Origin of the sequence: Halomonas fontilapidosi (assembly GCF_014192285.1) — a bacterium.
Classification (GTDB): Bacteria; Pseudomonadota; Gammaproteobacteria; order Pseudomonadales; family Halomonadaceae; genus Halomonas; species Halomonas fontilapidosi.
In genome coordinates, this window is record NZ_JACHXQ010000007.1 from 1 (window position 1) to 112,380 (window position 112,380).

107 protein-coding genes, 1 tRNA gene and 1 pseudogene (1 of these 109 only partly in view) are annotated in these 112,380 nt (G+C 66.9%); 79 read left to right on the forward strand and 30 right to left on the reverse strand.

Annotated elements, in window-relative coordinates:
• The 12 genes from FHR95_RS10905 to FHR95_RS10960 all read left to right on the forward strand — a co-directional run.
• The coding region (locus FHR95_RS10905; protein WP_281380758.1) for a group II intron maturase-specific domain-containing protein at positions 1-336 on the forward strand (336 nt) is incomplete at its 5' end.
• A 234-nt stretch (positions 337-570) separates the two neighbouring features.
• Complete coding sequence (locus tag FHR95_RS10910) at positions 571-1,482, forward strand: MBL fold metallo-hydrolase (RefSeq protein ID WP_183314392.1); 912 nt, start codon at positions 571-573, stop codon at positions 1,480-1,482.
• Positions 1,483-1,757: 275 nt separating this feature from the next.
• Complete coding sequence (locus FHR95_RS10915; protein ID WP_183314393.1) at positions 1,758-2,624, forward strand: MBL fold metallo-hydrolase; 867 nt, start codon at positions 1,758-1,760, stop codon at positions 2,622-2,624.
• A 41-nt stretch (positions 2,625-2,665) separates the two neighbouring features.
• Complete coding sequence (locus FHR95_RS10920; protein WP_183314394.1) at positions 2,666-3,085, forward strand: protein tyrosine phosphatase family protein; 420 nt, start codon at positions 2,666-2,668, stop codon at positions 3,083-3,085.
• 45 nt (positions 3,086-3,130) lie between these two features.
• Positions 3,131-4,384, forward strand: coding sequence for an NAD(P)/FAD-dependent oxidoreductase (locus tag FHR95_RS10925; RefSeq protein WP_183314395.1), 1,254 nt, complete (start codon positions 3,131-3,133; stop codon positions 4,382-4,384).
• A gap of 30 nt (positions 4,385-4,414) precedes the next feature.
• Positions 4,415-6,166: a SulP family inorganic anion transporter gene (locus FHR95_RS10930; protein WP_183314396.1), complete on the forward strand. Its 1,752-nt coding sequence runs from the start codon at positions 4,415-4,417 to the stop codon at positions 6,164-6,166.
• A 148-nt stretch (positions 6,167-6,314) separates the two neighbouring features.
• Positions 6,315-6,788, forward strand: a complete 474-nt coding sequence (locus tag FHR95_RS10935; RefSeq protein ID WP_183314397.1) for a YeeE/YedE family protein — start codon at positions 6,315-6,317, stop codon at positions 6,786-6,788.
• On the forward strand, positions 6,785-7,213 hold the full coding sequence (locus tag FHR95_RS10940; protein WP_183314398.1) for a DUF6691 family protein: 429 nt from the start codon (positions 6,785-6,787) through the stop codon (positions 7,211-7,213). Before FHR95_RS10935 ends, FHR95_RS10940 begins: the two co-directional genes overlap by 4 nt.
• 187 nt (positions 7,214-7,400) lie before the next feature.
• Entirely contained in the window at positions 7,401-8,102 is a 702-nt protein-coding gene (locus tag FHR95_RS10945) for a response regulator (protein ID WP_183314399.1), read from the forward strand.
• Complete coding sequence (locus FHR95_RS10950) at positions 8,099-9,493, forward strand: ATP-binding protein (RefSeq protein WP_183314400.1); 1,395 nt, start codon at positions 8,099-8,101, stop codon at positions 9,491-9,493. The genes FHR95_RS10945 and FHR95_RS10950 overlap by 4 nt, the downstream gene beginning before the upstream one ends.
• Complete coding sequence (locus FHR95_RS10955) at positions 9,490-10,143, forward strand: c-type cytochrome (protein WP_183314401.1); 654 nt, start codon at positions 9,490-9,492, stop codon at positions 10,141-10,143. Before FHR95_RS10950 ends, FHR95_RS10955 begins: the two co-directional genes overlap by 4 nt.
• A gap of 13 nt (positions 10,144-10,156) precedes the next feature.
• A complete protein-coding gene (locus FHR95_RS10960; RefSeq protein WP_040184737.1) occupies positions 10,157-11,170 on the forward strand; it encodes a c-type cytochrome in 1,014 nt (337 codons plus the stop codon).
• A 90-nt stretch (positions 11,171-11,260) separates the two neighbouring features.
• On the opposite strand, the gene dsbG is transcribed toward FHR95_RS10960, so the two are convergent.
• Positions 11,261-12,025, reverse strand: a complete 765-nt coding sequence (gene dsbG, locus FHR95_RS10965; protein WP_183314402.1) for a thiol:disulfide interchange protein DsbG — start codon at positions 12,023-12,025, stop codon at positions 11,261-11,263.
• A 204-nt stretch (positions 12,026-12,229) separates the two neighbouring features.
• On the opposite strand from dsbG, the gene FHR95_RS10970 reads away from it, so the two are divergent.
• From FHR95_RS10970 to ribD, 3 genes are all read left to right on the forward strand, one after another.
• Positions 12,230-12,694 (forward strand): copper chaperone PCu(A)C, encoded by a 465-nt coding sequence (locus FHR95_RS10970; protein WP_183314403.1) that lies wholly within the window; start codon positions 12,230-12,232, stop codon positions 12,692-12,694.
• A gap of 88 nt (positions 12,695-12,782) precedes the next feature.
• Positions 12,783-13,268: a transcriptional regulator NrdR gene (gene nrdR, locus FHR95_RS10975; protein WP_040184741.1), complete on the forward strand. Its 486-nt coding sequence runs from the start codon at positions 12,783-12,785 to the stop codon at positions 13,266-13,268.
• Complete coding sequence (gene ribD, locus FHR95_RS10980; RefSeq protein ID WP_183314404.1) at positions 13,268-14,479, forward strand: bifunctional diaminohydroxyphosphoribosylaminopyrimidine deaminase/5-amino-6-(5-phosphoribosylamino)uracil reductase RibD; 1,212 nt, start codon at positions 13,268-13,270, stop codon at positions 14,477-14,479. The genes nrdR and ribD overlap by 1 nt, the downstream gene beginning before the upstream one ends.
• A gap of 112 nt (positions 14,480-14,591) precedes the next feature.
• Here ribD and FHR95_RS10985 read toward each other — a convergent pair whose 3' ends face one another.
• Positions 14,592-14,801 carry a hypothetical protein gene (locus FHR95_RS10985; RefSeq protein WP_183314405.1) on the reverse strand — a complete coding sequence of 70 codons (210 nt, stop codon included), beginning with the start codon at positions 14,799-14,801 and terminating at the stop codon, positions 14,592-14,594.
• On the opposite strand from FHR95_RS10985, the gene ribBA reads away from it, so the two are divergent.
• The 12 genes from ribBA (at position 14,800) to FHR95_RS11045 (ending at position 28,842) form a co-directional block, all read left to right on the forward strand.
• Positions 14,800-15,948 carry a bifunctional 3,4-dihydroxy-2-butanone-4-phosphate synthase/GTP cyclohydrolase II gene (ribBA, locus tag FHR95_RS10990; protein WP_183314406.1) on the forward strand — a complete coding sequence of 383 codons (1,149 nt, stop codon included), beginning with the start codon at positions 14,800-14,802 and terminating at the stop codon, positions 15,946-15,948. The two genes, FHR95_RS10985 and ribBA, sit on opposite strands and share 2 nt — an antisense overlap.
• An 85-nt stretch (positions 15,949-16,033) precedes the next feature.
• Positions 16,034-16,534 (forward strand): 6,7-dimethyl-8-ribityllumazine synthase, encoded by a 501-nt coding sequence (gene ribH / locus FHR95_RS10995; RefSeq protein ID WP_040184749.1) that lies wholly within the window; start codon positions 16,034-16,036, stop codon positions 16,532-16,534.
• Positions 16,531-17,034, forward strand: a complete 504-nt coding sequence (gene nusB / locus FHR95_RS11000; protein ID WP_183314407.1) for a transcription antitermination factor NusB — start codon at positions 16,531-16,533, stop codon at positions 17,032-17,034. The genes ribH and nusB overlap by 4 nt, the downstream gene beginning before the upstream one ends.
• 12 nt (positions 17,035-17,046) lie before the next feature.
• A complete protein-coding gene (gene thiL, locus FHR95_RS11005; protein ID WP_183314408.1) occupies positions 17,047-18,006 on the forward strand; it encodes a thiamine-phosphate kinase in 960 nt (319 codons plus the stop codon).
• A complete protein-coding gene (locus tag FHR95_RS11010) occupies positions 18,003-18,476 on the forward strand; it encodes a phosphatidylglycerophosphatase A family protein (protein ID WP_040184754.1) in 474 nt (157 codons plus the stop codon). Before thiL ends, FHR95_RS11010 begins: the two co-directional genes overlap by 4 nt.
• A 78-nt stretch (positions 18,477-18,554) precedes the next feature.
• Positions 18,555-19,802 (forward strand): DUF945 family protein, encoded by a 1,248-nt coding sequence (locus FHR95_RS11015; RefSeq protein WP_183314409.1) that lies wholly within the window; start codon positions 18,555-18,557, stop codon positions 19,800-19,802.
• A 79-nt stretch (positions 19,803-19,881) separates the two neighbouring features.
• Complete coding sequence (gene lon / locus FHR95_RS11020; RefSeq protein WP_183314410.1) at positions 19,882-22,314, forward strand: endopeptidase La; 2,433 nt, start codon at positions 19,882-19,884, stop codon at positions 22,312-22,314.
• Between the two features lie 95 nt (positions 22,315-22,409).
• Positions 22,410-23,408 (forward strand): thiamine ABC transporter substrate binding subunit, encoded by a 999-nt coding sequence (gene thiB / locus FHR95_RS11025; protein WP_183314411.1) that lies wholly within the window; start codon positions 22,410-22,412, stop codon positions 23,406-23,408.
• Complete coding sequence (gene thiP, locus FHR95_RS11030; RefSeq protein ID WP_221199302.1) at positions 23,384-25,087, forward strand: thiamine/thiamine pyrophosphate ABC transporter permease; 1,704 nt, start codon at positions 23,384-23,386, stop codon at positions 25,085-25,087. The genes thiB and thiP overlap by 25 nt, the downstream gene beginning before the upstream one ends.
• Positions 25,071-25,724 carry a thiamine ABC transporter ATP-binding protein gene (locus FHR95_RS11035; protein ID WP_183314412.1) on the forward strand — a complete coding sequence of 218 codons (654 nt, stop codon included), beginning with the start codon at positions 25,071-25,073 and terminating at the stop codon, positions 25,722-25,724. Before thiP ends, FHR95_RS11035 begins: the two co-directional genes overlap by 17 nt.
• 95 nt (positions 25,725-25,819) lie before the next feature.
• Entirely contained in the window at positions 25,820-27,664 is a 1,845-nt protein-coding gene (ilvD, locus tag FHR95_RS11040; RefSeq protein WP_183314413.1) for a dihydroxy-acid dehydratase, read from the forward strand.
• A gap of 89 nt (positions 27,665-27,753) precedes the next feature.
• Positions 27,754-28,842 carry an oxidoreductase gene (locus FHR95_RS11045; protein WP_183314414.1) on the forward strand — a complete coding sequence of 363 codons (1,089 nt, stop codon included), beginning with the start codon at positions 27,754-27,756 and terminating at the stop codon, positions 28,840-28,842.
• A gap of 53 nt (positions 28,843-28,895) precedes the next feature.
• Here the strand turns inward: FHR95_RS11045 and nudE are convergent, their stop codons facing one another.
• Positions 28,896-29,501 (reverse strand): ADP compounds hydrolase NudE, encoded by a 606-nt coding sequence (gene nudE / locus FHR95_RS11050; RefSeq protein WP_040184764.1) that lies wholly within the window; start codon positions 29,499-29,501, stop codon positions 28,896-28,898.
• Positions 29,502-29,574: 73 nt separating this feature from the next.
• On the opposite strand from nudE, the gene yrfG reads away from it, so the two are divergent.
• The 9 genes from yrfG (at position 29,575) to FHR95_RS11095 (ending at position 39,621) form a co-directional block, all read left to right on the forward strand.
• Positions 29,575-30,309, forward strand: coding sequence for a GMP/IMP nucleotidase (gene yrfG / locus FHR95_RS11055; RefSeq protein WP_221199303.1), 735 nt, complete (start codon positions 29,575-29,577; stop codon positions 30,307-30,309).
• A complete protein-coding gene (gene hslR / locus FHR95_RS11060) occupies positions 30,302-30,688 on the forward strand; it encodes a ribosome-associated heat shock protein Hsp15 (protein ID WP_183314415.1) in 387 nt (128 codons plus the stop codon). Before yrfG ends, hslR begins: the two co-directional genes overlap by 8 nt.
• A gap of 13 nt (positions 30,689-30,701) precedes the next feature.
• Positions 30,702-31,577, forward strand: coding sequence for an Hsp33 family molecular chaperone HslO (gene hslO / locus FHR95_RS11065; RefSeq protein WP_183314416.1), 876 nt, complete (start codon positions 30,702-30,704; stop codon positions 31,575-31,577).
• Positions 31,578-31,849: 272 nt separating this feature from the next.
• Positions 31,850-33,418, forward strand: coding sequence for a phosphoenolpyruvate carboxykinase (locus tag FHR95_RS11070; protein WP_183314417.1), 1,569 nt, complete (start codon positions 31,850-31,852; stop codon positions 33,416-33,418).
• A 159-nt stretch (positions 33,419-33,577) separates the two neighbouring features.
• Entirely contained in the window at positions 33,578-34,075 is a 498-nt protein-coding gene (gene msrB, locus FHR95_RS11075) for a peptide-methionine (R)-S-oxide reductase MsrB (protein ID WP_183314418.1), read from the forward strand.
• Between the two features lie 56 nt (positions 34,076-34,131).
• Positions 34,132-36,510: a Tex family protein gene (locus tag FHR95_RS11080; RefSeq protein ID WP_183314419.1), complete on the forward strand. Its 2,379-nt coding sequence runs from the start codon at positions 34,132-34,134 to the stop codon at positions 36,508-36,510.
• A gap of 49 nt (positions 36,511-36,559) precedes the next feature.
• The gene (gene gshA / locus FHR95_RS11085) at positions 36,560-38,218 is read left to right on the forward strand and encodes a glutamate--cysteine ligase (RefSeq protein ID WP_183314420.1); all 1,659 of its coding nucleotides are present in this window, start codon (positions 36,560-36,562) and stop codon (positions 38,216-38,218) included.
• The gene (locus tag FHR95_RS11090; protein WP_183314421.1) at positions 38,215-38,751 is read left to right on the forward strand and encodes a disulfide bond formation protein B; all 537 of its coding nucleotides are present in this window, start codon (positions 38,215-38,217) and stop codon (positions 38,749-38,751) included. Before gshA ends, FHR95_RS11090 begins: the two co-directional genes overlap by 4 nt.
• Before the next feature lie 9 nt (positions 38,752-38,760).
• Positions 38,761-39,621, forward strand: coding sequence for an alpha/beta hydrolase (locus tag FHR95_RS11095; RefSeq protein WP_183314422.1), 861 nt, complete (start codon positions 38,761-38,763; stop codon positions 39,619-39,621).
• A gap of 17 nt (positions 39,622-39,638) precedes the next feature.
• Here FHR95_RS11095 and FHR95_RS11100 read toward each other — a convergent pair whose 3' ends face one another.
• The 6 genes and pseudogenes from FHR95_RS11100 to FHR95_RS11120 all read right to left on the reverse strand — a co-directional run bounded on the left by FHR95_RS11100 (position 39,639) and on the right by FHR95_RS11120 (position 44,269).
• The gene (locus tag FHR95_RS11100; RefSeq protein ID WP_183314423.1) at positions 39,639-40,319 is read right to left on the reverse strand and encodes an ABC transporter ATP-binding protein; all 681 of its coding nucleotides are present in this window, start codon (positions 40,317-40,319) and stop codon (positions 39,639-39,641) included.
• A gap of 1 nt (position 40,320) precedes the next feature.
• Positions 40,321-40,539, reverse strand: coding sequence for an ABC transporter ATP-binding protein C-terminal domain-containing protein (locus FHR95_RS17425; protein WP_425485293.1), 219 nt, complete (start codon positions 40,537-40,539; stop codon positions 40,321-40,323).
• 6 nt (positions 40,540-40,545) lie between these two features.
• A pseudogene (locus tag FHR95_RS11105) lies at positions 40,546-41,064 on the reverse strand (ABC transporter ATP-binding protein); the annotation flags it as partial.
• Positions 41,057-42,094: a branched-chain amino acid ABC transporter permease gene (locus FHR95_RS11110; RefSeq protein ID WP_183314425.1), complete on the reverse strand. Its 1,038-nt coding sequence runs from the start codon at positions 42,092-42,094 to the stop codon at positions 41,057-41,059. The pseudogene FHR95_RS11105 and the gene FHR95_RS11110, both read right to left, overlap by 8 nt.
• Entirely contained in the window at positions 42,087-43,007 is a 921-nt protein-coding gene (locus FHR95_RS11115; protein ID WP_183314426.1) for an ABC transporter permease subunit, read from the reverse strand. Before FHR95_RS11115 ends, FHR95_RS11110 begins: the two co-directional genes overlap by 8 nt.
• A gap of 119 nt (positions 43,008-43,126) precedes the next feature.
• Complete coding sequence (locus FHR95_RS11120; protein ID WP_183314427.1) at positions 43,127-44,269, reverse strand: ABC transporter substrate-binding protein; 1,143 nt, start codon at positions 44,267-44,269, stop codon at positions 43,127-43,129.
• A 306-nt stretch (positions 44,270-44,575) separates the two neighbouring features.
• On the opposite strand from FHR95_RS11120, the gene FHR95_RS11125 reads away from it, so the two are divergent.
• Positions 44,576-45,076 carry an Rsd/AlgQ family anti-sigma factor gene (locus tag FHR95_RS11125; RefSeq protein WP_040184810.1) on the forward strand — a complete coding sequence of 167 codons (501 nt, stop codon included), beginning with the start codon at positions 44,576-44,578 and terminating at the stop codon, positions 45,074-45,076.
• A 164-nt stretch (positions 45,077-45,240) separates the two neighbouring features.
• Here the strand turns inward: FHR95_RS11125 and FHR95_RS11130 are convergent, their stop codons facing one another.
• On the reverse strand, positions 45,241-48,303 hold the full coding sequence (locus FHR95_RS11130; RefSeq protein WP_183314428.1) for an efflux RND transporter permease subunit: 3,063 nt from the start codon (positions 48,301-48,303) through the stop codon (positions 45,241-45,243).
• A 1-nt stretch (position 48,304) separates the two neighbouring features.
• On the reverse strand, positions 48,305-49,429 hold the full coding sequence (locus tag FHR95_RS11135) for an efflux RND transporter periplasmic adaptor subunit (protein ID WP_183314429.1): 1,125 nt from the start codon (positions 49,427-49,429) through the stop codon (positions 48,305-48,307).
• Positions 49,430-49,628: 199 nt separating this feature from the next.
• Between FHR95_RS11135 and FHR95_RS11140 the strand changes: the two genes are divergently transcribed.
• On the forward strand, positions 49,629-50,603 hold the full coding sequence (locus FHR95_RS11140) for a malate dehydrogenase (protein ID WP_183314430.1): 975 nt from the start codon (positions 49,629-49,631) through the stop codon (positions 50,601-50,603).
• Positions 50,604-50,701: 98 nt separating this feature from the next.
• Here FHR95_RS11140 and FHR95_RS11145 read toward each other — a convergent pair whose 3' ends face one another.
• Positions 50,702-51,358, reverse strand: coding sequence for a histidinol-phosphatase (locus FHR95_RS11145; RefSeq protein WP_183314431.1), 657 nt, complete (start codon positions 51,356-51,358; stop codon positions 50,702-50,704).
• Between the two features lie 201 nt (positions 51,359-51,559).
• On the opposite strand from FHR95_RS11145, the gene FHR95_RS11150 reads away from it, so the two are divergent.
• Both FHR95_RS11150 and ptsP read left to right on the forward strand, forming a co-directional pair.
• Entirely contained in the window at positions 51,560-52,051 is a 492-nt protein-coding gene (locus FHR95_RS11150) for an RNA pyrophosphohydrolase (RefSeq protein ID WP_040184820.1), read from the forward strand.
• 70 nt (positions 52,052-52,121) lie between these two features.
• Entirely contained in the window at positions 52,122-54,383 is a 2,262-nt protein-coding gene (ptsP, locus tag FHR95_RS11155; RefSeq protein WP_183314529.1) for a phosphoenolpyruvate--protein phosphotransferase, read from the forward strand.
• Positions 54,384-54,507: 124 nt separating this feature from the next.
• On the opposite strand, the gene FHR95_RS11160 is transcribed toward ptsP, so the two are convergent.
• Positions 54,508-55,287 carry an NRDE family protein gene (locus FHR95_RS11160; protein WP_183314432.1) on the reverse strand — a complete coding sequence of 260 codons (780 nt, stop codon included), beginning with the start codon at positions 55,285-55,287 and terminating at the stop codon, positions 54,508-54,510.
• A 105-nt stretch (positions 55,288-55,392) separates the two neighbouring features.
• On the opposite strand from FHR95_RS11160, the gene FHR95_RS11165 reads away from it, so the two are divergent.
• The 8 genes from FHR95_RS11165 (at position 55,393) to FHR95_RS11200 (ending at position 63,526) form a co-directional block, all read left to right on the forward strand.
• Positions 55,393-56,523, forward strand: a complete 1,131-nt coding sequence (locus FHR95_RS11165) for a response regulator (protein WP_183314433.1) — start codon at positions 55,393-55,395, stop codon at positions 56,521-56,523.
• Positions 56,520-57,314 (forward strand): sulfite exporter TauE/SafE family protein, encoded by a 795-nt coding sequence (locus tag FHR95_RS11170; protein WP_183314434.1) that lies wholly within the window; start codon positions 56,520-56,522, stop codon positions 57,312-57,314. The genes FHR95_RS11165 and FHR95_RS11170 overlap by 4 nt, the downstream gene beginning before the upstream one ends.
• 25 nt (positions 57,315-57,339) lie before the next feature.
• Positions 57,340-58,128, forward strand: coding sequence for a prolipoprotein diacylglyceryl transferase (gene lgt / locus FHR95_RS11175; RefSeq protein ID WP_183314435.1), 789 nt, complete (start codon positions 57,340-57,342; stop codon positions 58,126-58,128).
• A 179-nt stretch (positions 58,129-58,307) separates the two neighbouring features.
• Positions 58,308-59,081, forward strand: coding sequence for a thymidylate synthase (locus FHR95_RS11180; RefSeq protein WP_246378545.1), 774 nt, complete (start codon positions 58,308-58,310; stop codon positions 59,079-59,081).
• Positions 59,082-59,095: 14 nt separating this feature from the next.
• Entirely contained in the window at positions 59,096-59,614 is a 519-nt protein-coding gene (locus tag FHR95_RS11185) for a dihydrofolate reductase (protein WP_425485294.1), read from the forward strand.
• Positions 59,615-59,788: 174 nt separating this feature from the next.
• Positions 59,789-60,883, forward strand: a complete 1,095-nt coding sequence (locus FHR95_RS11190; protein ID WP_343065207.1) for a ProQ/FINO family protein — start codon at positions 59,789-59,791, stop codon at positions 60,881-60,883.
• A gap of 406 nt (positions 60,884-61,289) precedes the next feature.
• A complete protein-coding gene (locus FHR95_RS11195; protein ID WP_183314438.1) occupies positions 61,290-62,372 on the forward strand; it encodes a porin in 1,083 nt (360 codons plus the stop codon).
• Between the two features lie 89 nt (positions 62,373-62,461).
• Positions 62,462-63,526: a hypothetical protein gene (locus FHR95_RS11200; RefSeq protein WP_183314439.1), complete on the forward strand. Its 1,065-nt coding sequence runs from the start codon at positions 62,462-62,464 to the stop codon at positions 63,524-63,526.
• A 96-nt stretch (positions 63,527-63,622) separates the two neighbouring features.
• Here FHR95_RS11200 and FHR95_RS11205 read toward each other — a convergent pair whose 3' ends face one another.
• Together FHR95_RS11205 and FHR95_RS11210 are read right to left on the reverse strand one after the other, a co-directional pair.
• Positions 63,623-63,841, reverse strand: a complete 219-nt coding sequence (locus tag FHR95_RS11205; RefSeq protein ID WP_040184842.1) for a hypothetical protein — start codon at positions 63,839-63,841, stop codon at positions 63,623-63,625.
• Positions 63,842-64,143: 302 nt separating this feature from the next.
• Complete coding sequence (locus FHR95_RS11210; protein WP_183314440.1) at positions 64,144-65,271, reverse strand: DcaP family trimeric outer membrane transporter; 1,128 nt, start codon at positions 65,269-65,271, stop codon at positions 64,144-64,146.
• Between the two features lie 387 nt (positions 65,272-65,658).
• Here FHR95_RS11210 and FHR95_RS11215 point away from each other — a divergent pair, with 387 nt between their 5' ends.
• Positions 65,659-66,405, forward strand: a complete 747-nt coding sequence (locus FHR95_RS11215; protein WP_183314441.1) for a helix-turn-helix domain-containing protein — start codon at positions 65,659-65,661, stop codon at positions 66,403-66,405.
• A 174-nt stretch (positions 66,406-66,579) separates the two neighbouring features.
• Positions 66,580-68,604 (forward strand): TonB-dependent receptor domain-containing protein, encoded by a 2,025-nt coding sequence (locus FHR95_RS11220; protein ID WP_183314442.1) that lies wholly within the window; start codon positions 66,580-66,582, stop codon positions 68,602-68,604.
• A gap of 61 nt (positions 68,605-68,665) precedes the next feature.
• On the opposite strand, the gene ligD (FHR95_RS11225) is transcribed toward FHR95_RS11220, so the two are convergent.
• The 3 genes from ligD (FHR95_RS11225) to FHR95_RS11235 all read right to left on the reverse strand — a co-directional run bounded on the left by ligD (FHR95_RS11225) (position 68,666) and on the right by FHR95_RS11235 (position 72,852).
• Positions 68,666-69,553: a non-homologous end-joining DNA ligase gene (gene ligD, locus FHR95_RS11225; protein WP_183314443.1), complete on the reverse strand. Its 888-nt coding sequence runs from the start codon at positions 69,551-69,553 to the stop codon at positions 68,666-68,668.
• Positions 69,550-70,551, reverse strand: coding sequence for a non-homologous end-joining DNA ligase (ligD, locus tag FHR95_RS11230; protein WP_183314444.1), 1,002 nt, complete (start codon positions 70,549-70,551; stop codon positions 69,550-69,552). Before ligD (FHR95_RS11230) ends, ligD (FHR95_RS11225) begins: the two co-directional genes overlap by 4 nt.
• 87 nt (positions 70,552-70,638) lie before the next feature.
• Entirely contained in the window at positions 70,639-72,852 is a 2,214-nt protein-coding gene (locus FHR95_RS11235) for a putative bifunctional diguanylate cyclase/phosphodiesterase (RefSeq protein WP_183314445.1), read from the reverse strand.
• 542 nt (positions 72,853-73,394) lie between these two features.
• Between FHR95_RS11235 and FHR95_RS11240 the strand changes: the two genes are divergently transcribed.
• Both FHR95_RS11240 and FHR95_RS11245 read left to right on the forward strand, forming a co-directional pair.
• Positions 73,395-73,970, forward strand: a complete 576-nt coding sequence (locus FHR95_RS11240) for an ATP-binding protein (protein WP_246378535.1) — start codon at positions 73,395-73,397, stop codon at positions 73,968-73,970.
• Positions 73,898-74,437 carry a tyrosine-type recombinase/integrase gene (locus tag FHR95_RS11245; RefSeq protein ID WP_183314446.1) on the forward strand — a complete coding sequence of 180 codons (540 nt, stop codon included), beginning with the start codon at positions 73,898-73,900 and terminating at the stop codon, positions 74,435-74,437. Before FHR95_RS11240 ends, FHR95_RS11245 begins: the two co-directional genes overlap by 73 nt.
• Here FHR95_RS11245 and FHR95_RS11250 read toward each other — a convergent pair.
• A tRNA-Arg gene (locus FHR95_RS11250) sits at positions 74,410-74,486 on the reverse strand. The genes FHR95_RS11245 and FHR95_RS11250 overlap by 28 nt on opposite strands.
• 125 nt (positions 74,487-74,611) lie before the next feature.
• Between FHR95_RS11250 and FHR95_RS11255 the strand changes: the two genes are divergently transcribed.
• The 3 genes from FHR95_RS11255 (at position 74,612) to FHR95_RS11265 (ending at position 78,104) form a co-directional block, all read left to right on the forward strand.
• Positions 74,612-76,147 carry an amidase gene (locus FHR95_RS11255; RefSeq protein ID WP_183314447.1) on the forward strand — a complete coding sequence of 512 codons (1,536 nt, stop codon included), beginning with the start codon at positions 74,612-74,614 and terminating at the stop codon, positions 76,145-76,147.
• A gap of 125 nt (positions 76,148-76,272) precedes the next feature.
• Complete coding sequence (locus FHR95_RS11260) at positions 76,273-77,082, forward strand: methyltransferase domain-containing protein (protein ID WP_183314448.1); 810 nt, start codon at positions 76,273-76,275, stop codon at positions 77,080-77,082.
• Complete coding sequence (locus FHR95_RS11265; RefSeq protein ID WP_183314449.1) at positions 77,079-78,104, forward strand: methyltransferase; 1,026 nt, start codon at positions 77,079-77,081, stop codon at positions 78,102-78,104. Before FHR95_RS11260 ends, FHR95_RS11265 begins: the two co-directional genes overlap by 4 nt.
• Here FHR95_RS11265 and greB read toward each other — a convergent pair whose 3' ends face one another.
• A complete protein-coding gene (gene greB / locus FHR95_RS11270) occupies positions 78,105-78,644 on the reverse strand; it encodes a transcription elongation factor GreB (protein WP_183314450.1) in 540 nt (179 codons plus the stop codon).
• A gap of 149 nt (positions 78,645-78,793) precedes the next feature.
• On the opposite strand from greB, the gene FHR95_RS11275 reads away from it, so the two are divergent.
• From FHR95_RS11275 to FHR95_RS11310, 8 genes are all read left to right on the forward strand, one after another.
• Positions 78,794-79,441, forward strand: a complete 648-nt coding sequence (locus tag FHR95_RS11275; RefSeq protein WP_183314451.1) for a tetratricopeptide repeat protein — start codon at positions 78,794-78,796, stop codon at positions 79,439-79,441.
• Between the two features lie 79 nt (positions 79,442-79,520).
• Positions 79,521-80,171: an NUDIX domain-containing protein gene (locus FHR95_RS11280; RefSeq protein ID WP_183314452.1), complete on the forward strand. Its 651-nt coding sequence runs from the start codon at positions 79,521-79,523 to the stop codon at positions 80,169-80,171.
• Position 80,172: 1 nt separating this feature from the next.
• Positions 80,173-80,619 carry a DUF1249 domain-containing protein gene (locus tag FHR95_RS11285; protein ID WP_040184855.1) on the forward strand — a complete coding sequence of 149 codons (447 nt, stop codon included), beginning with the start codon at positions 80,173-80,175 and terminating at the stop codon, positions 80,617-80,619.
• Positions 80,573-81,370 carry a phosphodiesterase gene (locus FHR95_RS11290; protein ID WP_343065209.1) on the forward strand — a complete coding sequence of 266 codons (798 nt, stop codon included), beginning with the start codon at positions 80,573-80,575 and terminating at the stop codon, positions 81,368-81,370. The genes FHR95_RS11285 and FHR95_RS11290 overlap by 47 nt, the downstream gene beginning before the upstream one ends.
• A gap of 122 nt (positions 81,371-81,492) precedes the next feature.
• Positions 81,493-82,455 (forward strand): sulfate adenylyltransferase subunit CysD, encoded by a 963-nt coding sequence (gene cysD, locus FHR95_RS11295; protein WP_183314453.1) that lies wholly within the window; start codon positions 81,493-81,495, stop codon positions 82,453-82,455.
• The gene (cysN, locus tag FHR95_RS11300) at positions 82,455-83,894 is read left to right on the forward strand and encodes a sulfate adenylyltransferase subunit CysN (RefSeq protein ID WP_183314454.1); all 1,440 of its coding nucleotides are present in this window, start codon (positions 82,455-82,457) and stop codon (positions 83,892-83,894) included. Before cysD ends, cysN begins: the two co-directional genes overlap by 1 nt.
• Before the next feature lie 145 nt (positions 83,895-84,039).
• On the forward strand, positions 84,040-84,714 hold the full coding sequence (locus FHR95_RS11305) for a zinc metallopeptidase (RefSeq protein ID WP_183314532.1): 675 nt from the start codon (positions 84,040-84,042) through the stop codon (positions 84,712-84,714).
• 153 nt (positions 84,715-84,867) lie between these two features.
• Positions 84,868-85,923 carry an App1 family protein phosphatidate phosphatase gene (locus FHR95_RS11310; RefSeq protein ID WP_183314455.1) on the forward strand — a complete coding sequence of 352 codons (1,056 nt, stop codon included), beginning with the start codon at positions 84,868-84,870 and terminating at the stop codon, positions 85,921-85,923.
• Positions 85,924-85,948: 25 nt separating this feature from the next.
• Here FHR95_RS11310 and FHR95_RS11315 read toward each other — a convergent pair whose 3' ends face one another.
• From FHR95_RS11315 to cmoA, 3 genes are all read right to left on the reverse strand, one after another.
• A complete protein-coding gene (locus FHR95_RS11315) occupies positions 85,949-86,185 on the reverse strand; it encodes a hypothetical protein (RefSeq protein WP_040182999.1) in 237 nt (78 codons plus the stop codon).
• 187 nt (positions 86,186-86,372) lie between these two features.
• The gene (gene cmoB / locus FHR95_RS11320; RefSeq protein WP_183314456.1) at positions 86,373-87,365 is read right to left on the reverse strand and encodes a tRNA 5-methoxyuridine(34)/uridine 5-oxyacetic acid(34) synthase CmoB; all 993 of its coding nucleotides are present in this window, start codon (positions 87,363-87,365) and stop codon (positions 86,373-86,375) included.
• A 12-nt stretch (positions 87,366-87,377) separates the two neighbouring features.
• Positions 87,378-88,124: a carboxy-S-adenosyl-L-methionine synthase CmoA gene (gene cmoA / locus FHR95_RS11325; RefSeq protein WP_183314457.1), complete on the reverse strand. Its 747-nt coding sequence runs from the start codon at positions 88,122-88,124 to the stop codon at positions 87,378-87,380.
• An 85-nt stretch (positions 88,125-88,209) separates the two neighbouring features.
• Here cmoA and pgi point away from each other — a divergent pair, with 85 nt between their 5' ends.
• From pgi to FHR95_RS11360, 7 genes are all read left to right on the forward strand, one after another.
• Positions 88,210-89,892, forward strand: coding sequence for a glucose-6-phosphate isomerase (gene pgi / locus FHR95_RS11330; protein WP_040183010.1), 1,683 nt, complete (start codon positions 88,210-88,212; stop codon positions 89,890-89,892).
• A gap of 28 nt (positions 89,893-89,920) precedes the next feature.
• Positions 89,921-90,604 (forward strand): YqiA/YcfP family alpha/beta fold hydrolase, encoded by a 684-nt coding sequence (locus tag FHR95_RS11335; protein WP_183314458.1) that lies wholly within the window; start codon positions 89,921-89,923, stop codon positions 90,602-90,604.
• A 3-nt stretch (positions 90,605-90,607) separates the two neighbouring features.
• On the forward strand, positions 90,608-92,488 hold the full coding sequence (parE, locus tag FHR95_RS11340; RefSeq protein WP_183314459.1) for a DNA topoisomerase IV subunit B: 1,881 nt from the start codon (positions 90,608-90,610) through the stop codon (positions 92,486-92,488).
• A gap of 221 nt (positions 92,489-92,709) precedes the next feature.
• On the forward strand, positions 92,710-94,962 hold the full coding sequence (gene parC / locus FHR95_RS11345; protein WP_183314460.1) for a DNA topoisomerase IV subunit A: 2,253 nt from the start codon (positions 92,710-92,712) through the stop codon (positions 94,960-94,962).
• Positions 94,959-96,173 (forward strand): phosphoserine phosphatase SerB, encoded by a 1,215-nt coding sequence (gene serB / locus FHR95_RS11350; protein ID WP_183314461.1) that lies wholly within the window; start codon positions 94,959-94,961, stop codon positions 96,171-96,173. Before parC ends, serB begins: the two co-directional genes overlap by 4 nt.
• Before the next feature lie 298 nt (positions 96,174-96,471).
• On the forward strand, positions 96,472-96,702 hold the full coding sequence (locus tag FHR95_RS11355) for a hypothetical protein (RefSeq protein ID WP_183314462.1): 231 nt from the start codon (positions 96,472-96,474) through the stop codon (positions 96,700-96,702).
• The gene (locus FHR95_RS11360; protein WP_183314463.1) at positions 96,702-97,127 is read left to right on the forward strand and encodes a hypothetical protein; all 426 of its coding nucleotides are present in this window, start codon (positions 96,702-96,704) and stop codon (positions 97,125-97,127) included. Before FHR95_RS11355 ends, FHR95_RS11360 begins: the two co-directional genes overlap by 1 nt.
• 7 nt (positions 97,128-97,134) lie before the next feature.
• On the opposite strand, the gene FHR95_RS17025 is transcribed toward FHR95_RS11360, so the two are convergent.
• Together FHR95_RS17025 and FHR95_RS17030 are read right to left on the reverse strand one after the other, a co-directional pair.
• On the reverse strand, positions 97,135-97,329 hold the full coding sequence (locus FHR95_RS17025; protein ID WP_246378537.1) for a site-specific integrase: 195 nt from the start codon (positions 97,327-97,329) through the stop codon (positions 97,135-97,137).
• A gap of 229 nt (positions 97,330-97,558) precedes the next feature.
• Positions 97,559-98,194 (reverse strand): phage integrase central domain-containing protein, encoded by a 636-nt coding sequence (locus FHR95_RS17030; RefSeq protein WP_221199305.1) that lies wholly within the window; start codon positions 98,192-98,194, stop codon positions 97,559-97,561.
• A 95-nt stretch (positions 98,195-98,289) separates the two neighbouring features.
• Here FHR95_RS17030 and FHR95_RS11370 point away from each other — a divergent pair, with 95 nt between their 5' ends.
• The 3 genes from FHR95_RS11370 to leuA all read left to right on the forward strand — a co-directional run bounded on the left by FHR95_RS11370 (position 98,290) and on the right by leuA (position 101,829).
• Positions 98,290-98,652: a hypothetical protein gene (locus FHR95_RS11370; RefSeq protein WP_183314464.1), complete on the forward strand. Its 363-nt coding sequence runs from the start codon at positions 98,290-98,292 to the stop codon at positions 98,650-98,652.
• A gap of 238 nt (positions 98,653-98,890) precedes the next feature.
• Positions 98,891-99,748, forward strand: a complete 858-nt coding sequence (locus FHR95_RS11375; RefSeq protein WP_183314465.1) for an ion transporter — start codon at positions 98,891-98,893, stop codon at positions 99,746-99,748.
• 365 nt (positions 99,749-100,113) lie between these two features.
• The gene (gene leuA / locus FHR95_RS11380) at positions 100,114-101,829 is read left to right on the forward strand and encodes a 2-isopropylmalate synthase (RefSeq protein ID WP_040187910.1); all 1,716 of its coding nucleotides are present in this window, start codon (positions 100,114-100,116) and stop codon (positions 101,827-101,829) included.
• Positions 101,830-101,965: 136 nt separating this feature from the next.
• On the opposite strand, the gene epmB is transcribed toward leuA, so the two are convergent.
• Positions 101,966-103,003: an EF-P beta-lysylation protein EpmB gene (gene epmB / locus FHR95_RS11385; protein WP_183314466.1), complete on the reverse strand. Its 1,038-nt coding sequence runs from the start codon at positions 103,001-103,003 to the stop codon at positions 101,966-101,968.
• Positions 103,004-103,110: 107 nt separating this feature from the next.
• Here epmB and efp point away from each other — a divergent pair, with 107 nt between their 5' ends.
• Together efp and epmA are read left to right on the forward strand one after the other, a co-directional pair.
• Positions 103,111-103,677 (forward strand): elongation factor P, encoded by a 567-nt coding sequence (efp, locus tag FHR95_RS11390; RefSeq protein WP_040187906.1) that lies wholly within the window; start codon positions 103,111-103,113, stop codon positions 103,675-103,677.
• A gap of 193 nt (positions 103,678-103,870) precedes the next feature.
• Complete coding sequence (gene epmA, locus FHR95_RS11395; protein ID WP_183314467.1) at positions 103,871-104,857, forward strand: EF-P lysine aminoacylase EpmA; 987 nt, start codon at positions 103,871-103,873, stop codon at positions 104,855-104,857.
• On the opposite strand, the gene asd is transcribed toward epmA, so the two are convergent.
• The 3 genes from asd to rsgA form a co-directional block, all read right to left on the reverse strand.
• Positions 104,854-105,693, reverse strand: a complete 840-nt coding sequence (gene asd / locus FHR95_RS11400; RefSeq protein ID WP_183314468.1) for an archaetidylserine decarboxylase — start codon at positions 105,691-105,693, stop codon at positions 104,854-104,856. The genes epmA and asd overlap by 4 nt on opposite strands.
• A 223-nt stretch (positions 105,694-105,916) precedes the next feature.
• Positions 105,917-106,759, reverse strand: coding sequence for a sulfurtransferase (locus FHR95_RS11405; RefSeq protein WP_183314469.1), 843 nt, complete (start codon positions 106,757-106,759; stop codon positions 105,917-105,919).
• A gap of 71 nt (positions 106,760-106,830) precedes the next feature.
• Positions 106,831-107,877 (reverse strand): small ribosomal subunit biogenesis GTPase RsgA, encoded by a 1,047-nt coding sequence (gene rsgA, locus FHR95_RS11410; RefSeq protein ID WP_183314470.1) that lies wholly within the window; start codon positions 107,875-107,877, stop codon positions 106,831-106,833.
• An 85-nt stretch (positions 107,878-107,962) separates the two neighbouring features.
• On the opposite strand from rsgA, the gene orn reads away from it, so the two are divergent.
• Positions 107,963-108,571: an oligoribonuclease gene (gene orn / locus FHR95_RS11415; protein WP_183314471.1), complete on the forward strand. Its 609-nt coding sequence runs from the start codon at positions 107,963-107,965 to the stop codon at positions 108,569-108,571.
• 17 nt (positions 108,572-108,588) lie between these two features.
• On the opposite strand, the gene queG is transcribed toward orn, so the two are convergent.
• Complete coding sequence (gene queG / locus FHR95_RS11420; protein ID WP_183314472.1) at positions 108,589-109,701, reverse strand: tRNA epoxyqueuosine(34) reductase QueG; 1,113 nt, start codon at positions 109,699-109,701, stop codon at positions 108,589-108,591.
• Between the two features lie 98 nt (positions 109,702-109,799).
• Between queG and FHR95_RS11425 the strand changes: the two genes are divergently transcribed.
• The 3 genes in view from FHR95_RS11425 to FHR95_RS11435 are tightly spaced (each overlapping or abutting the next) and all read left to right on the forward strand, a layout consistent with a single transcriptional unit that may run on beyond the window.
• Entirely contained in the window at positions 109,800-111,335 is a 1,536-nt protein-coding gene (locus tag FHR95_RS11425) for an NAD(P)H-hydrate dehydratase (protein ID WP_183314473.1), read from the forward strand.
• Positions 111,316-111,831, forward strand: a complete 516-nt coding sequence (gene tsaE, locus FHR95_RS11430) for a tRNA (adenosine(37)-N6)-threonylcarbamoyltransferase complex ATPase subunit type 1 TsaE (protein ID WP_183314474.1) — start codon at positions 111,316-111,318, stop codon at positions 111,829-111,831. The genes FHR95_RS11425 and tsaE overlap by 20 nt, the downstream gene beginning before the upstream one ends.
• On the forward strand, positions 111,828-112,380 hold the beginning of the coding sequence (locus FHR95_RS11435; protein ID WP_183314475.1) for an N-acetylmuramoyl-L-alanine amidase. It continues 899 nt past the right edge of the window; only the first 553 of its 1,452 coding nucleotides appear in the window; its start codon is at positions 111,828-111,830; the stop codon falls past the right edge of the window. Before tsaE ends, FHR95_RS11435 begins: the two co-directional genes overlap by 4 nt.

Consider the following 112,380-nt stretch of genomic DNA (forward strand, 5'->3'; position numbering starts at 1 on the left):
CATATTCGTCGCGTCACCAGAGAGCTGGCCCCCGTCCTGCGGGGCTGGGCCAACTACTTCTCCCTCGTCGACGTGAAGCGACCGCTGGAAGCGCTAGATCAATGGGTACGCCGCCGATTGCGCGACGTGATCTGGCGGCAATGGAAGCGTCCGCGAACCCGGCGCCGCAAGCTCTTGGCACTAGGTCTGGACGACCATCGGGCGTGGAAGTCAGCGGGAAATGGGCGAGGCCCCTGGTGGAATGCCGGTGCCTCGCATATGAATCAGGCTCTGCCGCGGAAGTGGTTCGACCGTCTGGGCCTGATCTCGGTACTCGATACGGTCAAGAAGGCTTAGCCGTTCTTCGTGAACCGCCGTGGTACGGAACCGTATGCCTGGTGGTGTGGGAGGGCGCCGGGGGCAACCCCGGCCCCTACCCGATCAAGGGCGGTGACAGTGGCATGCGGATCAGCCTGGCACTATCGGGACCATGCACGGCGTCAATCGGGTTATAGAGCTTAATGTGCTAAGGTTATTCCGAATTCGCAAATCATGCCCGGTCGATGCCGGGTGCCATCAGGAGGTGACCCCATGAAGACCTTCTCTCTCTCCGCGAACCGCGGTGCCGGTAGCCCCGACGTGGCCGGTTTTTTCGACCCGCGTACCTTCAGCGTGCAGTACGTGGTCAGCGACCCGGCAACGCGCCAGTGCGCGATCATCGATCCAGTGCATGACTTCGAGGAGAAGTCCGGCGCCACGGCGACCCACCATGCCGATGAGCTGCTGTCGTACATCAAGGAGCAGGGGCTCGAGGTGCAGTGGGTCCTCGATACGCATCCCCACGCCGATCATTTCTCTGCCGCCCAGTACCTGAAGGAGCAGACCGGGGCGCCTACCGCCATCGGCGAGAAGGTGGTCGAGGTACAGAAACTCTGGAAGAAGCTCTACCACTGGCCCGACTTCCCGGCAGATGGCTCCCAGTGGGATCGGCTGTTCGCCGAGGGCGATACCTTCCGCATCGGCGATCTCGAGGCGCGGGTGATGTTCTCGCCGGGCCATACCCTGGCCTCGATCACCTACGTGATCGGCGATGCCGCCTTCGTGCATGACACCCTCTTTCAGCCGGACTTCGGCACCGCCCGGGCCGACTTCCCCGGCGGCGACGCCCACCAGCTGTGGAGCTCCATCCAGGCGATTCTGGCGCTGCCCGACGAGACTCGAGTGTTCACCGGCCATGACTACATGCCCGATGGCCGCGAGCCCGAGTGGGAGAGCACGGTGCGCGAGCAGCGCGAGACCAACAAGCACCTGGCGGGTGGCGTCACCGAGGAAGATTACGTGGCGATGCGCGACAAGCGTGACAGCGAGCTGCCGATGCCCAAGCTGATTCTGCACTCCCTGCAGATCAACACCCGAGGCGGCCGCCTGCCGGAGCCCGAGGCCAATGGCAAGCGCTACCTGAAAATCCCCCTGGACGCCCTGGAAGGCGCCGCCTGGGAGTAAGGCTGGGGCAAACGTCGGTGGTCGTTGCAACCCGTGGAGGCACGCTTGGGTTAGAGGCACTCTTGGTCAGACTCGGGCCTGTTTCTCATGCCCATCACGGAGCGCTGCGCGGGCGGTATTCCCCACCGCCGGGGTCTGACCCGCGAGCCCGCTATCCTTGGAAGCGGTATCTACCGCAGTCTTTTTTATTCTTAAACAATCTATGCTTAGAACATAAGTTTGCTTTAAGCTGTGATCATCGCTGCAAGACAGCACACAGACGGAGAGCGTTTGCCATGTCTCATCCCATCGTGACCCATTTCTTCGACGAGCCCACCAACACCTTCAGCTACGTGGTGCAGGATCCCGACAGTCGCACCTGCGCGATCCTCGATTCGGTGCTCGACTTCGACTATGCCGCCGGGCGTACCGATGTGCGCTCCGCCGACGAGATCATCGCCTTCGTGCGTGACAGCGGCCTCGAGGTGGCGTGGATCCTCGAGACCCACGTCCACGCCGACCACCTCTCCGCCGCGCCCTATCTGCACGAAACGCTGGGTGGCAAGACCGGCATCGGCGCCAATATCACCGTGGTGCAGGACGTTTTTGGCAAGGCCTTCAATGCCGGCACCGAGTTCGCCCGGGATGGCAGCCAGTTCGACCGCCTCTTCGAGGAGGGCGACACCTTTACCATCGGCAACCTGGAAGGGCGGGTGCTGCACACCCCGGGCCATACCCCGGCCTGCCTGACCTACGTGATCGGCGATGCCGCCTTCGTCGGCGACACCCTGTTCATGCCCGACTACGGCACTGCACGCTGCGACTTCCCGGGCGGCGATGCCCGCACCCTGTTCCGCTCCATCCAGAAGGTGCTGGCGCTGCCGGCCGAGACGCGCCTCTTCCTGTGCCACGACTACAAGGCGCCGGGTCGCGAGGCGTACCAGCACGAGACCAGCGTGGCAGAGCAGCGCGCTCACAACGTGCACGTTCACGAGGGGGTCAGCGAGGACGAGTTCGTTCAGATGCGCACCGAACGCGACGCGACCCTGAACATGCCGCGACTGATCCTGCCCTCGGTGCAGGTCAACATGCGTGCCGGCCACATGCCGCCGGCCGAAGACAACGGCCAGGTCTATCTCAAGGTGCCGATCAACAAGTTCTGAGGCCGCTGATTTCCCGCCCTGAACTTTCCTGGAGAGTGCCCATGCAGATTCATGAACTCGAACCCGGCTTCGCCATCACCGATGCCGTGACCCCCGCCGATCTCGACGAGGTCGCCCGTCGCGGCTTCCGCTCGGTGATCTGCAACCGTCGTCCCGGCGAAGCCGAGGACCATCCCGACGACCGTCCGTTGAGGGCACGGGCCGCCGAGCTGGGCCTCGAATGGCGCTGTATCCCGGTGACCCCGGGCGAATACTCGCAGGCCGATATCGAGGCCTTCGGCGAGGCCCTCGAGGGGCTGCCCACGCCCATCCTGGCCTTCTGCAAGACCGGCAAGCGGGCCGTGCACCTCTGGGCCCACGCCCGTAGCCGTGATGCAAGCTGCGATATTCCGGCCCTTCTTGCCGCCGCCCACAAGGCCGGCCACGACCCTCAGCCGATCCGCGAGATGCTCAAGGCCTGACCGGCGCTTTCCATAACAATCACAACATCGCTCCTGGAGTACGCCATGCAAGATTCGATCCCTGAATTGACGAATCGCCGCCACGACGTGGTAGTGATCGGTGGTGGCGCGGCGGGCATTGCGGTCACCGCAAGCCTGCTGAAGCGCCGCGCGGATCTGGATATCGCCATCGTCGACCCTGCCGAGATGCATAGCTACCAGCCTGGCTGGACGCTGGTGGGCGGTGGTGTGTTCTCGGCCGCCATCACCCGCCGCCTCATGGCCGATGTCATTCCCGACAGGGCCAGCTGGTATGCGGTCGATGCGCAGCGCGTCGACCCCGAGGCCGGCGAGGTGGTGCTGGGCGACGGCCGTCGCCTGGGGTATTCCCGACTCGTGGTGGCGCCGGGGCTGGTGGTCGACTGGGGGGCCATCGAGGGGCTGGAGCAGACGCTGGGCAAGAACGGTGTGACCTCCAACTACCGGTTCGATCTTGCCCCCTATACCTGGTCGCTGGTGCAGTCGCTGGAGAAGGGCAGGGCGCTGTTTACCCAGCCGCCGATGCCGATCAAGTGCGCCGGTGCCCCACAGAAAGCGATGTACCTCTCCTGCGACCACTGGCATCGCCGCGGGCGCCTGGCCGAGATCGACGTCAGCTTCTGCAATGCCGGCGAGGTGCTGTTCGGCGTAGCGGACTATGTGCCGGCGCTGGAGGCGTACATCGCGCACTACGGTATCGAGAAGGCCTTCGGCGAGCGCCTGGTGGCCGTCGACGGCCCCTCGCGCACGGCACAGTTCGCCGTGGCCGGCGAGGCGGGGGAGCGCACAGTGGAGCGCCCCTTCGACATGCTGCATGCGGTGCCGCCCCAGAAGGCGCCGGCCTTTATTGCCGACTCGCGGCTGGCCAATGCCGGCGGCTGGCTGGACCTCGACCCCGAGACGCTGCAGCACGTCCGCTATCCGGCGGTGTTCGGCCTGGGCGACGCCAGCGGCACGACCAACGCCAAGACCGCGGCCGCGGTGCGCAAGCAGGCGCCGGTGGTCGCCGAGAACCTACTGGCGTCCCTGGACGAAGCGCCACTGGCGGCGGCCTACCTGGGCTATGACTCCTGCCCGCTGACCGTGGAGCGGGGGCGCATTGTGCTGGCCGAATTCGGTTACGGCGGCGCCCTTCAACCCACCTTCCCGCGCTGGGTCAATGACGGTACCCGGGCGACCCGTCGCGCCTGGTGGCTCAAGGCCAAGCAGCTGCCCTGGTTGTACTGGAACGGCATGCTCAAGGGCCATGAGTGGCTGGCCCGCCCGGCTCGGCGCCCTTGAGCAGGCTTCACCGCAGATGACGAGACGCTCATGATCCCTTCACGCTGGATTCCCCTGATCGGTTGGTTGCAAGGCTACCGGCGCGATCTTCTGGCCCGTGACCTGGTGGCGGCGGTGATCGTCACCCTGATGCTGGTACCCCAGGCGCTGGCCTATGCCCTGCTGGCCGGCCTGCCGCCGGAGGTGGGGCTCTACGCCAGCATGCTGCCGCTGGTGCTCTATGCCCTCTTCGGCACCAGCGCCACCCTGGCGGTGGGGCCGGTGGCCGTCGCCTCGCTGATGACCTATTCGGCGCTCGCCGGCATCGCTGCGCCCGGCAGCGCCGAGTATGTCGGGGCGGCGCTGGTGCTGGCGGCCCTGTCGGGGGTCGTGCTGGTAACCATGGGCCTGTTGCGCCTGGGGTTTCTGGCCAACTTTCTCAGCCACCCGGTGATCTCGGGCTTCGTGACTGCTTCGGGCATCCTGATCGCCGCCAGCCAGCTGCGGCATGTGCTGGGCGTGGAAGCGTCCGGCCACAACCTGGTGGAGATGGGCTCGGCGCTGGTCGCAGGGCTTGACGACATCAACGTCATCACCCTGGCGATCGGCCTGGGCGTGTGGGGCTTTCTTCTCGTCTGCCGGCGCCATCTCAAGGGCGGCCTGAGGCAGCTGGGGCTGTCGGCGACGGTCGCCGACCTGGTGGCCAAGGCCGCGCCGGTGTCGGCGGTGGTTGTCACCACGCTGCTGGCCTGGGGGTTGGGGCTTGGTGAGCGCGGTGTTGCCCTGGTCGGCGAGGTGCCCAGCGGTCTGCCCAGCCTGGCCTTGCCGAGCCTGGACCCCGCGCTGTGGTCGAGCCTGCTGCCGGCGGCGGTGCTGATCAGCCTGGTGGGCTTCGTGGAGTCGGTCTCGGTGGCCCAGACCCTGGCCGCCAAGCGGCGCCAGCGCATCGACCCCAACCAGGAGCTGATCGCCATGGGGCTGGCCAATATCGGCGCGGGTACCAGCGGCGGCTCGCCGGTCTCCGGCGGCTTCTCGCGGTCGGTGGTCAACTTCGAGGCCGGTGCCGCCACGCCGCTGGCCGGCGCCTTCACGGCGGTTGGCATCGCGGTCGCGACCCTCACCCTGACGACCCCGTTGGCCTTCCTGCCCAAGGCGACGCTTGCCGCGACGATCATTGTCGCGGTGGGTACCCTGATCGACCTGCCCGCCGTTCGGCGGACTTGGGCCTATTCCCGCGCCGACGGCGTGGCCATGCTGGCCACCCTGGTGCTGACCCTGGTGCATGGCGTGGAGAGCGGGATCCTGGTCGGCGTGGTGCTGTCGCTCGGCCTTCACCTCTACCGGACCAGCCGCCCGCATAGCGCCGTGGTGGGGCGGGTGCCGGGCAGCGAGCACTTCCGCAACGTGCGTCGCCATACGGTGGAAACCGATGATCGGCTGGCGATCCTGCGGGTCGACGAGAGCCTGTATTTCGCCAACGCGCGCTACCTCGAGGATACCGTCATGGCGCTGGCGGCCCGTCAGCCGGGCCTCGAGCACATTGTGCTGGCCTGCCAGGCGGTCAACGTCATCGACGCCTCGGCGCTCGAGAGCCTGGAGGCGATCAACGGCCGCCTCAAGGACGCCGGGGTTTGCCTGCACCTGGCCGAGGTCAAGGGGCCGGTGATGGATCGGCTGCAGCATACCGCGTTCTGCCGCGAGCTCACCGGGCAGGTGTTCCTGAGCACCTTTGACGCCTGGCGTGAGCTGCGTGGCGAGGTCGACGATACGCCGTCAGAGCGCTGTGCCGAGTTGCCGGGGTAGTGGCAGGCTTGCCACGCCCGATGCGCCTTCGGCTTATCGGGCCTACCCAGTCTGGGGGCGATGTGCTGGCCGTAGGCCCGTTACGCGACAGCGCACCGGGCAATACGTTGCGTAACGGTATTCTTGAACATAAAAGAGGGGATAGTACGTGGATTGGAGTTCATCCTTGCAGGGACTGGCCGGTGGCATTCTCATCGGCCTCTCTGCCACCTGGCTGATGGCCACCCTGGGCCGTATCGCCGGCATCAGCGGCATCATCGGCAATCTGATCACCGCCCGGCCCAGGGGCGACAGCGCCTGGCGCCTGGCCTTCCTGCTGGGACTGATCAGCGGCCCTGTGGCACTGATGTTGCTGGGCGGCGGCCTGGGTAATGTCGCTGGCAGCGGCGTCGATGTGACCGGCGAGGTGATCGGCCAGCCGGCGGGCGGCGTGCCGCTGATGCTGCTGGCCGGCCTGCTGGTCGGCCTGGGCACGGGCCTGGGCAGCGGTTGCACCAGCGGCCACGGTGTCTGCGGCCTCTCGCGGCTCTCGGTGCGCTCGCTGGTGGCCACCATCACCTTTCTGGTGGCGGCGATCGTCACCGTCTTCGTGGTGCGGCACATGATCGGAGGTGGTGCATGAAGACCGAGACCCTCAAGACACTCATGGGCTATATCGCGGGGCTGGTGTTCGGCCTCGGCCTCGCCGTCTCCGGCATGACCGACCCGGCGCGGGTGCTCGGCTTTCTCGACCTCTTCGGTGCCTGGGACCCGACCCTGATGTTCGTGCTGGGCGGCGCCGTGGTGACCAACTTCATCGGCTATCGGCTGGTGCTGCGTCGTCCCCACCCAGTATTCGGCGAGCGCTTCCAGCTGCCGACGCGAACCGACCTGGACGGCCGTCTGATCGGCGGTGCTGCGCTGTTCGGCATTGGCTGGGGCCTCTCCGGCTATTGTCCGGGGCCGGCCTTCGCTTCGATCGGCGGGCTCACTCTTCCGCTGCTGGCCATGCTGGTGGCCATGGTGGTCGGCTGGTTCCTGGCCCGGGCAATCCCGGCCAGGGGATGACACCGCCTCAACGCTTGCCATCGTCCCCCGTCGGCCCTGCCGCCGGGGGATCTTGTTTCCGAGCCTGATTTTCCGAGCCTGAATCTGCGACCAATGGACCAGCACGAATCGTTCTAGCTTTATGACGGCTTAACGCCTGCTTAATGGTCGGGTGACACGATGTCGCACATCACGAGGATTTCCTGTCATGCACGTACTGCTCATCGAGGATGATGCCCTGGTGGCGTCGGGCATCCAGGCCGGACTCGCCGTCCATGACTTCGTCGTCGACCATGTCACCACCATGGCCGAGGCGCGCGCGGCCATGGAAACGGTGTCGAGCGATGTGGTCATCCTCGACCGGGGCCTGCCCGACGGCGACGGCATGCTGCTCCTCGAGGAGTGGCGCCGGGCGGGAGTCGACCTCCCGGTGCTGATCCTCACCGCCCGCGATGCGGTGTGCGATCGGATCGAGGGGTTGCACGTCGGGGCCGACGACTATCTGGTCAAGCCCTTCGATCTCGACGAGTTGGTGGCTCGCCTGCAGGCGTTGCTGCGGCGAGCCGCCGGGCGCTCCCGCACCCTCATCGAACACGGACCGCTACGCCTGGATCCGCTGGCCCGCGAGGTCAGCGTCGATGGGCGGCCTGTGAATCTCTCGCGCCGTGAGCTGGTGCTGTTGGAGGCCTTCCTCCAGGCCCCGCGCAGCGTGCTGACCGCCGGTCAGCTCAAGGACAGCCTCTACGGCATGAATGAGGAGGTGGAGAGTAATGCGCTCAACGTGCACATCCATCATCTGCGCCGCAAGCTCGGCAGCCGGGTGATCGAGACGGTGCGCGGCCTGGGCTACCGGCTGGGCAAACCGTCCGCGGTGGAGCCGGCGCTGCGTCACCCAGGTCGCCAGGCATGAGCCTGCGTTCGCGTCTGGTGCTGACCCTGGGCTTGACCCTGCTGCTGTTCTGGGGCCTGGCCGCTGCCTGGCTGATGCGCGACCTGCATCAGCAGGTAGAAAAGACCCTGGATCAGCGACTCGCCCAGTCGGCGCGCATGGTGGCCGGGTTGATGGCGCAACTGCCGTTGGACGTGTGGGAGCAGGCCGATCGTCGCGCGCTCTCCATCCCGCCCATCGAGGGGCTGGCCTGCCAGGTGCACTCGCCGCGCGGCGAGATCATGGCGCGCACCCATACCGATATGGAGGGCATCCTGCAGGCTCGCGAGCCGGGCCATGCCTACCGCGAGGAAGGCGGAGTCACCTGGCGGGTGTTCACCTATGAACGGGGCGGGCTGACCATCACCACCGCGGATCGCATGGACGAGCGTGATCAGCTGATGGGCAACGTGCTGCAGGTGGCGGTGGTGCCCTTCGTGGTGGCGCTGGCCGGCAGCCTGCTGGCGCTGTGGTTCGGTGTGGTGAGGGGGCTGCGGCCCCTGGGCCGGCTGCGCGAGGCCTTGGCGCGCCGTCACCCCGATGCCCTGGCGCCGGTGGCGACTCATGGTGTGCCGGGGGAGATTCGCCCGCTGGTCGAGACCCTCAACGGTCTGCTGGCGCGCATCCAGCAGACCATCGTGCGCGAGCAGCGCTTTACCAACGACGCCGCCCACGAGTTGCGCACCCCGCTGACGGCCATCAAGACCCACCTGCAGGTGGCGCGTCGCGTCGAGGGCGAGGCGGCACGCCAGTCCCTGGCACATGCCGAGGAGGGCGTGGCGCGACTCTCGCGGACCCTGGACCAGCTGCTGATGCTTGCGCGGGTGGAGGGGCGGCTACACTTCGAGGACGGCGAGGCGAGCCGCGTTGCCGACGTGGCGGAATTGGCGCTGCGCGACGCCTCGGCCAGCGATCGGCAACGCGTCACGCTACCCGAGGCCTGGCCCGGCGAGGAACTGGCGGTGCCGCGGGAGCTGGCCATCACCGCGCTGCGTAACCTGGTGGACAACGCCCTGCGCCACGGCCCGGGGCAGAGCCCCGTTGAGCTCTCGGCGCGCATCGACGCGGATGGCCAGCGGCTGACCTATGCGGTCAGGGACCATGGCCTTGGCGTCGACGAGGCACAGCTCGAACAGCTGTCGCGGCGCTTCTGGCGGGCCAGCCGTCGCCAGGGCAGTGGCCTGGGGCTGGCCATCGTGGCGGCCATCGCCGAGCGGTTCGGCGGAGAACTGGCATTTGTTCGCCCCGAGGGGGGCGGGCTGGAGGCCCGGCTGACGCTGCCGCTGATGCCGAGGTCGGCGGGACCGGCAGGGCCGGCCCGGGAAGGAACCCCGCAAGGGATCAACGACAACGACGAGGGTGAGCCGACATGACAACCATGAGGATCGCGAGCGGGCTTGGCCTGCTGCTGGGCCTGGGCCTGGCCGCGGGTCACGCCCAGGCCCTGGAGGGCGATGCCGAGCGCGGCCAGCAGGCGGCCGGTGCCTGCGTGGCCTGCCACCAGGCCGATGGCAGCGGAATGAACGTCCCGGGCGGCCAATCGTGGCCGCGACTGGCCGGGCTGCCGGCGGAATACATCGCCAAGCAGCTGCATGATTTCAAGGCGGGACGCCGCGAGAATGCCAGCATGATGCCCTTCGCCAACATGCTCGATGACCAGCAGATCGCCGATGTGGCGGTCTACTACAGCGAGATGCCGGTGACCGAAGCGCAGGGGGGCGAGGGTGCCGACGCGGCGCTGCTGGCGCGAGGCGAACAGCTGGCCCTGCGCGGCGACTGGGATGCCTACATCGTCTCCTGCAAGAGCTGCCACGGCCCGGATAATACCGGAGCGGGGGGTACCTTCCCCGGCATCGCCAGCCAGCATGCCGGCTATATCGCGACCCAGCTGCGCGCCTGGCAGGCAGGCGAGCGGGGCAATGACCCGCAGAACCTGATGGGGGCGATCGCCGATCGCATGAGCGACGAGGATATCCGTGCCGTCTCGGCCTGGCTGGCCAATCAGTCCGTGGCGTCCGACTAAGGGGGAGCAGCGCATGAACATTCAGAAGACAACCCTGGCCGTGGCCAGTGCGACCCTGGCCGCCGGCATCAGCATGGCCGCCTGGGCGGAATACGAGACGCTCGTCGAGATGGGCTATCCCGCCCCCCAGGAAGGGGAACTGGTACACGTGCCGCCGACCATGGCGGACCTCGAGGAGGCCGACCTCCACCCCGAGCTGAAGCAGGTCATTCGCCGCGGCTATGACCTCTTCACCAACACCCAGCAGCTGCGCGGTGAGAATGTCTTCAACGACATGAACTGTTCCAGCTGTCACCTCGGCGAGGGTCGCCAGCCGTTCAGCGCGCCGATCTGGCCGGCGGCGGTCACGCTGCCCAACTTCCGGGGCAAGAACCAGCACGTCAACAACCTCGAGGAGCGCATTGCCGGCTGCTTCGCCTACTCCATGAACGGCACGCCGCCGGCCTACGGCAGCGACGATATGCTGGCCCTCTCCGCCTATCACCGGTGGCTGGCGACGGGGGCGCCCGTGTATCCGGATCAGCCGATCTACGGGCGCGGTTTCCCGGCGCCCGAGCGCCCCGAGACGCTGAGCTATGAAAACGGCGAGGCTCTCTTCGTTGAAAACTGCGCGATCTGCCACAGCGAGGATGGCTCGGGTCTCTACGAGGATGGCGAGTACGTCTTCCCGGCGACCTGGGGCGACGGGTCCAACAACTGGGGCGCCGGCATCGTGCGCACGCATACCGCGGCCGGGTTCATCAAGAACAACATGCCGCTGGGCCAGCCGCTGTCGCTTTCCGATCAGCAGGCCTGGGACATTGCCTACTACATGACCCGGCAGGAGCGCCCCCAGGACCCGCGCTTCACTGAGAGCGTCGATCAGGTGCTCGAGCAGTTCGGTCCGACCTTCCACAAGCACTCCAGCTATGGCGATGTGCGCGAGCACGACGGCCACCGCCTGGCTGACCATGCCAACTGGGGCGAGAAGGGCGATATCGTGCCCTGGAACGTCGGCCAGGGGCGTTTCGAGAACCTCGAGGACTGACGACGCTGTTGCCACGCCAATGACGGGTCCCACTGCGATCGGCAGCGGGGCCCGTTTCGTTCCCCGGCTAGGCGCCGCGTCGCTGTCGCTTCAGGGGCGAGGCGCGCCCATCATCGTCTCGAGGCGTGCCGCGTCGGGCGCTCCCTCGACCTTCTCCAGGCGACCCTCGGCGTTGCGGTAGTAGCTGGTGGGCGTGGCCATCAGCCCCAGGCCTTCGAAGAGCTGGTTGTTGGCATAGACCTGCTCTTCGATCTCGCGGGGCTGGGCGGAACCGTCGATGCCGCTCTCACTGGCCTGGTGGGCCCGCAGCGCGGCGGCGGGGTCCTCGGCACCCAGCAGGGCGGCGGCCTTGGCCGGGCTGTCGTTGCGCAGGATACCGACCATGATGTGGCGCAGCTGCACCTCGCCGGCCTCGACCCAGGGCCGGGCCTGGTCGTGAAAGCGCGCGCAGTAGGGGCAGTTAGGGTCGGTGAAGGTGTAGATCACCCGACCTGCCTCGGGGTCGCCATCGGCAATCCAGTGGCTCTTCTCGAGCCGCTGCCACACCTCGGCCTCCTGGCCGCTGCGAACGTGGGTGTCCAGAGGCGCCGCGGAGAGGTCATTGCCTTCGGCATCGATCAGGGTGCCGACCACGGCATGCTCGCCGTCCGGCGTGAGGTAGACGGCCATCTCGCGGCCGCGGTGGCTGGCGGCATAACCGCTGAGCCCGCCCGGTGCCGCGAATTCGCCGTGGATCTCCAGGCCTTGCTCTACCAGCGCCTGGAGCGGTGCGGGCCAGTGCTCTTCGGCCAGGAGCAGCGAGCTGAAAGAGAGTGCAACCAGGCCGGCCGTCAGGGAGAGGGGGAAAGGGCGCATGGCGGTGTCCTGTCGATGGGGGTTGTCGTGAGGATGAGGTGGGGACCCGTTAGGGGCCAGCGAGTTCCCATCCTGCCAGGCGCCCATTAGCGGTGGATTATGCGTTGCGCCTGCCGGCGGGACGCGATGTCGCAGCCCGCTCCCCGTCGACGGCGAGGCAGGGTAAGCTCGGATTCCACCCTTGAACCGCTGGAGCCCGACAACATGCGTATCGCTGCCTTACCCCTTGTGCTGATCTCGCTGGTCAGTGCCGCCGCCCTGGCCCAGTCCCTGACCGTTGACGACCCTCGGGTACGCTCGGTACCGCCGGGTTCGCCCACCACGGCGGCCTTCATGGACCTGACCAATCCGGGCGAGACGGACCTGGCGCTGGTGGGGGGTAGCTCGCCACTGGCCGGCAGCCTGGAGCTTCACAACCACGTGATGGTGGATGGCGTGATGCAGATGCGCCAGGTCGAGGAGATCCCGGTGCCGGCCGGTAAGACCGTGCGGCTGGGACCGGGCGGCTGGCATCTGATGCTCTTCGACCTGGCGCGACCCCCGGTCGAGGGCGAGCGCGTCGCGTTCACGCTGACCCTCGACAATGGCGAGACGCTCAGCGTCGAGGCCCCGGTCAAGCGGGTGCAGCCCATGGACATGCAGGGCGATGGCCAGCACGGCAACCACTGATTGGCCGGGGCTGGCCGTCGCTGGGCGCCTTGCATGCTAACCGTTACAATGCATCGGTATCCTTTTTCATCGACCTCGGGTTATCTCTATGCATTGCCCCTTCTGTGGCGCCAACGACACGCGCGTGACCGACTCTCGCCTGGTGGCGGATGGCGACCAGGTTCGGCGGCGGCGCCAGTGTGCAGCCTGCGGTGAGCGCTTCACCACCTACGAGACCGCCGAGCTGTTGATGCCGCGTGTGATCAAGTCCGATGGCACGCGCGAGGTTTTCGACGAGGCCAAGCTGCGCGCCGGCATGCTGCGGGCGCTGGAGAAGCGTCCGGTCAGTGCCGAATCCATCGAGGCGGCGGTGGAGCGCATTCGCCAGAACCTGCGCGCCCGCGGCGAGCGCGAGATCCACGCCCGGGACATCGGCGAGGAGGTCATGCAGGCCCTCAAGCGTCTCGATCAGGTGGCCTATATTCGCTTCGCCTCGGTCTATCGCAGCTTTCAGGACATCGACGAGTTTCGCGCCGAGATCGACCGCCTGGCCCAGGAGCCCGGCTTCTCTTCGGATCCGTCGGGAGCGAGCTGATGGCCGAGCCCTTCATAGAAGAGCATACCTTCCCCGAGGCCTGGATGGCGCGTGCCCTGACGCTGGCACGTCGCGGGCGCTATACCACCGACCCCAACCCGCGGGTGGGCTGCGTGCTGGTCAAGGAGGGCCGGGTAGTCGGTGAGGGCTGGCACGAGCGGGTCGGCGAGCCGCATGCCGAGATCCACGCGCTGCGCGTGGCGGGAGACGCCGCCCGCGGCGCCACCGCCTACGTGACCCTGGAGCCCTGCGCCCACCAGGGCCGCACCGGTCCCTGCGCCCTGGCGCTGGTCGAGGCCGGCGTGACGCGGGTGGTGGTGGCCATGCAGGACCCCAACCCGCAGGTCGCCGGCCGGGGAATTGCCCTGTTGCGCGATGCTGGCGTCGAGGTCTCGGTGGGCCTGCTCGAGGAAGAGGCGCTGGCACTCAATCCGGGTTTCGTGATGCGCATGTCCCATGGCCGCCCCTTCGTGCGCCTGAAGATGGCCATGAGCCTCGACGGCCGCACCGCCATGCGCTCCGGCGAGTCCCAGTGGATCACCGGGCCCCAGGCGCGCCGCGAGGTGCAGCGCCTGCGAGCCCGCTCCAGCGCGATTCTCACCGGGGTCGAGTCGATCATCTTCGACAACGCCCGGCTTACCGTGCGCCCCGAGCAGCTTGAGCTGCCCGAGGGTGAGGCGCTTGCCGCTCGCCAGCCGCTGCGCGTGGTGGTCGACTCCCGGCTGCGCCTGCCGCTGGCCGCCGCCTGCCTGCGCGAACCCGGCCGCACCCTGGTGGCCACCCTGGAAGATCATGAGCCCGAGCGACGCGAGCGACTCGAGGAGGCCGGCGCCGAGGTAGTGGCGATGCCGGCGGGCGCCGATGGCCGCGTCGACCTCGATGCCCTGCTGCAGCACCTCGCCGAGATGGAGCAGGCCAACGAGGTGCTGCTGGAGACCGGCGCGACGCTGGCCGGCGCCATGCTTGAGGCCGGCCTGATCGACGAGATGCAGCTGTTCGTGGCGCCGACCCTGCTCGGCGGCGAGGCGCGTCCGCTGTTCGAACTGCCGGGCCTGTCGCTGATGGCCCAGCAGAAGGGGCTAGAGGTCCACGATATCCGCGCCGTGGGCCAGGACTGGCGCATTACCGCCCGGCCCCGGCGGCGTACAGGCAGCGCAGTGACCTTGGGCGAGGAGCGCCGGGGACAGGTCGCAGAGGGAGTCCTACGCTAGGGGTGAGGAGCACCGCTCCGAACGGGCTGGCCATGGATGGCCAGCACCGGCCCTGCAAGCGGAGCGGGACGCGAGAGCGTATCCAGGGCGTCGGTAGCGCCCAAGGATGGGTTCACAGCGCCTCCTCGATGGTCCGACACTTCGGGACCTGTTGCCGGGTCAGCTCCGAGCGGATGAACTTGCGCCCGACGACGCGGCTGTTTACTGGCGCCCAACGACGCGCCACGGTACCCTGACGCGGTTTCGAGGTGGCGACGCCCGTTGGCGACTCGCGCGTCGTCGGGCGACGACAGCCACCACGCTGAATCAATGGAGACTCCATGGTGCACTCCTCATCCGGGGGCCTGGCCCCCATCGAAGAACTGGTCGAGGATATTCGTCAGGGCCGGATGGTCATCCTGATGGATGACGAGGATCGCGAGAACGAAGGCGATATCATCATGGCCGCCGAGAAGGTCGAGGCGGAGCACATCAACTTCATGGCGCGCCACGCCAGGGGGCTGATCTGCCTGCCGATGACCCGTGAGCGCTGCGAGCGTCTCCAGCTGCCGCTGATGGTGCGCGATAACGGCTCCGGCTTCGGCACCAAGTTTACCCTCTCCATCGAGGCGGCCGAGGGGGTGACCACCGGCATTTCCGCCGCTGACCGCGCGCGCACCGTACGTGCGGCGGTCGCGCGGGACGCGGTTGCCGACGACATCGTCCAGCCCGGTCACATCTTCCCGCTGATGGCCGAGCCCGGCGGTGTGCTGCGTCGCGCCGGCCACACCGAAGCGGCCTGCGACCTCTCCGCCCTGGCCGGCCTCGACCCCAGCGGGGTGATCTGCGAGGTCATGAACGAGGACGGCAGCATGGCCCGCCGGGCGGAGCTCGAGCGCTTCGCCGCCGAGCATGGCCTGAAGATGGGCACCATCGCCGACCTGATCCACTACCGCATCCACAACGAGCAGACCGTGCAGCCGGTAGAGTCGACGCCGGTCCAGACCGCCTTTGGCGAGCTCAACCTGCACGTCTTCCGTGACAGCATCCAGGGCGCGCACCACCTGGCGCTGGTCAAGGGGCACCCCCACCCCGAGGCGTTGACCACGGTGCGCGTGCACCTGGCCAACACCATGCGCGACCTGCTCGCCCTGCAGAAGGGCAACACGCCGAGCTGGACCGCCCAGCAATCGCTCGCCGAGGTGGCACGTGCCGAGCACGGGGTCTTCGTGCTGCTCGACGACGGGCGCCCGCATCAGGACCTCCATGACCTGCTCGAGGTATTCCTCGAGCGCCGGCGGTCGCCGCGCACCAGTGATTCCGACGGGGCAGGCAACTACCTGACCATCGGCACCGGTTCGCAGATCCTGCGCCACCTGGGCGTGGGCAGGATGCGCCTGCTGAGCTCGCCCTGGAAGTTCTCGGCGCTCTCCGGCTTCGACCTCGAGGTGGTGGAACGACTGGAACCCGGCGAGCAGGGCGACGACTAGCGCAGGCGTTTCTCACATCACGGCATGGCCCTCGCGGCCATGCCTTCTGGATCCTCCATTCCCGGATCGCTCAGGACATAGAATCATGCAACCGATTTCCCAAGTCGAAGGCAGCTTCGTCGACGTCGATGGCCGCTACGTGATCGTGGTCGGCCGCTTCAATCATCACGTGGTGGACAGCCTGGTGGAGGGCGCCGTGGATAGCCTGGTGCGCCACGGCGTCGACCCGCAGGGCATTGATATCGTCCACGTGCCCGGTGCCTGGGAACTGCCGCTGGCCATCAAGCGCGTGCTGCAGGTGGCGCGCCCCGAGGCGGTGATCGCCCTGGGTGCGGTGATCCGTGGTGGCACCCCCCACTTCGAGTACGTGGCCGGCGGCTGCAACACCGCTATGGGCAACCTGCAGCTGGAGTTCGATACTCCGGTGGCCAACGGCGTGCTGACCGTCGAGTCCATCGAGCAGGCCATCGAGCGCGCCGGTACCAAGGCCGGCAACAAGGGCGCCGAGGCGGCCATGGCGGCCATGGAGATGGTCTCGCTGCTGCGCTGCTTCAGCGACGATGACGATGACGGGGGTGAGGCATGAGCGGCGAGCGCTCACGGGCACCGTCGAAGGCCCAGCAGTCTCGCCATGCGGCGCGGGAACTGGCGGTGCAGGGCCTCTACCAGTGGCAGATGACCGGCAAGTCGATCACTGCCGTGGAGGCCGAGTTTCGCAGTCAGGTGGCCGATGAGGATCTCGAGGATCACGAGAACTGGCACAAGGTCATGGAGATCGCCGACCTGGCGCTCTTCCATGAGCTGCTGCACAACGTCGCGGACCAGCGTCGCGAGCTCGATGCCGCCATCGCGCCGCTGCTCGACCGGCGCCTCGAGGACCTCGACCCCATCGAGCTGGCGATCCTGCGCCTGGGCGCCTACGAGCTCTCTCGGCGCCTCGAGGTGCCCTATCGCGCGGTGATCAACGAGGGGGTCGAACTGGCCAAGTCCTTTGGCGCCACCGATGGCCACAAGTACGTCAATGGCATCCTCGACAAGCTTGCCAGTCGACTGCGGTCTGCCGAGGTTTCAGCTCGCCGCCGCTGAAGGTCAGCCGTGATGCACAGCGAATTCGAACTCATCACCCGTTTCTTCACGCCCGACCCGCCGGGGTCGGAGGCCGGCGTGGCCCTGGGCGTGGGGGATGACTGCACGCTGCTGGCCCCGACGCCCGGGCAGCGGCTGGCGGTCAGCGTGGACACCTCGGTGGCCGGTAGCCATTTTCCCGAGGATGCCCCGGCCATGGCGATCGGCCACCGGGCGCTGGCCGTCAGCCTGAGCGACCTTGCTGCCATGGGCGCCCGTGCCCGCTGGTGCCTGATGTCGTTGACCCTGCCGGCGGCCGACGACGATGCCTGGCTGGCGGACTTCGCCCGCGGCTTCCATGCGCTCTGCGCGGCCACCGGTACGGCCCTGGTGGGTGGCGACGTGACCCGCGGCGAGTTGGCCATAGGCGTGACGGTGATGGGCGAGGTACCGCCCGAGCAGCCGCTGACCCGCGGCGGGGCCCGGCCGGGTGATCTGCTGGCGGTGACCGGTGCGCTGGGGGGTGGCGCCGGGGGGCTGGCGCTATGGCGGCGCGGCGAGCGGGCGCTCGAGCATCCGCTGCTCAGGCGTTATCTTCACCCGCTGCCGCGCCTCGAGGCGGGCCTGGCCCTGCGCGGCCTGGCCAGCGCCGCCATCGATATCTCCGACGGCCTGCTCGCCGACCTCGGGCACCTTCTCGAGGCCTCCGGGGTCGGGGCCGAGCTGACGCCCGCGGCCTTGCCCCTGGCCGAGGGCCTGGTGGCGGCACTGGGCAAAGAGCCGGCCCGAGAGGCAGGGCTGCACGGCGGCGACGACTACGAGCTGCTGCTTGGATTCCCCCCCGACCACCTCGACGAGGCCCGTGCTCGGCTGGCCGCCCTGGACCTCCCCCTGACGGTGATCGGTCGTTTCAGCGCTGAACCCGGCATACGGGGCGTGGCGATGACCGGCGCGCGCGGCTGGCAGCACTTCACGGGAGACGCGGCGCCATGAATCAGGCCCCCGCCAGCGTCTGGCGACGCCCCGTGCACTTCCTGGCCTTCGGGCTGGGCAGTGGTAGCGTGCCCTTCGCCCCCGGCACCTTCGGCACTCTGGCCGCGATTCCCTTCTACTGGCTGATGTCCGAGTTGCCGCTGGGATGGTACCTGGGGCTGGTGGCGGTGACCTTCTTCTGGGGCATCTGGCTGTGCGACAAGACCTCACGTGACCTGGGGGTCCACGACCACTCCGGGATCGTCTGGGACGAATTCGTCGGCTACTGGTTGACCATGGCGGCGGTGCCCTTCTCCTGGGAGGCCGCCCTCTGGGGGTTCGTGGTCTTTCGTGTCTTCGATGTCTTCAAGCCCTGGCCGATTCGCTGGGCGGACCGGCGGGTGGCCGGGGGCTTCGGCATCATGATCGACGATATCCTCGCGGCGGTGTATGCCTGGAGTACCATGCACCTGTGGTTCTGGCTCCACTGATCTGGCGGCACTGAAAGGTCTCCCGCATCCCGACGACCCAAGGGATGAACGGAAAAGGCGCGGGTAAGGAGCGGTATGATGCGCAAGGAACGACTGATCGTCCCGCTGCTGGTCGGATTGGCACTGCTGTGGGCCATCGCCCAGTACCTCTCCAGCGTGTTCTTCGAGCGCGAACTCGCTCGCGCCCTGGATGACCTCGCTGCCCGGGGAGAACTCGCGGTGACGCGCAGCGATGTTGACCAGGGCTGGCTCGAGTCCCGCGGGACCCTTCATCTGACCCCCCGCTTCGGTCAGGCCTGGTCACTCGAGCTGCCCTATGTGGCCCGTCACGGGGTGATCAGCACGCGCATCGACGGCGAACTGAAGCCCCATCTCGGGCCCGGCGACCAGTCACTGTTCGGCGATACCCTGCCGTCGTCTCCCCCTACCTGGCAGGCCCGCTACAGCACCCTCAGCGCTACCTTGCAGGGGCGTTTTCAGCTGGCGCCCTTCGTCGTCAGCCAGGCGGGTCGCGAACTCGAATTCCGCGGCGGTCGGATCACCTTCGGCGGGGTCTACGGTGACTGGCGATTGCAGGCCAGTCTCGCGCCCTGGCGGCTCAGCGATGGTCCGGCCACGCTGGAAGTGGGGCCGACCACCCTGGAGAGCCGCTATGCCTACACCGAGGAGGCCTACCACTTCACCCAGCAGGACCTGCTCAAGGTCGAGCGCCTGGCCTGGCATCAGCCGGACCGCGACCTGGTGGCCCATGAGCTGCTCCTTCACAGCCGCACGGAGCTCGACGATCAGGAACTGCGCGTCGAGAGCGAGCTGACGCTCGACCGGCTGGTGACGGCTGAGCAGGTGCTGCTAACCGGCCGCATTGCCCTGGAGCTGTCACGGATCAACGCCGATGCGTTACGCAGCGCGTTGGCCGAGCTGCGCGACGAGGCGGCGCGAGGCGACGCCGTCCAGGATGGCCACGACCTGCTGGTGGGCCTCGAGGCCGAGCTGCTGGCCATGCTTCGGGATTCCCCGCGGCTGGATATCCATGCCATCGCCCTCGACAGCCCCATGCTGGGGTTGGAAGCGCGTGGCGACGGGGCGCTGTTCTTCGATTCGCGCCAACTCTCGGAGCTGAGCCTGGCAGCGCTCGATGATCCTCGGCAACAGGCGCGCTGGCGGGAGCGGCTCTACGGCGACCTGACCTGGCACGAGGTGCCCAAGGTGGTGGCCCTGTGGCTCGGCTTGCCACTGGATACCCGCGACCTCGAGATCGACGTGGTGGGTGGCCGGGTGCGGGTCAACGGTCGCCCCCTGCCGCCGGTCTTCGAGCGGCTACAGTGACTTGAAGTCGGATGCCGGTGCCCGCATTCCATGGGGCAGCACCGGGAAATTCATCCCGACGATTCAGGACGAGGAACGCATGAGCGACGACCACGAGACGCAGGAGGGCCTGGACTGGATCCAGGCCAACGCCGACGATGCCCAGCACGACGACTTTCCGGCCGAAGAGAGCCATCACGCGGTAGTCCCCGCCAGCGATTCGCTGCCCGAGCGCATCTACCTGTTGCCGATTCACAATCGGCCCTTCTTTCCTGCCCAGGTCCAGCCGCTGGTGGTCAACCGCGAGCGTTGGGAAGAGACCATACGTCGCGTGGGCAATACGCCACACCATACCGTGGGGCTGGCCTTCGTCGGTGAGAACGGCGTCGAGGAACTCGGCGACGAGGATTTCCCCGAGATCGGCACCGCGGTGAAGGTGCACAAGCTGCAGGGCGAGGAGCAGCAGATCCAGTTCATCGCCCAGGGCGTGCGCCGCTTCCGCATCCAGCGCTGGCTCTCCCGCAAGCCGCCCTACCTGGTCGAGGTGAGCTACCCCCGCGAGCCGGTCGATGCCGAGGACGAGGAAACCCGCGCCTATGCCATGGCGCTGATCAACGGCATCAAGGAGCTGCTGCCGATCAATCCGCTCTACGGCGAGGAGCTCAAGCACTACCTGAACCGCTTCAGCCCCCATGAGCCGGGTCCGCTGACCGACTTCGCCGCGGCCATCACCTCGGCCAAGGGCCCCGAGCTGCAGGACGTGCTCGAGACCCTGCCGGTGATGACACGGATGCAGAAGGTGTTGCCGCTGCTGCGCAAGGAGATCGAGGTCGCCCAGCTGCAGAGCGAGATCAGCGACCAGGTCAATGCCCAGATGCAGGAGCGCCAGCGGGAGTTCTTCCTGCGCGAGCAGCTCAAGGTGATCCAGCGTGAGCTGGGCATCTCCAAGGACGACCGCGAGAACGATGTCGACACCTTTCGCGCGCGTCTCGAGGGGCGCGTGGTGCCGGAGCGGGTCATGGAGCGCATCGACGACGAGCTCGACAAGCTGTCGGTGCTGGAGACCGGCTCGCCGGAGTACGGCACCACCCGCAACTACCTGGATTGGCTCACCGCCATGCCCTGGGGGGTGCGCAGCCAGGACCACCTCGACCTGGCCCATGCCCGAACGGTGCTCGACCGCGACCACGACGGCCTCAAGGACGTCAAGGAGCGCATCGTCGAGTTTCTCGCCGAGGGCACCTTCAAGGGCGACGTGGGCGGCTCGATCCTGCTGCTGGTCGGCCCGCCGGGGGTCGGCAAGACCTCGGTGGGGCGCTCTATCGCCGACGCGCTGGGTCGCGAGTTCTATCGCTTCTCGGTGGGGGGCATGCGTGACGAGGCCGAGATCAAGGGGCATCGGCGGACCTACATCGGCGCCATGCCCGGCAAGCTCGCCCAGGCCATCAAGGAGGTCGAGGTCGAGAATCCGGTGATCATGCTCGACGAGATCGACAAGATGGGGCAGTCCTTCCAGGGCGACCCGGCCTCGGCGCTGCTCGAGGTGCTCGACCCGGAACAGAACGTCGACTTCCTCGACCACTATCTCGACGTGCGCCTCGACCTCTCCAAGGTGCTCTTCGTGTGCACCGCCAATACTCTGGATTCGATCCCGCCGGCGCTGCTGGATCGCATGGAGCAGATCCGCCTGTCGGGCTATATCGCCGAGGAGAAGATGGCCATCGCCCGGCATCACCTCTGGCCCAAGCTGCTCAACCGCGATCGCATGCCCAAGAAGCGCATCAACCTCACCGAGGCGGCGCTGCGCCAGGTCATCGAGGGCTATGCTCGCGAGGCCGGGGTACGCCAGCTCGAGAAGCAGCTGCACCGCATCGTGCGCAAGGCGGCCGTGAAGCTGCTGGAGAATGACCAGCAGTCGGTGAGGGTCTCGGTGAACAATCTCGAGGACTACCTGGGGCCACCGATCTTCCGCAAGGAGCAGGTGATGAAGGGCGAGGGCGTGGTCACCGGGCTGGCCTGGACCTCCATGGGCGGCGCCACGCTCTCCATCGAGGCCGGCAAGGTGCATGCCCTGGATCGCGGCTTCAAGCTCACCGGTCAGCTCGGTGACGTCATGAAGGAGTCGGCCAACATCGCCTACAGCTATGCGCTCGGCCATCTGAGCGAATTCGGTGCCGATGCGGACTTCTTCGACTCGGCCTTCGTGCACCTGCATGTGCCGGAGGGCGCCACGCCCAAGGATGGTCCCTCGGCGGGGGTGACCATGACCACGGCCCTGCTGTCGCTGGCCAGGCACCAGGCCATCGACCGGCCGCTGGCGATGACCGGCGAGCTGACCCTGACCGGCCAGGTGCTGCCGGTGGGCGGCATTCGCGAAAAGATCATCGCCGCCCGGCGCAGCGACCTCTTCGAGGTGATCCTGCCCGAGGCCAACCGGCGCGACTACGATGAGCTGCCCGATTTCCTGAAGGAGGGCATGACGGTGCACTTCGCCGGGCGCTATCGTGACGTGGCCAAGGTGGTCTTCGGCTGATCGGTATCGCCGACGCCGCACGCGGTCAGCCCCACATGACCCCGGGCCGGACTCTGAACCGGTGCCGGGGTCATTACCGACAACGGGAACAACCCATGAGATATCTGCTCGTCCTGGCCCTGGGCCTGGCAACGTCGAGTGTGGCATCCGCCGCCGAGCGCACTCTGACCGTCTACACCTACGACTCCTTCGTCTCCGAATGGGGGCCGGGGCCCGGTATCGAGGCCGCCTTCGAGGCGCGCTGCGGTGACTGCGACCTGCGCTTCGTGGCGCTGGATGGCGGTGTGGACATTCTTCAGCGCCTGCGCCTGGAGGGGGAGGGCAGCGGCGCGGATCTGGTGCTGGGCCTGGACATGAACCTGATGGCCGAGGCCCGTCAGCTCGACCTGCTGGCGCCCCACCGGGTCGACACCGCGCCCCTGGCGTTGCCGATCGACTGGAACGACGGCACCTTCCTGCCCTATGACTGGGGGCATTTCGCCTTCGTCTACGACAGCGAGCAGCTCGAGGAGCCGCCGGGCAGTTTTCGCGAACTGCTCGATGCCCCCGACGCGCTTCAGCTGATCCTCCAGGACCCGCGCACCAGCGTCACCGGCCAGGGCCTGCTGCTGTGGATCAAGCACGTCTACGGCGACCAGGCCCCGGCCGTCTGGGCACAGCTCAACGAGCGGGTGCTGACCGTGACCAGCAGCTGGAGCCAGGCCTACTTCTCGCTGTTCATGAATGGCGAGGCGCCCATGGTGCTCTCCTATGCCACCTCGCCGGCCTATCACATGGCCGTGGAAGAGACCGACCGTTACCAGGCCGCCGAGTTCGAGGAGGGCCACTACCTGCAGGTCGAGACCGCTGCCATGCTGCGCTCCACCGAGCATCCCGGCCTGGCACGCGACTTCCTGGCCTTCATGCTGACGCCGGCGTTTCAGCGTCATATCCCGCTCGGCAACGTGATGAACCCGGCCATCGACCTGGGTGACGAGCTGCCCGAGGTGTTCGATCGCCTGATCCAGCCGCAGAGCCTGACCTTCACGCCCGAGGAGGTACGCGAGAACCGTCGCGCCTGGATTCGCGAGTGGCTCAACGCCAGCGTGCGCTGAGCGAGGTGTCGATGGCCTCGCGCTGGGCCACGCTGTCACGCTGGCCGCCGGGGCTCGGCCTTGCCGCCCTGACGGCGGTGGTCGGGCTGGGGCTCGGCAGCCTGGGGGCGCTGCTCTGGCAAGCCCGGGTGGTGCAGCCCGCCATGCTCTGGCAGGAGCCATGGCTGGCGGCCGTGCTGCGTTTCACGGTCTGGCAGGCAACCCTCTCGACCCTGCTGGCGGTGGGGCTCGCTGTGCCGGTGGCCCTGGCGCTGGCGCGGCGTCCGCGCTTCCCGGGACGCGCCGTGCTGCTGCGCGCCATGGAGCTCTCGCTGGTGCTGCCGACGCTGATCGGTCTGTTTGGCCTGGTGGCGGTCCACGGCCGGCGCGGCTGGGCGGCGCCGGTCTGGGAGTGGCTGGTCGGCGCGGAGTCGGGCTATCTCTATGGCCTCTCCGGTATCGTGCTGGCCCACGTCTTCTATAATCTGCCGCTCTCGGCCCGCCTGATGCTGCAGTCCCTTGAAACGGCCCCCGCGGCGCACTGGCGGCTGGCGTCCCAGCTGGGACTGACGCGGACGACGCTCTGGCGCACCCTCGAGTGGCCGCGCCTGAAACCCTTACTGCCGCGCCTGTCGGCGCTGGTGTTCACCCTGTGCTTCACCAGTTTCGCCATCGTCATGACGCTGGGCGGCGGGCCACGCTCCTCGACCCTGGAAGTGGCGCTTTACCAGGCGCTCAAGTTCGACCACGACCTCGCGCTCGCGGCCCTTCTGGCGCTGACCCAGCTGGTCATCTGCCTGTCGCTGTGGCTGCTGGCTCTCTCCCGGGGCGGGACACCCTCGCTGGTGGTCAGCAGTGCCGCCCTGCCAGCGGGTGGGCGCTGGCATCGCCGCGACGGGGTCGGCGTCTCCCGGCTGACCGATGCGGTCTGGCTCACTGCGCTGGCGGCGCTACTGCTACCGCCGCTGATCGCGGTGGTGCTGGCAGGGCTCACCGGCCTGCCCGACCTTCCGCGTAGTGGTAGCCTCTGGCCGGCAGCGGCACGCAGCCTGGTGATGGCCCTGGGCGCGGGCGCCGGGGCCCTGCTGCTGGCCATGGCACTGCTGGCGGGCAGCCGCTGGCTGAGGGCGAGGCGGCGTGCCTGGGCGGCGCTGCTGATGGAGGGAGGCGGTCAGCTGATCCTGGTGATCCCCTCTCTGGTGCTGGGAACCGGGCTCTTCCTGCTGCTGCGCCCGACCCTGGGCAGCGGCTGGCAGGGCTATGCCCTGGTGGTACTGGTCAATGCCCTGATGGCACTGCCGTTCGCCATGCAGGTGGTGCGCGGGGCGCTGCCGGGCCTGTCGGCGCCCGAGGAGCGCCTGGCCGACCAGTTCGGTATCCGCGGATGGGCCCGGCTGCGCTGGCTGGTCTGGCCTCGGCTGCGTCGACCGCTGGCCCTGGCCCTGGCCTACGCCATGACGCTGTCGCTGGGGGACTTCAGCGTCATTGCCCTGTTCGGCAGTCCCTCGGCGCCGACCCTGCCAATGCTGCTCTATCAGCAGCTGGGCGGCTATCGCTGGCAGGGCGCCGCCGCCACGGCACTGGTGCTGCTGACGCTGGTGGTGCTGATCTTTGCGCTGCTGGGCTGGCTGACCCGCCGGCCGCCTCGCTACCCCTCTAACCACAATGCCCGCGAGGAGCGCCATGCTCGAGTGTCGTGATCTGAGTTTCCACTACGACCGCTGTGAGCCCGGCGAGATGCCGGACTTTCACTTCAGCTTCCGGCTCGCCCCGGGCGAGTGCCTGTCGGTGGAGGGGCCGTCCGGTTCCGGCAAGAGCACCCTGCTGGGGCTGCTGGCGGGGTTTCTCGAGCCGGCTGGTGGCACGCTTGCCTGGCAGGGACAGGACCTGCTGGCGCTGCCGCCCTGGGAGCGCGGTATCACGACCGTCTTCCAGGAGCACAACCTCTTCGACCAGCTGCCGGTCTGGCTGAACGTGGGGCTGGGGCTGGCGCCGGACATGAAGCTCACCCGCGACCAGCAGACGCGTATCCGTTCGGGACTGGCCGAGGTGGGACTGGAGGGGCTGCACGATCGCCTGCCCGGGGAGCTCTCCGGCGGACAGCGCCAGCGCGTGGCGCTGCTGCGTGCGCTGCTGCGTGGTTCGCGGATACTGCTGCTCGACGAGCCCTTCTCCGGCCTGGACGAGACGACTCGCGGCGGGCTCTGGGCCCTGGTGCGTCGCCAGCGAGCGTCAGGGGCCGCGGTGGTGCTGGTCAGCCACGACCGCGACGATATCGAGGCCCTGGCCGACCGGCGCTGCCGGCTAGAGGGTGGCCGGCTGCTGCCTGTCACCTGAGTCGCTGGCCTGGCAGGCGGTCGCGTGCCAGAATCACGGGCCCACCGGACACTCGAGCCGCCGGCACAAGGCGGCCAGCAAGAAACGAGGACACCATGCCCGAGTATCGTTCCCGCACCACCACCGCCGGCCGTAACATGGCCGGCGCCCGCGCCCTGTGGCGCGCCACCGGCATGAAGGATGACGACTTCCACAAGCCGATCATCGCCGTGGCCAACTCCTTCACCCAGTTCGTGCCGGGCCACGTGCATCTGAAGGACATGGGGCAGCTGGTGGCCCGCGAGATCGAGAAGGCCGGCGGGGTGGCCAAGGAGTTCAACACCATCGCCGTGGACGACGGCATCGCCATGGGCCACGACGGCATGCTCTACTCGCTGCCGAGCCGCGACCTGATCGCCGACAGCGTCGAGTACATGGTCAACGCCCACTGCGCCGATGCCCTGGTGTGCATCTCCAACTGCGACAAGATCACCCCCGGGATGCTCAACGCTGCCATGCGCTTGAACATTCCGGTGATCTTCGTCTCCGGTGGCCCCATGGAGGCCGGCAAGACCAAGCTGCTCGATCACGGCATCGACCTGATCGATGCGATGATCTCCGCCGCCGACGACAAGTACAGCGACGAGGAGATCGAGGAGATCGAGCGCAGTGCCTGCCCGACCTGCGGCAGCTGCTCGGGCATGTTCACCGCCAACTCCATGAACTGCCTGATGGAGGCGCTGGGCCTGGCGCTGCCGGGCAACGGCACGGTGCTGGCGACACACGCCGATCGCCGCCGGCTGTTCGAGGAGGCGGGTCACCGCATCGTCGAGCTCGCCAAGCGCTATTACGAGGGCAACGAGGCGCACCTGCTGCCGCGGGCCATCGGCTCGAAGGCGGCCTTCAAGAATGCCATGACCCTGGACATCGCCATGGGCGGGTCCACCAACACCATCCTGCATCTGCTGGCCGCCGCCCAGGAGGGCGAGGTGGACTTCACCATGGCCGACATCGACCGTCTCTCCCGGGAGGTGCCGCAGCTCTGCAAGCTGGCGCCCAACACCCAGCAGTACCATATCGAGGATTGCCACCGCGCCGGCGGCATCATGGCCATCCTCGGCGAGCTGGACCGTGCCGGCGTGCTGGATAGCCGGGTGCCGACCGTCTATGGCGATAGCCTCAAGGCGGCCCTGGACGCCTGGGACATCATGCGTTCGCCGAGCCCCGAGGTAGTGGAGTTCTACAAGGCCGGTCCCGGTGGCATTCCCACCCAGCAGGCCTTCTCCCAGGCGGCCCGCTGGCCGAGCCTCGACGGTGACCGGGCCGGCGGCTGCATCCGCGATCTCGAGCACGCCTTCTCCCGCGAGGGCGGCCTCGCGGTGCTCAAGGGCAACATCGCCGAGGACGGCTGCGTGGTGAAGACCGCCGGCGTCGACGAGTCGATCCTGGTGTTCGAGGGGCCGGCGCATGTGGTGGAGTCCCAGGACCAGGCAGTGGCGCACATCCTCGCTGGCCAGGTGAAAGAGGGCGAGGTAGTGGTCATCCGCTACGAGGGGCCCAAGGGCGGCCCGGGCATGCAGGAGATGCTCTATCCGACCAGCTACCTCAAGTCCAAGGGACTGGGCAAGGCCTGCGCGCTGCTCACCGATGGGCGCTTCTCGGGCGGCACCTCGGGGCTCTCCATCGGCCACGCCTCGCCGGAGGCCGCCGCCGGGGGCGCCATCGGGCTGGTGGAGAGCGGCGATCGTATCCGCATCGACATCCCCAACCGCCGCATCGACGTGATGCTTTCCGACGAGGAGCTCGCCCGGCGTCGCCAGGCGGAGGAGGCGAAGGGCGCCGAGGCCTGGAAGCCGAGCATTACGCGCGAGCGCAGGGTCTCGGCGGCGCTCAAGGCCTATGCCCTGCTGGCGACCTCTGCCGATAAGGGCGCGGTGCGCGACCTGACGAAGCTGGACTAAGCTGGAGGAACTAGACTGGAAACAGCCTAGTACGTATGCGCACCCCGGCCGGCGTCGGGGCCCGTGTCATCAGCAGGGAAGCCCGCACGATGAAGACACAGACCCTAAGCGTCGGCCTGGTCGGTTACGGCATGGCCGGGCGCTCCCTCCACGCCCCGCTGATTCAGGCGGCTCCCGGCCTGGAGTTGGCCGTTGTGGTCAGCCGCCATGCCGAGCGGGTTCAGGCCGACCACCCCGAGGTCGAGGTGCTGTCCAAGGCGGCCCAGCTGTTCGCGCGGCGCGACATCGACCTGGTGGTCATCGCGACCCCCAACGACACCCACTTTCCGCTGGCCAAGGCGGCGCTGACGGCCGGCCGGCACGTGGTGATTGACAAGCCCTTCAGTGTCACCGCCTCCGAGGCCCGCCTGCTCAAGAGCCAGGCCGATGGTGCCGGGCGGCTGCTGAGCGTCTTCCACAACCGCCGCTGGGACAGTGACTTCCTGAGCCTCAAGGCGCTGCTCGAGGAGGGAACGCTGGGGCGGGTGGTGGCACTGGAATCGCGCTTCGACCGCTTCCGCCCCGCGGTCACCGACCGCTGGCGAGACCATCACAAGCCGGGCGGCGGCATCTGGTACGACCTCGGGCCGCACCTGCTTGACCAGGTCCGCCAGCTCTTCGGTATGCCCAAGGCGGTGCTGCTCGAGCTCGCCACCTCTCGCGAGGGGGCCGAGGTGGACGACGACTTCCTGGCACTGCTGGAGTACGACCGCCTGCGGGTGACGCTGCAGGCCAGCTCGCTGGTGGCCGAGCCGACGCCGCGCTTCCGCGTCCATGGCACCCGTGGCAGCTTCGTGAAGTACGGGGTCGACCCCCAGGAGGCCTGGCTCAAGGCGGGACAGGCCCCGACCTCGGGTTGGGGCGTGGATGCTTCGCCCGGCACCCTGACGCTCGACACGGGAGAGGGCGAGACGCTCGCCCTGACGAGTCGCGAGGCGCCGATGGTGGCGGGGGATTACCCCGCCTTCTATGCCGGCATCGCCGCCGCCCTGCTCGAGGGCGCTCCGCCACCGGTGACCAGCGAGTCGGCCCTGGAGGTGATGACCCTGCTCGAGACCGGGCTGGACAGCTATCGGCAGGGCCGCTGGGTGAAGCTCAAGGACGGCAGCAGCGCCCTGCGGCGGCTTCACTCACGCTAGTTTCAAGCCCGGTGAACGATAGCACACCGTGCGATGACTGCTTTGAGCGGGGTTCACCAGAGCCCGGTATCCACGGGCGCCTCGCTGCGCAGCCTGTCCCGGGCGATGAACAGCGCGGCGATGGCGCGGGCCTCGTGGAAGTCCTCCCGGGCCAGCAGGGCCGAGAGCTCGTCGATGGCGTGAGTCTCGACGATCAGTGGCTCCGGCTCGTCGCCGGGCAGGCGCTTCGGATAGAGGTCGCTGGCCAGCAGTACCTGCATGCGGTGGCTCATGTAGTTGGGCGCCAGCGATAGCTCCACCAGGGGCTCGATGCGATGGGCGCCGAAGCCACACTCTTCCATCAGCTCGCGGTTGGCCGCGGTGACGATGTCCTCGCCCGGATCGACGAGTCCCTTGGGCAGGGTCAGCACATAGTCCTCGAAGCCGGCGGCATACTCGCGGATCAGCAGCACGTGTTCCGGGTCGGGCATGGCCACGATCATCACCGCGCCGATGCCCTGGCCGGTACCGGAGAGCCGCTCGAAGGTACGTTCGGCGCCGTTGGCGAAGCGCAGGTCCAGCGCCTCGACGTGGAAGAGACGGCTGCGTGCCACGCTGCGTCGGTCGAGGATCTGCGGCTTGACGGGCCAGGAGCGGGAGGCGTCTTGCGGGTCGGACATGGACGGGATTCCGTGTTGGCGATTCGCTACAATACTACGTCCCAACGGCCCTCGACTCACCCCCGGAGTAACGATGATCGACTGGCGCGCTATCGACACCGTCCTGCTGGACATGGACGGGACCCTGCTGGATCTGCATTTCGACAGCCATTTCTGGCTCGAGCACCTGCCGCGACGCTACGGGGAACTGCATCGCCTCGACGAGGCCACCCAGGAGGCACTGCGTGCCCGCATCATTCGCGAACAGGGCACCCTCAACTGGTACAGTCTGGACTACTGGAGCCGCGAGCTGGGCGTCGACGTGGTGGCGTTAAAGCGCGAGGTGCAGCATTTGATCGGCCTGCGCAGCGACGCACTGGACTTCCTCCGCTGGCTCAAGGAAGCCCATCCCCGGGTGGTGCTGGCCACCAACGCCGACCGGGCGAGTCTGGAGCTCAAGCTGCCGCTCACGGGGCTGGAGACATATCTGGACGCCATCGTCTCGTCGGCGGATCTGGGAGTCCCCAAGGAAGAGCAGGCCTTCTGGTTTGGCCTGCAGGAGGTAGAGCCCTTCGACCCGCAGCGTACGCTGTTCATCGATGACAATGCCGCGGTGCTGGAGAGTGCTCGGGAGTTCGGCATTCGCCATCTGCTGGGGATCAAGCAGCCCGACAGTCGCCGACCGGAGAAGGAGCTCGAGGAGTTTATCGCCCTGGACCGCTTCGCCAGCATCCTGCCCGACAACCTGCCGCCGGCTACCGGCGAGGCGCCTGCGGCGGGTCAGGCATCTGCAACGGGTAACGACAGCAAGGAGGACGCCCGTGGCTAGTGTTCGACTCGACAAGTGGCTGTGGGCGGCGCGTTTCTTCAAGACGCGGGCCCTGGCCAAGAAGGCCATCGAGGGCGGCAAGGTCCACTACGAGGGCGGGCGGGCCAAGACCAGCAAGGCCGTTGAGGTCGGCGCCATCATCCGGGTGCCCCAGGGCTGGGACATCCTGGAGGTCGAGGTGCTGGCGCTCTCCGACCAGCGCCGCGGCGCGCCCGAGGCGCGCGCCCTCTATCGCGAGACCGAGGAGAGCGTGACACGGCGCGAACGCGAGGCCGAGGTCCGGCGCCTCAACAACCAGGTCATGCAGCATCCGATCAAGCGGCCCGACAAGAAGCAGCGTCGGGAGATACAACGCTTTCAGCGCCAGCAGGATGATTAGACAGAGAGACCCCATGAGCGACCAGATTCAACGTTTCCTCTTCGACAATACCAACGTGCGTGGCGAGCTCGTGACCCTCGAGCGTGCCTACGGCGACGTGCTCGATCGCCACGAATATCCCGCCGCGGTGAACCGCCTGCTCGGCGAGTTGCTTGCTGCGGTGGCCCTGCTCACCGACACCGTCAAGCTCGATGGCACCCTGAGCATCGAGGTGCGGGGCAAGGGCGCGCTCGCCCTGTTGATGGCCGAGTCCAATCCCGGCGGTGAGCTGCGCGCCATCGCGCGCCTGGCCGAGGACGCGGCGATTCCCGCCGAGGGCGCCGGGTTCAGCGAGCTGGTGGGGAGCGGACAGATCATGATCACCCTGGATCCCACCGACGGCCAACGCTATCAGGGCATCGTGGCGCTCGAGCACGACAGCCTGGCCGGCTGCCTGGCGGCCTACTTCGCCCAGTCCGAGCAGCTGCCGACGCGGCTGTGGCTGGCCGCCGATGGCCAGCGTGCCGGGGGTCTGCTGCTGCAGCGCCTGCCCGATGAGTCCCGCAACCAGGATGCCGATGCCTGGGAGCGCACCGTGCACCTGGCCGACACCGTCAAGGAGCAGGAGCTGCTCGGCCTCGAGCCGCAGGCGCTGCTGCGCCGCCTCTATCATGAGGAGACGGTACGGGTCTTCACGCCCAAGGCGCTGCACTTCGGCTGCACCTGCTCGCGCGAGCGCATCGCCTCCGCGCTGATGACCCTGGGCGAGCAGGAGCTTCGCGAGGTGCTGGCCGAGCAGGGCAGCATCGACACCCAGTGCCACTTCTGCCATACCCGCTACCATTTCCCGCTGACGGAGGTCGAGGCGATGCTCGACGACCCTGAAGGGGCACCGCCGACGCTGCACTGAGGTGTGGTGTGCCCGGGTGCTGCATAGCAGCATGTGGCGTCGAGCAAGCGGTAGGGAACGGCGCCGATGTAGTAGTAAAACTACATGAACTTCGCCCAATAACGGCGTTTCCCGGCGCCTGGCTTTTTGCCATAATGGCGCCGCTTTTCCCGGTCTATCGCCCTGCCACAAGAACGGCCGTGAGCCGCACAGGGCGATAATGGCATGACCCACGTTGCGTCACCGACGCCTGGCACACGAGAGAGAAACGGCCGCAAGGCCCAGGACACGACATGACCACGACTCAAGCCGCCTCCCAGCAAACCGCCATTTCCCACGTCAACCTGTGCAGCGCCGAGCTGATCGAGCGGGCGGTGGCCAGCGGGGAAGGGCGCCTGGCTGCCAATGGTGCCCTGGTGGTGAACACCGGCGAGCGCACCGGGCGCTCGCCCAAGGATCGTTTCATCGTCGACGAGGCGAGCACCAGCGGCCAGATTGACTGGGGCAGCGTCAATCGCCCGTTTGACGCCGAGAAGTTCGATGCGCTCTGGGCCCGGGTCGAGGACTATCTCGACGGTAGTGAGCACTATGTCTCCGAGCTCCACGTGGGGAGCGACCCGGATCACTACCTGCCGGTGCGGGTCACTACCGAGACCGCCTGGCACTGCCTGTTCGGCCGCACCATGTTCGTGCGCCCCGAGGCCTACAACCCGTCCGTCAAGGACGAGTGGACCATCCTCAATGCGCCCTTCTTCGCGTGCGACCCGGCCCGCGACGGCACCAACTCCAGCGGTTGTGTGATCCTCAACTTCGCCCAGAAGAAGGTGTTGATCGCTGGCATGCGCTACGCCGGTGAGATGAAGAAGGCGATGTTCTCGGTGCAGAACTTCCTGCTGCCGGACGCCGATGTGCTGCCCATGCACTGCTCCGCCAACGTCGGCGAGGACGGTGAGACGACGCTGTTCTTCGGTCTCTCCGGCACCGGCAAGACCACCCTCTCCGCCGACCCGGCGCGCTACCTGATCGGCGACGACGAGCATGGCTGGGGACCGGGCACTGTCTTCAACATCGAGGGCGGCTGCTACGCCAAGTGCATCGACCTCTCCGAGAAGAACGAGCCGATCATCTGGCGGGCCATCAAGTTCGGCACCGTGCTGGAGAACGTGGTGCTCGACGACCGCCGCGAGCCGGACTATGCCGATGATGGCCTGACCCAGAACTCGCGCGCCGCTTACCCGCTGGAGCATGTCGACAAGCGCGTGCCTGAGAACCGCGCCGGTGAGCCCAACGCCATCGTCTTCCTGACCTGTGACATGTCCGGCGTGCTGCCGCCGGTCTCGGTGCTCTCCAAGGAAGCGGCCGCCTATCACTTCCTCTCCGGCTACACCGCCAAAGTGGGCTCCACCGAGATGGGCTCCTCGGCCGGCCTCGAGGCGACCTTCTCCACCTGCTTTGGTGCCCCCTTCTTTCCGCGCCCGGCGCGCGAATATGCCGACCTGCTGATCAAGCGCGTGGCGGAGAAGGACGCCCAGGTCTATCTGGTCAACACCGGCTGGACCGGTGGCGCCTACGGGGAGGGCGGCTCGCGCTTCTCGATCCCTACCACCCGCGCCATCATCAGCGCCATCCAGTCCGGCGTGCTGCGCGACGTCGAGACGCGCATGGTCGAGGGCCTGAACCTGGCCGTGCCGACCGCCGTGCCGGGCGTCGACTCCAGCCTGCTCGACCCGCGCGAGACCTGGGAGGACAAGACCGCCTACGACCGCAAGCGCCAGGAATTGGCCGCCAAGTTCGTCGACAACTTCAAGAAGTTCGAGGGTGTCAACGAGGCGATCGTCATGGCGGGGCCCAGCCTGGTCTGAGGTAATCGCCTGGGGCGAGCACCCTAGGGGATTCATGGCGAACCGTCGGCGGTATCGGCGGTCTGAGCGGGGAGAGGACTGGGGTCCTTTCCCCGCTTTTGCGTCCGTGCTGCCTCCTGAGACGGGGCGCCGGGCCGAGACCATCGACGGAGACAGACCATGAAACGACGGCATTTTCTTGGCGTGCTGGGCGTCGGCAGCCTTGCCGGCCTGCTGCCGGGGCTGGCCGCGGCGCGGCCCAAGCCCGATCTCGAGCGTGCCGAGGGACTCGAGGTGCTGGAGCTCTCCGAAGCCGAGTGGCGGGAACGCCTGAGCGAGGAGCAGTTCGAGATCCTGCGCGAAGCGGGCACCGAGCCGGCCTTCTCCAGCCCGCTGGACAAGGAGACCCGAGAGGGCGAATACCGCTGTGCCGGCTGTGATCTGCCGCTTTTCACCAGCGACATGAAGTACGACTCCGGGACCGGCTGGCCGAGCTTCTTCACGCATGTCAAGGGCCACCTGCTGACCAGCGTTGACTACTTCCTGGTCTTCCCGCGCACCGAATACCACTGCGCGCGGTGCGGCGGCCATCAGGGCCATGTCTTCGATGACGGTCCCGAGTCCACCGGTCTGCGCTGGTGCAACAACGGCCTGGCGCTGCGATTCGTCCCCGCCTGAATGCGGTTTGTGATACCTTGTCGCGATCGTCTGGACGTTTGATTGCCAAGGATTTCATGGACGCACACGACAAGATCATCAGCCGCCTCGCCGAGGAACTCGCCGTTCGCCCACCGCAGGTCAAGGCGACGGTGGAACTGCTCGACGGCGGGGCCACCGTGCCCTTCATCGCCCGCTACCGGAAGGAAGTCACCGGCGGGCTCGATGACATCCAGCTGCGCGCCCTCCATGAGCGCCTGGCCTACCTGCGCGAACTGGAAGAACGCCGCGCGGCGGTGCTGGCCGCCATCGACGAGCAGGGCAAGCTCACTGACGCACTGGCCGCCAGCATTCGTGCCGCGGACACCAAGCAGCGCCTCGAGGACCTCTACCTCCCTTACAAGAAGAAGCGGCGCACCAAGGCCCAGATCGCCCGCGAGGCGGGGCTCGAGCCGCTGGCCGATGCCCTGCTGGCCGATCCCCGCCTGGAACCCGACGCCGAGGCGGCCCACTACCTTCGCGCGGCCGAGGGCGAAACGCCCGCCGTGGCGGATGCCAAGGCCGCCCTGGACGGTGCCAAGCAGATCCTCATGGAGCGTTTCGCCGAGGATCCCGAACTGGTGGGCCAGCTGCGTGAACGACTGTGGAGCGAGGGCGAGCTCTGCTCGCGGGTGATCGCCGGCAAGGAGCAGGAGGGCGCCAAGTTCTCCGACTACTTCGAGCATGACGAGCGGCTCGCCAAGGTGCCCTCGCACCGCGCGCTGGCGATGTTCCGTGGTCGCAACGAGGGCGTCCTGGGGTTGACCCTGCGCCTGCCCGGCGAGGAAGAGGCCCCGATCCATCCGGCGCAGGTGGCCATCGCGCGGCATGTGGGCATCAGCGACCAGGGCCGCCCCGCCGACCGCTGGCTGGCCGAGGTGGTGCGCTGGACCTGGCGGGTCAAGCTGTATACCCACCTGGAGACGGAGCTCATGGGGCGCCTGCGCGAGCGCGCCGAGCTGGAGGCCATCGGAGTGTTCGCCGCCAACCTCAAGGATCTGTTGCTGGCCGCCCCAGCCGGCCAGAAGGCGACGCTGGCCATCGACCCCGGCCTGCGTACCGGCTGCAAGGTGGCGGTGGTGGATGCCACCGGCCAGTTTCTGGAGCACGCCACGATCTACCCGCACGCGCCCCAGAATCGCTGGGATGCCGCTCTGGCCGAGCTGGCTCGGCTGGTGGAGAAGCACGACGTGGCGCTGATTGCAGTGGGCAACGGCACCGCCAGCCGCGAGACCGACAAGCTTGCCGGCGAGCTGGTCAAGCGGTTCTCTTCACAGGAAGGGCAGGGCAAGCGCCCGCTCGCCAAGGTGATGGTCAGCGAGGCGGGCGCCTCGGTCTACTCCGCCTCCGAGTACGCCTCCCGGGAGCTGCCCGACCTCGACGTGACCATTCGCGGCGCGGTCTCGATCGCCCGGCGGCTCCAGGACCCGCTGGCCGAACTGGTCAAGATCGAGCCCAAGTCGATCGGCGTGGGCCAGTACCAGCATGATGTCTCGCAGCTGCAGCTCTCGCGGAGCCTGGAAGCGGTCATCGAGGACTGCGTCAACGCCGTGGGGGTGGATCTCAACACCGCGTCGAGCGCGCTGCTCTCGAGGGTTGCCGGCCTCAACGCGGCGCTTGCCGATAACATCGTCGCCCGTCGCAACGCCGAGGGCGCTTTCACCAGTCGTCGGGCGCTGCTCGACGTCAGTCGCCTCGGCCCCAAGACCTTCGAGCAGTGCGCCGGCTTCCTGCGCATCATGAACGCCGACAACCCGCTGGACGCCAGCGCCGTGCACCCCGAGGCCTATCCGCTGGTGGAGCGCATCGCCCAGCGCAGCGGGCGCCCGCTGGCCGGGCTGATCGGCGACAGCGCAACGTTGAAGGCACTCAAGCCGGCGGACTTCGCCGACGAGCACTTCGGGCTGCCCACGGTGACCGATATCCTCGCCGAGCTCGACAAGCCGGGGCGTGACCCGCGCCCCGAGTTCAAGGCGGCCGAGTTCCGCGAGGGGGTCGAGACCCTCAAGGACCTCGAGCCGGGCATGATCCTCGAGGGCAGCGTGACCAACGTCACCCACTTCGGGGCCTTCGTCGATATCGGCGTCCACCAGGATGGCCTGGTGCACATCTCGGCGCTCTCCGATACGTTCATCGAAGACCCGCGCACGGTGGTCAAGGCTGGCGATATCGTGCGGGTCAAGGTGATGAGCGTGGATCTGCCGCGCGCGCGGATCGGCCTTACCATGCGCCTCGATGACCAGCCGGACGATCAGACCGGTGAGCGGGGCGATGACGCGCCGCGCGGCAGGCGCGGCAATGCTCGAGGGCAAGGCAGGGGCAAGGCCAAGGCCGGCCGCGGCAGCAAGACGGCCGAGCCGGCGGGCCAGATGGGCGCCCTGGGCGCGGCCCTGCTCGAGGCAAAGAAGGGTCGCTGACCTTGAAGCGCCGCCTGGCGGCACCATACTCTGACGTTTGCCGGGCGCCATGGCGCCCGCCTTTATTACACATGGGGTGACCATCTTGTCCGAATCGTTCACCAGCCGCGTCGATCGACTCACCGCCTTGGCCGACCAGGGGCGGGTCGGGCGTCTGCGCCGTGGCATCGAAAAGGAGGGGCTGCGCGTCGACAGCGAGGGGCGTATCGCCGCCACGCCGCACCCCGCGGCGCTGGGCTCCAAGCTGACCCATCCGCATATCACCACCGATTACTCCGAGGCGCTGCTGGAGTACATCACCCCGGTCACCTGTCGACCGGGCGATGCCATGGACTTCCTCGCCGACCTGCACCGCTTCAGCTATCGCCACCTGAATGATGAGCTGATCTGGCCGGCCAGCATGCCGGCGCGCCTGGCCGGCAACGACAGCGTGCCCATCGCCGACTACGGCCGCTCCAACGTAGGCACCATGAAGACCGTCTACCGCAAGGGTCTGGACCTGCGCTACGGACGGATCATGCAGTCCATCGCCGGCGTGCACTACAACGTCTCGCTGCCTGACGAGCTCTGGCAGCTGCTGCGCGAGCTCGAGGGCGACGACGACACGCCGCTGCCCGACTACCGGTCGGCGCGCTACTTCGGGCTGATCCGCAACTTCCGTCGCCACAGCTGGCTGCTGCTCTACCTGTTCGGCGCCTCGCCGGCCCTGGACAGCAGCTTCCTGCCGCACGGCAGGGTGCCCGAGAAGCTTCAGTGGCATGGTGACGATACGCTGGTGTCGCGCCATGCCACCAGCCTGCGCATGTCGGATCTGGGCTACCAGAACAAGGTCCAGGAGCAGCTGAAGATCTGCTTCAATTCGCTCTCCAACTACGTCAACACCCTGCGTCATGCCATCGCCACGCCGTGGCAGGACTACAAGAAGCGGGGTGTCCGGGAAGGGGGGGCGTGGCGCCAGCTCAACGCTAACATCCTGCAGATCGAGAACGAGTACTACAGCGACATCCGTCCCAAGCGGGTGGCGCGCCATGACGAGACGCCCAGCCAGGCGCTGGAGGCGCGCGGCGTGGAGTACATCGAGGTGCGCTGCCTGGATCTCAATCCGTTCCTGCCGCTCGGCGTGGACGAGCCCCAGATTCGCTTCATCGATACCTTCCTGATGTGGTGCCTGCTCAGCGAAAGTCCCTGGATTCCCGATGACGAGTGCGACCGGCTGGACGACAACCGTCGCCTGGTGGTCGAGCGCGGCCGGGACCCGGCGCTGCGCCTGCTGCAGGACGGCCGGCACCGCTCTATCGCCGACTGGGGCGGCGAGATCGTCGCCGAGATGAAGGCGGTCGCGGCGCTGCTCGACCGCCTGGAGGAGGGCGAACCCCATGGCGAGGCGCTGGCGGCGCTGTCGCCACTGCTGGACGATCCTGCCTTGACGCCCTCCGCCCGCCTGCTGGCGCGTCTCGAGGCGACCGGCGAATCCTTCGTCGAGGCCATGATGGGCCTCGCCCGGGAACAGGCGCAAGCCTTCCGTGACACCCCCATGGACGCGTCCCGCGAAGCCCTGTTCGATGACCTGGTGGCGACCTCCCTGGCGCAGCAGAAGGATATCGAGGCGCGCGATACCGAGGATTTCGACGCCTTCCTGGAACGCTACTTCGAGCGCGCGCGTGAGGTGCGGGCCATCACGCCGTTGCAGACGGGAGAGACCCCATGATCGACGACCTTCGGCGCCTGCCGGTTCGCACCTGGAGCCTTGCCGGGCTCGCCTTCTGCGTGCTGATGATGGCCGTGGCCCTGGGGCTCGAGCACCTCGTCGGGCTGGAGCCCTGCCCGCTGTGTATCCTCCAGCGCCTCGCCGTGCTGGCGGCCGCCGCCGTGTTTCTCGTCGCGGCGATTCATGACCCCGTCGGGCGTGCCGGAGCCGTGATCTACGGCCTGCTGTCGCTGGCTGCCGTGGGGGCCGGGATCGCCCTGGCGGGACGTCACCTGTGGCTGCAGTCGCTGCCAGCCGACCAGGTGCCAAGCTGCGGCCCCGGGCTCGATTACATGCTGGAGATCCTGCCCCTGCAGCAGGTGCTGGCCCAGGTGCTCTCCGGCTCGGGAGAGTGTGCCGAGATCGACTTCCTGCTGCTCGGCATCTCGCTGCCCGGCTGGACCCTGGCCGGCTTCGTGCTGCTCGCGCTGGCGCCGCTGGGCCTGCTGCTGGCGGCCAATCGTCCGCGTCACGGCTACCGCTGGCAGGGCTAGATCGGCGCCATGCGCTATCGCCAGCCGACCACCCAGGAGGCGATCGACCGCGCCTACGACCCCATGCGGGGGCGCGATCCCGCGGCGCTGCTCGAGGCGTGGCGGGCGCGCAGCCTGGCAGCCCGTGAATGCCATCGGGTGGCGCTCGATCTGCCCTATGGCCCGACACGTGCCGAGTGCCTGGATCTCTTTCGTGCCGAGGGCGCGGTCGACGACGCGCCTGCGCCCTGCCATCTGTTCTTTCACGGCGGCTACTGGCGCTCCCTGAGCCACAAGGAGTTCAGCTTCGTGGTGGAGGGGCTGGTGGCCTCGGGGGTCACGGTGGTGGTGGTCAACTATGCGCTCTGCCCCACGGTGGCCTTCGGCGAGGTGGTGCGCCAGGCCCGAGCGGCGCTGGCATGGGTCTATCGTCATGCGGCGTCATGGGGGATCGACCCGCACCAACTCAGCGTCTCGGGCCACTCCGCCGGCGGCCACCTCTGCGCCATGCTGCTGGCCACCGACTGGCAGGAGACTTACGGCCTGCCCGACGATCTGATCAAGGGGGCGCTGTGCGTCAGTGGCCTCTACGACCTGTCGCCCTTCCCCTGGTCATGGTTGCAGCCCAAGCTGCAGCTCACCGGCCGCGATGTGATCGACTACAGTCCCGTGCAGCAGCCCTGCCGTGTCCCGGCGAAGGTGCGGCTGGTCGCCGGCGGTGAGGAGTCCAGCGAGTTCGCCCGCCAGATGCAAGACCAGGCCGCCCATCTGGATGCCCAAGGCCTGGCAGTCACCGCCGAGCTATTGGCCGGTGACGATCATTTCTCCCTCCTCGAGCACTACCGACCCGGCGGGCGCTTCGTCGAGGCGATCACCACTTTCCACTGCTGAGCCGTCAGCCCTAAGAGCTATACGCCCAAGTAGCGGTCGCGGACGCCGGCGTCCAGGGCCTCGGGCGGCCCTGTCCAGGCCGTGCGTCCCTTCTCGAGGATGGTGCAGCGGTCGGCGACCGGCAGCAGTTCGCCGAGCGACTTGTCGACGATCAGGGTCGACTGCCCCTGCGCCTTGAGCAGCCGCAGGGCCGACCAGATCTCCTGGCGGATCACCGGGGCCAGGCCCTCCGTGGCCTCGTCGAGCACCAGCAGTCGCGGGTTGGTCATCAACGCGCGGCCGATGGCGAGCATCTGCTGCTCGCCGCCGGAGAGGGTGGCGGCCATCTGGCGGCGCCGCTCGGCGAGCCGCGGAAAGAGGCCTTCGACGCGCTCGCGGTGCCAAGGGCCAGGGCGGGCGGTGGCGATCAGGTTCTCGCGCACCGAGAGGTTGGGAAAGCAGCGGCGACCCTCGGGCACCAGCCCCAGGCCGCGCTGGGCGATGCGGTAGGCCGGCAGGCGTCGCAGGTCGCGCGATTCGAACACGATGCGTCCGCGACGGGCCGGGGTCAGCCCGAACAGCGAGCGCAGCGTGGTGGTCTTGCCCATGCCGTTGCGCCCCATCAGGGCCACCATCTCGCCGGCCTCGACCCGCAGGCTGACGCCGAACAGCGCCTGGGAGGGCCCGTAGAAGGTCTCGATGTCGGTGATCTCGAGCATCTCAGTCTCCCAGATAGGCGTCGCGGACGCGCGGGTCGCGGCGGATGGTCGGGCCGTCGCCGTGGGCGATGACGCGGCCCGCCACCAGCACGGAGATGCGGTCCGCCAGCCGGAAGACGGCGTCCATGTCGTGTTCGATCAGCAGGATCGGCACCTCCTGTTTCAGGGTCTCGAGCAGCTCGGTGAGGCGCGCGGACCCCTCGGGGCCGAGGCCGGCCATAGGCTCGTCGAGCAGCAGGGCCCGCGGTTCGAGCACCAGCGCGCAGGCCACCTCCACCTGGCGACGCTCACCGTGGGAGAGCGCCGCCACCGGCGTGTCGGCGCGGTGGGCGAGGTGCATGCGCTCAAGGGCCGCATGGGCCGGGGCCAGCAGGCGCGGGTCACTATCCACTGGCCGCCAGAAGCGAAAGCTGTGTCCCTGCAGCGCCTGGGCGCCGATCATCACGTTGCGCAGCACGCTGAGCGGCTCGGCCAGGCACGAGACCTGGAAGCTACGTCCCAGGCCCAGGCGGGCCCGCCGGGCGACTCCCAGGGCGGTGATGTCGCGTTCGCCGAGGCGAATCTCGCCGGCATCGGGCTTCAGGCTGCCGGCGATCTGGGCGATCAGCGTCGACTTGCCGGCGCCATTGGGCCCGATCAGGGCATGGATCTCGCCGGCGTGGAGGTCCAACGAAACGTCTTGCGTGGCCTGCAGCGCGCCGAAGCGCTTGCTCATGCCGGATATCGATAGCACGCGCTCACCCATGGCGCTCGCTCCCGGCCAGCCAGCCGATCACGCCCTGCCGGGCGAACAGCACCACGCCCAGCAGTACCAGGCCGAGGAAGAAGGTCCAGTATTCGGTCAGTCCGCCCAGCAGGGTTTCCATCATCACGAACAGGATGGCGCCCGCGAGCGGCCCGTAGAGTCGCCCGACGCCCCCCAGGATGACGATCACCATCAGCTCGCCGGAGAGTTGCCAGCTCAGCATCGAGGGGCTGACGAAGCCGTTGAGGTCCGCGTAGAGGGCCCCGGCCAGGCCGGTGATCATCGCCGAGACGACGAAGGCCACCAGGCGAATGGGGAAGGGCGAGATGCCTGCGGTGGCCAGGCGCGTCTCGTTGAGTCGGGCCATGGTCAGGGCCGCGCCGAAGCGGGATTTCATCAGTCGCGAGGTGAGCGCCAGGGAAAGCATCAGGCCCGCGAAACAGATCAGGAAGAAGCTCAGGGCGTCCTGGGTATCGACCCCGGGGAGGCTGTTGCGCAGGTAGATCGGCAGGCCATCCTCGCCGCCGTAGTCGGGCCAGGAAGTGGCGAAATAGTAGACCATCTGGGCAAAGGCCAGCGTGATCATGATGAAGTAGACCCCGGTGGTGCGCAGCGAGATGGCGCCGATCGCCAGCGCGAGCAGGCCGCAGAGCAGCACGGCGGCCAGCCAGATCACCCGCATGTCGTCGCTGCCGGGAAGGCCCATCACTAGGCTGCCGTCGAAGGCATGGTAGGCGCTGATGCCGGCCACGTAGCCGCCCAGCCCGAAGTAGGCCGCATGACCGAAGCTGATCATGCCGCCGAAGCCGATGGCCAGGTTGAGTCCCACGGCGGCCATGGCCACCAGCGCAATCCGCGAGGCCAGGTTGACGTAGTAGACCTCGCCCAGCAGGTCGGCGGCGACGGGCGCCAGCAGCATCAGCGCCAGCAGCGCGCCGTGCACCAGCCGTCGACGGTCCAGCCAGCGGCGTGGGCCGGCCGGGGTCGCAGCGGCAGGGGAGTGGAGGGGCGAAAGGTGGGGCCTAGTCATGGGCGGCAAAGAGTCCCTGCGGCTTGAAGGCGAGTATCACCGCCATGAGGATGTAGATCAGCATCGCGGCCAGCGCGGTGCCGGCGCCGGCGGCCTCCGACGGGGCCATGAACTGGCCGAACAGGGCGGGCAGCAGGACCCGGCCCAGGGTATCCACCAGGCCGACCAGCAGGGCGCCGAGCAGGGCACCCTTGATCGAGCCGATGCCGCCGATCACGATCACCACGAAGGCCAGGATCAGCACCGGTTCGCCCATGCCGACCTGCACCGCCTGCAGGGCGCCCACCAGGGAGCCGGCCAGGCCCGCCAGCGCGGCACCCAGCGCGAACACCAGGGTATAGAGTCGCCGGATGTTGACGCCCAGCGCGCCGATCATCTCGCGGTCGCTCTCGCCGGCGCGGATGCGCATGCCCAGCCGGGTATGCGCGATCAGCAGGTAGAGCCCGGCGGCCACCGCCACGCCCACGGCGATGATCACCAGCCGATAGACGGGATAGCGAGCGCCGCCGGGCAGCGCCACCGAGCCTGAGAGCGCCTCGGGCGGGCTGAGCCATAGCGGCGAGGAGCCGAACAGCCAGCGGGTGCCCTCGGAGAAGATCAGGATCAGCGCGAAGGTGGCGAGCACCTGGTCGAGGTGCTGGCGGCCGTAGAGGCGCCTTATCACCAGCAGTTCGACGATGGCGCCCGCCGCGGCAGCCGCCAGCACACCGGCTGCCAGCCCCAGCAGGAAGGAACCGGTCGAGGCGGTGGTCAGGGCGGTGACATAGGCCCCCACCATGTAGAAGGAGCCGTGCGCCAGGTTGATCAGCCCCATGACGCCAAACACCAGCGTGAGGCCGCTGGCCATCAGGAACAGCATGGTGCCGAGCTGCAGGCCGTTGATCAGTTGCTCGATCAGCAGGGTAACGGACACGTCAGTTAGTCTCTGGGAAAAGCATGAGTGGTGAAGGGTGAGGCGTGAGTGGGAGGCCTCACCAGCGCAACGCTCCCCCCTCGCAGGCGAAGCGCTGACGACTTAGCGGCACGGAAGGCTCACATCTCACACTGCTCGGCATAGACGTCCTGGATGTCCTCGACGGCCAGGCCGACCAGGCGATTGGTCGGTTCGCCATCCTCGCCCTCGACCACCTCGCGGACATGGATGTCCTGGATCGGATGGTGGTTGGGGCCGAAGCGGAACTCGCCGCGCACCGAGTCGAAGTTGGCCTCGCGCAGGGCCTCGCGGAAGGCGTCCTGGTCTTCGGGGTGGGCCGTTTCCAGGGCGCTCAGGATCAGGCGCGCGGTATCATAGCCCTGGGCGGCGTAGAGCGTCGGGGTGCGCTCGTGGATCTCGCGGAAGGCCTCGACGAAGGCCTGGTTGGCCGCGTTCTCCAGGTCATAGGCCCACTGCGAGGTGTTCACGGCGCCGATCGCGGCGCTGCCCACCGCCTTGATGATGGTCTCGTCGAACGAGAAGGCCGCTCCGAACACCGGCATCTCCACCCCCGAGTTCTCCCACTGCTTCAGGAAGGAGATACCCATGCCGCCGGGAAGAAAGAAGAACAGGCTATCGGCATCGCTGGCGCGGATGCGGGCGATCTCGGCGGCGTAGTCCGTCTGGCCCAGCTGGGTATAGATCTCGTCGGCGACCTCGCCCTCATAGAGATGCTTGAAGCCGGCCAGGGCATCGGTCCCGGCGGGATAGTTGGGCGCCATCAGCAGGGGATTCTCGAAGCCCTGTTCGCGCATGTAGGCGCCCATCGCGCCGTGCAGGTTGTCGTTCTGGTAGGCCACGTTGAAGTAGTTCTCGTGGCACATCCTGCCGGCAAGGGCCGAGGGGCCGGCATTCGGCGAGAGGTAGAAGGTGCCCTGGCGGACCACCGAGGGCACCACGGCCATGGCCAGGTTGGACCAGATGATGCCGGTCATGATGTCGACCTCGTCGCGCTGCATGAACTCGTTGGACAGCGTCTTGGCCAGGTCGGGGCGCCGGGCGTCGTCCTGGATCAATACCTCGATGTCGTTGCGCTCCGCCTGGTCGATGGCGAGCATGAAGCCGTCGCGGACATCGACGCCGAGGTGCGAGCCACCGCCCGAGAGCGTGGTGATCATGCCGATCCTGACCTCCTCGGCCTGGGCCGTGGCCACGGCACTCGTCATCAGCAGGCCGAGGCCGGCGCGGGTCAAGGTGTTCATGGGGATCCCTCCTGAGTCTTGTTCGCATGTGTGGGGCCGCAGGGTAGCGGCCGCCGCTGGTCCAGGGTAATGCGCCCACGGTACTACGAATCGCCCGATGAATGCGGCGATGACGTCTCCACGCTCGACCTGCGGTGCCAGACGCCCCGCGTGCCCTGTCCATCCAGGCGGGCCAGCCGCGGCGACCCAGCCTGCCCGGGAGGCGGTAGTGGCAACGGGATTGACAGCGCGTCCGGCAGGCGCGAGTCTGGCAACTCGCAGGTTGAGTTCCCCGAGTGGTTGGCCGCATCGGGCAAGGGAGGCACCATGCTGGAAGATTGCAAGAATGCCCTGGAGCGTTGGGGTGGCGTGCATGAGCTGATCGATCGCTGGCTCCACGAGCGTCGCGAGTTGCTGATTCATCTTGCTGCGTTGAACCAGGCCTGTGATGCCGAACTGGAGACGGTCGACAAGGCAAGCATCGACGCCTTCAGTGAACGGCTGATGGACTACATCAGTGCCGGCCACTTCGAGGTCTATCCGCAGCTGCGCGAAGAGGCCAGAGCCTTCGACGACCACCAGGCCCTGAAACTCGCCGAGCGCCTGCTCGAGCGGCTGGAGATGTCCACCGAGCTGGTGCTCTCCTTCGACCGCGACTACGAGACGCCCGCGCGCGCCGAGCACCATCTGCGGCGGCTGCCCGCCTGGCTCGACCGCCTCAATCGCGGGCTTAGCGAACGCTTCGCCCTCGAGGACCAGCTGATCGCCCGTCTGCACGCGGCCCACGCGCCGGATGCCGCTAGCGCCGAAGCCGACAGCCGCGTCTGAGCGCACTGCCGGCGATACGCGATGACAAGCGCCTTGCTTTCATCACCCCTGCCTTCATGACCCGCCCCGTCGGCCCTCGTGGTCGACGGGGCGGTGTCGTTGCGGGCGCTGGAACGATCGCGACCTTGCCACTCCCTAGGTAATAACGGCAACGACGGTGCGGCCTACAGGCGGCGGTCGAGCCGCGCGCCCAGCACCAGCATGCAGGGGGTGAGCAGCAGGGTCAGGCCGGTGGCGAAGGTCAGGCCGCCGGCGATGGCGCTGGAGAGCTGAGTCCACCACTGGGTCGAAGGAGCCCCCAGTCCCAGGCTCGGGGTGAGCAGGTCGACGTTGATGCCCAGCACCATGGGCGCCAGGCCCAGTACCGTGGTCACCGCGGTGAGCAATACCGGGCGCAGGCGCAGGCCGCCGGCCTCCAGGGCCGCTTCCCCGGGGGCGAGCCCCTCGCCGCGCAGCTGGTTGTAGGTGTCGATCAGCACGATGTTGTTGTTCACCACGATCCCCGCCAGGGCGATGATGCCCATGCCCACCATGACGATGCCGAAGGGCTGGGCGTTGGCGAGCAGCCCGAGCAGCACGCCGGCGGTGGAGAAGACGATAGCGGAGAGCACCAGGGCCGCCTGGTAGAGGCTGTTGAACTGGGTGACCAGGATCAGCAGCATCAGGCAGATCGCCACCAGGAAGGCGCTGGCCAGGAACCGCGTGGCCTCCTGCTGGTCCTGCTGCTCGCCGGCCACGTTGACTCGTACCCCGTCGGGCGGCGCTTGCATGGCCGCCATCAGCGCCGCCAGACGCTCGTCGGGGCGCTTCCCGGCGGTAACGTCGGCCTCCAGGGTAATGGCCCGGCGCCCGTCGATGCGATGCAGGGTGCCCACCTTGGGGGCCGGTTCCAGCGATACGAAGTGCGAGATCGGCACCTGTCCGCGGCGGGTATTCAGCGTCAGTCGGCCCAGCTGGTCCAGCGAGCGCGCCTCCCGCGGCAGGCGTACCCGGATATCCACCTCGTCGTTGACCCCGGCCGGGCGGTAGCTCGCCACCTGCAGCCCGGTGGTCACCAGCTGCATGGCACTGCCGACGCTGGCCACATCGGTGCCGAAGCGGGCGGCGGCCTCGCGGTCTACCTTCACCCGCCACTCCACGCCCGGCAGGCTGCGGTTGTCCTCGATGTCGCGGAAGCCGCCCAGCTCGCCCATGGTGCGGCGCACTGCGGTGACGGCGCGGTCGGCCAGGGCCGGGTCCTCGGCGCTGATCTCCAGCACGATGGGTTTGCCGCCAGCCGGCCCCATTTCCTGCTCGCGAAATTCCAGCCGGATGCCCGGCAGATCGCGAGTGCGCTCGGCCATATCCGCGAGGATCGCGCTGGCCGGGCGGCGACGCTGCCAGTCGATCAGCTGAAACTGCAGCACACCCACCACATCGCCGCCGAGCTGCTGGTTGGGCACGGCGAAGGAGCGCGCATAGAGTGCCTGGACCTCGCTCATGCCGGTAAGCCGCGACTCGACCCGACGCACGATGGCATCGGTCTCCACGGCGGAGAAATCGCCCCGAGCGCGGACCAGCACCTGGGCGGTGTCCGGCTCGACGCTGGGGAAGAACTCGACGCCATGGTTAAAGCGGGCATAGGCCGTGTAGATCAGTGCCATCAGCAGCAGGGCGGCCAGCAGCGTCAGCCCCGGCCAGGCCAGCAGCCGGCCGAGCAGGTGGCGGTAGAGCCGTCCGCCAGCGCTGACCATGTCGCGTTCGCGGGCGGGCTGGGCACTGCGCGCGCCGAACACACCGCCCAGGGTGGGCAGGAACACCAGCGCCATGGCCAGCGAGGCGAGCAGGCAGAGGATCACCGTGATCGGCAGGTACTTCATGAATTGGCCGACCACGCCGGGCCAGAACAGCAGCGGCACGAAGACCGCCAGGGTGGTGGCGGTGGAGGCGATGACGGGCCAGCTCATGCGCGTGGCGGCTTCGGTCCAGGCCGCTCTGGGCGTCAGCCCCTGACGCAGGTGGCGGTCGGCCAGCTCGCTGACCACGATGGCGCCATCCACCAGCATCCCGGCGACCAGGATCAGCGCGAACATCACCACGATGTTGAGGGTGTAGCCGAGGGCCCAGATCATCAGGATCCCCGACAGGAAGGCCCCGGGAATGGTCAGCCCCACCATCAGCGCCGAGCGCATCCCCATGGCCGCCAGGATCAGCACCAGCACCAGCACCACCGCGGTGACCACGTTGTTGAGCAGCTCCGAGAGAATGTCGCGCACCGTCTCCGACTGATCGAGGATGGTGGTGAACTCGAGTGCCTCGGGGATCAGGCCGGCCGCCTCTTCGAGCAGCCCCTGCACCTGGGCCACGGTGGCGATGATGTTGGCACCGGCCCGCTTGGAGATCTCCAGCACCAGGGCCGGCTGGTCGTCGATGCGGGCGAAGCCCTCCGGATCCTTGAAGGTCGGGCGAATCCAGGCCACGTCACCAAAGGTCACCACCCGCTCGCCGTCGATCTTCACCGGCATCGCCATGACGTCCTCGAGACGCTCGATCACCCCCGGCACCTTGAGCGCCTGACGCCCGGCGCCGGTGTCCAGGCTGCCCGCCGCCACCAGACGGTTGTTGCGGTTGACCAGGTTGAACAGGGTGGCGAAATCGACGCCGTAGCTGTCGAGCACCAGCGGATCGACGACGATCTCCAGCAGGTCTTCGCGTCCCCCGCCGATCTCCACCTCGAGCACTTCCGGGATGCCCTCGATCTCCTGCTGCAGGCGGCGTGCCACGGCCAGCCGCTGACGCTCCTCCAGCGGCCCGGACAGGCCGATGGAGAGCACCGGAAAGAGCGCCACGTTGACCTCGGTGACGCGCGGCTCGTCGGCCTCGGCGGGCAGCTCGGCGCGGGCGATGTCGACCTTCTCGCGCACGTCGGTGAGCGCCTGGTCGGGGTCGAAGCCGGCATCGAACTCGAGGGTAATGGCGGCGTGGCTCTGGCTGGCCTGGGCGGTCATCTTGCGCAGCCCCTCGATGCTGCGCAGCTCCTGCTCCATGGGGCGCACCAGCAGCCGCTCGCCATCCTCGGGACTGACCCCCTCCAGCGACATCGAGACGTAGATGATGGGGATGGTGACGTCGGGGTTGGCCTCCTTGGGGATCGCCTGCCAGGCGGCGAGTCCTGCCAGCAGCAGGGCGACCAGCAGCAGCAGGGTGGTGCGCGAGCGATCCAGCGCCGCTTCGATCAGGGTGCGCATGTCAGCGCATGTCCCCGGGAGCGTCCCTACCCGCCTGCGGGGTGGCCGGCTCGACGGGCACGGCGTCCACCGGCTCGCCGGTGTCCACGAAACCGCCGCCCAGGGTGATCAGCCGGATGTGGTCGGGCAGCCCGGCCACCCGGGCGGTGTCGGCATCGGCGCTGACCAGCTCGACCGGCGTCAGTACCACCCGGTCGTCATCGTCCAGGTGCTTGACGGCCAGGCGACCTTCGCCATTGAGTTCGAGCAGGGCCGGGGAGAGCTCATGTACCTGGCGCTCGGGCAGACGGATGGTCAGGGTGGCGCTGGCACCGGCCAGGCGGCGCCCCTCGGGGTTGGCCAGCATCGCCTCGACGGGAAAGCTGCGGGTGCTCTCCTCGGCGCGGCTGGCCACGTGGCTGAGCTCGCCGCTGAGGCGGGTGCCGTCGAGCAGCCGGATCTCGGCAGGCAAGCCGGGAGTCAGCGACAGGGCATCTCGCTGGGGCGCCGCGGCGTTGGCGGTGAGGCGCGCGTCGTCGATCAGCCGGCCCCAGGCTTCGCCGACCTGGACCAGGTCGCCGAGTTCCACGTCCAGGCGGTCGAGCACCCCGTCGAAGGGTGCCTCGGGGCGGGTGTCGTCGAGCTGGCGCTGCAGCGTGGCGATCTGGGCCTGGGCCTGGCGGACGGCGCTCTGTCGGCGCAGATAGTCGGTATCGGAGATCAGCTTGCGCCGCCGCAGTTGCTCGGCGCCGGCCAGCTCGCCGCGGGCCAGGGCCAGTTCGGCCTCGGCCTGAGCGAGCCTCGCCGGCAGTTCCTCGCGGTCTAGCGCCAGCAACGTCTCACCCTGGCGGACCCGCTCGCCCAGGGCGACGGGCAAGGCCGACACGCGCCCCGCCTGTCGGGCACGCAGCTCCACCTCGCGATGCGCCTCGAGCTGGCCCTGCAGCACCAGCCGCGGTGAGAAAGCCTGCGCCTGGCGCTCGACCACCTCGACTCGGGTCAGTACCGCGCCTTCCGCAGCGCCGCCCTCGGGTGGGGTGTCGCGGAATCCCTCGATGTCGCCGAGCGCCAGCCAGACCACTAATAGGCAGGCCAGTCCTATGGCGATCAGGACGGAGAGAGGCGGCAGTGGGAAACGGCGATGCATGCAAACATTTCCTTGCAGCGAAACATCGGGACGTCAGCATATCATCCCTTCCCCTTGCCCCTATGCTCAGGTCGAATTGAGTTTTGTGCAGTGCAGGCATAACATCTTGGCGATTCGCATCCTAGCCTGGGCAGGCGGCATGCCGGCCCGGCTCATCCTCATGGCGACAACCCGCGCGTTGACAACCCAAGGAGCCACCATGAAAGACCCCGTTCGTATTGCCATTACCGGTGCTGCCGGCCAGATCAGCTATTCGCTCGTCTTCCGTATCGCCTCCGGCGACATGCTGGGCAAGGACCAGCCGGTCATCCTGCAGCTGCTGGAGATCCCGCCGGCCATGGACGCCCTGAATGGCGTGGTGATGGAGCTCAACGACTGCGCCTTCCCGCTGCTCCAGGACATCGTCGCCTCCGATGATGCCAACGTCGCCTTTAAGGACGCCGATTTCGCCCTGCTGGTCGGTGCTCGCCCGCGCGGCCCCGGCATGGAGCGCAAGGACCTGCTGGAAGCCAACGCGGCGATCTTCTCCGTGCAGGGTAAGGCGATCAACGATAACGCCAGCCGCGACGTCCGCGTACTGGTGGTGGGCAACCCGGCCAACACCAACGCCCTGATCGCCTCCTGCAACGCGCCGGACCTGGATGCCGGCCAGTTCACCGCGATGATGCGTCTGGACCACAACCGCGCCAAGACCCAGCTGGCCCAGAAGACCGGCAAGCACGTCACCGACGTCGAGCAGATGATCGTCTGGGGCAACCACAGCGCGACCCAGTACCCCGACCTGGCCCACTGCAAGGTGGACGGCAAGCCGGCCTTCGACCTGGTCGAGCGTGACTGGTACGAGAACGACTTCATCCCCACCGTTCAGCAGCGCGGTGCCGCCATCATCAAGGCGCGCGGTGCATCCTCCGCGGCCTCCGCCGCCTCCGCGGCCATCGACCACATGCGCGACTGGGCGCTGGGCACCGACGAGGTGGTGAGCATGGGTATTCCCGCTGACGGCAGCTATGGCGTCGAGCCGGGCATCATGTACTCCTACCCGGTCGTCTGCCAGAACGGCAAGTACGAGATCGTCCAGGGCCTCGATGTCAACGAGTTCAGCCGCGGCCGCATGCAGGCCACCGAAGACGAGTTGCGCGAAGAGCGCGCCGCCGTCGAGCACCTGCTGGGCTGATCGCCAGCTGTAAGCCGTAAGCGTTAAGCGATAAGAAAAAGCAACCCCGCCAGGTTCAGCCTGAGCGGGGTTTTGTCTTGCAGCGGCAGCGGGGGAAATTAGTCTCTGAGGCTGATGATCTTCCAGCCGCGGGCTTCGGCGACGTCCCGCAGGGTGGGGTCGGGGTCTACCGCCACCGGATGGTCGACCTTCTCAAGCAGCGGCAGGTCGTTGTGGGAATCGCTGTAGAACCAGCTGCCGTCCAGGGTCAGGTCGCTGTCGGCGAGCCACTGCTCCAGGCGCTCGACCTTGCCCTCACGATAGCTGGGAATGCCGCTGGCGCGACCGGTATAGCGGCCGTCGACCATCTCGGGTTCGACGGCGATCAGCTCGTCGATGCCCAGGCGCTCGGCGATGGGGCCGGTGATGAAGCGGTTGGTGGCGGTCACGATCATCAGGGTGTCGCCGCGGGTGCGGTGGCGGGCCACCAGTTCCTCGCCCTTGTGCAGGATATGCGGCTCGATCTTGCTGGCCATGAACTGCTGGTGCCAGGCGGCCAGCTGCTCGGGGCTGTGCTCGGCGAGCGGACGCAGCGCGACCTCCAGAAAGGCCTGCATATCCAGGGTGCCGGCCTCGTAGTCGGCCAGGAAGCGGTCGTTGGCCTCGCGGTAGGCCACCGGGTCCACGGCGCCCTGTTCCAGCAGGAACTCGCCCCAGGCATGGTCGCTGTCGGTCGACAACAGGGTGTTGTCCAGGTCGAAGATGGCCAGGCTCACTGCATACCTCTCTGATGGTGTCGCTCAAGAGCATTTCAAGGTCGTGACAAGGTCGGCGATTATGTCAGAAGTGGCCCTGGGCGACGAGTGCCGGGCCGGCGCCGAACGCGACGCTTTTGCGGCTTTCAATTTGGTCGTATTGATGCGCTTTGCGGCCTTGTGGAAGAATGGCCTCAATATTGGATTCATAAGGTGAAGTCCGTGATCGACGCTGACGGCTTTCGCCCCAATGTTGGCATCATCATCGCCAACGAGCAGGGGCAGCTGCTATGGGCGCGTCGGGTAGGACAGAATGCGTGGCAGTTTCCTCAGGGAGGCATCAAGGCGAACGAGACTCCGCAACAGGCACTATTTCGTGAGCTGCACGAGGAGATCGGCCTGACCGCCGACGACGTCGAGATCCTTGCCTGCACCCGGGGCTGGCTGCGCTACCGCCTGCCGAGACGCATGGTTCGTACGCATTCGAGGCCGATATGCATCGGCCAGAAACAGAAGTGGTTCCTGCTGAGGATATGCTGTCAGGAGAGCCGGATCTGCATGGACATGTCCGGCAAGCCGGAATTCGATGGCTGGCGATGGGTCAGCTACTGGTATCCCCTGGGGCAGGTGGTGTCCTTCAAGCGGGAGGTCTACCGCCGCGCCCTGCGCGAGCTGTCGCCCCGGGCACAGCGGCTGGCCCTCGGACATGGATAAGCCGAAGGCCTGACGGCCGCGCCACTCCTCAGCGAGGCGAGAGACAACCACAATGGAAAAGAAGACGCCGATGCTCGAGGTATTGCGACGTATCATTCAGGAGGTGAACGGGGCCCGCAACCTGGAAGCGGCCCTGGCCACCATGGTGCGCCGCATCCGCAAGGCGATGCGCACCGACGTATGCTCCTTCTACCTTTTCGACCGGAGCATCGATCGGCTGGTGCTGATGGAGACGATTGGCCTGCGAACCCAGGCCGTGGGCCGGGTGAGCCTGCAGGTCGGTGAGGGCCTGGTGGGCCTGGTGGCCAAGCGCGAGGAACCGCTGAACCTCGAAAACGCCCACGTCCATCCCCAGTTCCTCTACTTCGAGGCCACCGGCGAGGAGCGCTATTCGAGCTTTCTTGGCGTCCCCATCATCCACCAGCGGCGCATGCTCGGCGTACTGGTGGTGCAGCAGTCCGACAAGCGTCGCTTCGACGAGGAAGACGAGGCGTTCCTGGTCACCATGGCGGCCCAGCTGGCGGGCGTGCTGGCCCACGCCCTGGCGACGGGCGGGCTCAACCGGCCGAGCATGCCGGGGGGGCAGGCGCGCTTCACCGGCGTAGCGGCCTCGCCGGGCATGGCCATCGGCGAGGCGGTGGTGATCGCCGCGCCGGCGGATCTCAATAGCGTGCCCGATCTCATCCCCACCGACGTGGAGTACGAGATCGCCCGTCTCAAGGAGGCCATCGGACGGGTGCGCGACGAGATCCGCGCCGCCGGCGAGCGCCTGGCCAGCCGTATCTCCGCCCAGGAGCTGGCGCTGTTCGACGTCTACCAGCAGATGCTCGGTGAGGCGGCGCTCTCTCAGGAGGTCGAGAAGCGCATCCGCGAAGGCCAGTGGGCGCCCGGCGCCCTGGCCGACGTGGTGCGTCGCCACGTTCAGTACCTGGAGCGGGTCGACGACAACTACCTGCGCGAGCGGGCGGCCGACGTGCGTGACCTGGGGCGGCGAGTGCTGGCCCACCTGCAGGAGGAGACACCCCAGACCCCGTCGGTCTATCCCGACAGCACCATTCTGGTGGGCGATGAGATCAGCGTGGCGATGCTCGGTGAGGTGCCCCGCGAGAAGCTGGCCGGGCTGGTCTCGGTGCGTGGCTCCAGCACCTCCCATCTGGCCATCGTCGCCCGCGCCATGGGGATTCCCACCGTCTCGGGCATGGTCGACCTGCCGCTGCCGCGTCTCGGCGGCAACCGGGTGGTACTGGATGGCCATCGCGGTCGCCTCTTCGTGCGCCCGGGGCCGGAGCTCGAGAGCCACTATCAGAGCCTGATCGATGAGGAGCGGGCGCTGATGGCGGTGCTGGAGCATGAGCAGGACCTGCCCAGCCGCACGCCGGATGGCCACGACATGCCGCTGATGGTCAACACTGGCCTGACGGTGGACGCCGTGGCCTCGCTCAAGTCGCGGATCGGCGGGGTAGGGCTCTATCGCACCGAGGTGCCCTTCATGGTCACCGAGCGCTTCCCCGGCGAGCAGGAACAGACCCGGCTCTATCGTGAGCAGCTCGAGAGCTTCGCGCCCCTGCCAGTGGTGATGCGCACCCTGGACATCGGCGGCGACAAGGACCTGCCCTACTTTCCCATCGAGGAGGCCAACCCCTTCCTGGGCTGGCGGGGTATCCGCGTCACGCTCGACCATCCCGAGGTGCTGATGGTGCAGTTGCGCGCCATGCTGCGCGCCTCACAGGGGTTGGACAACCTGCAGGTGCTGCTGCCGATGGTCACCAATGTCGACGAGGTCGACGATGCGCTGCGCCTGCTCGAGCGTGCCATCGTTGAACTCGGCGAGGAGGGGGTGCCAGTGAATCGGCCCCGGGTGGGGGTGATGCTGGAGGTGCCGGCGACCCTCTATCAGCTCGATGCCCTGGCCCGGCGGGCCGACTTCTTCTCGGTGGGCAGCAACGACCTGACCCAGTATCTGCTGGCCGTGGACCGCAACAACCCCCGGGTCGCCGACCTCTACGATGCTTGCCACCCCGCCGTGCTTTCGGCCATGGCCCGGCTCGCCGAGGATGCGCGGCGACTGGACATGCCCACCTCGGTGTGTGGAGAGATGGCCGGCGACCCCGCCGGCGCGCTGCTGCTGATGGGCATGGGCTTCGACGCCCTGTCGATGAACGCTCCGAGCCTGCCGCGGGTGAGGGCGGCCATTCGCCGGGTGCCCCTCGACAGCGCCCGCGAGCTGGTCGCCGAAACCCTCAGGCTCGACTCTCCCGGGGAGGTGCGCCGCCACCTTGCGAAGCGCCTTGGCGACTGGGACCTCGCCCATCTGCTGCCGCCCAGCGATTGATTCGGCTTCGCCGGACTCGAGCTTGAAGCGGAAAGAGCGGCGCTTCGCGCCTGGAAGCCTGAAGCTGGAAGAAAAGGCCTTGTGCCTTGGGCGGCAAGATCAGGCTACTGTCAGCTTTCAGCTTTCAGCTTTCAGCTTTCAGCTCCAAGCGAAGCTGGGTCTCGCCCAGCCTGACCCCCTCCGGCCCGAAGCGCCGTTCCCCGAGCTCGATTCGCCCGTCGTCGTGCCAGGCCAGCCAGGTGGAGGCGCGGGTGCCGTAGTCCCGCCCGACGATGAAGGGCGGCGAGAGACGGCGTTCCACCTCCAGCCCCACGCCGGTTTCCGGCAACTGGCTGTCATCGGCGGGGCGGGCGTCACCGAGCACGGCCAAGGCGTCCTCCGGCCATTGTCCATGGCGCAGGCTGGCGGCAAGCCCCTGACGGGCGGCGATCAGCTTGGGCCAGGGGGTGTTCAGGCTGGCATTGGAAAGCCCGTGCAGACCCGGCGGGACCTGCCTGAGCCAGATGCCATCGAACCCCCGGTGGAGATGCCAGAAGCGCTCACCGTCACCGGCTAACAGGTTGAACCCCGCATAGTGGCCCGCGGCCCCGTTGGAGAGCCGGTCCAGCCAGGCTGGCAGGTCGTCGCACTCCAGGGCCTCGCGCACCAGCGCGCCGCGGCTGGGGGCGCCCGGCGGGACCTTGAGGCGCGGATCGCGTACGTTGGTGACGGCGGCGACGCGGCCGCGGCGATGCACGGCCAGCCAGGTACCGCCGGCCTCCAGGTCGCGGCCACCGACGATCTCGGGGGCATCGTCCCAGGCACCCAGCGGAGCAGCCGGGCGGGCATGAAATTCGTCACGGTTGGCCACCAGGCGCAGCGGGCAGGCGCTGCCGGGGCGATGGTCGAAGGCGATCAGGCACATGGGGCCAGCTTAGCCGCCCTATCGGCGGGGGGGAAGGCGCCGTCATGACAGTCTCGGCCTGGCCGCGTACACTCTGTTGACTATCGTGCTTGCACAGGGATGACAATGCAGGACGACATTCGCCTGGACCGCCTCTGGTCGCGCCTGATCTGGCCCATCCTCTGGCCGGTGCTGCTTGCCCAGGCCACCCTGGTGGTGCTCTGCCTGGTGGTCGGCATCATGCTGTGGTCGATGATGCCCGCCTACGCCTCCTGGGGCGCCACCTTCTGGCTGCTGCTGGCGCTGCTGCTGGGCAGCAGCCTGAATGTGGCGGTCTTTCTGATGCTGCTGCGTCAGCGTCTGAGCGGCATCCAGCGCGAGGTTGACGATGCCCTGGCCGGTATCGAGGCCTGGCTGGCTCGCCACCATCGTCCCCAGCCTGGCGACAAGCCGCCGCTGCCGCGGCGCCTCCAGACCCTGGCGGAGGATTGCGAGTCGCTGGTCGCGGGCTGGCAGCGCGAGCTCGAGGAGAGCCGGTCCGCGGAGCGGCGACTGGCGGGTGACCTTCAGGCCTGTCACGCCGAGTTCGAGCGTCTGGAGGCCGGCCGGGTGCGGGCCCGCGAGGAGTCGCGCCTCAAGTCCGGCTATCTCTCCCACCTGCAGCAGTCGCTGGGGCCGCTGATGGCCTCTCTCTCCGAGGTGCTGGAGAGCGATGCCCTGCGCCAGTGCGGCGGCGACCGAGACCATGCTGCGCTGCCGGCGCTGCGTGAGCGCCTGGCCGATGCGGTCGTGCTGCTCGACAATCTCGGCGAGTCCTCCGACGCGGTCGTGGGTGGCGCGCGCCCGCACGCTGGCGCGAAGGGGCGAGTGCTGATTGTCGATGATGGCCCGGTCAATCTGACCCTGGCGCGCCAGGTGCTGGAACGCCAGGGGTTCGACGTCGAAACGGCCACCAGCGGCGAGGAGGCGCTCTCCCGGCTGGAGAGTGCGGCGTTTGACCTGGTGCTGATGGACATCTTCATGCCCGGCATGGACGGTATGGAGACCAGTCGGCACTGGCGTGCTCGGGAAGCCGAAGACTCAGCCCCTCGGCGCAGCATCCTGGTGGCACTGACCGCCAACGCCAGTGAAGTGGATCGCCGGCGCTTTCAGCAGGCCGGCATGGATGACTACCTGGCCAAGCCTTATCGCCCCCAGGCACTGGTCGAGCTGGTGCGGCGCTGGTTGAACGGCATCTCGGCGCCCGGTTCGGCATGAGCCTGCTGGCAAGCCTGACGGGCTACCTGGTGCTGGGGGCGCTGGCCGGCACCATGGCCGGGCTCTACGGCGTGGGCGGCGGACTGATCATCGTGCCGGCTCTTACGCTGGCCTTCGGGCTGCAGGGCGTGGCCCCGGAGGTCGCCATGCACCTGGCAGTGGGCACCTCGCTGGCGACCATCGTGGTCACCGGCGCCTCCTCCGCCTGGGGCCACTACCGGCGCGGCAGCATCCGCCGCGACTGGTTCCTGGCCCTGCTGCCGGGGCTGATGCTCGGCGCGATCGCCGGGGTCTTCGTCGCCGGCAGCCTCTCCGGCGGGCGGCTGGGGACCCTGTTCGGCCTGTTCGTGATCCTGGTCGCCCTGAAGATGGCGCTGGGGCGCGGACCCCGGCCCGGTAGCGTGGCGCCCGGGCGTGCCGTGATGGGCGTGGCGGGTGCGGTGATCGGTGGCGTCTCGGCGCTCTTCGGTATCGGCGGCGGTACCCTCAGCGTGCCTTGGCTGTCGCGCTGCGGGGCCACCATGACCCAGGCCGTGGGCACCTCCTCGGCCTGCGGACTGCCCATCGCGCTGTTCGGTGCGGCGACCTTCGTGGCGGTGGGGTGGGGCAACCCGCTGCTGCCCGCCGGGGCCGCCGGCTTCGTGATGTTGCCGGCCTTGCTGGGCATCGTGCTCGCCAGCGTGCCCTTCGCGCGCCTCGGCGTGCTGCTGGCCCATCGCCTCTCGTCCCGGACGCTGCGCCTCTCCTTCGCCGCCCTGCTGACGGCGGTGGGCCTCAAGTTCCTCCTCTGATCTTCTCGTTACCCAAGGGCCTTGCATGCTGAACTATCCCGATATCGACCCCGTGGCCATCTCCCTCGGTCCCTTCCAGGTCCACTGGTATGGCCTGATGTACGTCGTCGGCTTCGTCGCCGCCTGGTTGCTGGGGCGCCGGCGGGCCGAGCGCATCGGCCTGACCCGGGACGACGTGGGCGACCTGCTGTTCTATGCCGCCATTGGCGTGGTGGTCGGCGGCCGGCTCGGCTACGCGCTCTTCTATGGCCTCTCCCAGTGGCTCGCCGACCCGCTGTGGATCTTACGCGTCTGGGACGGCGGCATGAGCTTCCACGGCGGCTTGGTGGGGGTGCTGCTCGCCGCCCTGTGGTTCGCCAGGGAGAAGCGGCTGGCTTTCTTTACCCTGACCGACTTCGTCGCCCCGCTGGTGCCCATCGGCCTGGGGGCGGGGCGCATCGGCAACTTCATCAACCACGAGCTTCCCGGCCGGGTCACCGGGCTGCCCTGGGGCATGCCCTTTCCCGGCATGGGGCCCGAGCCGCGCCACCCCTCGTCCCTCTACGAGGCGCTGCTGGAGGGAGCCGTGCTCTTCGTGGTGCTGTGGTGGGTCTCGGCCCGGCCGCAGCGCCGCGGGCTGGTTTCCGGTCTGTTCCTCGTGCTCTACGGCGCCTTCCGCTTCCTGGTGGAGTTCGTGCGCCTCCCGGATCCGCATATCGGCTTCATTGCCTTCGGCTGGGTGACCATGGGCATGCTGCTGACGCTGCCGATGATTGTCGCCGGTGTTGCGCTGATCGCCTGGTCGCGTCGTCAGCCGGTGGATGTAAAAGAATGAAGGGCAGGGACAAGGGGGCAAGGAGCAAGGAGCAGATGAGCCCCCGCGCACGTGATCCACGCTTCGGTTGGCGTAAGGGGGCGTCTGATGTGTAAACTTCTCGCCCCAATTTATATCAGCCAGGCACCGCCGTGACCGACGATACCTTGCCCGCACTGGAACAACCCTATCTTGATCTTATGCGCCAGGTGCTCGACCGCGGCGTGGAGCGCGACGATCGCACCGGCGTTGGCACTCGCTCGCTGTTCGGCCATCAGATGCGCTTCGACCTCTCTCGCGGCTTCCCGCTGGTCACCACCAAGAAGCTGCACCTGCGCTCGATCATCCACGAGCTGCTGTGGTTCCTGGCCGGCGATACCAACATCGCCTATCTCAAGGAGAACGGGGTGCGCATCTGGGACGAGTGGGCCGACGAGAACGGCGATCTCGGTCCGGTCTATGGCTACCAGTGGCGCAGCTGGCCCGACCCCCGTGGAGGCCACGTCGACCAGATCGCCAAACTCCTCGAGCAGATCCGCGACAATCCCCAGTCGCGGCGGCTGATCGTCTCGGCCTGGAACCCGGCGCTGGTCGACGAGATGGCGCTGCCGCCTTGCCACTGCCTGTTCCAGTTCTACGTCGCCGAGGGGCGGCTCTCCTGCCAGCTCTACCAGCGCAGCGCCGACATCTTCCTGGGCGTGCCCTTCAATATCGCCAGCTACGCGCTGCTCACCCGGATGATCGCCCAGGTCTCGGGGCTCGAGCCCGGCGATTTCGTGCACACCCTGGGCGATGCGCACCTCTACTTGAATCACCTCGAGCAGGCCGAGCAGCAGCTCTCGCGCCCGCCGCGCGCTGCACCGCGCCTGGTGCTCGACGCCGGCGTCGACGATCTCTTCGCCTTCCGCTTCGAGCATATCGCCATCGAGGGCTACGACCCGCATCCCCATATCAAGGCCGAGGTGGCGGTATGAGCGAGCCCAGTGCCATGACCGACGAGACCCTCGTGCCTGTGGCGATGATCGCCGCAATGGCCAAGAACCGGGTGATCGGCGTGGACAACCAGCTGCCCTGGTACCTGCCGGAGGACCTCAGGTTCTTCAAGCGCATGACCCAGGCCAAGCCGCTGGTGATGGGGCGCAAGACCTTCGACTCGATCGGTCGGCCGCTGCCTGGGCGGCTCAATATCGTGGTGACCCGCGACCCCGACTTTCATCCCGAGGGCGTGCGGGTCTGCCATGACCTTGCATCCGCGCTGCGACTCGCCGATCAGCAGGCTACTATCGACGGCGTCGAGGAGATCATGGTGATGGGCGGCGCGCAGATCTACGCCCAGGCGCTGCCCTTCGCCAGCCAGCTCTATCTCACCGAGGTCGATGTCGAGGTGGAGGGCGATGCTCGCTTCCCCGCGCTCGACATGGCCGAGTGGGAGGAGGTGCAGCGCGTGCCCGGCGAGCCCGCCGAGGGCCAACCGGCCTATCATTTCGTGCAGTATCGTCGGTATTAAGGGCATCGCTATTAAGGGCCGCGATGTTACGGGCATCGCCGTTGATGGCGTCGCCGGCCTGCGACATTTGTCACCACGCCACGCCTGGCACAGACTGATCAGCAGAGGCCAGGGCCGGCTACCGTCGGCTGTGGTTCGAACAACTACCAGGAAGGCGCACGGGAGGACCAGGACGTGATCGAGGAACGCTCAACTCGCCTGCTGGAGCAGCTGGAGCACCGCGCTGCGGCATTGCTGGGCGTATTGCGGGAATCCCGCGTCCAGCAGGATGCGTTGCACTCGCGGCTGGCCGGGCTGGAGCGCCGTCGTGTCGAGCTGGAGGCGAGCAATGCCGAACTGGCCGCCGAGGTCCGCGAGGAGCAGGCCGGCCGGGCGGCGCTGGTGCAGCGCTGCGGCGAACTCGAGAGGCGTCTTGTCGAGCTGGAGGCGACCCGCCTGGAGCTCGCCGAGGAGAATCGCGAGCTCGACGAGCAGAACCGCGAGCTCGAGGCCCACAACCGTCGCCTGCTGGAGCACGAGCCAGTCGAGGCTGGTGCGCCGCTCTTCCATCGCCAGGCACGCCGCGCCCAGGGACTCTCCGCGCTGATCGGGCATCGGCCCAGGCAACCCGACGCCAGCGCCCCCGCTCCCCAGCCGCCTGTCACCGCCGAGGCGAGAGAACCGTCGGCGCCGGCGCCCGAGCCCGCCGCGCATTCGAGCGCGCCCAAGGAGGCGGGTCCTGGTGAGCTCTCTCCCGAGCAAGCACCCTCTCCCCAGGCGCTGCTGGACGAGTGGTACCAGCGCTACCCGTCGACCTTCTTCAAGGGCCATACCCGGCCGCTGATGGTCGGCATTCATGAGGCGCTCTCCGCTCGCGAGCCCTGGCCCGAGAAGCTCGTACGGCGTGCGCTGGCCTGCTACGTCAACCTGCCGCGCTATCTCAAGTCGGTTCGTGAGGGCGCCGAGCGCCTCGACCTGGCCGGCGAACCGACCGGCCGGGTGGATACCGCGGCGGCCGAGCATGCCCGCAAGAAGCTCGAACGCTTGCAGGCCGAGCGCCGCCAGCGGGGGACCCCGACCCGCCAGCGCGGAGCCAGGAAGGGCGATACCGCCAAGGGCAGACCCCCTTCGGCCGACAAGCGCCCGGACAGCGACAAGCCGGCCGGCCCCGCCTTGCGCCGAGGCTCCCCCGCGGCCGCTACCACCGCGCATGACGACGCCCCGACCCCGGGGCCCGCCAGCCTGGATGAGAAGCTCTCCGCGCTGCTTGCCAAGCACAACCAGCGTTGAGCGGCTGACTTGCTCTCGTCATATTCGCGCGGCATGATAAACCTGCTCATCGCGCCAGGTGGCTGATTCGCTTGCCGGATCGCCGTGGCTGGCGGAAGGGGGGCCGGGCTCGCCGGGATGGCGCCCGAACCGCAAGGCGGGAGGACAGGTTGGAGAACGGTGTTCGCAGGGAAGGAAAACAGTGTTTTTTCTTGTTGCGTTCCCGTATATCCCGGTATAGAGTTCCTCTTGCGAGCATTGGACTATAACAAGGCTTAGCCGAGGTCTGGCTCGCGACCTGCCACCTCCCGGGAGGGAGCCCGCAGGCACGAGAACCGGCACCAAGACCGGCCAAGCCGCTGACCCGCTCATCAAGACCGGGCAGCCACGATCGAAACAGCAAGCTAGTCAATAAGGAATCATCGCAATGAAAAAGACACTGTTAGCGACTGCTATCGCCGGTGCCCTGGCCGCTTCCGGCGCCCAGGCCGCCACCGTCTACAACCAGGACGGTACCAAGCTCGACATCTACGGCAACATTCAGATTGCTTACACTGACATTGAAGGTGCTGCCGTCCTGGATGATGACCTGAATGTCATTAGCCAGGACTCTGATGACCAGATCGCCGATAACGGCACCACCTTCGGTTTTGCCGCCGAGCACGTCATCAGCGAGGGCCTCACCGGCTACCTGAAGCTCGAGTTCGACGACATCAAGGCCGACGAGATGAAGACCGCGGGTCGCGATTCCGGTGATCAGGCCTATGTCGGTCTGAAGGGTAATTTCGGTGATGCTCGCGTGGGTTCCTATGATGCATTGATTGATGACTGGATCCAGGATCCGATCACCAACAACGAGCGTTTCGATGTCTCGGATTCCTCCTTGGCTGCTGGTGGTACCGGCATGCGGGAAACCGATAAGGTGACCTACACCTCACCCTCCTTCAGCGGCATGCAGTTCGCCGTGGGTACTCAGTACAAGGGCGATGCTGAGATTGAAAACCTCGAAGATTCCGGCAATGCCTCCTTCTTCGGTGGCGCCAAGTACACCGCTGGGGCATTCTCCATCGCCGCAGTCTTCGACAATATGGATAATACCCAATTCATCGATACCAACGGCGATGTCGATAGCGTTGGCGACCAGTACGGTCTGACCGCTCAGTACACCGTCGATACCCTGCGCGTGGCACTGAAGCTCGAGCGCTTCGACTCCGAAATCAGTGACGGCGACGACACCAACTTCTACGGCCTGGGTGCCCGCTACGGCTACGGCATGGGCGATATCTACGCCTCCTATCAGTACGTCGATGTTGGCGCGGGTACTTTCCTGTCCGAGCTGGATGAGACTCTCCAGGACGATCAGGATCGTGACGAGACCTACAATGAGGTCATTCTCGGCGCCAACTACAACATCTCCGATGCCATGTATGTGTGGACCGAGGCCGCCTGGTACGACCGTGAGAACGACGAAGACAACGGCTACGGTGTCGGCGTGACCTACCTGTTCTAAATTCTCTAGCAGGGCATTCCTGCTGGATAAGTGGAACACCGAAAGCCGATCCCCCGGGATCGGCTTTTTCATTTCCGATGCGAGGTTCCATGAAACAGTCGATGATTACCGCCAGCCTGCTGGCGCTGGGCCTGTCCCTCGGCAGTGCGGCGGCGCTGGCCAGCGAAATGCACGAACGCTTCCGTGAGGAGGGCAAGGCGCTCGACCTCACCGGGTTTTTGCAGGCCGAGAGCGATGCCCGCAGCCGCAGCTTTCTCTACGGCCGCCCGCATGAACACGATTTCACGGTCAAGGAGACCGGGCAGTACCTGTTTGAGAGCCGGGTGCCGGGCGGCTTCTCCGAGGACTACCGCGTGGCCGCCGTGCTGCTGGACGACCAGGGTCGCGAGATCGCCCGCGGCGAGGCGCTGGGTCAGAACGGTGGGCTGGCCATGCGCCAGCGTCTGCCGCCGGGGGACTACACGCTGCGCGTGGAGGGCCGCAAGTTCGGCACCCGCGGCAGCTCGGGCAATAGTTTCTATATCACCGTCTCGGGCCTGGACGAGCAGGGCCGTCGCCTGGAAGACGGCGTCAGCGACGGCCAGGGGGTTGCCTTCACCGGCAACGGCCGCGAGAGCAGCCGCAGCGTCTTCGTGCGTGGCCAGGATGAGGTGGCGACCCTTGGCGCCTCGAGCGGGGAAGCGGCGGCGGGTACCGCAGCGGCAGGTGCCGACCGGACGGCGGCCGCGACGGCTCCCGCTGAAGGCGGAGCGAGTGACGCCGCCGACTCTGCTACCCAGCCGGCGCCCGTCCCGGCAGAACAGGCCCCTGAGGCGTCACCGCGCAGCTTCGAGACCATCGTCACCGACGTCAAGATTCGCGCGCGTGGCGAGGTATTGACGTTTGAAATGGCCGAGCGCGGCACCGTGGCCATTACCACTTCGACCTATCCCACCGGCTACGAGGATACCTACCGCATCGAACTCGAGGTACTCGACGAGAACGGTCGCGTGGTGGCCGAGGGCGCCGGTGAAGGCTTCGATGGCGATGTCGACATGACCACCAAGCTGGCACCCGGTCGCTACCGCATTCGCGTCCAGGGCCAGAAGTTCGGCTCGGCCATGACGGGCGTCAACAACTACGAACTCAAGGTGCAGCAGCTGGATCGCCGGTAAGCGTTCCGATGCAGAGTTCCGTTGTGATGACACAAGGCCCCCGGCGCGCTCGCGCCGGGGGCCTTGTGTCGTCTGGACATGCGGGAGGGAGGGTCGTTATGCCTCCTGATCCTCGATGATCATCTGGATCATCTCTTCCAGTGCTTCGACCTTTTCCTCGAGTGCCTCGACCTTGCCTTCCTCCTCGCTGGTCTGGACGTATTGATCGTTGATCTTGTCCATATGTTTTTCGATGGTTTCAGAATCCATGGCCAGGGCGGAGCCTGCCATCATCAGGCTGGTGAGCAGGCCGGCGGTCAGTAGCTTCATCTTCATGGTGACACCTCTTGAGCATTTGATATGGAACAGACCTGGCGTCAGGTCCTGATGCTTGGTGTCGCGGCGTTGCTCACACTTACACGGCGATGGAAATTCCTTGTGGAGCTGTGACGAGCCGCGGCCAGCTAGATGGCGGCGACAGCCGAGAGCGTTCACGCCGGGCAACCTTTCTGCAGGCCAGGCATAACGAAAAAACCCCGGCCGAGGAGAGGCCGGGGCGCAAGGATCGAATATACAGTTGCCTTTGCTGTCGGGTGCTATCGCCATGAAGGCGGGCCAGGGCCCGCCAACGGGTCAGCTTAGAAGCTGTACATCACCATGCCCTGGACGCGGACGGCGTCGCCATCGCGGCCATCCGCGACTTCACGGCTGTGCCAACTGGTTTCGATGCCGTAGCTGATGCGCTGGGCCGGCGACCAGATATAGTTCAGGTGCACGCTCTCGAAAGTCTCGTTGGTGTCATCGTCGCCGTAGGTTTCATCATCCAGATCGACGGTAGCGATGCTGTAGGCGGCGTTGATGGCCCCTGGGCCGGCCTTTAGGCTGGCGCCCACAGTGCCGCCAGTGCCTTCGAGTGTGTCAATATCGCCGTCACCATCAATGTAAGCCGGTGGCTGGATGGGGCTGACATTCAGATAACCGCCGATCCCATCACCATGCGTGACGCCTGCGCGCAGGGTCAGGGCCTCGCTGAGGTCCATGGCGCCTTCCAGGGCAATGCCCCAGCCCAAGGTGGAGTCATCAAAGGTATCTGTCTCGACTTCGAGCTGTCGTCCCATTGCGGAGGCGGAGTACTTGAAGGGGCCGGAGGTGTCAGTATAGCGGGCGATCAAATCGGGCAGCGCACTCTTTGATACTGCATCACCGTCGAAAGTTACTCTTTTGCCGAGTGCCTCGGGCTCCTCCAGCGAAATCGAGAAATTGTTTACCGTATAGCGCAGCTGCGCCTGGCGGGACTGGTTGCCGGTACCGAAGGTGCTGTTGAAGTCGATGACCGGGGTGCCAGCGACAAAGCCGTAGAAGTTGGTCCAGGTCTGGCCGGCCAGGATGCCGTTCCAGCTGCCGTAGGCATGACGCAGGCGGAAAGTCTTGTTGCCGCTACCATAGAAATCGCCTTCGATCTTGGTAGTCAGGGTGCTGCCTTCCAGCGGCGTGGCGGTGCTGAAGCCAATGCGGCTCTGTCGTGCATTCATGGTCGTATGACCATCAGAACCGTCATCACCGTCGAGCCGGATATTGCCGTGAGATACAAACTCTCCGAGATCTGCATCCACGTCGTAGATAAAATCTAGCTTGGCATAGCCGTAGACGCTGGCCGTGGTGTCACCCACTTCGAAATCAACGGCATGGGAAGCGCTGGCCACGGCGAGGGCCAGGGCGCTGGCAGTGAAGATGGTGGTCCGCTTGAGGTTTTGTTGAAGGGTCACTGGCTGTTCCTTTCGATGCGTGACTGCTCCTGCAGGAGTCAGATCGTTTATTGTATTGACTTTGACGTAAGCGTAAGTCATGACGAGCAACGTTTACGTTAACGTCAAAGCTCAACATAACGATCCCCTGATTAGCTGACAATCGGACATGACGTTTTTACGACAAAAGGATGAGGAACCTTCTCTGCCATCTTGCTGTTACATGCCGCTGCGCGGCGATCGGGCGTTGCCGCACGGGAGACTGAGACCCATGAAAGGCAAGGAGGACGGCCGCCTTTTTGTCACGCCGCTTCCTCAACTACGCTTGATCAGTGTCAAGGAGAATTCGGCGCCGAGGCGTCGGGCCGATCCACGAGCGATCCGCACGTCCGGAACAGGGAGTTCATCATGACCGATCATTCCGCCCATCAGGCGTCGCCGCCGACAGGCCAACTGCAGTGTCAAGGTTGTAGCCTCTGCACGCACTGCCTGCCCCTGGGGCTTGGCCCGGAAGAACTGAAACGCTTCGCTGCCATCATTGACCGCCCTCGGCCGCTCAAGCGTGGTGAGCTCCTGGTGCGACAGGGAACGCCCTTCACCAGCCTCTATGTGGTGCGCTCGGGCAGCTTCAAGCAGGTGGTAGTGGATAGTGGCTATCGCGAGCATGTGACGCATTTCCTGCTGCCCAGCGAGGTGGCAGGGCTGGATGCGGTGGGCGAGGCGATCCATGCGACCAGTGTGGTGGCGCTGGAGAGCAGCTTCGTCTGCGAGCTGCCGTTCACTTCGCTGGAGGCGCTGAGCGACCGCCTGCCGGCTCTGCGCGGCGCGCTCTATCGCTGCATGAGCCAGGAGCTTCATCGCGATCAGCGCCTGCATTGCCTGCTCTCCTTCGCGACCGCGGAGCGGCGTATGGCCAGTTTCCTGCTCGACATGTCCGCCCGCCATGCCGAGCGTGGCTATTCCCCCTTCGGCTTCCAGCTGGCCATGTCGCGGGCCGACATCGGCAGCTTTCTGGGATTGGCGCTGGAAACCGTCAGCCGCCTGATGAGTCGCTTTCAGCGGCGTCGTCTGATTGCGATCGAGGGACGTGAGGTGAGCCTGCTGGACCTGCCCGCCCTGGAAGCCCTGGCCGAGCAGGGCGATACCCGCCGCTGAGCGAGAAGGATTTGTCTCTGCGGGTGCCTGCCAACCCTGTTTCCTGAAGCGCACCCCGCAGGGGCGCTTGCCTGTCGGCGTGATGCCCATGCGGCATCCTGACCCATTCCGGGTCATTTCATCTCGATTTAATATTCCCGTGCCTTATAACCTGATGCGAAAGAGTACGGGACCATGACTACGTCAATCCTTCGTCGCCTGCCAGTGGTGGCCTGCATTGCCGCCGCCTGGGGCGGTGCTGCGCAGGCCGAGACCGAGACCCTCGCCACCATGGTCGTCGAGGGGAGTGCCGGCGTGCCCGGTGAGCTCTCGCTCAGCCCGCGCCAGTCACCCGCGCCGGCGGCCGACGCCGGCGAATGGCTGCGCCGGATCAACGGCATCGAGGCGGTGCGCATGGGCGGGCACGGCCTCGATCCGGTGATCCGCGGCCAGCAGGGCAACGCGCTGAATATCCTGGTGGATGGCGGGTACGTGTTCGGCGCCTGCCCCAATCGCATGGACCCGCCCACTGCCTATGCGCCGCTGCACAGCTTCGACCGTGTGACGGTGAGCAAGGGTGTGACCACCGTGCAGCACGGTGCCGGCGGCAGCGGTGGCACCGTGCGCTTCGAGCGCCTAGCGCCGGCCTTCGTGGGTGGCGATGTGCAGCGGCAAGGCAGTTTGGGTGCAAGCTATGACGACAATGGCGAACGGGCTGGCCTCTACGCCAACCTGGTGGCCGGCAACCAGAACGGCTACTGGCGGCTGTTCGGCGAGGGCCAGCAGGCCAACGATTACGAGGATGGCGATGGCCGGCGCATTCACAGCGGCTTCGAGACCACTAGCGGCGGCCTGACCCTGGGCGTCGCGCCCACGGCCGACACCGAGCTGGCATTCGGCTACGAGGGCGTGCGCGAACGTGATGTCACGTTCGCCGGCGCCGGCATGGACTCCCCGAAAAGCGACAACGACACCCTGCGGGTCCGGCTCGATCACGGCTTTTCTGACACCCTGCGGGTGGAGAATCGCCTGCAGTTCACCACCATCGACCATGTGATGGATAATTATTCGCTGCGCGAGCCGCCCGTGAAAATGGGAATGGCCATGAAGATGCGCTCGCCCACCGAGTCAGACACCCTCACCTGGAAGAGCATGGTCGTTACGCAATTGGCCGACAGCGACCTGCGGTTCGGGCTCAACGTGCTGCAGAACGGGCGCGACGCGCAGATCATCAACGATACCGCCGAGAAGGTGGCTTTTCTTTCCTGGCCCGACGTGACCACACGCCAGTCCGGGGTGTTCGCCGAACTGGACCACTTCCTGGGCGAGCGCACCATCCTTAGCGGTGGCCTGCGACTGGACTACTCCGAGGCCAGCGCCGATGCCGCCGACCAGGCCAGCGACACCGGCGTGGTGGCGGCTGATCTCTACCGGCGCGAGTATGGCGTGGCGGGCGACCTGGCCCATGAGACCTGGCTGGTGGGGGGCTTTGTGCGTGGCGAGCAGCGCCTCAACGACACCGACACCCTCTACGCCAGCCTGAGCCGTGCCGAGCGCGACGCCGATGCCACCGAGCGCTACTTTGCCAAGGGCGACTGGGTAGGCAATCCCGGCCTCGACCCCGAGGTTCACCATCAGCTGGATCTGGGGCTGGAGCGGCGACTGGCCAGTGGTAGCGTCGAAGTGGCGGCCTTCGCCGACCGCGTCGATGACTATATCTTCCGCGACACCGTGGAGGGCGTCAGCGTCTATCGCAATATCGACGCCACCCTCTACGGCGTGGAGCTTTCCGGCGACCTGCGCTGGGCCCACCATTGGGAGACCCGCGGCCAGCTGAGCTGGGTGCGCGGTGACAACCTCGATGACGGGGGTGCCCTGGCGGATATCGCCCCGTTGCGTGGCCAGCTATCGCAGTTTCATGTGCGTGAGGCCTGGGAAGCCGGCATCACGGCTCGCTTCTCCGATGCCCAGGACCGTCTGGGACCGGGCGAGGTCGCCACGGCGGGGTATGTGGTGCTGGATGCCGAGGCGGCCTGGCGCTGGCAGGCCATGACCCTGCGCGCCGGCGTCAGCAACCTGCTTGACAAGACCTACAGCGACTTCCTCAATCGCAACCGCAGCGCCAGCGACCCCTTCCTCGCCGAGGATCCGGAGAGCCTGGATCTGCCCCTGAACGAGCCGGGCCGCAGCCTCTGGGTGGGCGTCGACTATGTCTTCTAGGCGCTTGACGGGGTGACATGGCGGGTGGGCATGCCTGGGCAGCAAGGAAGTGCGATGCTCCTCAGCTGACAGCCTCCGCCAGCCGCTGCGCCGCGATGCGATGGCGCGTGAAGTTCCTCCAGGGATCCTCGATCTGGCCAAGTCGCTGAAAGATGTTCTTCAGGGTATAGCGGTCCGGGAGGAGGTCGTCGCCTTCCAGCTCGTCCGCCCGGATCGGTGTTGCGACTGGGGCGCCTTTCCTGGCGCGCACCGAATAGGGCAGGACTGCCGTCTGTCCGTACTCGTTGCGCAGCACGTCGATGAAGACCTTGTTTCCCCGCTTGTCCTTGCGCAGTTCCAGCGTGGTTTCCTGGGGCATCTTGTCGTGCAGCATTCGGGCAAGCGCCTTCGCCCACTCCTTGACCGTGGCGAAGTCCCGCTCGGGGCGAATCGGCAGGTGGGCGTGCAGCCCCTGCGAGCCCGTCGTCTTCCAGAAGGCGTTGAGTCCCAGCGAATCCAGCAACTCGCTAAAACCCAGCGCGACCTTGCGCACTTTCTCGAAATCGTCATCGGAAGGATCGAAGTCGACAATGAGCTGGTCCGGCTTCTCGAGATCCGTCTTCGTCGACAGCGCCGCGTGCATCTCGATCACGTTTTGCCCGGCGAAGTACACCAGGTCGGCCGCTTTATCGGCGCTGGACATGAGCACGGCCTTGCTGCCGGATTCGCGAGTGGGCACCTCGATACGTGTGATGAAGCCGGGAAAATGCTCGGGCGCATGCTTGTTGAAAAACCCTTCCTCGTTGATGCCTTCCGGGAAGGCGCGCAGCGTCAGCGGGCGCCCCTCCGCAAACGGCAGCAACCGCTTGGCGATTCGCTGGTAGTAATCGGCCAGGTCGCTCTTGGTGATGCCCGCCGCGGGGAATAGCACCTTGTCGGGGTGGGATATCTCGATCTCGTTGGCTTTCATGGGGCGCTCTCCCTCCTGACCTCTTTGGGGGCCTTGTCGTCGCGCAGGCCGAGGAAACGCGGATGTCGAAGACGGCCATCCTGTGTCCATTCGGTAAACCCCACCTCGCCGACGAAGGTTGGCGTGATCCAGTGGATGGCGTCGTCCTCCTCCGCATAGTTGGCATAGGGCGACGTCTTGCGCTCCTGGCGCTGCATCTTGCGGTGGAAGGAGGCCAGAAACGCATCGTCGAAGCCGGTGCCCACGCGGCCCGCGTAGCGCAGCTCGCCATCTTCGTAGTAACCCAGCAGCAGCGCACCGAAGCCGACACGCTCGCCCTCTGGCTCGGTGTAGCCAGCGATGACCATTTCCTGACGGTTCTCGCACTTGAACTTTACCCAGCTCCTGGAGCGCTTATGCACATAGCCGGATCGCGCATCCTTGGCGATCAGGCCTTCCCAGCCCTTCTTCGAGGCTTCCTCCAGGTAGGCCTCTCCCTGCTCGTTGCGGTGCGGCAGGAGGCGCAGGGGCGACGCCCACACGAACGCCCTTCGCAGGACCCTCTTGCGCTCTCGCAGGGGAAGGTCGGTCAGGTCGTAGCCGTCGAGGTAGAGGATGTCGAAGGCGTAGGCGTAAACCGGGAACTCCCTGAGCAGGGCCTTGCTGGGTGCTTTCTGGTGGATGCGCTTCTGCAGTCGTTTGAAACTGGTCACTTTCCCGTCGAAGGTCACGATCTCCGAATCGAGGATAACGCTTCCGTCGAGCCTGCCCATCGCTTCGGCGATCTCGGGGTAGACGTGGTTTTTCCGCTTCTCGTTCCGCGAGTAGAGCGTCACCGTGCGCCCCTTCTTGTGCAGCAGACAGCGCTCGCCGTCGAGCTTGCGCTCGTAGATCCAGTGGGGGTCGGAAAACGGCTCGTGCACAAGTGTCGCCTTCATCGGCTCGACGAAGCCGGGCTGCGACGCTTTCTTGAGCTTCGCGCGCGCTTGCTCGGAAAGGGCCTCCAGGGCGTGATGCATCCTTCAGCTCCTCCGCATTGCATTCGTCAATAGCGCGCGCCTCGACGCAGACACCGCCAGGCCCCGCTGACATCGGCTATGCCGATTTTACGGCTTGCTAGTGGTCACGCCCGAAAGCATGCCCTCCAGATCCTTGTCGAGGAAGGCGAGGAGGTTCTCCTCCTCCAGCGGCCGGGAGAGGAAGTAACCCTGGATGGTGTCGCAGTTCATGGCCACGAGAGCGCGAAGGGTTTCCCAGTCCTCCACCCCCTCGGCCGTCACCGTCAGCCCGAGTTCGTGGGCAAGGGCGATGGTGGAGCGCACGATGAGGAAATGACGGTCTTCCTCCAGCATGTCACCCACGAAGCTCCTGTCCAGCTTGACCTCATCGACGGGGAACTCGCTCATGTAGGAGAGCGAGGAGTAACCGGTGCCGAAATCGTCCACCGAGACGCCGTAGCCCACCTTGCGGAGGGCGTGGAGCACTTCGCGGATGCGCGAGGGGTCGCGGATGAAGCCGGTCTCGGTGATCTCCAGCCACAGGCAATGGGCCGGCATCGGCGGCGCCACCGCCCGGGCGATGAAGTCGACCAGATCGGGTTCCATGAGGTCCTGTGGCGCCAGGTTGATACTGACCTGGAAGCCCGAAGCAGCGAGACCCGTGCGACTCAACATGCCACTGACCTCCTCGATCACCCAGCGCGTGATCCGGTGCGTCAGCCCGGCCTGTTCCAGCAGGGGAATGAAGCACCCCGGCGGCACCAGCCCCAGGGTGGGGTGCTTCCAGCGGATCAACGCCTCGACCGCCTGCACGTCTCCGGTCTCCAGATCCAGCTTGGGCTGATACTCGAGGAACATGTCGCGGGTGCCGTGTCGATGGAAGTCCTGAAGGAGCCGCAGGTCATCGGGAACCGGCTCGAGCTCGGCACTGTAGCTCACCCAGCGGCGTTGCTCCTCGCGGGCCTTCGAGACGGCCAGGAGGGCACGGCGAAGAACTTCGTCGGCGCCGTCATCCTTTTCAAGCCTTGCCTCGTTGACGATGCCGACCACGTAGACGGGGTCGAGGTCGGCCGAGCCGAGGTTCAGCGGTGCGGTCAAGCGCTGGACGAGTAGATGACCTTCCAGCGGCTTTCTCGACGCAATGGCGAAGAGCCCGGAACCGAAGTGGCCAACCAGGCGAAAATCCTGAGCCTCGAGCAGAGCGGCGAAGGCTTTCTGCAACTCCAGCGCCACGGAGTGGCTGAAGGCAGTAATCAACTGATCCAGATTCACCAGCTGAATCTTGGCGACCGTGGGCGACCAATCGGGCTCGGCCTGGATCAAGGCGTCGAGTTTGCGGATGAAGGCGCTGCGATTGGGCAGCCCGGTGAGCATGTCGTGCTCGAGTCGATACTGAAGTTCGCCCTGCAGCGAGCGACGCGATTCGAGCTCCCGGGAGAGAAGGTGAGTCTTGCGGGCCACCTGCCGGCGCAGGGACCAGGACCACAGGTAGCCGGCGGCCGCCAGCAGCAGCAGCGGGAGTACCAACCAGGCCAGCGGTCGCAGGTGGTCCCACCAGGTCGGCGGCTGCCACTCCAGCTTGGAGAGCCAGTCGGCGTGTATCTCGAAATAGGTGCCGTTGGCCTGCAGTAGACCCACCTGCTCCTCGAGCCAGGCATGCAGTTCGGCGCGCCCCTGCCTGACGGCGAAGGCATAGGCCTTGGGCCAGAAGGGCGGGCTCACCTGGTGGAGTTCCAGCTCTGCCTCGGCGATGACATGACGCGCCGTGTGGGCGGCGACGAGGGCAATATCCGCCCGGCCTTGCGAGACGGCCAGCAGGGCGCTGCGGATGTCCTGGTGGGGCATCAGCTCGCCACCGGCCTGGTTATCCATCAGGCGATTCTGCGCATAGCCCCCCTCCACGAGGGCCACCCGCATACCGGAGAGGTCATCGGGGTCCTTCTGAACCGAGTCGGCAGAGGGGGCATAGATGCCGTGTGCCACATGATAGAGCGGTGAGGTGAAGTCGAATCGCTTATCTCGCGCCTCGGAATGGAACAGCGCCACCACATCCGCCTCGCCCGTCTCGACGGCTTCGAGAGCCTTGTCCCATGCCATCAGCCGGTGCTCGGCCTCGAGCCCCGGCTGATGCGCGATGGCATCCTGAAGGTCGATCACGAATCCCTTCGGTTCGCCGCTGCTGTCGAGCCACTGAAAGGGCGGGTAGTCGTTGGAACCCGCAAATACCAGCGGATCGGGGATCTGTTCCGGCGGCGGTGGAATCTGTGCGGCAAGCGGCACCGATGAAGGCACAGCCAAGGCCAAGACCAGAAGACCGGTCATGCTCGTCCTTCGTATCACCTCTTCTTGCCTGAACCGCATGGAAGATTCGCTTTCCCGTAGGTGTAGGGTCTTTTGTCGTCCGGATTCGTCCCTCCAAGGGTATACCAACCCGGCGCACGTCACAGGTCTCCCGAGGCCCGCCGGGTGGTAAGAGAGCAGAGCGAGCGCGTGCTCCTTCACCCTGGCGATGGCCTGTAACAGCTCCGCCTCGTGCAGCGAGCGGTCCAGGTACATCACTTCATCGACGGCGGCGGGGTCGTCCACTGAGCCCGCTAGGTACTTCCAGACCGGCTTACCAGCTGGCCGATGAAGGGCTTATCGGTGGCCGTATCCTTGCCACTTGCCATGCCGTGGCTGCAAAGCCCGATAAGTGCTTTCGATGGTAGCGAAGCCGGCGTCAGGCCCGAAATTCCCAGTCCTGAGCGACGCATTGTCAGGCAGGCAACGCAATTAGACGAGTAGCCTGAAAGCAACTGGGCGATAGAAATGACAGCAATTGGACGCTTATCTATCCATCAAATGGACGCTAGTAGAGGCGCGACATGGCATTCCCCTATCTTCCGCGGCTGATTCGTGATCGAGTGCTTGCGTCCCTCGCCGATACGCCGGTGGTCTGCCTGCTGGGGCCCCGGCAGGTGGGAAAGACGACGCTGGCCCGGCGCATCGACCCCGAGCGTGCCTATTTGAACCTGGATGACTCGATGCTCCTGGAAGCGGCTCGACAGGATCCGCTTGGCTTCATCGAGGGGCTGCCCGAACGCGTCATGTTGGTCGAGGTGCAGCAGGCGCCGGAACTGCTACTGGCGATCAAGTCGGTGGTGGACCGTGATCGCCAGCCGGGCCGCTTCCTGCTCACCGGCTCTGCCAACCTGTTGTTGCTTCCCAAGGCACAGGACTCCCTGGCCGGCCGCATGGAAGTCATCTATCTGTGGGGAGAGGAGCCGGGCAAGGTCATCTCCAGCGAGGAAACATTGCAGACCTTGGCCGGCCAGGCCCCAGGACCTGGATTACTGATGGCCCCCGGGTGTTCGTCTAAGACGGTTGCGTGCGACCCGTTCTGGAGGCTACACAGCTCTGCCTGTACAGGGGATTACGCCACGGTGAGTTCACCAGCTTGATCTGGAAACATGTCGATTTCACGAGCTGTCTCATCGTGCTCGACGCTTGCATGACGAAGAGCGGCAAGAGGAGGGTAGTACCCCTCCACCCGAAGGCTCTCGAGGCTTTGAAGTGCCGAAGGAACCGGTGCCAGGAGCACTGTCCTGATGCATCCGCTACCACCCGACGGGAGGCCGGGATAATAGACTTCAGACAGCACGACCAACGCCATACTCTGGCAAGCTGGATGGTCATGTCGGGCACTGAGTTGATCGAGGTGCGTGACATGCTTGGTCACGGCACTGTCAAGATGACAGAGCGTTATAGCCACCTGCATCCCGATGCCTTGAGAGAAGCTGTCAACGGGCTGAAACCCGCACAAAATGGTCACGCTGGAAAGCTGATTTCTCTGGATGCTGTCAGAGAAAAGGTGAAAAGCAAGGAAAATCAGGGGGTAACTGGCGCCCCCATCAGGATTCGAACCTGAGACCTTCCCCTTAGGAGGGGGACGCTCTATCCAGCTGAGCTATGGGGGCGTTGGCGGCGCATTATAGGGAAATGCGCCGCCGAGTGGAACCGGGGTACCCAGCGGCGGCGGCATACGCGGTGGCCAGGGCCGTTCCGGTATGCTGAAGCGGAGATCGCCGAGGGAGATGCGTGCATGGAGGTGCAAGAGTATCGCGCCTGCGACGGGCTGGGTCTGTCAGCGTTGATCCGCCAGGGCAAGGTGAGCCGAGAGGAGGTGCTCGCCGCCGCCTGTGCCACGGTCGAGGAAAACAACCCTGCCCTCGGCGCGGTGGTGCGCACCCGCTTCGAGCAGGCCGCCCGCGAGGGGCGGAGCACGGATCCGGCTGCGCCATTTGCCGGGGTGCCTACCTTGACCAAGGACCTGCTGATGACTCTCGCCGGCGAGCCGCTGGCCTTCGGCAGTGCGTCCATGGCCGACTGGCGAGCTCCGCAAGACGCGACCCTGGTGTGCCGCATGCGCGCGGCAGGCCTGACCATCCTGGGTCAGACCGTCACCCCCGAGCTGGGGCTGATGGGCATCACTGAGCCCCGTGCCTTTTCGCACCCGGTCAATCCCTGGCATCCCGAGCATTCGCCCGGCGGCTCCAGCGGCGGGGCTGCGGCCGCGGTGGCCGGTGGTCTGGTTCCGTTGGCCATGGGCGGTGACGGCGGCGGCTCGCTGCGTATTCCGGCTAGCCATTGCGGGCTGTTCGGATTGAAGCCCTCACGCGGGCGGGTGCCGCTGGGGCCTCTGTTCGGCGAGGTATGGCAAGGCGCGGTGGTCGAGCACGCCCTGACCCGCAGCGTGCGTGACAGTGCGGCGCTGCTGGATGTCATCAACGGCATGGATGCCGGCAGCCCCTGGCCGCTGCCGAGGGAGCAGGGGTTTCTGGCCGCGATGGAAAGGCCTCCAGGGACGATGCGGATAGCGGTGTCACTGGGTGACCCTCTGGGAGCGCCGCTGGGGACCTGGCTCGACCCCGAGGTGCGGCGAGCTGTCGAGCAGGCCGGCCGGCGACTGGAGGCGCTCGGCCACCACCTCGAGTGGGTCGATCCACCCGTCGAGGGCGGTGCCCTGGCCGACAGTTACTTGACCCTCTACCTGGGACAGCTGGCGGCGGACCTGGTCTGGATCAGCGAGCAGACCGATGTACCGGTCTGTCGACTGGCACTCGAGCCCGCCACCCGAGCCATCGGCCGACTGGGGCGATGCCTGCCGGCTCGCGACTACGAGATCGCCAAACGCTACTGGAATCAGGTGGCATGGGACATGGCTGCCTTTCATCGCCGCTTTGATCTGCTGCTGATGCCGGTAGCGGCCACGCCGGCACCGCGTCGCGGTGCCCTGTACCCGAGCCGCAGCCGGGAACGGCTGATGTCGCTGCTGGCGATTCCCGGTGCTTCGCATCTGGCCTTGAAGGCCGGTCTTCTCAAGCGCCTGGCCGCCGACTCGCTGCGCCAGACGCCCTTTACCCAGCTGGCCAACCTTACCGGTCAGCCCGCCATGTCGGTTCCTCTCCATGTGACTCCCGATGGCCTGCCGGTGGGAGTGCAGGTGCTGGCGCCCATGGGGGAAGAGCGGCGTCTGCTGGCATTGGCCGCCCAGCTCGAGGCCGACAGCGAATGGGGACGCCACCTGCCTCGACAGGAAGCTCTCCCGCATGACCGGCCGATAGGCGCTATCGCTTAGGCCTGCCGTGCAACCTCCTGGCTCCCGGCACGTCGGAGGAGGATCTGGCCTGAGTAGTGGCTTGGCCATGAGCCCGAGGCGATTCCCGGGTAGAATGCGCAGCAACCTCGCGACTGGTAACCGGCATGTCCGACCCCATTTCCACGCTTTCTCCGGCCGGTGATCGTCATTTTGACGGCCTTGCCGACAAGTTTGCTGCAAGTCTCTATGGCGGTGCCCGCGGCGAGCTGCGTCTGGCACTGCTCAACCGGCTGCTGCCCGAGATGCTCGATCTGCACGGCCAGCCGCTGCTCGACGTGGGCGGCGGCCTGGGCCAGCAGGCAGGCTGGTTTGCCGTCCGCGGTCACGCGGTGACCCTGGCTGAGCCCTCCGGGGAGATGCTGGCGCGGGCGAGGGCGTCGTTGGCGGGACATGAGGTGAACCTGCTGCAGGCCCCGCTCCAGGAACTGACCCAGCTGGCGCCCGGCCCCTGGCCGCTGATCGCCTGTCATGCCGTGCTGGAGTGGCTGGCGGACCCGCGCAGTGCCCTGGCGACCCTTGCCGGCCTTATGGCACCCGGCGGGCAGCTCTCGCTGATGGTGTTCAACCGTGATGCCCTCAGGCTCTCCAACGTGGTCAAGGGCAATCTCGAGAAGGCTCTGGCCGACCGGCTCGAGGGCAAGGGGCTGCGCAAGCGGTTGACGCCGATCTCACCGCTGACCCATGCCCAGGTCGAGGCCTGGAGTGCCGAGAGTGGCCTGGCGATCCGCGAGGTGGCGGGCATCCGAGTCTTTGCCGACTACCTGCGTGAACCGCCCCAGAGCGAGGCCGACCGCGAGCAGCTGCTGGCATTGGAGCAGCGCTACTGCCGCGTCGACCCCCACTGGCGGCTGGGCCGCTACCTGCTTTACACCTTGGAACGTCCCTTACGCTCCTCTGAGGAGGCCACTGCATGAATGCCGAGACGCCCGTCTGCCAGCTGCTGGCGCGACAGGATGCCGACTATCGCGGCTGGCTGTGGGTCGCGCCACCGCGGGACGGCTGGCTGGAAGGGGCAGAGGGACAGCTGCTCTCCGCCGATCAGGGCGTGCTCGCGGCCTGGCGGGCGCTGGGGAAGCTGGCTCACTCGCCTTTCGAGGGCGCTGGCCCGACCCCACCCGGGGCGGTCCTGTTCTGGCCCAAGAGTCACGCCCTGGGCGAGTGGTGGCTGCTGTGGCTGTGTGCCCACCTGCCACCGGGGACCCCGCTGCAGCTGGTGGGCGAGAACCAGGGCGGTATCAAACGGGTCCTCAAGGCGCTGGCGGCCCTGGGGTTGGGCTGTCGCAAGCTCGACAGCGCCCGGCGCTGTGCCCTCTACGCCACTCGCCTGGATCGCGTGGGCATTGATCCGGACGAGGCCTGGACCCGCTTCGAGGCTGATCTGGGTAACGATACGCTGCGCCTGGTCAGCCATCCGGGCGTGTTCGGCCATGGCAAGCTGGACGACGGCACTCGGCTGTTGCTGGAGCAGCTCCGCTCTCAACTGGCGGAAGGGCGCGAGGGGGTTGGCGATGTGCTCGGCAATGTGCTCGATTTGGGCTGCGGCGACGGCATTCTGGCCGCCTGGCTGGCGCGGCGCGGGGCGCGGGTCACTGCGGCGGATGTGAGTCACTTTGCGGTGGAAGCGACCCGACGCACTCTGGCAGCCAATGGTCTCGAAGGCGAGGTCGTGGCCAGCGACGTCTACTCGGCGCTGGGGGAGAGCACCTTCGATGCCATCGTCAGCAATCCGCCCTTCCACCAGGAGAGGTCGGTCGACTATGGCCCGGCAGGGCGGCTGATCCTGCAGGCGCCCGAGCATCTGAGTCCCGGTGGCCAGCTGCTGCTGGTGGCCAATGCCTTCCTGCCCTATCCGGACCTGCTCGAGCGTGCCTTCGGCGCCTTCGAGGTCCTGGCCGATGACCGGCGCTTCCGGGTCTATCGGGCCATGAAGGGCTGATCAAGCCTGCGGGTCGCGATAAACGATCTCGGTGATCACGTAGCTGGTCTCGCCGCCCGGGGCGGCCACCGTCACCTCGTCGTCCAGTGCCCGGCCGAGCAGGGCCTTCGCCAGCGGGGCGTCGACGCTGATCCAGCGCTTGGTGGTATCGGTCTCGTCGTGGCCGACCAGCCGGATGCGCATCTCTTCGCCTTCCTCGTCCTCCAGGGTGACGAAGGCGCCGAAGAAGACCTTGCCGGTATCCGCCGGCAGGCGGTCCACCACGGTGAGCTCGTCGAGGCGCTTGGTCAGGTAGCGGATGCGCGCGATGACCCGGTTGAGCTCCTTCTTGTTGTAGGTGTAGTCGGCGTTCTCGCTGCGGTCGCCCAGCGCCGCGGCCTCGCCCACCTTGGTGGAGAGGGCAGGGCGCTTGACCCGCGAGAGGTGGTCGAGGATGCCGCGTAGCCGCTCGGCGCCCTCGGCGGTGATCAGGTTGCTCTTGGGTTCCTGGCGCGGGTCCTTGGCTGGGTCCCGCCAGCGTGTCATGTTGCGGCCTTTCATGGTGTGCCTCGCAGTCTGTTGCCTGGCGGCGAACATACGTCACGCGGGCGACCTGGCCAAGTCATGGATCGGCTGGTGCATCATTCAAACGTTCGTTACATTGTCGATGTCCGTCGATTCCAACACCATCATGACAAGGAGCATGCCCTATGCTGCGACGCCCATCGCTTGCCGCCGCCCTCTGCCTGGCCCTGGCTGCCGTTCCGCTTTCTCAGAGTCTGGCCCAGGCGCTGGCATGGGAGGATGAGCTCTTCTCCCTGCGTCACCGTTGGGAGCGCGTTACCACCGAGGTGGCGCCGGCGCGTCGCGAGGCCGCGCTCGCGTCGCTGGCGGAGGAGAGCGCCGAACTCGCCGAATCTCATCCGCAGCAGAGCCGGGTGCTGGTCTGGCGGGGCATCATCCTCGCCTCGCATGCCCGCGAAGCCGGCGGCCTCTCGGCGCTCGGCTCGGCCAAGGAGGCGCGCAAGGTGCTGGAACGTGCCGTTGAACTTGACCCCGAGGGGCACAACGCTTCCGCCTGGGTCACGCTGGGGGCACTGTACCACCGTGCGCCGGGCTGGCCGGTGGCCTTTGGCGACGCCGAGACCGCGGACCAGATGTTCCAGCGTGCCCAAGCGATTCGCTCTCAGGGCATCGACGTCAACTATTATTATGCTGCTTTCCTGCTGGATGAGGGGCGCGACGACGAGGCCCGCGAGCATGCCCGGCGCGCCGTGGAAGGTCAGGCCAGGGAGGCCCGTGTGGCCTCCGATGAGGCACTGCGCGAGGAGGCGCGGGCGCTGCTCGAGCGGCTCTGAGGCGCCTCGCTGGGCAGGACGGTTGGCATTCCCGTCCCCGGTAACGATAATGAAGCCTTTGTGCGACTCGGAGATCCGCATGAGCGAGAACCGCCCGCCCGCAGATGATCAGGATCTGACGCTCTCGCCGCGCTTTACCGCCGTCGATGTGGAACTGGCCGAGCGCCGCTGCCTGCATCAGGGCTTCTTCCGGCTGGAGGAACTGCATCTACGTCATCGCCTCTTCGAGGGCGGCTGGAGCGCCGAGATGGTGCGCGAGGTGCACCATCGCTACGACGCCGTGGGCGTGCTGCTCTACGACGTGGAGCGGGACACGGTGGCACTCGTCGAGCAGTTTCGCGCCGGTGCCGTCGACGATCCCGAATCGCCGTGGAAGGTGGAGGTGGTGGCCGGACTCGTCAAGCAGGGCGAGAGTGCCACCGAGGTGGCGCGCCGTGAGGTGATGGAGGAGGCCGGCTGCGAAGTGGGCGAGCTGATCGAACTGCACACCTACTACCCGAGCCCCGGTGCCTGCAATGAGCGGGTCACGTTGTTCTGTGGGCTGGTCGACAGCCGTGGGCTTGGCGGCGTACACGGGCTCGACGAGGAACATGAGGACATCCGCGTGCACGTGTTGCCGTTTACGAGAGCCTGGGAACTCCTGCAGGCCGGGCGACTCGACAGTGCCATGTGCCTGATCACCTTCTATTGGCTGATCGGCGAACGCGCATCGTTGCGAGCAAGGAGGTAGCGTGCCGAGAAACGCCTATGTCACTGACCTGAAGACCCTGCAGGGCGAGTGCACGGCCAACTTCATCCGCCTGACGCGGCTGCTGGGCGACCTCGAAGTCGGCGAGACGCGCGAGGTCGAGCTGTTCAACCAGGGGCGTCGCCTGGGGGCCCTGTGCCTAAAGCTCCAGGAGCGAGCGCCCTATACCAGCGTGGTACGCGTTTCCCAACGGGGTATCCTCGATTCGCTGATCGATACGCCGCGCATGCGCGTGCACCTCTACCACGACGTGCGCATGGCCGAGGTCACCGACTTCCAGCAGCAGCGCCATTTCGACGGTCGCTATCGCTACCCTAATTCGCGCATGCATCAGCCCGACGAGAAGCTGCAGCTCAACCGTTTCCTCGGCGAATGGCTGGATCATGGTCTGGCCCACGGCCATTCTCTCCACTTGCCCCAATTGCCTTGACGAGAAGGCTGCCCTGATGCGCCTGGTCCAGATCTCCGACTGCCACCTCCAGGCCGACCCCAGCGCTCGTGCGCGGACGGGGTTTCCGCTGCGCCAGCTGGAGGCCGTGATCGACGCAGTGAACCGGGCACGGCCGGCGCGGGTGCTGGTGACCGGCGACATCAGCCAGGACGAGACGGCGGCGACCTATCGGCTGGCGAAACAGGCACTGTCACGCCTTGATGCGCCCTGGTTCTGGCTCCCCGGCAATCATGATCGGCCGGCGCTGATGGCCGAGTGCCGCGCGCTGCATGACGAACTGGATCTGGGACGCTGGCGGGCGCTGCTGCTGAATACCCACGTCACTGGCCAGCCTCACGGCGAACTGGGTGAGCAGGCCCTGGCCGCGCTGACCGAGCGCCTCGCGGCCGACGCCAGGCCGACCCTGCTGGCCATGCATCATCCGCCGTTGCCCGTCGGAACGGCCTGGCTTGATGAGATCGGCCTGGTCGACGGCGAGGCTTTCTGGCGAGTCGTCGCCCCACACCGCCAGGTTCGCGCGGTGTTCTTCGGTCACGTCCATCAGGCCTTCCAGGGCGTTCGCTACCTTAAGGAGGGCGAGGTGCCGGTCTACGGCTGTCCCGCCACCATCGACCAGTTCCTGCCCGGGGCGGTGAACTTCGCCCTCGACGAGCTTGCGCCTCCCGGCTATCGCATCATTGAACTAAGCGACGGCGATCTGGACACCTGGGTGGAGCGCGTCGACCTCTGATGCGCAAATAGCCAAAATGGCTATAAAAAGATAGTTATTAATTCTTTTGGGTTATTATCAGCTCGGCGTTACCCTGATCCGCATGATCTCTCCCGCCCAACGTCATGCGAGGTAGCCGGGCCATGAGCAGTCTTCACGCACCCTCCCGCGATAGCGCCGTCGAGGCCGCGCTGGCCCCGTCGCCCCAGCGTCAGACCCATCTTCAGCAGCTCGAGGCGGAGTCGATCCACATCATCCGCGAGGTGGTGGCGGAGTTCGCCAACCCGGTGATGCTCTACTCCATCGGCAAGGACTCCTCGGTGATGCTGCACCTGGCGCGCAAGGCCTTCTATCCCGGGCCGCCGCCCTTCCCGCTGATGCACGTCAACACCACCTGGAAGTTCCGCGAGATGATCGAGTTCCGCGATCACATGGCCGCGAAATCCGGCATGGAGTTGATCGAGCACATCAACGAGGAGGGGCGTGCCGCCGGCATCAACCCCTTCGAGCATGGCTCAAGCGGTTATACCGACGTGATGAAGACCCAGTCGCTCAAGCAGGCGCTGGACAAGTATGGCTTCGATGCCGCTTTCGGTGGGGCGCGCCGCGACGAGGAGGCCAGCCGCGCCAAGGAGCGCGTGTTCTCCTTCCGCGACCGGCACCACCGCTGGGATCCCAAGAACCAGCGGCCGGAGCTGTGGAATCTCTACAACGCCCGGGTCAACAAGGGCGAGTCGATCCGCGCCTTCCCGCTCTCCAACTGGACCGAGCTCGACATCTGGCAGTACATCCACCTCGAGGGCATTCCCATCGTGCCGCTCTACTACGCTGCGCCGCGTCCGGTGGTCGAGCGCGACGGCATGCTGATCATGGTCGACGACGAGCGGATGCCGCTGGCCGAGGACGAAGTGCCCGAGGAGAAGTGGGTGCGCTTCCGCACCCTGGGCTGCTACCCGCTGACCGGCGCCGTGGAGTCGCGGGCGGATACCCTGCCCGAGATCATCCAGGAGATGCTGCTGACGCGCACGTCTGAGCGCAGCGGCCGCGCCATCGACCACGACCAGGCCGGCTCCATGGAGAAGAAGAAGCGCGAGGGCTATTTCTGATGTCACACCAGTCCAACCTGATCGCCGACAACATCGAGCAGTACCTGCACGAGCACGAGAACAAGGACCTGCTGCGCTTCATCACCTGCGGCAGCGTCGATGACGGCAAGTCGACCCTGATCGGCCGGCTGCTGCACGATTCCAAGATGATCTTTGACGACCAGCTGGCGGCGATCACCCAGGCCTCGAAGAAGAGCGGCACCACCGGCGAGGCGGTGGACCTGGCGCTGCTGGTGGATGGCCTGCAGTCCGAGCGGGAGCAGGGCATCACCATCGACGTCGCCTACCGCTTCTTCTCCACCGACAAGCGCAAGTTCATCATCGCTGACACCCCGGGCCATGAGCAGTACACCCGCAACATGGCCACCGGCGCCTCCACGGCGAGTCTGGCGATCATCCTGATTGATGCGCGCTACGGCGTTCAAACGCAAACCCGACGGCACAGCTTCATCGCCGACCTGCTGGGCATCCAGCACCTGGTGATCGCGGTCAACAAGATGGACCTGGTGGGCTTCGACCAGGCGCGCTTCGAGGAGATCGTCGCCGACTATCGCGACTTCGCCGGGCAACTGGCCGCGCCGGACATCCACTTTGTGCCGCTCTCGGCGCTCGAGGGCGACAACGTGGTCAACCGCAGCGAGCGCATGCCCTGGTATTCAGTCGATGGAGAACCAGGACCGCCGCTGCTCGAGCTGCTGGAAGGCATCGAGGTCAGTCGCGATCGCAACCTGACCGACCTCCGCCTGCCGGTTCAATACGTCAACCGTCCCGACCTGGACTTCCGGGGTTATGCCGGCACTCTCGAGGCGGGGATCCTGCGCCCGGGCCAGGCGATCAAGGTGCTGCCCTCCGGCAAGGCATCGACCGTGGAGCGTATCGTCACCTTCGACGGCGACCTGGAAGCCGCCTGGCCGGGTCAGGCGATTACCGTGACCCTGGAAGACGAGATCGATGTCTCGCGGGGTGACTGGATCGTCGCCGCCGATGCCGAGGTGGCCATGGCCGATGCCTTCGAGGCCGATATCGTCTGGATGCACGACGAGGCGCTCGCCCCCGGACGCCAGGTCGACATCCGCCTGGCCGGGCGCTCCGTGTCGGGGCAGGTCGGCGAGATTCTCCACCAGGTGGACGTCAACAGCCTGGAGCGCCATCCGGCCGAGCATCTCGAGCTCAACGCCATTGCCCGCTGTCGGGTCGAGCTGACCGCCGAGGTGCCGCTGGATGACTACGGCACGAGCCCGGGCACCGGCAGCTTCATCGTCATCGACCGGCTCTCCAACGTCACGGTGGGCGCGGGGATGATCCGCGGGGTCGCGCGCGGGAGTGACCGAGCGGCGGGCGAGGTGGACTGGGCCGGCTTCGAGCTGGAGCTCAACGCCCTGGTGCGCAAGTACTTCCCCCACTGGGAGGCGAAGGATATCCGCGAGCTGCTCAAGTAGGCCGGCTTCAATAAGGCCGTCAACGAGCCCGGCGACCTCTTCGCCGGGCTCGTTGTGGTTTTGGGGCAAGACGTTCACCGATGAGGAAACCGGCTCTGGTAGGCTAGGTCCAATGACCTAACCCTCCCCGGAGCCTGCCCCGATGATCATTGTCCTGGCAATCGGCCTGCTGCTGGCCCTCTTCCTGCTGCCCAACATCTGGGCCAAGTGGGTGCTGGCGCGCCACGCCCGTGGGCGCGAGGAGTATCCCGGCACCGGAGGCGAGCTTGCTGACCATCTGATCCGGCGTCTCGGGCTCGAGGGCGTCCGGGTGGAGATGACCGACCAGGGCGATCACTATGATCCCGAGGCGCGTCGTGTGCGCCTCTCCCCCGACAATTACCAGGGCCGCTCGCTGACCGCCGTGACGGTGGCAGCTCACGAGGTGGGGCACGCCATTCAGCACCATCAGGGCTACGCGCCGCTGATCGCTCGGGCACGCATGGTAGGCGTGGCCCAGAAGGCCGAGAAGGTCGGGGCGCTGCTGATGATGGCCGCGCCCTTCCTGTTCGTGCTGACCCGCCTACCGGGCGGACTGGCTATCGTGGTGGCGGCCGCGGTGATCAGCTTCGGCACCGCGGCGCTGGTGCATCTGGTGACCCTGCCGGTGGAGTTCGATGCCAGCTTCCAGCGGGCCCTGCCGCTGTTGAAGGAGTACATCCCGGCCCGCGATATGGCGGGCGCCCGCCATGTGCTCACCGCCTGTGCCTTCACCTATGTGGCGGCCTCCCTGGCCAGCATTCTCAACCTGGGCCGCTGGCTGGTGATCCTGCGGCGCTAGGCCGCATCCGCAGCTGAGGCACTTTGACCTGGAGCATCTGAGCATGAACGGCAAATTTCGATCGGTCTGCCTGACGGGGTGGCGCGGGTGAAGCAGGCATTTCGACAGGCTGTTCTGTTTGTGAAGCGGCTGGTGGGCGTTGTGGCCAGGCCGATGAAGCGCGACCACGGCTTCGGCGGGCTCACCGTGACGCCCTATCGGGGATACGGCTCGCATCGAGAAGCCTTCCTCATGGGCCGCGTGTTTCATCAGGCGCGACTGGGCAAGCGGATACCTCGCCGCGGCTTTCTGCGCGACCTGGCCGACGTGGTGAGGCGCATCGCCCGTCGCGGCGTGGCCGGCGCCCATGTCGAGATCTGTCTGGCCGGGAGTTGCATTACCGTGACCACCGACCGCGACGGCTACTTCGACGCCCACCTGCCGCTCGATGCCTCGCTGCCCCACGATCGTTGCTGGCATCATGCCAGATTGAAGGTGTCGGCTGGCCATCAGGCGCCCGTTCGCACCCGCGTGGAGGTCTATATCCCGCCCCCGGAGACTGACCTGCTGGTGATCAGCGATATCGACGATACGGTGATGTACACCGGTGTGGCCGACAAGTTGCGGATGCTCTACCGGCTCTTCATCGAGAAGCCCCACAAGCGCACGGCCTTTCCCGGCGTGGCCTCGCTGTATCAGGCGCTGCACCGCGGCGCTGATGACCGGGGCGAACGTCCCATCCTCTATGTGTCGCGGGGGCCGTGGGCGATCTACGAGATGCTGGAGACCTTCTTCCAGCTCAATCGCATTCCGGTTGGACCGATCCTGTTCCTGCGCGAGTGGGGCATCTCGGCGCGCCATCCGTGGCCGCGCCGGGCCGAGGATCACAAGCAGCGAATGATCAGCCGCATGCTGGCGCTGTTCGAGGGAGTACCCTGTGTCCTGATCGGTGACAGCGGCCAGCACGACCCCGAAATCTACACCCACATCGTCGAGGCCCACCCCGGCCGCATCGAGGCGATCTATATCCGTCGCGTGGACCAGCGAGAGGATCGACAGCGCGACATTCAGCGGTTATGCGACCAGATCCGCCACACCCGCTGCGAGCTGGTGCTGGCGCCCGACAGCGTACTGATGGCGGAGCATGCCCAGGCGCGCGGCTTTATCTCCCTGCATGGGCTGGCCGCCGTACGGCGTGATGTGGCCGCCGTGCGCAACGATCCGTCCTGATCGTCGCGGCCTTTGCCCACTCGGCTCAGGAAGGGGGCTCGTTATATTTGGTGGGTCGGCGGCGGGCGGAGACATAGAGCACGATGCTCAGTATGCCGATACCGATCATGATCCAGCCGGCGTTGGAGGCCATCTGAGGATTGCCACGGCTCAGGCCGATGACGATCGCGGTACCGAACAGCAGGCTATAGATCGCCATGATCAACAGAATAAACAGGCTCTTGCGCTGCTCTTTCTTGATCACGGTCTTGGGGTCCGGCATGAAGGCCTCCTGACGCATTGCTGAAAAACGAGTGTCGGCGACGCCCAAAGGCGGCTTTGGCACCCTGCTGTTCCTCAGTATAGAACCCAACGGGCCGGCATCAATCCCAGCCCGCCATAGCGCTGTAGCGCCTTAGCGGCATTGCCACGGTGGCTGGCGGCCAGGCCGGCCACGTGGACGGCGGGCATCACCTTGGCCGGTTGGCGATGATCACCGCGCGCCGCGGCGCGGGGTAGCCTTCCCGGGTTCGCGTCGGGTCGTCGGGGTCGAGGAAGTCGGCCAGCGACTGGAAGGTCATCCACTCGGTGGCACGCTGCTCCTGCGTGGTGGTTATCGCCTCGTCCACCACCCGTACGTTGATCAGCCCGCAGCGCTCGAGCCATTGGCAGAGCGCGGCCGAGGAGGGCAGGAAGTAGACGTTGGGCATGGCGGCGTAGCGGCTGCCCGGCAGCAGTACCGTGGTGGCGTCGCCCTCCACCACCAGGGTCTCCAGCACCAGCTCGCCGCCGGGGCGCAGGGCCTCCTTGAGCTGCTGGATATGCTCCAGGGGCGAGGGGCGGTGATAGAGCACGCCCATGGAGAACACCGTGTCGAAGACGCCGAGCGACTCGGGCACCGCCTCGATGCCCACCGGCAGGAAGTTGGTGCGTCCGCCGTCGGCATCGCCGACGAAGTGGCGCACCGCCCGGAACTGCCAGAAGAAGCGCGGCGAGGGGTCAATCACCAGCACAAAGTCCGCCCCTTGGCCGGCCATGCGCCAGGCGTGATAGCCGTTGCCGCCGCCCACGTCGAGCACGCGGCGTTCGTTCAGCGGCGCCAGGTGCGGTGCCAGGCGCTGCCACTTCCAGTCCGAGCGCCATTCGGTGTCGATAGTGATACCGCCGAGCCGGTAGGGCCCCTTGCGCCAGGGGGCGAGCTTGCCCAGCAGGGCCTGGCACTGACGACGTCGACTGTCGTTGAGGTCCATATCGACCGAGACGGTATCGGCATTCAGCTCCACGCGCCTGTCGGCCGGCAGGGCAGGGAGCTTGGCCACGGCCTTTTCCCAGGCCGGCAGGTCACCGTAGCGCTGACGATCCAGGCCACGCGCCAGCTGGTCGGGAAGCCGGGCCAGCCAGGTGTCGAGGCCCTGGTCGAGGAAGGCCTGGTAAAGGTCGCGATGTTCCGGTGCGATCGGCACGAGGGCTCCTTGTTAGCGGCAGTCCTTGAAGGCAATCAGCGACGCAAAGTTGAGGAATTGGAACCAGGTATGGATGCGGGCAAAGCCGGCCCGGGCCAGGCGCTCGTGATGGCCTTCCAGGGTGTCGGGAATCAGCACGTTCTCCAGGGCGGTGCGCTTCTGGCTGATCTCCATCTCGCTGTAGCCGTTGGCGCGCTTGAAGTCGTGGTAGCGCTCCACCAGCCAGGCGTTCTCCTGTTCGTCGGCGGCCTTGACCTTTTCCGAGAGCACCAGCACGCCGCCGGGTTCCAGCGCCTGGTAAAGCCGCTGGATTACCGCATCACGGTCCTCGGGAGCGAGGAACTGCAGGGTGAAGTTGAGCACGATCATCCCGGCGGGGGCGTACTCCAGGGTGCGGATGTCGCCCTCGATGACCTCCATGGCATGGTCGGGGCACTCCTCCGTCAGGGTCTCCCGGGCGCGGGCCACCATGGCCGGGGAGAGGTCCACGCCGATATAGCGGAAGGCCGCCGGCGACAGCGTCCCCGCCAGCGCCAGGCCGGTGGCGCCCAGCGAGCAGCCCAGGTCGTAGACGCGCGCCCCGTGGCGCAGGTGGCGGGCGGCAATCAGCCCCAGCATGCCGAGAATCTGGCCGTAGCCGGGCACCGAGCGGCGTATCATGTCGGGAAAGCAGGCGACGACTCGTTCGTCGAAGGAGAAGCGCGCCACCCGGTCCAGGGGTGTCGAAAAGATCGCGTCACGGTAAGATGCGTCACTCATGGAACTGGCCGGATAGGATGAGAAAGGGCCCACATTCTACGCCTCGCTCACGCCGGCTGCACGACAGGACGTCCAGGAGGAAGCGATGACGCCCCCCACGATCGACCAGCGCGATGCCTGGCAGGCCCTGTCAGCCCATGCCCGCGAGATGCGCAACACCCATCTGGGTGAGCTGTTCAATGAGGTCTCGGGTCGCCACGCCGCCTTTACTCGTCAGGCGGCGGGCTTGACCCTGGATCTCTCCAAACAGCGCTGGCGTGACGAGACCCTGGTTCGCCTGCTCGACCTGGCCCGGGAAGCCGAGGTGCCCGAGGCGATTCGTGCCCTGCTCGCTGGGGAGCGGGTCAACCGCAGCGAGGACCGGCCGGCCCTGCACACCGCGTTGAGGCTGCCACCGGAGGAGAGCCTGGTGGTGGAGGGCGAGGATCTGGTGCCTTCGGTGCATGCGACGCTGGATCGCATGGCCCGTATGGTCGAGCGCTTCCACGCCGGCCAGTGGCGTGGCGCCACCGGCCGGGCGATCCGCGACGTGGTCAACCTGGGGGTCGGCGGCTCGGACCTGGGGCCGCTGATGGTGACCCATGCGCTCGCCGACTACCGGCCGGAGGGGGTGCACACCATCGACGTGCACTTCGCCTCGACCATGGACGGCTCCCAGCTGGCCGATTACCTGGCACGGCTCAATCCCGAGACCACGCTGTTCGTGCTCTCGTCGAAGTCCTTCACCACCATCGATACCCTCTCCAATGCCCGCACCGCGCGGGACTGGCTGATGGCCCGGCTGATGGGCGAGCACCGCGAGGAGGGGGTCGACGCCGAACTGGTCATGCGCCAGCACTTCATCGGGGTCTCGGCGAGTCCCGAGAAGATGAGCGAGTGGGGCATTGCCGAGGATCAGCAGCTGGCGTTCTGGGAGTGGGTCGGCGGCCGCTACTCGCTGTGGGGCGCCATCGGCCTGCCCATTGCCCTGATGGTGGGCATGCCGCATTTTCGCGAGCTGCTTGCCGGTGCCCATGAGATGGATCGCCACTTCAGCGAGGCGCCGCTTTCCGACAACCTGCCGGTACTGCTGGCCCTGGCGGGCATCTGGAACGTCAATTTTCTCGATATCCGCGCCCACTCGATCCTGCCCTACGACGGCCGCCTGGAGTTCTTTGCCGCCTACCTCGAGCAGCTCGAGATGGAGTCCAACGGCAAGTCGGTGACCCACGATGGGCGCGAGGTCAGCTACTCGACCTGTCCGGTGCTGTGGGGCCAGCTGGGACCCAACGCCCAGCACGCTTTCTACCAGCTGCTTCACCAGGGCACGCAGGCCGTGGAGTGTGACTTCATCGCCCCCAAGGTGCGCTATGACGACGTGGAGGATCCCGCCACCCGTGACCACCTGATGGGCCAGCACCGCTTGACGCTCGCCAACTGCTTTGCCCAATCGCGGGTGCTGATGCTGGGCGACGAGGCCATCGAGGAGGAGGGCCCACGCCCGGTGCACAAGCGTTATCGCGGCAACCAGCCCTCCAGCACCCTACTGCTCGATCGGCTGACGCCGAGGACCCTGGGGGCGCTGATCGCGCTCTACGAGCACAAGGTCTTCGTTCAGGCGAGGATCTGGGACATCAATCCCTTCGATCAGTGGGGTGTGGAGCTGGGCAAGCAGATTGCCGGCGAGACCCGGCGGATCCTCGAGCATCAGGCGGACATCGCGGCGATGGACGATTCGACCCGGGGCCTGATCGAGGCCGTCTGGGCGGCGGAGCGCGACGCCCGATGATACTGGCTGCATGTACAGGGGTTGCGATATGCTAGGTGCGGCTTGGCTCCCGCCGGCTGCCAGCGGGGTCCTCTATCTCCACGGTTTCAACAGCGGCAGCGGCTCGCCAAAGGCCGTGCTGATGCGTGAGGCCTGTGCCTGGCTGGGGCTGCCCTGCATCACGCCGCAGCTGCCTCATCGGCCGATGGCGGCCTTGGCGTATGCCGAGGCGCAGCTGGCTCGGCTGGGGCCGCGGCCGCTGGTAGCGGGCAGCTCCATGGGGGGCTTTCTGGCCACGCTGGTGGCCGAGCGCCATGACCTGGCAGGCGCGCTGATCAACCCGGCGGTGGCCCCGGCAAGGCTGGTGGCCGGCTGGATAGGCGAACATTTCGACAATGTCTACACCGGCGAGCGCTTCACCATCGAGGCCGCGCACCTCGAGGAACTCGACGCCTTGACGCCCGAGCGGGTCGTGGCCGAGCGCTACCTGCTGCTGCTGGGAACCGCCGACGAGACGCTGGACCCGGCCGAGGCCTTCGCCCTGTATCGCGGCGCCAGGACGCTCCTGCACCCGCAGGGGGATCACGGTTTCGCGGCGCTGGCCGACCACCTGCCGGCACTCCTCGCCCACGGCGGCCTGCGCCTGCCGCCGGGCTGGGCCGGCAGCAAGGCCCCCGGAACAGCGGGCATCGGCCTCCCGGACGACACGAACGATCGCAACCATTTTGGGTGATGCATGACGCAATACAGTGCCAGCTCCATCGAGGTCCTCTCGGGCCTCGAGCCGGTGCGCAAGCGCCCCGGCATGTATACCGACACCTCGCGGCCCAATCACCTGGTCCAGGAGGTCATCGACAACAGCGTCGATGAGGCACTGGCCGGCCACGCCGGTGAGGTCAGCGTGCGGCTGTTCGAGGATGGCGGCGTGGAGGTGGCCGACGACGGTCGCGGCATGCCCATCGACATCCATCCCGAGCACGGCGTCTCCGGGGTCGAGTTGATCATGACCCGGCTGCATGCCGGCGGTAAGTTCTCCCAGTCCAGCTACCGTTTCTCAGGCGGTCTGCACGGGGTCGGGGTCTCGGTGGTCAACGCCCTGTCGAAGCGTCTCGAGGTCGAGGTGTTGCGCGATGGCAGCCGCCACGGCATGGCCTTCGAGCACGGTGACAAGGCCTCCCCCTTGCAGGTGATCGGCAGCGTCCCCAAGCGGGCGCGCGGCACGATCTTGCGCTTCTGGCCCGAAGAGAGCTATTTCGACAGCCCGCGACTCTCGCTCTCACGCCTCAAGCACCTGATGCGCGCCAAGGCGGTGCTCTGCCCCGGCCTCAAGGTCACCCTGGTCGAACCCGACGGCAACGAGAACGTCTGGCAGTACGCCGATGGCCTGCGCGACTACCTGGCCCAGGCCACCGACGGCTATGAGGTGCTGCCGTCCTCACCTTTCATCGGCCATTTCGCCGACGACGAGCACGGCGTGGACTGGGCCATCCAGTGGCTGCCCGAGGGGGGCGAGCCGCTGCTCGAGAGCTATGTGAATCTGATTCCTACGCCCCAGGGCGGCACCCATGTCAACGGCCTGCGGGCCGGCATGCTCGACGCCCTGCGCGAGTTCTGCGAGTACCGTAGCCTGCTGCCGCGGGGCGTCAAGCTCACCGCCGAAGACCTCTGGGAGCGGGTCGCCTACGTGCTCTCGGTGAAGATGCTCGACCCGCAGTTCGCCGGCCAGACCAAGGAGCGCCTCTCGTCGCGCACCGTGGCAGGCTTCGTCTCCGGGGTGGTCAAGGACGCCTTCTCGCTGTGGCTTAATCACCATGTGGACCAGGCCGAGGCGCTGGCCGAACTGGTGATCAGCGCCGCCCAGCGTCGCCAGAAGAGCTCGAAGAAGGTGGCGCGCAAGAAGGTCACCTCGGGCCCGGCGCTGCCCGGCAAGCTGGCCGACTGCTCGGGTCAGGACCCGGCCGGCAGCGAGCTCTTCCTGGTCGAGGGCGACAGCGCCGGCGGCAGCGCCAAGCAGGCGCGCAATCGCGAGACCCAGGCGATCCTGCCATTGCGCGGCAAGATTCTGAACACCTGGGAGGTGGAGTCCCATGACATCTATGGCTCTCAGGAGGTCCACGACATCGCTGTGGCCGTGGGCATGGACCCGGGCAGCGATGATCTCACCAAGCTGCGCTACCACAAGATCTGTATCCTCGCCGATGCCGACTCCGACGGCCTGCATATTGCCACGCTGCTGTGCGCGCTCTTCGTGCGCCACTTCCCGGCGCTGGTGGATGCCGGCCACGTCTTCGTGGCCATGCCGCCGCTCTACCGCATCGACCTGGGCAAGGAGGTGCACTACGCCCTGGACGAGAGCGAGAAGGCGGCCATCCAGCGCAAGCTCGAGGGCCGGCGCGGTACCGTGAACGTGCAGCGCTTCAAGGGCCTGGGCGAGATGAGCCCGCTGCAGCTGCGCGAGACCACCATGGCCCCGGAAACCCGCCGCCTGGTGCAGCTCACCCGCGAGGTCGGCGACGGCACCATGGAGATGATGGACATGCTGCTGGCCAAGAAGCGTGCCAGCGACCGCAAGAGCTGGCTGGAGGATTACGGCAACCTCGCTGACATAGAGGTATAGCGCCAAGCCACAAGCCAAAAGCGCCAAGGGCGAGCGGCGCCGGGGGCAGGTCGGAGGGGAGGTCCTATGCCAGGGATGGCATCGGTAGCGCCCAGGGAGGGGTTCACAGCGCCTCCCCGAAGAGCTGACCCCGGAACAGCCGCGATTCGAAGCCACTGGCACCTAGTTGCAGAGGGGTGAGCCCTCGACGATTCCACGATCGCGAATAAGGTCAACGTGCTATGACCATGGATATCCAGGTGGCGGAGGGCGACGTCGAGCGCCTCTCGCTGCGCGAATACACCGAGAAGGCGTACCTCGACTACTCGATGTACGTCATCCTCGACCGGGCGCTGCCGCATATCGGCGACGGCATGAAGCCGGTACAGCGGCGCATCGTCTACGCCATGCGCGAGCTGGCGCTGGGTGCCAGTGCCAAGTACAAGAAGTCGGCGCGCACCGTCGGCGACGTGCTGGGCAAGTTCCACCCCCACGGCGACAGCGCCTGCTATGAAGCGATGGTGCTGATGGCCCAGCCGTTCAGCTACCGCTACCCGCTGGTGGACGGCCAGGGCAACTGGGGGAGTCCCGACGATCCCAAGTCCTTCGCTGCCATGCGCTATACCGAGGCGCGACTGTCGAAGTTCGCCGAGGTACTGCTCGCCGAGCTGGGGCAGGGCACCGTCGACTGGACCCCCAACTTCGACGGCACCATGAACGAGCCGGTGGTGCTGCCGGCGCGGCTGCCCCACGTGCTGCTCAACGGCGGCACCGGCATCGCCGTGGGCATGGCCACCGACATCCCGCCGCACAACGTGAACGAGGTAGTCGAGGCCACCTGCCATCTGCTGCGCCACCCCGAGGCCACCACGACCGACCTGCTCGGGCACCTGCCGGCCCCCGACTTTCCCACCGAGGCGGAGATCATCACGCCGCACAGCGACCTGCGAAAGCTCTACGAGAGCGGTCGTGGCTCCGTGAAATTGCGTGGCCGCTATGTGCGCGAGGAGGGCAACGTGGTGGTCACCGCGCTGCCCTACCAGGTGAGCGGAGCCAAGGTGCTGGAGCAGATCGCCGCCCAGATGCAGGCCAAGAAGCTGCCCATGGTGGCCGACCTGCGCGACGAGTCGACCCATGAGGAACCGACGCGGCTGGTGATCGAGCCGCGCTCCAGCCGGGTCGATATTGAGGCGCTGATGGCGCATCTCTTCGCTACCACCGACCTCGAGAAGAACATCCGCGTCAACATGAACGTGATCGGCCTGGATGGCCGCCCGCGGGTGATGGCGCTGCCCGACCTGCTCGGCGAGTGGCTGCGCTTCCGTCGCGCCACGGTGCGCCGGCGTCTCGAGCACCGTCTGGGCAAGGTCGAGGACCGCCTGCATATCCTCGAGGGGTTGCTCGCCGCTTACCTCAACATCGACGAGGTGATCCGCATCATCCGCGAGGAGGACGAGCCCAAGCCCGCGCTGATCGAGGCCTTCGCGCTCTCTGACCGCCAGGCCGAGGCGATCCTCGAACTGCGCCTGCGCCACCTCGCCAAGCTCGAGGAGATGAAGATCCGCGGCGAGCAGGACGAGCTCGAGGCCGAGCGCAAGCGCCTGCAGGAGCTGCTCGGCAGCGAGGCCAAGCTTACCGACCTGATCGAGGAGGAGCTGCGCGACGCCGCCGAGGCGCACGGCGATGCCCGCCGCTCGCCGCTGGTTGAGCGCGAGGAGGCCCGGGCGCTCTCCGAAGTCGAGCTGGTCGGCGCCGACCCGGTCACCGTGGTGCTCTCCGAAAAGGGCTGGATCCGCAGCGCCAAGGGCCACGAGATTGATCCTGCGGGGCTTTCCTACAAGGCCGGCGACCGCTTTCACCTCGCTGCGCGGGGCAAGACCAATCAGCCGCTGGTGCTGCTTGACGACACCGGGCGGGCTTACACCCTGTCGGCGCATAACCTGCCCAGTGCACGGGGCCAGGGGGAGCCGGTCACGGGGCGGGTCAACGTGGCGGCCGGGGCCCACATGGCCGGCCTCATGCTGGCGCCGCCGGAGAGGCGTTTCCTGCTGGCCTCCGACGGCGGCTACGGCTTCGTCGCCCGCCTCGACGAGCTGACCGGCAAGAACAAGTCGGGCAAGGCGATTCTCAGCGTGCCCAAGGGCTGCAACGTGCTGCCGCCGCTTGACGTGCCGGCCGAGGAGGGTGCCAGCGTGGCGGCGGTCTCCAACGAGGGACGGCTGCTGGTCTTCCCGATGGATCAGCTGCCCGAGATGGCCAAGGGCAAGGGCAACAAGATGATCGATATTCCCGGCGCCCGCGCCGCCCGCCGCGAGGAGTTCATGCGCGACCTGGTGGTACTGCCCGCCGGCGCGGCGCTGGTGGTTCACGCCGGCAAGCGCCACCTGACCCTCAAGGCTGGCGACCTGGACTATTATCGTGGCGAGCGCGGCCGGCGCGGCAGCAAGCTGCCTCGCGGCCTGCAGAAGGTTGATCGGCTGGAGATTGCGGAATGACACGACGCGTATTGATCCGTGCCACCGGTGTAGCACGTCCCGGCCAGCTGGCCGGCCTGGGCAAGGCCCTGGCGACCAGCGGCGCCCGGCTGCTGGACATCAACCAGAGCGTGACCTTCGGCATTCTCTCCCTGGAGGCCCTGGTAGGGCTCGCCCAGGAGAGCGACCTGGAGGGAGCCCTGGCGGCAACGGGCGACAGCCTGGGCCTGGACATCCAGGCGATCCAGGTCAGCGCCGAGGACTACCAGCGCTGGAGCGTGCAGGCGAGCCAGCCGCGGCTGATCCTGACCCTACTGGCGCCCCATCTGCCGGCCGGCATCCTGGCCGAGGTGGGGGCGTTGACCGCCGAGCATGGCCTGACCGTGGAACTGATCCACCGCCTCTCCGGCCGTGAACCGCTGGACGGCGGCATGCCCGAGCACGGTGCCTGTGTAGAGTGCTGGCTGCGCGGCGAGGAGGTCGACCTCGAGGCGCTGCGCGAGAAGGCGCTGGCGCTGGGTGCCATGCACGGGGTGGACATCGCCCTCCAGGAGGACTCCATCTGGCGTCGCCATCGCCGCCTGGTCTGCTTCGACATGGACTCCACCCTGATCCAGACCGAGGTGATCGACGAGCTTGCCCGGCGCCACGGCGTGGGCGATGAGGTGGCCGAGGTGACCGAGCGGGCCATGCGCGGCGAGCTCGACTTCCAGCAGAGCTTCCGCGAGCGCATGGCGAAGCTCAGGGGGCTTGACGAGTCGGTGCTCGTCGAGATCGCCGAGGAACTGCCGCTGATGGATGGCCTCGAGCGGCTGATGCGCCACCTCAAGCGGCTGGGCTATCGCACCGCGATTCTCTCCGGCGGCTTCACCTACTTCGCTCGCCACCTGCAGGAGCGGCTCGGCTTCGACGAGGTCCACGCCAACGAACTGCTGATCGAGGATGGCAAGGTCACCGGCGAAGTGCGCGAGCCGATCCTCGATGCCGACCGCAAGGCCGAACTGCTCCACGAGATCGCCCATCGCGAGGGGCTGGCCATGGAGCAGACCATCGCCGTGGGCGACGGCGCCAACGATCTCAAGATGCTGGCCGCCGCCGGGCTGGGCATCGCCTTCCGGGCCAAGCCGCTGGTTCGGGCCCAGGCCCGGCAGTCGATCTCCACCCTGGGGCTCGACGCCGTGCTCTACCTGATCGGCTATCGCCAGGGGGACCTGGAGGAGCCGGTTCAGTGAGTACAACCTTCGAGATCTGGCGCGACCGCTTCGAGCGGCTGCGTGCTCAACAGGATTTTGCTGCATAGAAAACAATTGCTTACGCTTATTTAATGTACGTAGTGCAGGTGGTTTCAGATTTTTAAATCAACCACTTGCACGCGTATTGTGCGTAGGATTTCTAGATCCGTCCGGTTCGCCTCGCTTGATTCAGTTTACCCGCTATCTTAATCTCATGGGCTACACAAAGTCGGTCGTAGAAGCCGACCCGGCCGGTTGCCTGAGGACAATGCTGGCTACCTATAGGGAGAACAGGCACATGATGCAAACGAGAGATCAACGCAACAGGAGTGTCACAATTGATATGCTGCCTGGCGTCAAGCGACTGAGCAGCAAGGAGTTTATGGCGATGCCGCGTGAAGAGCGCATGGCATACCATGTCGAGTTTAAGTTACCCAAACTGGGTTCGCGCCGGTTCGGCTACTTCGAGCTGACACCTCGCCGGGAGACAGATCGCACCTATAGCCGCATCGGACGGATTCTGGGCTAATGGAGCCGACAGAGCCAACAGAGCCAGGTGGTAACAACGATCGCAATCAATTGCTGAATCGGCTCCTCGACATTGAGGAGCGTAAGCTGGAGCAGAACAGCCGGGCCTTGCAGGTGGAAGCGCAGCGTGACGCTCAGCACATGGACTTGGCCAAGCAGCAAAATGACCTATTCGCCGAAGACCTCAAAGATCAGCGCAGGTCGAATCGCAAGATGTTGACCGGCCTGCTTCTTGCAGGCGTCATCATCTTCGTCATCGTGGCGTTGGTGCTGGTGATTCTTGCCCTCAATGATAAGGCAGAGCTGGCAACAGAAGTGTTGCGTACCTTGGTCACTTTGTTCGGTGGCGGCGGTATCGGCGGCGTCATTGGCTATATTGTCGGCGTGAGACGCACGTCGGAAACCTCTCCCGAAGAAGATCCCTAGCCCACGCCTACCTACTGCTCGGATCGACCTCGGCCAGGCTGAGGTAGTAGACGACGAGCATGTGTTCGTTGCGGTGGCCGCTGGCTTCTTGCTTGTCATGGCGGTTGCCTTCGGTGTCGGTGATGCCTCGGCGCTTTAGGTCGTGCAGGCCGAACTTCTCTTCCTGGGTGATCACGCCTGCGTCGACGGCGGCTTCCATCATGCGATACCAGGCACCGTCGAGGCCGCCACGGGTTAGGGCGCCACCGCCAATGAACAGCGGGCGGCGTGCCGGGTCCAGCGGTACCTCTCGGCCGTTCTTCTCTCATAGGTCGTTGCGCACGGCGATGGCGGCATGCCCGGCGCTGCGTAGGCGCTCGTTCCAGCGCACCAGGTTGTCGCGGCTGCCCTTGCGGCGATTGGTGCGTATGCAGGCCTCGGTGGCGTTGACCTCAAGTGAGGGTGAGCACTTCGATCGCGTGCAGCCGGCAGAGATAGGCGGTCTCGATCAGGGCCCACAGATAGGGCGCGACGACGCTGGATGCGGTCGTGCTGCCTTGGCCGCGTGCCTGGCAGAACTGGGTGACCAGGGCGAGCACCAAGCGTTCGGGGAGGCGATGGCGTGCGCGTTCCTTGGCGGGTTCGATTGTCCAGGCGGGGTTGTCGGTGCAATGGCCACGGTTCATGCCCCAGCGGTAGATGCGGCGCAGGTAGGCAACGACGTGATTCGCCTTGGCGGGTGTGCCTTCCTGGGCTATGCGATCCGCCAGCCGTTGGACGATGTCAGGGGTGATGCGGTGGCAGTTGAGGTCGATGATCCGCGACTCGGCCCGCATGGTGGTGCGCTCGAGGACCAGACGGGCATAGCTGTAGCTTTCCTGGGTCTTGCTGGCCAGGCGCTTGAACAGGTCGCTGTTGTGGAACTGGTCGGCGAGCCAGCGCAGGCTGTGCCGGTCACTGGTGTGCATGTCCTGGGCGATGTGTGCAGATCCGCCAGAGTGGCCCTGGCGCTGGCGTAGGCTTACCCAGCCACGTCGCTTGAGGCGCTTGCGCGAGATGGTGAGGCGGTAGCGGGTGGCGTCGTCCATGGGTTCCATCCAGGAGGGCCCGGCGGGTGCTATGCTGGCAGAATGCGCCGGCTGATGCAGGCCGACAAGGAGGTCACTCAACAGCAGGAGGCAAGATGCGGATTATCGGCGGCTCGTTCGGCACTCGCGGCAAGATCGACATCGGCAAACACGGCATCACCGTGCGCGGTGCCCGGACGCTCACCTATCTCCCCAGCCAGCTCGCCACCCTTCATGCCCGCCGTGAAAGCGAGAGGCGGTTTGCTGTGCTTACCTTTCTGCTCGGGTTGATCATTTTTGGCGGCCTGGGGTTCCTGTTCCTCGGGCCTCTGGGTCTGATCATCGCCCTGGTGCTGTGCATCGTCGGCTCGTTCTACCGCCGCACCAACTACTATACCGATCTCGTCTTCACCGACGGCAACAGCGTGACGGTGGAGACCACCCGCCGCCAGGCCGATCAGCTGGCCGAGTTGAAGTAGCCCATCGCTGCCCCCCGCTCCTTGAAAACGAGCGGGTTACCCCCGGCAGACTCTCCAGATTTCGCGTATGGCCACCTGCTCGCGTGATAACATCTCGCGGCCCAAGGACGCTATGGGGGCTATTTGTACGTCGAATTGTACGTAGCGCCGTGCGCTAGCCGCTGTCAGCCCGTTAGCGCCTTCCATTTGTTTCGGTAAATACCCAGTATTATCAGTTGATTGTGAGATTCCAAGCAACATGAGTACCACCTTCGAGATCTGTCGCGACCGCTTCGAGCGGCTGCGCGCCCACAAGGCCTTCGAGCTGACGGTGATCACCATCATCGTGGTCTCGGCGCTGCTGATCGGCGCCAAGACCTACGAGGAGACCAACCGCTTCCAGCAGTGGCTGCTGGTCATGGACGTGGCGGTGACGGTGTTCTTCCTGGTGGAGATCCTGATCCGCATGGCCGCGGAGAAGCGCCTGCGCGACTTCTTCCGCAAGGGCTGGAACATCTTCGACTTCCTGATCGTCACCGCCAGCCTGATCCCGCTGGATGACTCGGAGATGGTGCTGCTGGCGCGGCTGCTGCGCATCTTCCGCGTGCTGCGCCTGGTGTCGATGATCCCTGAACTGCGCATGCTGATGGCGGCGCTGGTCAAGTCGATCCCGCGCATGGGCTATGTGGCCCTGCTGATGTTCATCATCTTCTACATCTACGCGGCGATCGGCAGCTTCCTGTTCGCCGAGGTGGATGAATTTCTGTGGGCCAACATCTCCACGGCCATGCTGACCCTGTTCCGGGTGGCGACCTTCGAGGACTGGACCGACGTGATGTACGCCACCCAGGAGCTTTATGCCTGGAGCTGGATCTACTACCTGACCTTTATCTTTCTCACCGCCTTCATCTTCCTCAACATGATGATCGGCATTGTGCTCGACGTGATGCAGAAGGAGAGCGCGCAGATGGAGATCGAGAGCGGTGAGGGCGAGGCCGCCGAACTGCACGGTTTGCGCCATGATGTGCGCCAGCTGAGTGCCCAGCTCGACCGCATGGAAGCCGCCCTCGGCGACAGACAGCGCGGTGCCAGAGTTGACAGGCGCGTTGAAGACTGATTCTCTAGGGGCATGAACATCACATCCTGCCACTTCGTTTTCGACCTACGACTACCCCTATCCTGCCGCTGAGCGCGACGGGCGATGTTGCTGCATCGCCGTCGTCTGGCTGATTCGCCAGCAGTTAGAGCCAGCAGTTAGAGCCAGCAGTTAGAGAGTCCCGGTCGAAACGAGGTAGCACGATGTCCACCACCCGCATTACCCGCCCCATGATCACTGATGCCGTTGCCATGGTCCGCGCATGCCCCCGGGTATGTCGCCGGAATATGGTCAGCGGCACCGTATCTCACGACACCCCGCACGCCTTTCGGCCGGCGGGGTGTCGTCGTTTCTGAATGCCGCCGCACACCAGGGAGAACGCCACCATGATGCTCGATAACCCCGCCACCAAGTACCGTCCCTTCGTGGCCGTCGACCTGCCCGACCGCCAGTGGCCGAACCGTCGCCTCGAGACGCCGCCGCAGTGGTGCAGCGTCGATCTGCGTGACGGCAACCAGGCACTGATCGACCCCATGGACCAGGAGCGCAAGCAGCGCCTTTTCGACCTGCTGGTCAAGGTCGGTTTCAAGCAGATCGAGGTGGGCTTTCCCTCGGCCTCCCAGACCGATTTCGATTTCGTGCGTAACCTGATCGAGCAGGACAAGGTGCCCGACGACGTCACCATCCAGGTGCTGACCCAGGCCAGGCCCCATCTGATCGACCGCACCTTCGAGGCGCTGAAGGGGGCGAAGAACGCTATCGTCCACGTCTACAACGCCACCGACCCGGTCTTCCGTCGCGTGGTCTTCCACGTCAGCAAGGAGGAGTGCATCCAGATCGCCGTGGATGCCACCACGCAGATTCGCCGCCGCATGGAAGAGGCACCCGAGACCCACTGGACCTTCCAGTATTCGCCGGAGCTGTTCTCGACCACCGAGATGGACTTTGCCGTGGAGATCGTCGAGGCGGTGGCCGGCATCTACCAGCCGTCCGTCGACAAGCGGATGATCGTCAACCTGCCGGCCACGGTGGAGATCGGCACGCCGAACCACTACGCCGACCAGATCGAGTGGTTCTGCCGCCACGTGGCCGACCGCGAGAGCCTGATCGTCAGCCTGCACCCGCACAATGACCGCGGTACCGGTGTGGCTGCCGCGGAACTGGGCATGATGGCCGGCGGTGACCGGGTCGAGGGCACGCTGTTCGGCAACGGCGAGCGGACCGGCAACGTCGATATCGTGACGCTGGCCATGAACCTCTACACCCAGGGCGTTCATCCGGGGCTCGACTTCTCCAACATCACGCCGGTCATGCGCGAGGTGGAGCACTGCAACCAGCTGCCGGTGCATCCCCGTCACCCCTATGTGGGTGATCTGGTCTTCACCGCCTTCTCCGGCTCCCACCAGGATGCCATCAAGAAGGGCATGGCCGAGCGTCGTGAACATCCGGATGATGTCTGGGCCGTGCCCTACCTGCCCATCGACCCGCTGGATGTCGGGCGCAGCTACGAGGCGGTGATTCGCGTCAACAGCCAGTCCGGCAAGGGCGGGGTCTCCTACCTGCTGGAGCAGGAGCACGGTATCGAGCTGCCGCGCCGGCTCTCCATGGAGTTCAGCCAGGTGGTGCAGGAAGTGGCCGACCGCCTGGGACGCGAGATCACCTCGCAGATGATCTACCAGGCCTTTGTCGACGAGTACCTGGCCAAGGTCTCGCCCTTTAACCTGGTCAGCCACCGCCTCTCTTCCGAGCCCGACAGCCCCAAGGTCCACCTCGAGGCGACCATCGAGGAGAAGGGCGAGCACCGCACCATCCAGGGGGAAGGCAATGGCCCGCTGGCGGCCTTCATCAAGGCACTGGCGGCGGCCGGCCATGACGTGGAGATCATCGACTACCACGAGCACTCCCGCGGCCAGGGCTCCGACGCGGAGGCGATCGCCTACGTGGAAGTTCGAGCAGGCAACGAGGCGGTGTTCGGGGTCGGCACGGACGAGAGCATCACCAGCGCCTCCATGAAGGCGGTGATGAGCGCCCTCAACCGTCATCTCTCCACCCGCGCCCCGGCACCCAACGTGACCGAGGAGAGTCTTGAGGTGGCCAAGTAAGCGATGCGTGACTGATCCGGAGACAGGCACTTCGCGGGGGCGCTGTAAACCCGTCCCTGGGCGCTACCGATGCCATCCATGGCATAGGACCCCCGCTTCGGCCTGTCTCCGGCGCCGCTTACCTTGATGCTCGTCGCTACAGCGTTGTCTTGCTGGCTTCGCCGGGAATTTCCCGCACCAGGCGCGGCATCAGGAAGCCCGGGAGCTGTTTCCGTAGGCCCGCGACCAGCTCGCGGGCCTGGTCGTCACTCACGTCAAAATGTGCCGCGCCGGCCACCGGGTCCAGCACGTGAAGGTAGTAGGGCAGGATGCCGGCCTCGAACAGCCGCTCCGAGAGCGCGGCAAGGGCCTCTACCGAGTCGTTGACCCCGCGCAGCAGCACGCTCTGGTTGAGCAGGGTCACCCCGGCATCGCTGAGCCGGCGGCAGGCTGCGACCACGGCCTCGTCGATCTCGTTGGCATGGTTGATGTGTAGCACCATCACCTTCTGCAGTCGGGTGGCGGAGAGCCAGCCCAGCAGGGCGTCGTCGATGCGCTCGGGAATCACCACCGGCAGTCGGGTGTGGAGGCGCAGGCGCTTGAGGTGAGGGATGGTGCCTAGCCGCTCGACCAGCCAGGCCAGCTGGCGGTCGCTGGCGGCCAGCGGGTCGCCGCCGGAGAGGATCGCTTCGTGGAGCGAGGAGTCGTCTCGCAGGGTGTCGAGGGTGCGCTCCCACTGCGCTCGCGAGGGGGCGTTCTCCTCGTACGGGAAGTGGCGGCGGAAGCAGTAGCGGCAGTTCACCGCGCAGGCGGGGCTCGCGATCAGCAGCACCCGGCCGGCATATTTGTGGATCAGCCCGGGCGCGGGCGCATGCTCGGCCTCCTCGAGGGGGTCGGCCACATAGCCGGGCGTCGGCAGCGCCTCCTCGGCCAGCGGCAGCACCTGGCGTAGCAGGGGATCGGCGGGGTCGCCGGGCCGGATGCGCGCCAGGTAGGCCTCGGGAACCCTGACCTCGAAGAGGGCGTGGCCACGCTCGGCCCCCGGCCACCAGGTCTCGTCGAGCCCCAGGCGACGGCATAGCTCGCGGGGGTCACGGATCGCCCTGGCCAGCTGGGTCTGCCAGCGTGCCTGGAGGGGCAGGGGACGAGCCTCCCGGTCGGGACGCTGCAAAAGGGCGCTGCTTCGGGTTATCATGCGGCACACCAGTCAATGCGAACGGGGGAGTGACCCCCGTCGAATTTCATCTGCTTGCGCGCGCCCCGGCCAGTGCCGGTGGCGCGCTCGAATATGGGTAAGACATCATGGCCAACTATTCTACCAACGAATTCAAGGGCGGTCTGAAGGTGATGCTGGACGGCGATCCCTGCACCATCGTCGAGAACGAGCTGGTCAAGCCGGGCAAGGGGCAGGCGTTCAACCGCGTCAAGCTGCGCAACCTGATGACTGGCCGCGTCTGGGAGCGCACCTTCAAGTCCGGCGACTCCCTGGAGGCCGCCGATGTCCTCGAGCTGGAGATGGAGTACCTCTATACCGACGGTGACATGTGGTACTTCATGAAGACCGACGGCTCCTTCGAGCAGTACGCCGTGGAGAAGAAGGCGCTGGGCGACACCGAGAAGTGGCTCAAGGAGCAGGTGCCCTACACCGTGACCCTGTGGAATGACAACGTGATCAACGTCACCCCGCCGAACTTTATCGAGCTGGAGGTGACCGAGACCGACCCCGGCCTCAAGGGCGACACTGCCCAGGGGGGCTCCAAGCCGGCGACCCTCTCCTCCGGCGCCGTGGTCCGCGTACCGCTGTTCATTAACGAGGGCGAGGTTCTTAAAGTGGATACGCGCACGGGTGAGTACGTCTCCCGCGCCTGAACCGGGCTTCGCCCGGAGCTTGAAGCGATAAGCTGTAAGCTTTACGAAGAACCGGGCTGGTTGCAGCCTCTTGGCTTACGGCTTACGGCTTATGGCTTACGGCTTACGGCTTACGGCTTACGGCTTACGGCTTACGGCTACGTTGGCCACGCTGATTAAGGCGTGGCCTTCGTCGTTTCTGGAGAAGAACGCGATGTCGATTGACTGGCGCCCCACGGCGACGATCGAGACCCTGCGCGAGCGGGCGCGCCTGCTCGCCGAGGTGCGCGCCTTCTTCGCCGAGCGCGGCGTGCTGGAGGTGGAGACGCCGGTGCTGGGCCACGGCGGCAGTACCGAGGTGCATCTGGCCTCGCTCTGCGCCGAGGCCACCACGCCGGCCGGGCGCGAGCGGCTATGGCTGCAGACCTCGCCGGAGTTTCACATGAAGCGGCTGCTGGCCGCGGGCTCAGGGCCGATCTTCCAGCTGGCTCGAAGCGTGCGCGACGGCGAGGTGGGGCGGCGCCACAACCTCGAGTTCACCATGCTGGAGTGGTATCGCCCCGGCCTTGACCTCGATGCGCTGATCGAAGAGACCGCTGACATGGTGCGTACCCTGCTGGGCCGAGAATGGGGGGATACGCCGTGCCCGCTGCGCCGCCGCCGCTACCGCGAGCTGTTCCGCCAACACCTGGCCATCGACCCCTTCACCGTCCCCCTCGACGAGCTTCGCCGCCTGGCCGGCGAGCGGGGCGGTCTGGAGATGGCGGATAGCGACCGCGACGGCTGCCTCGACCTGCTGATGGGCCTTGCAATCGAGCCCCACCTCGGGCGCGAGGGCCTTGACGTGGTTGTGGATTATCCGGCCAGTCAGGCGGCGCTGGCCCGTCACCATCGCGACCCCGAGGACGGCGCCAGCGTAGCCTCGCGCTTCGAGCTCTATCTGGAAGGGCTGGAGCTCGCCAACGGCTATGACGAGCTGACCGATGCCGAGGAGCAGGCGGCGCGCTTCGCGCAGGACAACGCTGACCGCCGGGCCGCGGGCCTGCCCGAGGTGGATGTGGATACCCGCCTGCTGGCGGCCCTGGCGCACGGCATGCCCGAGGGCAGCGGCGTCGCGCTGGGCTTCGACCGGCTGGTCCAGCTGGCGCTGGGCAAGGCGAGCGTGGCGGAGGTCATGGCGTTTGCCACGCCGCGCTGCTAGAGGCTACCCAGCGACTGCCCCATCAGCACCATGTCGCCGGGCACCCGTTCGTCATCGTGAAAGCTGACCGACTCGGCGAGCGCCATCACCACCGTGGAGCCGAGCTTGAAGCGGCCCATCTCCTCGCCCTTTTCCAGCCGGATCGGTTTATCGAAGCGGATACGCTGCACGTCACCGCGGGGCAGGGGGGTGATCTGCCCGGCCCACACCGTCTCGATGGCGGCGACAATCATCGCCCCAACTAGCACCACCGCCATGGGGCCCTGTTCGGTATCGAAATGGCACACCAGCCGTTCGTTGCGAGCGAACAGGTTGGGCACATGCCGGGTGGTGGCGGCGTTCACCGAGAACAGCCGGCCCGGCACATAGACCATCTCCCTCAGGGTGCCCGAGAGCGGCATGTGGACCCGGTGGTAGTTGCTCGGCGACAGATAGACGGTGGCAAAGCTGCCGCCCAGGTAGCGGCGGGCGGCCTCCCCGTCACCGCCGAGCAGCTCCATCATCGAGAAGCGATGGCCCTTGGCCTGCAGCAGCTGGCCGGCTTCGATGGCGCCGAACTGCGAGAGGGTGCCGTCGGCGGGCGCGATCAGGCCCTCGCCGATAGGGCGGGCATCCTCCTCCAGGGCGCGGGTGAAGAAGTCGTTGAAGCTGGCATAGGCCGTGGGGTCGGGCTCGGCGGCCTCGTCCATGTCGACCTTGAACTGCCGTATGAAGGCCTTGATCAGGGCATTCTTCAGCCAGGGCAACCGGCAGTCAGCGAGTCCACCCACCAGCCGCGAGAGCAGGTGGTGGGGCAGGGGGTACTGAATCAGGGAAAACAGCTTGGCTAGGGTCACGAAGGAATGGTTCCTCAGGGGGAGCGGGGAATTAGAAAGCGAGCTATCAGCTCAGTATTTGTAAGCCATAAGCTTGAAGCTGTAAGCAACCCCCTTATTGCATGGCTTGGGGACTACATTCTGGCTAACGGCTAACGGCTAACGGCTAACGGCTAACGGCTAACGGCTAACGGCTAACGGCTAACGGCTAACGGCTAACGGCTAACGGCTAACGGCTTACGGCTTACCTTTCGATGGGCGTGTCGTCGCGGTTGCCCCACTCCTTCCAGGAGCCGGCATAGCCGCGCATCTTTTCGAAGCCTAGCGCCTTGCCCACCAGCCAGGTGAAGCCGCTGCGGTGATGACTCTGGCAGTGGGTCACCACTTCCATGTCCGGGGTCAGGCCCAGGGCCTCGAGTTCGGTCACGAGTTCGGCATAGTCGCGAATCCGTAGGGCGTTCTCGCGGTCCATGGCGTCGGTCCACTCCATGTTCACCGCCCCGGGAATGTGGCCCAGGCGCGCATTGTCGCCCTTCTCGCCATCATATTCGGCGCGGGAGCGGGCATCCCAGATCGCGAAGCCCTTCTCGCCGAGGCGCTCCTTTAGCTCCAGTCGATCGATGGCGACCTCGGGGTGCAGGATCTCCGCCTCGTAGTTGCTGGGCGTGGGCGGGTGTGGCTCGCTGGAAACGGGCTGGCCGGCCTCACGCCAGGCGTGGATGCCGCCGTTAAGGTAGGAGTAGCGAGTGTGGCCGATCAGCTCGAGGGTCCACAGCAGGCGTCCGGCCCAGCCGCCACCTTCATCGTCGTAGGCGACCACATGGGTGTCGCGGGTCAGGCCGAGTGACGAGAACAGTCGGGAGAGCGTCTCTTCCGTGGGCACGTCGTTGGCCACGCTGCCGCCGTCCGCTTCTTCGCCGCGCATCAGCCGGCGATGATCCAGGAAGACGGCACCGGGAACATGCCCCTGGTCGTAGCTCTCGGCCCTGAGCGGCACATCGATGATCAGCAGCGACGGCTCATCGAGGTGGTCGGCGAGCTGGTCGGGCTCGATGACCAGCGGGAGCAGGTTGTTTTCGGAACTCATGGTGCACTCTCCTTAAATTCAGCTCCTTAACGTCGACCCCGGATTCAGGCATCCGGAGCAGGCGCCTGGCATCAGGTCTCCTCGAGACTCTCGAGGATGCGTCGATAGCTGGCAAAGCGGTCGGGGTGGATGTCGCCGCGTTCCACGGCGGCGAGCAGGGCGCAACCTGGCTCATGGCGGTGGCGGCAGTCGCGAAAGCGGCAGTGGCCGAGATGGTCGCGGAATTCGATGAAGCCCTCGGTGACCTGCTGCGCGTCCAGATGGCCCAGGCCGAACTCGCGGATCCCGGGCGAGTCGATCAACTCGCCGCCAGTGACCGTGGATGGCTCCCCCGTGGCGGGGCTTGGCAGATCATAGAGGCGCGCGGTGGTGGTGGTATGGGTGCCCTTGCGCGTGTCCTTCGACAGCGCCCCGATGCGCAGTTCCTCGTCCGGCAGCAGGCGGTCGATCAGCGAGGACTTGCCCACGCCGCTCTGGCCCACGAAGACCGAGGTGCGTCCGGCCAGCCGAGCGTGCAAGGCCGATAGACCGTCTTCGCGCTCGGTGGTGGTAGTGACCACCGGGTAGCCCAGGGCCTCGTAGCGTCCCAGCAGGTCGCGCAACTCGCCACCGTGCGCCGGCAGCAGGTCGATCTTGTTGAGTACCAGTACCGGGGCGATGCCGGTGGCCTCGGCGGCCACCAGGTAGCGGTCGATCAGGTTGGCGTGGGGCGCCGGCTCCACCGCGAAGACGATCAGGATCTGATCGATGTTGGCGGCCACCGGCTTGAGCTGGCCGCGCACGTCGGGACGCTCCAGCACGCTGTCACGCTCGCCGCGGGCCACCACCACGCCGTCGTTGGCGTCGTGGGCGGCGCGCCAGATGACCCGGTCGCCGGTCACCAGACCCTCGAGGTTGGCGCGCAGGTGACAGCGCACGGCGGCGCCGCCCTGCTCGGGCCGTACGTCCAGGGTGCGTCCGAAGTGGGCGACTACCCGGCCGCTCTGCTCTGGCCCGTACTCGCCTGCGGCCAGCTTCTCGCCGTCCTGAGAGTCGCGCCGGTCGGCACGCTTGGCGCGCTCGGCCTGGACCTTCTCGATGCGCCAGCGCTGCTGGCGGCTCAACTTGCGTTTGCTCATGGGGGCCTAAGGCTCGCTACAATGGGGGCATTGTACTCACCCAAGGTGTTCGCTGTCGTCAGCGAGCGCCAGGCAAGGAACCTTTATGGCAGAGCACTCCTCCTCCGCGACCTCCGATAGCCAGGACACCCGCCGCCAGCGTCTGGTGTGGATCGACCTGGAGATGACCGGGCTGGACCCGAACCGCGAGCGGATCATCGAGGTGGCGACCCTGGTCACCGACAGCGAGCTCAACATCATCGCCGAGGGGCCGGTCATCGCGGTGCATCAGTCCGATACCCTTCTCGGCGCGATGGATGACTGGAACACCCGGACCCACGGTGACTCCGGCCTGGTGAAGCGGGTCAAGCAGAGCACCGTCGACACCGCCGAGGCCGAGCGGCAGACGCTGGCCTTCCTCAAGGCGCATGTCGAGCCCGGTACGTCGCCCATGTGCGGTAACAGCATCCATCAGGATCGCCGCTTCCTGGAGCGGGAGATGCCCGAGCTGCTGGCCTTCTTCCACTACCGGAATCTGGACGTCTCGACCCTGAAAGAGTTGGCCAAGCGCTGGAACCCGGGGGCGCTGGTCGGCTTTCAGAAGCGTAACGTGCACCTCGCCATGGAGGACATCAAGGAGTCCATCGCCGAGCTGGCGCACTATCGCCGCACCTTCCTGCGTCTGACCGACGACGAGACCGACGAGGAAGAATAAAGCTCCCAACTTACGGCTTACGGCTTACGGCTTACGGCTATCAGCTCTTGGCGCTTCTCCCGCTGGCGGGCCAGTGCCCAGCGCACGTGCTCGCGCACCAGGTCGGAGGGGTAGGCCAGGCGCGCCCACAGGGCGGCTTCCACGGCCTCGCTCCAGGGCGCGTTGCCGAGTCCTACGGCAAGATTGCGCAGCCAGCGCGCGTAGCCGATGCGTCGGATCGGGCTGCCGGCGGTCTTCTCCAGGAACTCCTCCTCGCTCCAGGCGAACAACGCGACCAGGCTCGCTCGGTCCAGGTCGTGACGAGGGGCGAAGTCGGCCTCGCGGGAAGCGCGAGTGAAGCGGGTGAATGGACAGACCAGCTGGCAGTCGTCGCAGCCGAACACCCGGTTGCCCATGGCCTCCCGGTAGCGCTCGGGAATGGCCCCGTGAAGCTCGATGGTCAGGTAGGAGATGCAGGCCCGCGCATCGACCACCCGGTCCTCGACGATGGCGCCGGTGGGGCAGGCACTGCGGCAGGCGCTGCAGCTGCCGCAGTGGTCGCTTTCGAAGGGCGCATCCACCGGCAGGGGCAGGTCGGTGTAGAGCTCCCCCAGGAAGAACAGCGAGCCGGCCCGGGGATTGAGCAGCATGGCATTCTTGCCGAACCAGCCGAGCCCCGCCTTGCGGGCCAGGGCGCGTTCCATCACCGGCGCCGAGTCGACGAAGGCGCGATAGCCGAAGGCGCCCACTTCGGCTTCCATCCACTTGGCGAGGGTCGCCAGCCGCTTGCGCATCAGCTTGTGGTAGTCCCGGCCGGTGGCATAGCGCGAGACGTAGGCGGTCTGCGGCTGGCCGAGCACCTTCGTCGTCTCCACCTCGGCGGGCAGGTAGTCCAGGCGCACGCTGATCACCCGCAGCGTGCCGGGAACCAGTTCCGCCGGTCGGGTACGCTTGGTGCCATGCTTGGCCATGAAGCCCATCTCGCCGTGGTAGCCCGCCGCGAGCCAGCGCTCGAGGTAGCGCTCGTGGTCGGCCAGGTCGACATCGCTGATACCCAGCTGCTGAAAGCCGAGCTCGCGGCCCCAGGCCTTGATCTGCTCGGCGAGGGCGTTCATGTCGGGTGTGTCACCCGGCGCGGACACTGCGGTCATTATCGAGAAAACACCATGCAGATCGGCCCCACGACTTGGCGTGGGGCGCAGAGACTTTACACTCGTATGGTAAAGCATCCCGAACGAGGAGGCATCGAATGAGCCGGGAAGCCCCACACGCCGCGACCCCATCGCGGCCGCTGTATCGCGCCGAGCAAGTGCGCGAGCTCGACAAGCGCACCATCGCCGCCGGCATCGAAGGTTTTGCCCTCATGCAGCGTGCCGCCGCGGCCGCCTGGCAGAGCCTCAAGGCCCGCTGGCCCGAGGTGCGCTCGCTCAGCGTGCTGTGCGGTGGCGGCAACAATGGCGGCGACGGCCATGTGCTGGCGGCGCTGGCCGCCGCCGAAGGCGTCGCCGTGCAGCGTATCCTGCTCAAGCCGATCGAGGAGCTCTCCGGCGACGCCAGGCGCGCCGCCGACATGGCCACGGCGGCCGGGGTCGAAGCCGTGGCCTGGCACGCGGAGCTGGCCTTCGACGGCGAACTGCTGGTCGATGCCATGCTGGGCACCGGCCTGGGCGGCGAAGTGCGTGGCGAGGCCCGCGAGGCGATCGAGGCCGTCAATGCCAGCGGCCTGCCCGTGATGGCCATCGATATCCCCTCCGGGCTGCATGCCGATACGGGCGCCATTCTCGGCACGGCGGTCCGGGCGTGTCGCACCGCGACCTTTATTGGCGACAAGCTGGGGCTGCACACTGGCGCAGCACCGGAGTGGGCGGGAGAGGTGGATTTCCGCGCACTGGGCGTAGAGGCCGAGGATAATGCGGACCTTGAGCCCGCCGCCCATCTGCTCGAGGCCGGCATGATCAGCGCCTGGCTGCCGCCACGAGCCCGCAGCGCTCACAAGGGCGATTTTGGCCATGCGCTGGTGCTGGGTGGCGCCCCGGGCTTCGGCGGGGCGGCGCTGCTCGCCGCCGAGGCCTGCGCACGTCTGGGCGTCGGCAAGATAAGCCTGGCCACGGCGCCTGAGCATGTGACCGCCAGCCTGGTGCGGCGTCCCGAGGTGATGGTTCACGGCGTGCGTGGCGCCGGTGATCTCGGCGAGCTGCCCCAGCAAGCCGATGTAGTGGTGGTGGGGCCCGGGCTCGGCCAGGGCAGCTGGGGCCAGGGCATGTTGCAATCTGCGCTGGCCGGCGACGGGCCGCTGGTGGTGGATGCCGATGCCCTCAACCTGCTGGCGACTCGCTTCAGTGGCCAGTATCGCGATGACTGGATTCTGACGCCGCATCCCGGTGAGGCGGCGCGTCTGCTGGACCTCTCCGCCAGCGACGTCCAGGCCGACCGACCCGCCGCAGCGCTGGCCCTGCAGCGGCGCTATGGTGGGGTGGTGGTGCTCAAGGGCGCCGGCAGCCTGGTGGCTGGCCCCGAGGGGCTCGCCGTCTGCCCCTTCGGCAATCCGGGCATGGCCAGCGGCGGCATGGGCGATACGCTCTCCGGTATCCTTGGGGCCCTGGTGGCCCAGGGCCTGCCGCTCGAGACGGCGGCCCGGCTCGGTGTGCTGGTGCATGCCCTGGCGGCCGATATGGCGGCACGACAGGCAGGGGAGCGTGGTCTGCTGGCCGGCGATCTGGCATCCTGTGCGCAAATTCTGGTCAACCCGACGACGGGCCAAGACGATGTTGCTGCGACTCGATGACGAAGAATGCCAGGTTGCCCTCGGCGAATGCCTGGGCCGTGCCCTGGGGGGGCAGGGTCGCGTGCATCTCAGCGGCGAGCTGGGAGCCGGCAAGACCACCCTGGCACGCGGCATCCTGCGCGCCTGTGGCCATCGGGGCGCGGTGAAGAGCCCTACCTATACCCTTGTGGAGCCCTATGAGCTGGACGGAGTGCTGGTGCATCATTTCGACCTCTATCGCCTGGGCGATCCCGAGGAACTGGAGTTCATCGGCGGCCGTGACCTGCTCGCCGAGGAGGCGCTCTGTCTGATCGAGTGGCCGGAGCGGGGCGAGGGCTGGCTGCCGCCCCCCGACCTGGACGTGGTCCTGCGGCTGGCCCAAAGCGGGCGCGAGGCGTCGCTCGAGGCGCGCAGCGACCATGGCCGGGCGGTGCTCGAGCGGCTGGCGGCGGTGCCGGCGCTGGCCGATTGGGTGGTGGACGAACAAGCAGTTGACGCATCGCGAGGAAATGCATGAGACCAGGAGCACGCCTGCTGGCGGGGCTGGGAGTGGCGCTATTGGGGTTGGCGAGCGGCCTGGCCAGTGCCGCCAGCGTCGACAACCTGCGCCTCTGGGCGGCACCCGACCACGCCCGTCTGGTCTTCGACCTTTCCTCTCCCGCACAGGCCAATGTGTTCAGCCTCGACAATCCGCGCCGCCTGGTCATTGACCTGCAAGACAGCCAGCTCAATGCCAGCGCCGACCGCCTGGACCTCGAGGGCAGCGCCATCAGTACCCTGCGAACCGGGGTGCGCAACGGTAATGGCCTGCGGGTGGTGCTGGAGCTCGAGCGGGAGGTCGAGCCCCGCCACTTCACCCTGGCCCCCAACGACCAGTACGGTCACCGGCTGGTGGTGGATCTGGAATATCCCGGCGAGAGCGCCGTCGAGGACCCTATCGACCCTATCGAGGCGATGATACGCGAACAGGAGATCGCCGCCGACCGCGCCCGTAGCGAAGCCGTGGCGCAGGGCCGCAACCCGGCCGATGTCGCCGCCGCCCCGGTGCTGGAGAAGGCCAAGCCGC

Bases quoted from the DNA above. Each gene is read 5' to 3' on its own strand.
- FHR95_RS10910 (WP_183314392.1), top strand. From the start codon at position 571: ATGAAGACCTTCTCTCTCTCCGCGAACCGCGGTGCCGGTAGCCCCGAC.
- FHR95_RS10915 (WP_183314393.1), top strand. From the start codon at position 1,758: ATGTCTCATCCCATCGTGACCCATTTCTTCGACGAGCCCACCAACACC.
- FHR95_RS10920 (WP_183314394.1), top strand. From the start codon at position 2,666: ATGCAGATTCATGAACTCGAACCCGGCTTCGCCATCACCGATGCCGTG.
- FHR95_RS10925 (WP_183314395.1), top strand. From the start codon at position 3,131: ATGCAAGATTCGATCCCTGAATTGACGAATCGCCGCCACGACGTGGTA.
- FHR95_RS10930 (WP_183314396.1), top strand. From the start codon at position 4,415: ATGATCCCTTCACGCTGGATTCCCCTGATCGGTTGGTTGCAAGGCTAC.
- FHR95_RS10940 (WP_183314398.1), top strand. From the start codon at position 6,785: ATGAAGACCGAGACCCTCAAGACACTCATGGGCTATATCGCGGGGCTG.
- FHR95_RS10945 (WP_183314399.1), top strand. From the start codon at position 7,401: ATGCACGTACTGCTCATCGAGGATGATGCCCTGGTGGCGTCGGGCATC.
- FHR95_RS10950 (WP_183314400.1), top strand. From the start codon at position 8,099: ATGAGCCTGCGTTCGCGTCTGGTGCTGACCCTGGGCTTGACCCTGCTG.
- FHR95_RS10955 (WP_183314401.1), top strand. From the start codon at position 9,490: ATGACAACCATGAGGATCGCGAGCGGGCTTGGCCTGCTGCTGGGCCTG.
- FHR95_RS10960 (WP_040184737.1), top strand. From the start codon at position 10,157: ATGAACATTCAGAAGACAACCCTGGCCGTGGCCAGTGCGACCCTGGCC.
- dsbG (WP_183314402.1), bottom strand. From the start codon at position 12,025: ATGCGCCCTTTCCCCCTCTCCCTGACGGCCGGCCTGGTTGCACTCTCT.
- FHR95_RS10970 (WP_183314403.1), top strand. From the start codon at position 12,230: ATGCGTATCGCTGCCTTACCCCTTGTGCTGATCTCGCTGGTCAGTGCC.
- nrdR (WP_040184741.1), top strand. From the start codon at position 12,783: ATGCATTGCCCCTTCTGTGGCGCCAACGACACGCGCGTGACCGACTCT.
- ribD (WP_183314404.1), top strand. From the start codon at position 13,268: ATGGCCGAGCCCTTCATAGAAGAGCATACCTTCCCCGAGGCCTGGATG.
- ribBA (WP_183314406.1), top strand. From the start codon at position 14,800: ATGGTGCACTCCTCATCCGGGGGCCTGGCCCCCATCGAAGAACTGGTC.
- FHR95_RS10985 (WP_183314405.1), bottom strand. From the start codon at position 14,801: ATGGAGTCTCCATTGATTCAGCGTGGTGGCTGTCGTCGCCCGACGACG.
- ribH (WP_040184749.1), top strand. From the start codon at position 16,034: ATGCAACCGATTTCCCAAGTCGAAGGCAGCTTCGTCGACGTCGATGGC.
- nusB (WP_183314407.1), top strand. From the start codon at position 16,531: ATGAGCGGCGAGCGCTCACGGGCACCGTCGAAGGCCCAGCAGTCTCGC.
- thiL (WP_183314408.1), top strand. From the start codon at position 17,047: ATGCACAGCGAATTCGAACTCATCACCCGTTTCTTCACGCCCGACCCG.
- FHR95_RS11010 (WP_040184754.1), top strand. From the start codon at position 18,003: ATGAATCAGGCCCCCGCCAGCGTCTGGCGACGCCCCGTGCACTTCCTG.
- FHR95_RS11015 (WP_183314409.1), top strand. From the start codon at position 18,555: ATGCGCAAGGAACGACTGATCGTCCCGCTGCTGGTCGGATTGGCACTG.
- lon (WP_183314410.1), top strand. From the start codon at position 19,882: ATGAGCGACGACCACGAGACGCAGGAGGGCCTGGACTGGATCCAGGCC.
- thiB (WP_183314411.1), top strand. From the start codon at position 22,410: ATGAGATATCTGCTCGTCCTGGCCCTGGGCCTGGCAACGTCGAGTGTG.
- FHR95_RS11035 (WP_183314412.1), top strand. From the start codon at position 25,071: ATGCTCGAGTGTCGTGATCTGAGTTTCCACTACGACCGCTGTGAGCCC.
- ilvD (WP_183314413.1), top strand. From the start codon at position 25,820: ATGCCCGAGTATCGTTCCCGCACCACCACCGCCGGCCGTAACATGGCC.
- FHR95_RS11045 (WP_183314414.1), top strand. From the start codon at position 27,754: ATGAAGACACAGACCCTAAGCGTCGGCCTGGTCGGTTACGGCATGGCC.
- nudE (WP_040184764.1), bottom strand. From the start codon at position 29,501: ATGTCCGACCCGCAAGACGCCTCCCGCTCCTGGCCCGTCAAGCCGCAG.
- yrfG (WP_221199303.1), top strand. From the start codon at position 29,575: ATGATCGACTGGCGCGCTATCGACACCGTCCTGCTGGACATGGACGGG.
- hslO (WP_183314416.1), top strand. From the start codon at position 30,702: ATGAGCGACCAGATTCAACGTTTCCTCTTCGACAATACCAACGTGCGT.
- FHR95_RS11070 (WP_183314417.1), top strand. From the start codon at position 31,850: ATGACCACGACTCAAGCCGCCTCCCAGCAAACCGCCATTTCCCACGTC.
- msrB (WP_183314418.1), top strand. From the start codon at position 33,578: ATGAAACGACGGCATTTTCTTGGCGTGCTGGGCGTCGGCAGCCTTGCC.
- FHR95_RS11080 (WP_183314419.1), top strand. From the start codon at position 34,132: ATGGACGCACACGACAAGATCATCAGCCGCCTCGCCGAGGAACTCGCC.
- gshA (WP_183314420.1), top strand. From the start codon at position 36,560: ATGGCGCCCGCCTTTATTACACATGGGGTGACCATCTTGTCCGAATCG.
- FHR95_RS11090 (WP_183314421.1), top strand. From the start codon at position 38,215: ATGATCGACGACCTTCGGCGCCTGCCGGTTCGCACCTGGAGCCTTGCC.
- FHR95_RS11095 (WP_183314422.1), top strand. From the start codon at position 38,761: ATGCGCTATCGCCAGCCGACCACCCAGGAGGCGATCGACCGCGCCTAC.
- FHR95_RS11100 (WP_183314423.1), bottom strand. From the start codon at position 40,319: ATGCTCGAGATCACCGACATCGAGACCTTCTACGGGCCCTCCCAGGCG.
- FHR95_RS17425 (WP_425485293.1), bottom strand. From the start codon at position 40,539: ATGGCCGGCCTCGGCCCCGAGGGGTCCGCGCGCCTCACCGAGCTGCTC.
- FHR95_RS11110 (WP_183314425.1), bottom strand. From the start codon at position 42,094: ATGACTAGGCCCCACCTTTCGCCCCTCCACTCCCCTGCCGCTGCGACC.
- FHR95_RS11120 (WP_183314427.1), bottom strand. From the start codon at position 44,269: ATGAACACCTTGACCCGCGCCGGCCTCGGCCTGCTGATGACGAGTGCC.
- FHR95_RS11125 (WP_040184810.1), top strand. From the start codon at position 44,576: ATGCTGGAAGATTGCAAGAATGCCCTGGAGCGTTGGGGTGGCGTGCAT.
- FHR95_RS11130 (WP_183314428.1), bottom strand. From the start codon at position 48,303: ATGCGCACCCTGATCGAAGCGGCGCTGGATCGCTCGCGCACCACCCTG.
- FHR95_RS11135 (WP_183314429.1), bottom strand. From the start codon at position 49,429: ATGCATCGCCGTTTCCCACTGCCGCCTCTCTCCGTCCTGATCGCCATA.
- FHR95_RS11140 (WP_183314430.1), top strand. From the start codon at position 49,629: ATGAAAGACCCCGTTCGTATTGCCATTACCGGTGCTGCCGGCCAGATC.
- ptsP (WP_183314529.1), top strand. From the start codon at position 52,122: ATGCTCGAGGTATTGCGACGTATCATTCAGGAGGTGAACGGGGCCCGC.
- FHR95_RS11160 (WP_183314432.1), bottom strand. From the start codon at position 55,287: ATGTGCCTGATCGCCTTCGACCATCGCCCCGGCAGCGCCTGCCCGCTG.
- FHR95_RS11165 (WP_183314433.1), top strand. From the start codon at position 55,393: ATGCAGGACGACATTCGCCTGGACCGCCTCTGGTCGCGCCTGATCTGG.
- FHR95_RS11170 (WP_183314434.1), top strand. From the start codon at position 56,520: ATGAGCCTGCTGGCAAGCCTGACGGGCTACCTGGTGCTGGGGGCGCTG.
- lgt (WP_183314435.1), top strand. From the start codon at position 57,340: ATGCTGAACTATCCCGATATCGACCCCGTGGCCATCTCCCTCGGTCCC.
- FHR95_RS11180 (WP_246378545.1), top strand. From the start codon at position 58,308: ATGCGCCAGGTGCTCGACCGCGGCGTGGAGCGCGACGATCGCACCGGC.
- FHR95_RS11185 (WP_425485294.1), top strand. From the start codon at position 59,096: ATGACCGACGAGACCCTCGTGCCTGTGGCGATGATCGCCGCAATGGCC.
- FHR95_RS11195 (WP_183314438.1), top strand. From the start codon at position 61,290: ATGAAAAAGACACTGTTAGCGACTGCTATCGCCGGTGCCCTGGCCGCT.
- FHR95_RS11200 (WP_183314439.1), top strand. From the start codon at position 62,462: ATGAAACAGTCGATGATTACCGCCAGCCTGCTGGCGCTGGGCCTGTCC.
- FHR95_RS11205 (WP_040184842.1), bottom strand. From the start codon at position 63,841: ATGAAGATGAAGCTACTGACCGCCGGCCTGCTCACCAGCCTGATGATG.
- FHR95_RS11215 (WP_183314441.1), top strand. From the start codon at position 65,659: ATGACCGATCATTCCGCCCATCAGGCGTCGCCGCCGACAGGCCAACTG.
- FHR95_RS11220 (WP_183314442.1), top strand. From the start codon at position 66,580: ATGACTACGTCAATCCTTCGTCGCCTGCCAGTGGTGGCCTGCATTGCC.
- ligD (WP_183314443.1), bottom strand. From the start codon at position 69,553: ATGAAAGCCAACGAGATCGAGATATCCCACCCCGACAAGGTGCTATTC.
- ligD (WP_183314444.1), bottom strand. From the start codon at position 70,551: ATGCATCACGCCCTGGAGGCCCTTTCCGAGCAAGCGCGCGCGAAGCTC.
- FHR95_RS11235 (WP_183314445.1), bottom strand. From the start codon at position 72,852: ATGACCGGTCTTCTGGTCTTGGCCTTGGCTGTGCCTTCATCGGTGCCG.
- FHR95_RS11240 (WP_246378535.1), top strand. From the start codon at position 73,395: ATGGCATTCCCCTATCTTCCGCGGCTGATTCGTGATCGAGTGCTTGCG.
- FHR95_RS11255 (WP_183314447.1), top strand. From the start codon at position 74,612: ATGGAGGTGCAAGAGTATCGCGCCTGCGACGGGCTGGGTCTGTCAGCG.
- FHR95_RS11260 (WP_183314448.1), top strand. From the start codon at position 76,273: ATGTCCGACCCCATTTCCACGCTTTCTCCGGCCGGTGATCGTCATTTT.
- FHR95_RS11265 (WP_183314449.1), top strand. From the start codon at position 77,079: ATGAATGCCGAGACGCCCGTCTGCCAGCTGCTGGCGCGACAGGATGCC.
- greB (WP_183314450.1), bottom strand. From the start codon at position 78,644: ATGAAAGGCCGCAACATGACACGCTGGCGGGACCCAGCCAAGGACCCG.
- FHR95_RS11275 (WP_183314451.1), top strand. From the start codon at position 78,794: ATGCTGCGACGCCCATCGCTTGCCGCCGCCCTCTGCCTGGCCCTGGCT.
- FHR95_RS11280 (WP_183314452.1), top strand. From the start codon at position 79,521: ATGAGCGAGAACCGCCCGCCCGCAGATGATCAGGATCTGACGCTCTCG.
- FHR95_RS11290 (WP_343065209.1), top strand. From the start codon at position 80,573: ATGGTCTGGCCCACGGCCATTCTCTCCACTTGCCCCAATTGCCTTGAC.
- cysD (WP_183314453.1), top strand. From the start codon at position 81,493: ATGAGCAGTCTTCACGCACCCTCCCGCGATAGCGCCGTCGAGGCCGCG.
- cysN (WP_183314454.1), top strand. From the start codon at position 82,455: ATGTCACACCAGTCCAACCTGATCGCCGACAACATCGAGCAGTACCTG.
- FHR95_RS11310 (WP_183314455.1), top strand. From the start codon at position 84,868: ATGAAGCGCGACCACGGCTTCGGCGGGCTCACCGTGACGCCCTATCGG.
- FHR95_RS11315 (WP_040182999.1), bottom strand. From the start codon at position 86,185: ATGCCGGACCCCAAGACCGTGATCAAGAAAGAGCAGCGCAAGAGCCTG.
- cmoA (WP_183314457.1), bottom strand. From the start codon at position 88,124: ATGAGTGACGCATCTTACCGTGACGCGATCTTTTCGACACCCCTGGAC.
- pgi (WP_040183010.1), top strand. From the start codon at position 88,210: ATGACGCCCCCCACGATCGACCAGCGCGATGCCTGGCAGGCCCTGTCA.
- FHR95_RS11335 (WP_183314458.1), top strand. From the start codon at position 89,921: ATGCTAGGTGCGGCTTGGCTCCCGCCGGCTGCCAGCGGGGTCCTCTAT.
- parE (WP_183314459.1), top strand. From the start codon at position 90,608: ATGACGCAATACAGTGCCAGCTCCATCGAGGTCCTCTCGGGCCTCGAG.
- parC (WP_183314460.1), top strand. From the start codon at position 92,710: ATGACCATGGATATCCAGGTGGCGGAGGGCGACGTCGAGCGCCTCTCG.
- serB (WP_183314461.1), top strand. From the start codon at position 94,959: ATGACACGACGCGTATTGATCCGTGCCACCGGTGTAGCACGTCCCGGC.
- FHR95_RS11355 (WP_183314462.1), top strand. From the start codon at position 96,472: ATGATGCAAACGAGAGATCAACGCAACAGGAGTGTCACAATTGATATG.
- FHR95_RS11360 (WP_183314463.1), top strand. From the start codon at position 96,702: ATGGAGCCGACAGAGCCAACAGAGCCAGGTGGTAACAACGATCGCAAT.
- FHR95_RS17025 (WP_246378537.1), bottom strand. From the start codon at position 97,329: ATGATGGAAGCCGCCGTCGACGCAGGCGTGATCACCCAGGAAGAGAAG.
- FHR95_RS17030 (WP_221199305.1), bottom strand. From the start codon at position 98,194: ATGGACGACGCCACCCGCTACCGCCTCACCATCTCGCGCAAGCGCCTC.
- FHR95_RS11370 (WP_183314464.1), top strand. From the start codon at position 98,290: ATGCGGATTATCGGCGGCTCGTTCGGCACTCGCGGCAAGATCGACATC.
- FHR95_RS11375 (WP_183314465.1), top strand. From the start codon at position 98,891: ATGAGTACCACCTTCGAGATCTGTCGCGACCGCTTCGAGCGGCTGCGC.
- leuA (WP_040187910.1), top strand. From the start codon at position 100,114: ATGATGCTCGATAACCCCGCCACCAAGTACCGTCCCTTCGTGGCCGTC.
- epmB (WP_183314466.1), bottom strand. From the start codon at position 103,003: ATGATAACCCGAAGCAGCGCCCTTTTGCAGCGTCCCGACCGGGAGGCT.
- efp (WP_040187906.1), top strand. From the start codon at position 103,111: ATGGCCAACTATTCTACCAACGAATTCAAGGGCGGTCTGAAGGTGATG.
- epmA (WP_183314467.1), top strand. From the start codon at position 103,871: ATGTCGATTGACTGGCGCCCCACGGCGACGATCGAGACCCTGCGCGAG.
- FHR95_RS11405 (WP_183314469.1), bottom strand. From the start codon at position 106,759: ATGAGTTCCGAAAACAACCTGCTCCCGCTGGTCATCGAGCCCGACCAG.
- rsgA (WP_183314470.1), bottom strand. From the start codon at position 107,877: ATGAGCAAACGCAAGTTGAGCCGCCAGCAGCGCTGGCGCATCGAGAAG.
- orn (WP_183314471.1), top strand. From the start codon at position 107,963: ATGGCAGAGCACTCCTCCTCCGCGACCTCCGATAGCCAGGACACCCGC.
- queG (WP_183314472.1), bottom strand. From the start codon at position 109,701: ATGACCGCAGTGTCCGCGCCGGGTGACACACCCGACATGAACGCCCTC.
- FHR95_RS11425 (WP_183314473.1), top strand. From the start codon at position 109,800: ATGAGCCGGGAAGCCCCACACGCCGCGACCCCATCGCGGCCGCTGTAT.
- tsaE (WP_183314474.1), top strand. From the start codon at position 111,316: ATGTTGCTGCGACTCGATGACGAAGAATGCCAGGTTGCCCTCGGCGAA.